This window comes from Haloarcula sp. JP-L23 (genome assembly GCF_011602445.1).
Classification (GTDB): domain Archaea; phylum Halobacteriota; class Halobacteria; order Halobacteriales; family Haloarculaceae; genus Haloarcula; species Haloarcula pellucida.
Genome location: NZ_CP050016.1, coordinates 230,687 through 343,927 on the forward strand (window position 1 = coordinate 230,687; position 113,241 = coordinate 343,927).

At 58.1% G+C, this 113,241-nt stretch carries 105 protein-coding genes and 18 pseudogenes (1 of these 123 running past the window's edge); 62 read left to right on the top strand and 61 right to left on the bottom strand.

From position 1 onward, the window contains the following. A pseudogene (locus tag G9465_RS22345) lies at positions 1 to 589 on the top strand (trans-sulfuration enzyme family protein) (it extends 591 nt beyond the left edge of the window). Positions 590 to 678: 89 nt separating this feature from the next. On the opposite strand, the gene G9465_RS22350 reads toward G9465_RS22345, so the two are convergent. The 6 genes from G9465_RS22350 to G9465_RS22375 form a co-directional block, all read right to left on the bottom strand. After that, positions 679 to 930 carry a hypothetical protein gene (locus G9465_RS22350; protein ID WP_166974783.1) on the bottom strand — a complete coding sequence of 84 codons (252 nt, stop codon included), beginning with the start codon at positions 928 to 930 and terminating at the stop codon, positions 679 to 681. Positions 931 to 996: 66 nt separating this feature from the next. Beyond that, positions 997 to 1,821 carry an N-6 DNA methylase gene (locus G9465_RS22355; protein WP_166974786.1) on the bottom strand — a complete coding sequence of 275 codons (825 nt, stop codon included), beginning with the start codon at positions 1,819 to 1,821 and terminating at the stop codon, positions 997 to 999. 40 nt (positions 1,822 to 1,861) lie between these two features. Continuing rightward, entirely contained in the window at positions 1,862 to 2,290 is a 429-nt protein-coding gene (locus tag G9465_RS22360) for a hypothetical protein (protein WP_166974789.1), read from the bottom strand. Positions 2,291 to 2,491: 201 nt separating this feature from the next. Then, the gene (locus G9465_RS22365) at positions 2,492 to 3,802 is read right to left on the bottom strand and encodes an MFS transporter (RefSeq protein ID WP_227015824.1); all 1,311 of its coding nucleotides are present in this window, start codon (positions 3,800 to 3,802) and stop codon (positions 2,492 to 2,494) included. A gap of 161 nt (positions 3,803 to 3,963) precedes the next feature. Beyond that, positions 3,964 to 4,860: a transcription initiation factor IIB family protein gene (locus G9465_RS22370; RefSeq protein WP_166974792.1), complete on the bottom strand. Its 897-nt coding sequence runs from the start codon at positions 4,858 to 4,860 to the stop codon at positions 3,964 to 3,966. A gap of 53 nt (positions 4,861 to 4,913) precedes the next feature. Next, the gene (locus G9465_RS22375; RefSeq protein ID WP_166974796.1) at positions 4,914 to 5,585 is read right to left on the bottom strand and encodes an SWIM zinc finger family protein; all 672 of its coding nucleotides are present in this window, start codon (positions 5,583 to 5,585) and stop codon (positions 4,914 to 4,916) included. A 244-nt stretch (positions 5,586 to 5,829) separates the two neighbouring features. Here G9465_RS22375 and G9465_RS22380 point away from each other — a divergent pair, with 244 nt between their 5' ends. Then, positions 5,830 to 6,087 (top strand): winged helix-turn-helix domain-containing protein, encoded by a 258-nt coding sequence (locus G9465_RS22380; protein WP_227015825.1) that lies wholly within the window; start codon positions 5,830 to 5,832, stop codon positions 6,085 to 6,087. 380 nt (positions 6,088 to 6,467) lie between these two features. Here G9465_RS22380 and G9465_RS22390 read toward each other — a convergent pair whose 3' ends face one another. The 5 genes from G9465_RS22390 to G9465_RS26195 all read right to left on the bottom strand — a co-directional run bounded on the left by G9465_RS22390 (position 6,468) and on the right by G9465_RS26195 (position 8,676). Then, entirely contained in the window at positions 6,468 to 6,773 is a 306-nt protein-coding gene (locus G9465_RS22390; protein WP_166974805.1) for a hypothetical protein, read from the bottom strand. Beyond that, entirely contained in the window at positions 6,770 to 7,078 is a 309-nt protein-coding gene (locus G9465_RS22395; RefSeq protein ID WP_166974808.1) for a hypothetical protein, read from the bottom strand. The genes G9465_RS22390 and G9465_RS22395 overlap by 4 nt, the downstream gene beginning before the upstream one ends. Before the next feature lie 40 nt (positions 7,079 to 7,118). Then, the gene (locus G9465_RS22400; RefSeq protein WP_166974811.1) at positions 7,119 to 7,793 is read right to left on the bottom strand and encodes a hypothetical protein; all 675 of its coding nucleotides are present in this window, start codon (positions 7,791 to 7,793) and stop codon (positions 7,119 to 7,121) included. Positions 7,794 to 7,873: 80 nt separating this feature from the next. After that, entirely contained in the window at positions 7,874 to 8,536 is a 663-nt protein-coding gene (locus tag G9465_RS22405; RefSeq protein ID WP_166974814.1) for a hypothetical protein, read from the bottom strand. 5 nt (positions 8,537 to 8,541) lie between these two features. Beyond that, positions 8,542 to 8,676: a hypothetical protein gene (locus G9465_RS26195; RefSeq protein ID WP_255491999.1), complete on the bottom strand. Its 135-nt coding sequence runs from the start codon at positions 8,674 to 8,676 to the stop codon at positions 8,542 to 8,544. A gap of 963 nt (positions 8,677 to 9,639) precedes the next feature. On the opposite strand from G9465_RS26195, the pseudogene G9465_RS22410 reads away from it, so the two are divergent. Beyond that, positions 9,640 to 9,771 (top strand): annotated as a pseudogene (locus G9465_RS22410) (IS5/IS1182 family transposase); the annotation flags it as partial. A gap of 6 nt (positions 9,772 to 9,777) precedes the next feature. Here G9465_RS22410 and G9465_RS22415 read toward each other — a convergent pair. Continuing rightward, positions 9,778 to 10,870: pseudogene (locus G9465_RS22415) on the bottom strand (IS630 family transposase). A 28-nt stretch (positions 10,871 to 10,898) separates the two neighbouring features. On the opposite strand from G9465_RS22415, the pseudogene G9465_RS22420 reads away from it, so the two are divergent. The 9 genes and pseudogenes from G9465_RS22420 to G9465_RS22465 form a co-directional block, all read left to right on the top strand. Then, positions 10,899 to 11,774 (top strand): annotated as a pseudogene (locus G9465_RS22420) (transposase); the annotation flags it as partial. A gap of 57 nt (positions 11,775 to 11,831) precedes the next feature. Further along, positions 11,832 to 12,485 (top strand): helix-turn-helix domain-containing protein, encoded by a 654-nt coding sequence (locus G9465_RS22425; protein WP_166974817.1) that lies wholly within the window; start codon positions 11,832 to 11,834, stop codon positions 12,483 to 12,485. An 868-nt stretch (positions 12,486 to 13,353) separates the two neighbouring features. After that, positions 13,354 to 13,902, top strand: coding sequence for a MaoC family dehydratase (locus G9465_RS22435; protein ID WP_193571762.1), 549 nt, complete (start codon positions 13,354 to 13,356; stop codon positions 13,900 to 13,902). 267 nt (positions 13,903 to 14,169) lie between these two features. Further along, on the top strand, positions 14,170 to 15,168 hold the full coding sequence (locus tag G9465_RS22440; protein ID WP_166974826.1) for an IS110 family transposase: 999 nt from the start codon (positions 14,170 to 14,172) through the stop codon (positions 15,166 to 15,168). 777 nt (positions 15,169 to 15,945) lie between these two features. Then, on the top strand, positions 15,946 to 16,236 hold the full coding sequence (locus tag G9465_RS22445; RefSeq protein WP_166974829.1) for a HalOD1 output domain-containing protein: 291 nt from the start codon (positions 15,946 to 15,948) through the stop codon (positions 16,234 to 16,236). Between the two features lie 175 nt (positions 16,237 to 16,411). After that, positions 16,412 to 16,786 carry a helix-turn-helix domain-containing protein gene (locus G9465_RS26500; RefSeq protein WP_166974832.1) on the top strand — a complete coding sequence of 125 codons (375 nt, stop codon included), beginning with the start codon at positions 16,412 to 16,414 and terminating at the stop codon, positions 16,784 to 16,786. A 54-nt stretch (positions 16,787 to 16,840) separates the two neighbouring features. Further along, a complete protein-coding gene (locus tag G9465_RS22455; RefSeq protein WP_166974835.1) occupies positions 16,841 to 17,911 on the top strand; it encodes an IS630 family transposase in 1,071 nt (356 codons plus the stop codon). Positions 17,912 to 18,267: 356 nt separating this feature from the next. Next, entirely contained in the window at positions 18,268 to 18,519 is a 252-nt protein-coding gene (locus G9465_RS22460) for a helix-turn-helix transcriptional regulator (RefSeq protein WP_166974838.1), read from the top strand. A gap of 60 nt (positions 18,520 to 18,579) precedes the next feature. Beyond that, entirely contained in the window at positions 18,580 to 20,127 is a 1,548-nt protein-coding gene (locus G9465_RS22465) for a DASS family sodium-coupled anion symporter (protein ID WP_166974842.1), read from the top strand. Between the two features lie 501 nt (positions 20,128 to 20,628). On the opposite strand, the gene G9465_RS22470 is transcribed toward G9465_RS22465, so the two are convergent. Continuing rightward, positions 20,629 to 22,134 (bottom strand): phosphoenolpyruvate carboxykinase (ATP), encoded by a 1,506-nt coding sequence (locus G9465_RS22470; protein ID WP_166974845.1) that lies wholly within the window; start codon positions 22,132 to 22,134, stop codon positions 20,629 to 20,631. Positions 22,135 to 22,817: 683 nt separating this feature from the next. Next, a pseudogene (locus tag G9465_RS22475) lies at positions 22,818 to 23,961 on the bottom strand (ISH3 family transposase). A gap of 620 nt (positions 23,962 to 24,581) precedes the next feature. On the opposite strand from G9465_RS22475, the gene G9465_RS22480 reads away from it, so the two are divergent. From G9465_RS22480 to G9465_RS22490, 3 genes are all read left to right on the top strand, one after another. Beyond that, the gene (locus G9465_RS22480) at positions 24,582 to 25,664 is read left to right on the top strand and encodes a TAXI family TRAP transporter solute-binding subunit (protein WP_166974849.1); all 1,083 of its coding nucleotides are present in this window, start codon (positions 24,582 to 24,584) and stop codon (positions 25,662 to 25,664) included. A gap of 200 nt (positions 25,665 to 25,864) precedes the next feature. Then, the gene (locus G9465_RS22485) at positions 25,865 to 27,889 is read left to right on the top strand and encodes a TRAP transporter permease (protein ID WP_227015864.1); all 2,025 of its coding nucleotides are present in this window, start codon (positions 25,865 to 25,867) and stop codon (positions 27,887 to 27,889) included. 42 nt (positions 27,890 to 27,931) lie between these two features. Beyond that, positions 27,932 to 28,534, top strand: coding sequence for a DJ-1/PfpI family protein (locus tag G9465_RS22490; protein ID WP_166974855.1), 603 nt, complete (start codon positions 27,932 to 27,934; stop codon positions 28,532 to 28,534). Positions 28,535 to 28,565: 31 nt separating this feature from the next. On the opposite strand, the gene G9465_RS22495 is transcribed toward G9465_RS22490, so the two are convergent. The 5 genes and pseudogenes from G9465_RS22495 to G9465_RS22515 form a co-directional block, all read right to left on the bottom strand. Further along, the gene (locus tag G9465_RS22495; protein WP_166974858.1) at positions 28,566 to 28,997 is read right to left on the bottom strand and encodes a universal stress protein; all 432 of its coding nucleotides are present in this window, start codon (positions 28,995 to 28,997) and stop codon (positions 28,566 to 28,568) included. Between the two features lie 448 nt (positions 28,998 to 29,445). Further along, positions 29,446 to 29,658: a hypothetical protein gene (locus tag G9465_RS22500; protein ID WP_166974861.1), complete on the bottom strand. Its 213-nt coding sequence runs from the start codon at positions 29,656 to 29,658 to the stop codon at positions 29,446 to 29,448. Between the two features lie 181 nt (positions 29,659 to 29,839). Continuing rightward, a pseudogene (locus tag G9465_RS22505) lies at positions 29,840 to 30,547 on the bottom strand (IclR family transcriptional regulator); the annotation flags it as partial. After that, positions 30,525 to 30,851: a hypothetical protein gene (locus G9465_RS22510; protein WP_166974864.1), complete on the bottom strand. Its 327-nt coding sequence runs from the start codon at positions 30,849 to 30,851 to the stop codon at positions 30,525 to 30,527. The pseudogene G9465_RS22505 and the gene G9465_RS22510, both read right to left, overlap by 23 nt. 155 nt (positions 30,852 to 31,006) lie before the next feature. After that, positions 31,007 to 32,626 (bottom strand): SLC13 family permease, encoded by a 1,620-nt coding sequence (locus G9465_RS22515; RefSeq protein ID WP_166974867.1) that lies wholly within the window; start codon positions 32,624 to 32,626, stop codon positions 31,007 to 31,009. 189 nt (positions 32,627 to 32,815) lie between these two features. On the opposite strand from G9465_RS22515, the gene G9465_RS22520 reads away from it, so the two are divergent. Then, positions 32,816 to 33,190 carry a tautomerase gene (locus tag G9465_RS22520; protein ID WP_166974870.1) on the top strand — a complete coding sequence of 125 codons (375 nt, stop codon included), beginning with the start codon at positions 32,816 to 32,818 and terminating at the stop codon, positions 33,188 to 33,190. An 80-nt stretch (positions 33,191 to 33,270) separates the two neighbouring features. Next, complete coding sequence (locus tag G9465_RS22525) at positions 33,271 to 33,714, top strand: universal stress protein (protein ID WP_166974873.1); 444 nt, start codon at positions 33,271 to 33,273, stop codon at positions 33,712 to 33,714. Between the two features lie 78 nt (positions 33,715 to 33,792). On the opposite strand, the gene G9465_RS22530 is transcribed toward G9465_RS22525, so the two are convergent. The 5 genes and pseudogenes from G9465_RS22530 to G9465_RS22550 all read right to left on the bottom strand — a co-directional run bounded on the left by G9465_RS22530 (position 33,793) and on the right by G9465_RS22550 (position 40,870). Beyond that, positions 33,793 to 36,054, bottom strand: a complete 2,262-nt coding sequence (locus tag G9465_RS22530; RefSeq protein ID WP_166974877.1) for an NADP-dependent malic enzyme — start codon at positions 36,052 to 36,054, stop codon at positions 33,793 to 33,795. Then, a complete protein-coding gene (locus G9465_RS22535) occupies positions 36,051 to 37,304 on the bottom strand; it encodes an MFS transporter (RefSeq protein ID WP_166974880.1) in 1,254 nt (417 codons plus the stop codon). Before G9465_RS22535 ends, G9465_RS22530 begins: the two co-directional genes overlap by 4 nt. A gap of 40 nt (positions 37,305 to 37,344) precedes the next feature. After that, a pseudogene (locus G9465_RS22540) lies at positions 37,345 to 38,963 on the bottom strand (SLC13 family permease). Between the two features lie 70 nt (positions 38,964 to 39,033). Beyond that, a complete protein-coding gene (locus G9465_RS22545) occupies positions 39,034 to 39,240 on the bottom strand; it encodes a hypothetical protein (protein ID WP_349674917.1) in 207 nt (68 codons plus the stop codon). Positions 39,241 to 39,725: 485 nt separating this feature from the next. Next, positions 39,726 to 40,870: pseudogene (locus tag G9465_RS22550) on the bottom strand (ISH3 family transposase). Positions 40,871 to 41,102: 232 nt separating this feature from the next. Here G9465_RS22550 and G9465_RS22555 point away from each other — a divergent pair. The 3 genes and pseudogenes from G9465_RS22555 to G9465_RS22560 form a co-directional block, all read left to right on the top strand. Then, positions 41,103 to 42,296 carry a hypothetical protein gene (locus tag G9465_RS22555; protein ID WP_166974889.1) on the top strand — a complete coding sequence of 398 codons (1,194 nt, stop codon included), beginning with the start codon at positions 41,103 to 41,105 and terminating at the stop codon, positions 42,294 to 42,296. A gap of 272 nt (positions 42,297 to 42,568) precedes the next feature. Further along, positions 42,569 to 42,812, top strand: a pseudogene (locus G9465_RS26505) (hypothetical protein); the annotation flags it as partial. A gap of 64 nt (positions 42,813 to 42,876) precedes the next feature. Further along, positions 42,877 to 43,694: pseudogene (locus G9465_RS22560) on the top strand (IS630 family transposase); the annotation flags it as partial. Between the two features lie 759 nt (positions 43,695 to 44,453). Here the strand turns inward: G9465_RS22560 and G9465_RS25870 are convergent. Further along, positions 44,454 to 44,690, bottom strand: a pseudogene (locus tag G9465_RS25870) (transposase); the annotation flags it as partial. A gap of 85 nt (positions 44,691 to 44,775) precedes the next feature. On the opposite strand from G9465_RS25870, the pseudogene G9465_RS22575 reads away from it, so the two are divergent. Beyond that, positions 44,776 to 45,768: pseudogene (locus G9465_RS22575) on the top strand (tyrosine-type recombinase/integrase). Positions 45,769 to 45,912: 144 nt separating this feature from the next. Here G9465_RS22575 and G9465_RS22580 read toward each other — a convergent pair. The 4 genes and pseudogenes from G9465_RS22580 to G9465_RS25875 form a co-directional block, all read right to left on the bottom strand. Further along, on the bottom strand, positions 45,913 to 46,869 hold the full coding sequence (locus G9465_RS22580; RefSeq protein WP_166974897.1) for an ArdC-like ssDNA-binding domain-containing protein: 957 nt from the start codon (positions 46,867 to 46,869) through the stop codon (positions 45,913 to 45,915). Between the two features lie 72 nt (positions 46,870 to 46,941). Continuing rightward, the gene (locus G9465_RS22585) at positions 46,942 to 47,208 is read right to left on the bottom strand and encodes a hypothetical protein (RefSeq protein WP_166974900.1); all 267 of its coding nucleotides are present in this window, start codon (positions 47,206 to 47,208) and stop codon (positions 46,942 to 46,944) included. A gap of 131 nt (positions 47,209 to 47,339) precedes the next feature. Further along, positions 47,340 to 47,561 carry a hypothetical protein gene (locus G9465_RS22590; protein WP_166974903.1) on the bottom strand — a complete coding sequence of 74 codons (222 nt, stop codon included), beginning with the start codon at positions 47,559 to 47,561 and terminating at the stop codon, positions 47,340 to 47,342. Between the two features lie 372 nt (positions 47,562 to 47,933). Beyond that, positions 47,934 to 48,042, bottom strand: a pseudogene (locus tag G9465_RS25875) (RNA-guided endonuclease TnpB family protein); the annotation flags it as partial. Between the two features lie 469 nt (positions 48,043 to 48,511). Between G9465_RS25875 and G9465_RS22600 the strand changes: the two are divergent. Together G9465_RS22600 and G9465_RS22605 are read left to right on the top strand one after the other, a co-directional pair. Beyond that, on the top strand, positions 48,512 to 49,768 hold the full coding sequence (locus G9465_RS22600; protein WP_166974906.1) for a Cdc6/Cdc18 family protein: 1,257 nt from the start codon (positions 48,512 to 48,514) through the stop codon (positions 49,766 to 49,768). Positions 49,769 to 49,959: 191 nt separating this feature from the next. Next, on the top strand, positions 49,960 to 50,316 hold the full coding sequence (locus G9465_RS22605; RefSeq protein ID WP_166974909.1) for a hypothetical protein: 357 nt from the start codon (positions 49,960 to 49,962) through the stop codon (positions 50,314 to 50,316). Between the two features lie 13 nt (positions 50,317 to 50,329). Here G9465_RS22605 and G9465_RS22610 read toward each other — a convergent pair whose 3' ends face one another. Beyond that, on the bottom strand, positions 50,330 to 50,800 hold the full coding sequence (locus G9465_RS22610; protein WP_166974912.1) for a hypothetical protein: 471 nt from the start codon (positions 50,798 to 50,800) through the stop codon (positions 50,330 to 50,332). A gap of 3 nt (positions 50,801 to 50,803) precedes the next feature. Continuing rightward, entirely contained in the window at positions 50,804 to 51,283 is a 480-nt protein-coding gene (locus tag G9465_RS22615; RefSeq protein ID WP_166974916.1) for a hypothetical protein, read from the bottom strand. Between the two features lie 410 nt (positions 51,284 to 51,693). Between G9465_RS22615 and G9465_RS22620 the strand changes: the two genes are divergently transcribed. Next, complete coding sequence (locus G9465_RS22620; RefSeq protein ID WP_166974919.1) at positions 51,694 to 52,881, top strand: orc1/cdc6 family replication initiation protein; 1,188 nt, start codon at positions 51,694 to 51,696, stop codon at positions 52,879 to 52,881. A gap of 301 nt (positions 52,882 to 53,182) precedes the next feature. Here the strand turns inward: G9465_RS22620 and G9465_RS26200 are convergent, their stop codons facing one another. Continuing rightward, entirely contained in the window at positions 53,183 to 53,620 is a 438-nt protein-coding gene (locus G9465_RS26200; RefSeq protein ID WP_255492007.1) for a helix-turn-helix domain-containing protein, read from the bottom strand. Beyond that, complete coding sequence (locus G9465_RS25885) at positions 53,551 to 57,231, bottom strand: PAS domain-containing protein (protein WP_255492000.1); 3,681 nt, start codon at positions 57,229 to 57,231, stop codon at positions 53,551 to 53,553. Before G9465_RS25885 ends, G9465_RS26200 begins: the two co-directional genes overlap by 70 nt. Positions 57,232 to 57,460: 229 nt before the next feature. Between G9465_RS25885 and G9465_RS22650 the strand changes: the two genes are divergently transcribed. From G9465_RS22650 to G9465_RS25890, 5 genes are all read left to right on the top strand, one after another. After that, on the top strand, positions 57,461 to 58,168 hold the full coding sequence (locus G9465_RS22650) for a DUF2270 domain-containing protein (RefSeq protein WP_166974925.1): 708 nt from the start codon (positions 57,461 to 57,463) through the stop codon (positions 58,166 to 58,168). 153 nt (positions 58,169 to 58,321) lie between these two features. After that, positions 58,322 to 59,428: a PQQ-binding-like beta-propeller repeat protein gene (locus G9465_RS22655; protein ID WP_166974928.1), complete on the top strand. Its 1,107-nt coding sequence runs from the start codon at positions 58,322 to 58,324 to the stop codon at positions 59,426 to 59,428. A 329-nt stretch (positions 59,429 to 59,757) separates the two neighbouring features. After that, on the top strand, positions 59,758 to 60,189 hold the full coding sequence (locus tag G9465_RS22660; RefSeq protein ID WP_166974931.1) for a nucleotidyltransferase domain-containing protein: 432 nt from the start codon (positions 59,758 to 59,760) through the stop codon (positions 60,187 to 60,189). Beyond that, the gene (locus G9465_RS22665; RefSeq protein WP_227015827.1) at positions 60,182 to 60,388 is read left to right on the top strand and encodes a HepT-like ribonuclease domain-containing protein; all 207 of its coding nucleotides are present in this window, start codon (positions 60,182 to 60,184) and stop codon (positions 60,386 to 60,388) included. The genes G9465_RS22660 and G9465_RS22665 overlap by 8 nt, the downstream gene beginning before the upstream one ends. Then, positions 60,385 to 60,591, top strand: a complete 207-nt coding sequence (locus G9465_RS25890) for a hypothetical protein (protein ID WP_227015828.1) — start codon at positions 60,385 to 60,387, stop codon at positions 60,589 to 60,591. Before G9465_RS22665 ends, G9465_RS25890 begins: the two co-directional genes overlap by 4 nt. A 686-nt stretch (positions 60,592 to 61,277) precedes the next feature. Here the strand turns inward: G9465_RS25890 and G9465_RS22675 are convergent. Next, on the bottom strand, positions 61,278 to 61,481 hold the full coding sequence (locus tag G9465_RS22675; RefSeq protein ID WP_166974933.1) for a hypothetical protein: 204 nt from the start codon (positions 61,479 to 61,481) through the stop codon (positions 61,278 to 61,280). A gap of 102 nt (positions 61,482 to 61,583) precedes the next feature. Between G9465_RS22675 and G9465_RS22680 the strand changes: the two genes are divergently transcribed. From G9465_RS22680 to G9465_RS22690, 3 genes are all read left to right on the top strand, one after another. Then, a complete protein-coding gene (locus G9465_RS22680) occupies positions 61,584 to 61,958 on the top strand; it encodes a hypothetical protein (protein ID WP_227015829.1) in 375 nt (124 codons plus the stop codon). Positions 61,959 to 62,368: 410 nt separating this feature from the next. After that, entirely contained in the window at positions 62,369 to 62,605 is a 237-nt protein-coding gene (locus G9465_RS22685) for a hypothetical protein (protein ID WP_166974936.1), read from the top strand. 393 nt (positions 62,606 to 62,998) lie between these two features. After that, entirely contained in the window at positions 62,999 to 64,261 is a 1,263-nt protein-coding gene (locus G9465_RS22690) for a Cdc6/Cdc18 family protein (protein WP_166974939.1), read from the top strand. 283 nt (positions 64,262 to 64,544) lie between these two features. Here the strand turns inward: G9465_RS22690 and G9465_RS22695 are convergent. Next, a pseudogene (locus G9465_RS22695) lies at positions 64,545 to 65,521 on the bottom strand (IS1595 family transposase). 193 nt (positions 65,522 to 65,714) lie between these two features. Between G9465_RS22695 and G9465_RS22700 the strand changes: the two are divergent. Genes G9465_RS22700 through G9465_RS22705 form a run of 3 tightly spaced genes read left to right on the top strand, consistent with a single transcriptional unit; the run spans position 65,715 to position 66,812 of the window. Then, positions 65,715 to 65,858 carry a hypothetical protein gene (locus G9465_RS22700; protein ID WP_166974322.1) on the top strand — a complete coding sequence of 48 codons (144 nt, stop codon included), beginning with the start codon at positions 65,715 to 65,717 and terminating at the stop codon, positions 65,856 to 65,858. 28 nt (positions 65,859 to 65,886) lie between these two features. Further along, positions 65,887 to 66,180: a hypothetical protein gene (locus G9465_RS26350; protein ID WP_349674918.1), complete on the top strand. Its 294-nt coding sequence runs from the start codon at positions 65,887 to 65,889 to the stop codon at positions 66,178 to 66,180. Between the two features lie 2 nt (positions 66,181 to 66,182). After that, positions 66,183 to 66,812: a Na+-dependent transporter gene (locus G9465_RS22705; RefSeq protein WP_349674919.1), complete on the top strand. Its 630-nt coding sequence runs from the start codon at positions 66,183 to 66,185 to the stop codon at positions 66,810 to 66,812. Positions 66,813 to 66,819: 7 nt separating this feature from the next. Here G9465_RS22705 and G9465_RS22710 read toward each other — a convergent pair whose 3' ends face one another. Beyond that, positions 66,820 to 67,152 (bottom strand): Zn-dependent oxidoreductase, encoded by a 333-nt coding sequence (locus G9465_RS22710; protein WP_166974942.1) that lies wholly within the window; start codon positions 67,150 to 67,152, stop codon positions 66,820 to 66,822. Between the two features lie 79 nt (positions 67,153 to 67,231). On the opposite strand from G9465_RS22710, the gene G9465_RS22715 reads away from it, so the two are divergent. After that, positions 67,232 to 67,615 carry a helix-turn-helix domain-containing protein gene (locus tag G9465_RS22715; RefSeq protein ID WP_227015830.1) on the top strand — a complete coding sequence of 128 codons (384 nt, stop codon included), beginning with the start codon at positions 67,232 to 67,234 and terminating at the stop codon, positions 67,613 to 67,615. 12 nt (positions 67,616 to 67,627) lie between these two features. On the opposite strand, the gene G9465_RS22720 is transcribed toward G9465_RS22715, so the two are convergent. Both G9465_RS22720 and merB read right to left on the bottom strand, forming a co-directional pair. After that, complete coding sequence (locus G9465_RS22720; RefSeq protein WP_166974945.1) at positions 67,628 to 67,999, bottom strand: DoxX family protein; 372 nt, start codon at positions 67,997 to 67,999, stop codon at positions 67,628 to 67,630. Next, on the bottom strand, positions 67,996 to 68,523 hold the full coding sequence (gene merB, locus G9465_RS22725; protein WP_166974947.1) for an organomercurial lyase: 528 nt from the start codon (positions 68,521 to 68,523) through the stop codon (positions 67,996 to 67,998). Before merB ends, G9465_RS22720 begins: the two co-directional genes overlap by 4 nt. A gap of 308 nt (positions 68,524 to 68,831) precedes the next feature. Here merB and G9465_RS22730 point away from each other — a divergent pair, with 308 nt between their 5' ends. From G9465_RS22730 to G9465_RS25440, 7 genes are all read left to right on the top strand, one after another. Beyond that, the gene (locus G9465_RS22730) at positions 68,832 to 69,746 is read left to right on the top strand and encodes an alpha/beta fold hydrolase (protein ID WP_166974949.1); all 915 of its coding nucleotides are present in this window, start codon (positions 68,832 to 68,834) and stop codon (positions 69,744 to 69,746) included. 71 nt (positions 69,747 to 69,817) lie between these two features. Next, a complete protein-coding gene (locus tag G9465_RS22735; RefSeq protein ID WP_166974952.1) occupies positions 69,818 to 70,741 on the top strand; it encodes a helix-turn-helix transcriptional regulator in 924 nt (307 codons plus the stop codon). Positions 70,742 to 70,940: 199 nt separating this feature from the next. Further along, positions 70,941 to 72,683, top strand: a complete 1,743-nt coding sequence (locus G9465_RS22740; RefSeq protein WP_166974954.1) for a prolyl oligopeptidase family serine peptidase — start codon at positions 70,941 to 70,943, stop codon at positions 72,681 to 72,683. A 90-nt stretch (positions 72,684 to 72,773) separates the two neighbouring features. Next, a complete protein-coding gene (locus G9465_RS22745; RefSeq protein WP_166974956.1) occupies positions 72,774 to 73,388 on the top strand; it encodes a class I SAM-dependent methyltransferase in 615 nt (204 codons plus the stop codon). A 302-nt stretch (positions 73,389 to 73,690) separates the two neighbouring features. Then, a complete protein-coding gene (locus G9465_RS22750) occupies positions 73,691 to 73,879 on the top strand; it encodes a hypothetical protein (RefSeq protein ID WP_166974959.1) in 189 nt (62 codons plus the stop codon). A gap of 90 nt (positions 73,880 to 73,969) precedes the next feature. Further along, the gene (locus G9465_RS22755) at positions 73,970 to 74,350 is read left to right on the top strand and encodes a hypothetical protein (RefSeq protein WP_166974961.1); all 381 of its coding nucleotides are present in this window, start codon (positions 73,970 to 73,972) and stop codon (positions 74,348 to 74,350) included. A 68-nt stretch (positions 74,351 to 74,418) separates the two neighbouring features. Then, entirely contained in the window at positions 74,419 to 75,753 is a 1,335-nt protein-coding gene (locus G9465_RS25440) for a DUF6735 family protein (RefSeq protein WP_166974965.1), read from the top strand. Between the two features lie 125 nt (positions 75,754 to 75,878). Here G9465_RS25440 and G9465_RS22765 read toward each other — a convergent pair whose 3' ends face one another. Beyond that, positions 75,879 to 76,574 (bottom strand): nucleotidyltransferase domain-containing protein, encoded by a 696-nt coding sequence (locus G9465_RS22765; RefSeq protein ID WP_166974967.1) that lies wholly within the window; start codon positions 76,572 to 76,574, stop codon positions 75,879 to 75,881. Further along, a complete protein-coding gene (locus tag G9465_RS22770) occupies positions 76,571 to 77,242 on the bottom strand; it encodes a helix-turn-helix domain-containing protein (protein ID WP_166974969.1) in 672 nt (223 codons plus the stop codon). The genes G9465_RS22765 and G9465_RS22770 overlap by 4 nt, the downstream gene beginning before the upstream one ends. Before the next feature lie 227 nt (positions 77,243 to 77,469). Between G9465_RS22770 and G9465_RS22775 the strand changes: the two genes are divergently transcribed. Further along, complete coding sequence (locus G9465_RS22775) at positions 77,470 to 78,288, top strand: hypothetical protein (protein ID WP_166974972.1); 819 nt, start codon at positions 77,470 to 77,472, stop codon at positions 78,286 to 78,288. A gap of 68 nt (positions 78,289 to 78,356) precedes the next feature. Continuing rightward, positions 78,357 to 78,770, top strand: a complete 414-nt coding sequence (locus G9465_RS22780) for a MarR family transcriptional regulator (RefSeq protein ID WP_166974974.1) — start codon at positions 78,357 to 78,359, stop codon at positions 78,768 to 78,770. A 45-nt stretch (positions 78,771 to 78,815) separates the two neighbouring features. Here the strand turns inward: G9465_RS22780 and G9465_RS22785 are convergent. Beyond that, positions 78,816 to 80,071 (bottom strand): annotated as a pseudogene (locus G9465_RS22785) (RNA-guided endonuclease InsQ/TnpB family protein). 218 nt (positions 80,072 to 80,289) lie between these two features. On the opposite strand from G9465_RS22785, the gene G9465_RS22790 reads away from it, so the two are divergent. Next, on the top strand, positions 80,290 to 80,541 hold the full coding sequence (locus tag G9465_RS22790) for an AbrB/MazE/SpoVT family DNA-binding domain-containing protein (RefSeq protein WP_008524573.1): 252 nt from the start codon (positions 80,290 to 80,292) through the stop codon (positions 80,539 to 80,541). Continuing rightward, positions 80,542 to 80,976: a PIN domain-containing protein gene (locus G9465_RS22795; protein ID WP_166974977.1), complete on the top strand. Its 435-nt coding sequence runs from the start codon at positions 80,542 to 80,544 to the stop codon at positions 80,974 to 80,976. Positions 80,977 to 81,013: 37 nt separating this feature from the next. Here G9465_RS22795 and G9465_RS22800 read toward each other — a convergent pair whose 3' ends face one another. Next, complete coding sequence (locus tag G9465_RS22800; RefSeq protein WP_166975210.1) at positions 81,014 to 81,937, bottom strand: MarR family transcriptional regulator; 924 nt, start codon at positions 81,935 to 81,937, stop codon at positions 81,014 to 81,016. 138 nt (positions 81,938 to 82,075) lie between these two features. Here G9465_RS22800 and G9465_RS22805 point away from each other — a divergent pair, with 138 nt between their 5' ends. Beyond that, entirely contained in the window at positions 82,076 to 82,399 is a 324-nt protein-coding gene (locus G9465_RS22805; protein ID WP_166974979.1) for a hypothetical protein, read from the top strand. A gap of 237 nt (positions 82,400 to 82,636) precedes the next feature. Here the strand turns inward: G9465_RS22805 and G9465_RS22810 are convergent, their stop codons facing one another. The 4 genes from G9465_RS22810 to G9465_RS22825 all read right to left on the bottom strand — a co-directional run bounded on the left by G9465_RS22810 (position 82,637) and on the right by G9465_RS22825 (position 88,427). Beyond that, positions 82,637 to 84,136, bottom strand: coding sequence for a Cdc6/Cdc18 family protein (locus G9465_RS22810; RefSeq protein WP_166974982.1), 1,500 nt, complete (start codon positions 84,134 to 84,136; stop codon positions 82,637 to 82,639). Between the two features lie 891 nt (positions 84,137 to 85,027). After that, positions 85,028 to 87,178, bottom strand: coding sequence for a type B DNA-directed DNA polymerase (locus G9465_RS22815; protein ID WP_193571763.1), 2,151 nt, complete (start codon positions 87,176 to 87,178; stop codon positions 85,028 to 85,030). A gap of 2 nt (positions 87,179 to 87,180) precedes the next feature. Then, positions 87,181 to 87,486 (bottom strand): hypothetical protein, encoded by a 306-nt coding sequence (locus G9465_RS22820; RefSeq protein WP_166974984.1) that lies wholly within the window; start codon positions 87,484 to 87,486, stop codon positions 87,181 to 87,183. 5 nt (positions 87,487 to 87,491) lie between these two features. Beyond that, positions 87,492 to 88,427, bottom strand: coding sequence for a hypothetical protein (locus G9465_RS22825; RefSeq protein WP_193571764.1), 936 nt, complete (start codon positions 88,425 to 88,427; stop codon positions 87,492 to 87,494). 268 nt (positions 88,428 to 88,695) lie between these two features. Between G9465_RS22825 and G9465_RS22830 the strand changes: the two genes are divergently transcribed. Then, entirely contained in the window at positions 88,696 to 89,385 is a 690-nt protein-coding gene (locus G9465_RS22830) for an SOS response-associated peptidase (protein WP_166974987.1), read from the top strand. Between the two features lie 15 nt (positions 89,386 to 89,400). On the opposite strand, the gene G9465_RS22835 is transcribed toward G9465_RS22830, so the two are convergent. From G9465_RS22835 to G9465_RS22850, 4 genes and pseudogenes are all read right to left on the bottom strand, one after another. Further along, positions 89,401 to 90,429, bottom strand: coding sequence for a Cdc6/Cdc18 family protein (locus tag G9465_RS22835; RefSeq protein WP_166974989.1), 1,029 nt, complete (start codon positions 90,427 to 90,429; stop codon positions 89,401 to 89,403). 276 nt (positions 90,430 to 90,705) lie between these two features. Further along, positions 90,706 to 90,941, bottom strand: a pseudogene (locus tag G9465_RS22840) (AAA family ATPase); the annotation flags it as partial. A gap of 48 nt (positions 90,942 to 90,989) precedes the next feature. Further along, positions 90,990 to 92,333 (bottom strand): annotated as a pseudogene (locus G9465_RS22845) (RNA-guided endonuclease InsQ/TnpB family protein). 111 nt (positions 92,334 to 92,444) lie between these two features. Further along, a pseudogene (locus tag G9465_RS22850) lies at positions 92,445 to 92,672 on the bottom strand (AAA family ATPase); the annotation flags it as partial. A 555-nt stretch (positions 92,673 to 93,227) separates the two neighbouring features. Between G9465_RS22850 and G9465_RS22855 the strand changes: the two are divergent. The 4 genes from G9465_RS22855 to G9465_RS22870 all read left to right on the top strand — a co-directional run bounded on the left by G9465_RS22855 (position 93,228) and on the right by G9465_RS22870 (position 97,831). Further along, a complete protein-coding gene (locus tag G9465_RS22855; RefSeq protein ID WP_166974992.1) occupies positions 93,228 to 95,015 on the top strand; it encodes a PAS domain-containing protein in 1,788 nt (595 codons plus the stop codon). A 1,044-nt stretch (positions 95,016 to 96,059) separates the two neighbouring features. Beyond that, complete coding sequence (locus G9465_RS22860; RefSeq protein WP_166974994.1) at positions 96,060 to 96,674, top strand: hypothetical protein; 615 nt, start codon at positions 96,060 to 96,062, stop codon at positions 96,672 to 96,674. Positions 96,675 to 97,391: 717 nt separating this feature from the next. After that, on the top strand, positions 97,392 to 97,559 hold the full coding sequence (locus G9465_RS22865; RefSeq protein WP_166974325.1) for a DUF5786 family protein: 168 nt from the start codon (positions 97,392 to 97,394) through the stop codon (positions 97,557 to 97,559). 41 nt (positions 97,560 to 97,600) lie between these two features. Then, entirely contained in the window at positions 97,601 to 97,831 is a 231-nt protein-coding gene (locus G9465_RS22870) for a hypothetical protein (RefSeq protein WP_166974997.1), read from the top strand. A gap of 106 nt (positions 97,832 to 97,937) precedes the next feature. Here the strand turns inward: G9465_RS22870 and G9465_RS22875 are convergent, their stop codons facing one another. The 3 genes from G9465_RS22875 to G9465_RS22885 are packed head-to-tail and all read right to left on the bottom strand — an operon-like array spanning position 97,938 to position 99,945. Then, positions 97,938 to 99,035 carry an FRG domain-containing protein gene (locus G9465_RS22875; protein ID WP_166975000.1) on the bottom strand — a complete coding sequence of 366 codons (1,098 nt, stop codon included), beginning with the start codon at positions 99,033 to 99,035 and terminating at the stop codon, positions 97,938 to 97,940. After that, positions 99,032 to 99,463 carry an ester cyclase gene (locus G9465_RS22880; RefSeq protein ID WP_166975003.1) on the bottom strand — a complete coding sequence of 144 codons (432 nt, stop codon included), beginning with the start codon at positions 99,461 to 99,463 and terminating at the stop codon, positions 99,032 to 99,034. Before G9465_RS22880 ends, G9465_RS22875 begins: the two co-directional genes overlap by 4 nt. Beyond that, positions 99,460 to 99,945, bottom strand: coding sequence for a cupin domain-containing protein (locus G9465_RS22885; RefSeq protein WP_166975005.1), 486 nt, complete (start codon positions 99,943 to 99,945; stop codon positions 99,460 to 99,462). The genes G9465_RS22880 and G9465_RS22885 overlap by 4 nt, the downstream gene beginning before the upstream one ends. Before the next feature lie 253 nt (positions 99,946 to 100,198). Between G9465_RS22885 and G9465_RS22890 the strand changes: the two genes are divergently transcribed. Next, on the top strand, positions 100,199 to 100,963 hold the full coding sequence (locus G9465_RS22890; RefSeq protein ID WP_166975008.1) for a TrkA C-terminal domain-containing protein: 765 nt from the start codon (positions 100,199 to 100,201) through the stop codon (positions 100,961 to 100,963). A 32-nt stretch (positions 100,964 to 100,995) separates the two neighbouring features. On the opposite strand, the gene G9465_RS25900 is transcribed toward G9465_RS22890, so the two are convergent. Further along, positions 100,996 to 101,175, bottom strand: coding sequence for a CorA family divalent cation transporter (locus G9465_RS25900; protein WP_394353991.1), 180 nt, complete (start codon positions 101,173 to 101,175; stop codon positions 100,996 to 100,998). On the opposite strand from G9465_RS25900, the gene G9465_RS25905 reads away from it, so the two are divergent. Both G9465_RS25905 and G9465_RS22900 read left to right on the top strand, forming a co-directional pair. Then, on the top strand, positions 101,162 to 101,377 hold the full coding sequence (locus tag G9465_RS25905; protein ID WP_227015832.1) for a hypothetical protein: 216 nt from the start codon (positions 101,162 to 101,164) through the stop codon (positions 101,375 to 101,377). The two genes, G9465_RS25900 and G9465_RS25905, sit on opposite strands and share 14 nt — an antisense overlap. A gap of 41 nt (positions 101,378 to 101,418) precedes the next feature. Then, positions 101,419 to 101,598, top strand: coding sequence for a type II toxin-antitoxin system HicB family antitoxin (locus G9465_RS22900; RefSeq protein WP_166975014.1), 180 nt, complete (start codon positions 101,419 to 101,421; stop codon positions 101,596 to 101,598). An 8-nt stretch (positions 101,599 to 101,606) separates the two neighbouring features. Here the strand turns inward: G9465_RS22900 and G9465_RS22905 are convergent, their stop codons facing one another. Both G9465_RS22905 and G9465_RS22910 read right to left on the bottom strand, forming a co-directional pair. Further along, entirely contained in the window at positions 101,607 to 101,954 is a 348-nt protein-coding gene (locus tag G9465_RS22905; protein ID WP_166975017.1) for a helix-turn-helix domain-containing protein, read from the bottom strand. Between the two features lie 322 nt (positions 101,955 to 102,276). Continuing rightward, positions 102,277 to 102,519 (bottom strand): hypothetical protein, encoded by a 243-nt coding sequence (locus G9465_RS22910; RefSeq protein WP_166975020.1) that lies wholly within the window; start codon positions 102,517 to 102,519, stop codon positions 102,277 to 102,279. A 463-nt stretch (positions 102,520 to 102,982) separates the two neighbouring features. Between G9465_RS22910 and G9465_RS22915 the strand changes: the two genes are divergently transcribed. From G9465_RS22915 to G9465_RS22930, 4 genes are all read left to right on the top strand, one after another. After that, entirely contained in the window at positions 102,983 to 103,240 is a 258-nt protein-coding gene (locus G9465_RS22915) for a winged helix-turn-helix transcriptional regulator (protein WP_166975023.1), read from the top strand. A gap of 143 nt (positions 103,241 to 103,383) precedes the next feature. Then, on the top strand, positions 103,384 to 103,644 hold the full coding sequence (locus G9465_RS26510; RefSeq protein WP_227015833.1) for a HalOD1 output domain-containing protein: 261 nt from the start codon (positions 103,384 to 103,386) through the stop codon (positions 103,642 to 103,644). Between the two features lie 156 nt (positions 103,645 to 103,800). Beyond that, positions 103,801 to 106,455 (top strand): bacterio-opsin activator domain-containing protein, encoded by a 2,655-nt coding sequence (locus G9465_RS22925; RefSeq protein ID WP_166975029.1) that lies wholly within the window; start codon positions 103,801 to 103,803, stop codon positions 106,453 to 106,455. Between the two features lie 60 nt (positions 106,456 to 106,515). Continuing rightward, positions 106,516 to 106,794: a UPF0058 family protein gene (locus tag G9465_RS22930; protein ID WP_166975031.1), complete on the top strand. Its 279-nt coding sequence runs from the start codon at positions 106,516 to 106,518 to the stop codon at positions 106,792 to 106,794. 289 nt (positions 106,795 to 107,083) lie between these two features. On the opposite strand, the gene G9465_RS22935 is transcribed toward G9465_RS22930, so the two are convergent. Genes G9465_RS22935 through G9465_RS22945 form a run of 3 tightly spaced genes read right to left on the bottom strand, consistent with a single transcriptional unit; the run spans position 107,084 to position 110,167 of the window. Next, positions 107,084 to 108,265: an MFS transporter gene (locus tag G9465_RS22935; protein WP_166975034.1), complete on the bottom strand. Its 1,182-nt coding sequence runs from the start codon at positions 108,263 to 108,265 to the stop codon at positions 107,084 to 107,086. Positions 108,266 to 108,287: 22 nt separating this feature from the next. Then, a complete protein-coding gene (locus tag G9465_RS22940; protein WP_227015834.1) occupies positions 108,288 to 108,746 on the bottom strand; it encodes an ester cyclase in 459 nt (152 codons plus the stop codon). Then, positions 108,746 to 110,167 (bottom strand): FAD-binding oxidoreductase, encoded by a 1,422-nt coding sequence (locus G9465_RS22945; protein ID WP_166975043.1) that lies wholly within the window; start codon positions 110,165 to 110,167, stop codon positions 108,746 to 108,748. Before G9465_RS22945 ends, G9465_RS22940 begins: the two co-directional genes overlap by 1 nt. A 297-nt stretch (positions 110,168 to 110,464) precedes the next feature. Here G9465_RS22945 and G9465_RS22950 point away from each other — a divergent pair, with 297 nt between their 5' ends. Both G9465_RS22950 and G9465_RS22955 read left to right on the top strand, forming a co-directional pair. After that, positions 110,465 to 110,857: a hypothetical protein gene (locus G9465_RS22950; RefSeq protein WP_166975046.1), complete on the top strand. Its 393-nt coding sequence runs from the start codon at positions 110,465 to 110,467 to the stop codon at positions 110,855 to 110,857. A gap of 211 nt (positions 110,858 to 111,068) precedes the next feature. After that, positions 111,069 to 111,242: a hypothetical protein gene (locus tag G9465_RS22955; protein ID WP_166975049.1), complete on the top strand. Its 174-nt coding sequence runs from the start codon at positions 111,069 to 111,071 to the stop codon at positions 111,240 to 111,242. A 1,399-nt stretch (positions 111,243 to 112,641) separates the two neighbouring features. On the opposite strand, the gene G9465_RS22960 is transcribed toward G9465_RS22955, so the two are convergent. Both G9465_RS22960 and G9465_RS22965 read right to left on the bottom strand, forming a co-directional pair. Beyond that, positions 112,642 to 112,995 carry a hypothetical protein gene (locus G9465_RS22960; protein ID WP_227015835.1) on the bottom strand — a complete coding sequence of 118 codons (354 nt, stop codon included), beginning with the start codon at positions 112,993 to 112,995 and terminating at the stop codon, positions 112,642 to 112,644. Between the two features lie 6 nt (positions 112,996 to 113,001). Then, positions 113,002 to 113,166, bottom strand: a complete 165-nt coding sequence (locus tag G9465_RS22965; protein ID WP_166975052.1) for a hypothetical protein — start codon at positions 113,164 to 113,166, stop codon at positions 113,002 to 113,004. Positions 113,167 to 113,241: the final 75 nt, after the last annotated feature.

Genomic DNA, 113,241 nt, shown 5'->3' on the forward strand with positions numbered 1-113,241 from the left:
CAAGCTGGGTGCCGACATCGTCGTCCACAGCACAACCAAGTATCTCAACGGGCACTCCGACTCGATCGGCGGAGCCATCATTACTGACGATGACGAGATCGCCAACCAGCTGGCGTTTGCCCAGCGGGTCGGGCTTGGAAATATGCTGTCGCCATTCGACTGTTACTTGGTCGGGCGGGTGTGAAGACATTGCCGGCGCGGATGGAACACCACGAGGCGAACGCGATGGCGGTCGCGCGATTCCTCGAGGACCACGACCGGGTGGCGCAGGTCTACTACCCGGGCTTGAGAGCCACCCGCAACACGAGCTTGCGAGTAAGCAGATGTCGGGGTACAGCGGGATGCTCTCCTTCGAGTTCGATGGCACGCCCATCGAGCTGGAGGGTTTGTCGAGGGCCTTAAGATATTCACGCCAGGAGCGAGTCTCGGTGGGACCGAGAGCCTTATCGAGGTGCCGTCGCTGATGATCCCCGCCGAGATCGGTCACGGGGAAGCTACAGCGGAGATTTCCGAGATGTTAGTTCGGGTATCGGTCGGGCTCGAAGACGCGGACGACCTCTGTGAGGATCTCCGGACAGCGCTACCGTAGGCACGCCCGGTTTTCGTGACCGGGAAGACGATATTGGTGACCGGTACGCACGCGCATTCTCGTGGTTGATTCAACAGACCACTCGGAAATTACGTCGCGTCGATGTCATTGTCCTGCGATGGCTGGAGTGCTCGCAGTCGATCGCTGTACTCCGATTCGTACCTTGCAAGCAGCGTCTCGAACGCTTCGAGTGTGTCGGCTGCCGTTTCGCCCTTCGCTTTGATCGTGATGCGGTCTTCGTCTCGAGTACTGGTGCCCCGTTTGAGACGGGCTTCGAGACTGGTCCCAAAATCTGTTCGTTCGACACGCTCAACGGTGTCTGGATCGTTGTTGTCAGTCATGTTTCTAGGTGGGACGTCCACTCGGATACGCCCCGCACCCTCTTGGGCGCACAAACCTACCCGTACTCAGTGGTCGCTGTCAAACGTAAGGAGCGATGCCTGCTCACTACCAGTCAGCGTCGATAGGTCAGACCGAGCGACCTCCTCACCAGCCGCAGACGCCTCACCCATATCGGTAGTAGCACTCTCCCCAGACCCGCTCTCGAAGGCGGCGGTCAACGAGTCGCGAAGTGCCGCCACCCCATCGTCGTCGAGTTCGCGAACAGCGCCGCCTATCGGCGACTGGGACGTCTGCCACACTCGCTGATACTCGACAGTCAGGGAATCGCCCTGGATGATGTACGCATCGTGATTGAGGAAACAGCAGTTCAACGCGGCCATCTTCGCACACAGCGGATCTTTGTCCTGTCCGACAAACAATGCCTGGGGCTGTCTGCGGCCAGCCGTGAGGAGCAACCGACCGCTGCCACACGCCGGATCCGTAATGGTCGGCCGCTGGTCGTTGGCCGCCTCGTCGCCGACACCGGCGAGGTCGACCAGCAGCTCACACACTGCGTGAGGAGTGAAGTGCTGCCCAAACGCATCGCTGGACAGTCCATATTCCTCGTAGACGGCACCGAGGACGTCGGCGCCGGTGGCGGCCATCTGCTCTTGGAGCTGGCCGAAGGCTTTCGCGAACAGATCCACCGAGCGTTCTCCCTCGGGGAGGTCCATATCCGCCGGCTCTCGGTAGTCGTCGACGATGTCTAAGTACGGGTCGTCGCGCCGCTGTAACGCGTACAACATCAGGTCAACCCAATCTCGAAATACGGTGTGGGCACTGTGGCCGCGCTGTCGAATCCGGGCAAGCGTCGTGACGATGTCGTCACAGTTGGTCTGTGGTGATGCCATAGCTCTCTCGGCCACCAGAGAGCCCAGAAAACCCGCCTCGCTACGGGACATCGTACCGCGCTTCGAGCATGGTCCGGTACGACTCCTGAGTGTCGGCGGCGACATCGTCACAGTCCGCGGGGGCTCTGGCGATGCTGCTAGCGAACTCGGGGTCAGGACGCCAGCCCGAGGCCGTTCGCTCGGCATCCCACTCCCGGACAATCGCTTGCTGTCCATCTCGGGTGACGTACAGTACGCGAAGTGCTGGGCGCTCTCGTCTCGGGCCGGCGACGAGTGATTCAGTTCGTTGGTTGACCTCCCACTCCAGCAGGAGACCAGCCCGGAACTGAATCGCATAGAGTGGCTGTTCGTCGTCGCCGACAGGCTCGCGGCTGCCGTTCGTTGCCCAGGACTGGGGCAGTGGGCGGTTCTCGGTTCGGTCGTTCCAGCGCCATTCCAGTGTCGTCTCTGACTGGCGAGTGCTACTCATTCGGAATCTCTCTCAGCCACCAGAGAGCACACAAAATCGCTCAGGAGAGTTCGCTACTGGGACTGTGTCCAGCGTAATCCCGCGACGGTCGTCAAGGAACTCGAAACGGACGAATAGCCTCTCACTGAACCATCCGTGTGCAGATTATGCAACAATCTCGCGAGTGGTTCTAAAACCGTGTTGACGACTACTGATAGGAACTCAGTCCGCGGAGTGAACAGCCGTCGAAGCCGACTGTTCTCGTCTGGTCGACCGAATTGCCATGGCCACAAACCCCGCCGCAGCAGCGCCGGCACAGCCCGCTGCTACCCAAAATGCGACCAGCGCCGACGTGGCCTCCCAAATTGCCCCGACCGCCACCGGCCCAATCAGTTGCCCAATCTTCCACGAGAGTGAGCGGAGCGAGAAACTTCCAGCAACGGCATCCAGTCGCTCGCCTTCTTCGACGAACAGCGTCATGCTGGCGGGCAGCCGGATACTGTCACCGATGCCGAGAATGCTGTATGCAGCGAAGAGCCCGAAAAACGCAGGTGGGAGCACCATTGTTCGTCCGACTGCCGACAGGGAGACAGGAGACAGGAACTGCGTTGCAGACCCGGCTAATGGGATGAAGACAATGCCGATCGCGTAGACAGCTGCTCCTGCGAACACGAACTTGTAGCGGTGCTCTGCGTCATCGATGAGGGTGCCCATGCGGCCTTGCAGCACGGATTTCGTGAGTTTCCCGCCGGCGAGAATGCCACCGATAGCGAGCGGGTTGATGCCGAACTGTGTTTTCGCATAAATTGGCAGGAAGATGATGACAGCCATCTTCGCGACGCTGAATCCGAAGCGAAAGGTGACAAGCGCACGAATGGCAGGGCGTTGCAGGAGTGCTTTGAGCGTGTCGAGGCCGGATGCGTCTGTGGTGTCTGCTTGCTGTCCGGGATTGTCTCTGAGATACCGATAGACGGACAGCGTAGCGAGGGTGGTAACGGCGACGAGAACAGCGTAGGTGGTTTGAAAACCATACGTATAGAGGAGGAGACCGCCAAAGATAGTGCCAGCGAGGCTACTCACGGCAGCCACCTGATTGTAACTACCGAGCCACAGGCCGCGTTTACCGTCGGGGCTGATCTCACCGACGACGGTACTGCCGGTGATCCAGAGCAGGCTGGCCCCGATACCTTGGAGAGCACGGAGAATGATGACGTGTTCGACAGCAGTGACAAAGGTGAAACCAATGAAAATGGCGATATTGAGGAGGAGACCAGCGAGCAGGTAGCGTTTGGAGTTGCCGGTATCGATGACTCGCCCGAGCGGAAGGACAATGAGGAACTGTGTGAGGGCAAAGGCAGTTCCGAAGAGGCCCTCGACGGTGCCGGTAGTTTGGAAGAGGTCGGCGTACATGGCGAGGGCGATAAGGATGGTAGAGTAGGCTTGGCTGCGGGCGAAGGCGGTGCTTGCGAGGGCGACAAACTCTTTATTCTTGAAGAGGTCGGCAAATGAGGTCAGGTCGTCTGCGTCGGTCACAGTGGCTCCTCTCTAACGGGTGCCCTCTTTTAACTCTGATTACAGAACGAATCGCATACGTGAGGGAGTTTCACACTTACACCGGCGAGAACAGACGCTCTGTACCAATCAGCTGCTGATTTCCCTTTGTCGTCATTCAGAAAAACTACCAGCGTTCCGGGTCACTCATCAGCGAGCTCTGCAAGCCGCTGATACCACGCTCGGACGGTGACCGGCGAGATATCTACGGCCTCGCTGATTGTCTCCTGTGTCAGCCGCAGGTCAGCGTCCGTCCCAGCCAGATATACAGCGCCGGCAGCGATGCCGATCGGATTGCCGTTCAGCACCGCCGAGTCAGTGGCGGTCGCTGCCAATTGGGTTGCGTCCTGTCGAAGAGCCGGCGACACCGTGAGTGGAAGCTCCGAGATCACCTTCGGGACCCAGTCGACCGGGAGTTGCACCGGAATCGGTATCTCAAGCTCACGCTGGAACGCCCGGTACGTCCCCCAAGCGTCGCATGCGGAACAACGGGCGACATCGACGACGTCAGCCATCCGGATGACGGTATTGCACCGACCGGCAGCGTACACTGCGGCTGCGGCGCCACTTTCGATCGACCGACCGATGAGCAGGTTCGCATCTTGGGCCTGTTTGAACAGCGTCGACGCTTGCTGCTGGACCGCGTCACTCTGGTCTAGCGCCCCGACCAGCCGTCGGATCTCTCCGAGGCCATGTGACAGATTGCGTTCTCGCTTGGACTCGAACTTCGCTTGTGCGTGGAGTCGCCGTTGCCGGGAGAGTCGACGCTGCTTCCGGGACGAGATATCGGCTCCGCCGGTCCCGATGTCAGTGGATAGGCCTCTGTCGTGGAGGGTGACCGTCCGTGGTGCACCGGTTCGCTTGCGCTCCTCACGGTCGAACGACCGCCACTCGGGCCCGTGGTCAACAGGGTTGTCCTCAACGACGAGGCCACACGCTCCACAATGGGTTTCGTGCGCGTCCTGAACGAGGTCACCGTCACATTCTGGACACTGCTGTGTCGATACGTCCGACTCCTGCTGGACAGTGCTCGAAGCCATGGGAAGATTCTCTCACTTGCCAGAGAGGCGCAAAATCACTCGGTCCCGACCGGCTATGCATCCGGCAGCCGGCCGTCAGGTCGAGGAATCATCCCCGCTCGAATCTCGATATCGACCCGCCGGAGGTGCTTGCATCGCGCCACGTCGTCCGGACAGCTACACGTCTTCTCGACGATGTCGACTTCGTAGACACGACCGGATGCCGAATACACCTCGTACCGGCCGGGCTTCGCGAGGAACGAGACGTCGATATCCTCTTGCTTCGCACGCTCTGTTCGTGGATCGTCGTCGGCCTCGACGGCAAGCGGGCCACTGGTCGGCCCAGTAACGTTGCTCTCGTCCACCGATATCCGGACGCCGCCGCCGTCAGCAACTGCTCGACGCGGATCAGCGTCGACGTGCAATCCAAACTGGTCGTCGAGAGCCACCGGATCAACCCACTTGGGGATGGGGCGCTCGCCGATAGCGAATGCGACACGTCGGCGATGCTTGCACTCGACCGGCCGATGCGTGTCGTCCGGACACTCACACCGGCCTTCGGCTGTGTCGACGAGGTATGCCGACCCGGAGCTCGACACCACGAGGTACAACTCCGGAGCGTCAGCAGCCCGGCCGATCGAATCCAGCACAGTCATCACGTCGGTCAGTGCTGCGACCGTCCGGTCGTCGATCTCAGCTTCGTCAGTCGTTGCTCGTTCCCCAGGTGTGTCGATATTAGATGACATGGTTGGCAGACGGCGCGCCCGCTGTGGAACGCCCGCACCCGCTGGGGCACACAAAACCGCTGTGAGAACCGACTCGTTTTGACTGGATGGTCTACGCTGCAAGGTACACTCAGAGGTTATCGAGCAGTGATCTCTGATGGGTGGCGCAAAATCACACAAGAACAGCTATATCGGGAAGTTCTCAGATATCTGTTACAAAAGAGGTCAACAGAAGTATTGTCGTGATCACGTTCAATATGTACTTGTGAGCAAGGATCGGCGCAAACACCTCGCTGACGTGCCCCCCAGCGCCAAGCTCGTATATAAAACGTTGGAATACGAAAACGAGCTAACACAGAGTCAGCTCGCCGAAGAGACCTTGCTCTCTCCTAGAACCGTCAGGTCCGCGTTGAAAGTACTGTTGGAGAAAAACGTCGTCGAAGAGGAGATATATTTCGCCGACGCCCGCAAACGTCTCTACTCGATCACGACACCAGACGGGGTCTCTGACTCGACCGAGTAGCCGCCATCCCAAGATCTACAGCTGAGCAGGTCGATTGCCTCGGAGTCATTCGAGAGAGAAAGGCTCGTTCGTGATGACGAGACGCCGTCAGCGTCTCGAATCACGTGGTCCCGAGGCGATTTACAGGGTTCGTCTCGCCTTCGAATCGTGGCCGCCACCAGTACTATCACAGTCTGCCCGACGGAGTTCGCGAGCTCGGAGGCGAAGCTGGTGTTGCACCTGTGTTCGGTCTTTATGTTTCGTCTCGTAGGCCAGATAGGTCTGCAGCATCTCGAGAGAGTCCATACACTGAATACCCGCTAGAATGGGCTGGATCTGATCGGTAGCCAGCAGTCGCTCGGGAGGGAGGTCCGCAAGGACCGCGTCGTCACGGTGCTCGCTCATCGCCCACTCTCCGGCCGCTGGCACATGTATTGTTCGGCGAACTCAAGACCGGCCTCCAGTGTCGACCGCGTTCCCACGGGACGGCCGGCGCGTTGCAGTCGCCACACCCCATCCTCCTGCTTGAGGAGCAGTGTCGCCGCAGTGCCCGGTATTTCCCACGCAATAGTGGCACTCGTATGAACGTGGTACGCCCACCCGCCGGTCGCAGCGGACGTCGCGGCTGCCTGCCGGTCGATGAGCGTGTCCGACCGTGGGCCGCCAGCGCCGAAGTCTCCCAGTGTCGCGGGTCCACCGCCTGTCATTCCGTTCCCTCCGTTCGCTCCCACCGCGCCATGATACTGGCACTGGCCGCAAGCACGGTCTGCACCTGCTGTCGGAGTGGGGCCTGCTCGTCGACGGCGACGTCCAACTGTGTCCGAAGCTCCAAGACGTCCGGCGTGTCGAGACTGCCTGACTGCTGTGCGATAGCACTGAGGACGAGCGCTTCGACGTCGGCATCGGACGAGTACTGGTCGCGAACAGCGGCCGTGAGTGACTCGACAATCTGGCACTGTTGGTCAGGACGCGCTCTACCGGGTCGATAATGTCGAGGGTGGTTCTGCAACATCCTCTCACCCACCAGAGGTGCACAAAATCGGGGCCTGCGATTACTCGGCTGTCGAGCATTCAGCGATCATGATACCCTCTGTGGGGCCTTCGACGTAGAGCGCGTCAGCGCCGCGATAGAATATCGTGAACCGCTCCGGATGGTAGTTGTAGCTCGGTGATAGGGTTTCGAGTACTCGGGTGAGCAGCGTCGAGGAGAACTGTGGGCGCCCATTCGGAAGCGTGAGCCGTCCGGATTCGAGCGGACCCCAGTCGTCGAATGTATAGTTCGCTGGCGGCGTGTATGTCGCCCGAGACGTCGTAACCAGATACTCTGCGCCGTCCAGAACACGCCCGACCGAACGCCCAGCCGAGAGAATGATTTCGACCTGTCCGTCGCAGATTGCTTCGGTCTGGTCCTGCCACTCGATCGGGCGTGGTCGAGACGCTGTCTTGACTGGTGGGCCGCGAGCAGCCATTGCGTGGAGATGGTCCTTGGCGTCGGTCTCAGAATCGAACTCTGCGCCACAGGTACAGCTGTACTCCTCATCTCCGCCGAAGTACCCGTCTGGGTCGTCAATTCGCTTCGTCTGTCCCTCTGCTAGCTCGATGCGGTCGACGTATCGCCACGAGTAGTCAATCTCGATTTCGTGGTCACCAGACGAAGGACGGAACTGGAAGCCACCAGACTGGTCTGCGCACTCTATATCGGTCCGGGACGAGGTGTTTTCTGACATCCTCTCGGCCCACCGGAGGAGCACAAAATCAGGGAATTCGAGGCTAACCAACAGACGGTGATTTATCAGTAGATTGTTGGTTAGTGACAGCGCTTAAGATCGCTCTGCGCGTCTCTCTGTCCTGTGAACGCGAGTCGGTCATGCATCGAGACACAGAGAGCCGCCCTATCACGAGCAACGTAGTTGTTCAGGTACCGATACGCCGATTCGGGATAGATCCCATCTTGATTTGACTCAGTGTCGGGATCGACGAAGATGACGCTGAACGCTGGCAAACCGAAACAGCGCGTCGACGAGACCGACAACACCATCCCGTCGTCCGGCCCGTGACACTCGATGAGGTCCCCACGGTGGAGGACCTCGTCAAGAGGTGGGCGGTCAGTCTCGGCGCGGAAGAGCTGTTGCCCGTCGCAGTTCGCCTGCCAGGGTGTGAGTGGGTCGAGTTCCTGGTTGGGACAGAGCTGGGCAGTCTTGTCGTCGAGCAGTTCGACGACGAACGGGGACTGGGCTCCGTAGTGGTACTCGTAGTCGGGCGATCGGCGAGCACGTTCGATGTGGGTTGTGACCGCCTGTGCCGCTAGCTCTCGAGTTGGGAACAGCCCCTGCCACGAACACCAGTCATCGCTGCAGACGGCGAGGAATCCACTCTCCGTGATCCGAATCTGCGCTCGTTCTATAGGTGTACCGACCAGGCAGTCAGCCCTCGTTTCGATATGCTGAGGCGACTCCGTACTGGCGACCATATGGATCAGTACTCCCCTCTCGGTTCCCCGTCGAACACCTCACCGGATTCCTGCGCACGTCGATGCTCAGCTTCGATGGAACCGACGTCGTCAGCTTGCTGGTCTTGTTCATCGATGACCTGCTGCGGGTCAGTACTCATGATGGGCCTCTCACCTGCCAGAGGCGCACAAAATTCGGACGCAGACCACCACTCAGCCGTCGTCGACGGGCGGCAGTCCATCCCGGTACTCGAGACATTTCCGTTCGTTTGCTAATCGGTACGCGAGTGTCTGGCCGTTCTCGTACTCGACGACAATCGCATCTTCGAGATCAGCCAGAGAGGCCCGATCGCCGTGGACGGTGAAGAAAGGATCCGTCGGTTCTGCCGAGAGCGGATTCTGCTCCTTCTCACCAGTAAACCACCCACCACATCAGGCACGAGGTAGAAGACCACGAAATAGATGATCCAGAAACAGTGTACCGGAGGCTGGATCAGGCTGAAGAAGCATTGCAAAACAATAATTCCCGACAGGCCGAAAGACTGCTTGAAGAACTAGACCGGATGGTCGAGAGTCGGAATAGATAGCCCTGTTGATTAGCGACCTTCAGGCGGAGGTGAGGCGATACGCTTCATCAGACAACTTCCGAGAGAGTGGATTTCCCGTGTCTATCCCCGTCAACTCGATTCCTGTACGCCCTCTAATTCATAGATCATGACTTCCCAGCTAGTGCTAGCGTCGTTACGATATACCCAGGTGCCCCTGAGGTCAACACCGTTCTGGCTGGCCACCGCGAGAAGCTGCTTGAGATTCGTCTCGAACTCGTCCGTAGTCGTTATTCCTCCGCTATAGGGATTCTTGTCTGTCATGGGCTACTGACTCAGATACTGGAGATGAGAGAGCCGTGGTTCAAAGAATCGTCCGCGATTTCGGGACGAAGAATGATCCCAGGCCATCGCCGCTATCTGGTCGGTTTTTCCTACATACGCTAGACTGATAGATTGATAACATTGTACACCATGCAAAGGGTGGACAAGCAGATTGGGTAAGCAGGCTTATTGCTTCTAGTAGAGGGTGTCATAGAACGAGTAGCACACCAAAGAGCAGGGTGAACGCTGAGGTGGATGAGTTCAGCGACCCTGCAAGATGATCCTTCGGTAGAGTCATTCTTCAATGTCGCGGAAACCGAGACGCTAGCGTTGTTTGAGCATCTCTCATTCGAGTTTCTCGAAGAGTTCGACGTGTTCGCCCCGGCGTAATGACTAAGATAACTTTTGAAAGTCAAGGAATTTCTGGCACCACTTCTTTGCGAAGCTAACGCGTTCGGTTATTTGTTCGAACGTCTCCTGAACGAGATCTTTGAACTCGTTTTCATTTTCCACGATGATTGGGCACATCGTCCACTTGAGGTAATCCCAAACCTTCTCAATTGGATTAAGATGCGGTGAGCTTGTGGGAGAAAGACCAGGTCGATCCCAAGTTGATGCGCACGCTTGCGCGTGTGTTTACAGATGTGGGATCCGTGCTTGTCCAAGACGAGCAGAATCCGGCGTCGCGGATTCTGCTCGCGGACCTTCTCTAAGACTTCGCAAATCCGTTCTTTCTCCTCAGTTTCTTTGAACATAACGAGACTCTCACCGTTAAGCGCATAGAACCCGACAGCTGAATCGTCCGTCTTGACTAGTGGTCGTTCGATATGAGGATCATCAACGTACCAGACCCGGCGTGAATTATCGTATGGCTGTGGCTTCGATGCATCGAAGAAGCCCAAGACGGTTCCACCGTCGGTGCAAACATCATCGTCAACAACCCATCCATCGTCATCGTCACCCTCGCGTTTGTTGTATGGCTGATCGTCCTCGTCGAGCGCGTCGTCGACGCGCTCTTCGAGGATTTCATCTGGGTTCTCTGGCTGATGAGGCCGCTTTGGCCGTGGTTTCGCGTACGAAAGACCAAGATTTCGAAGGAAGGTGCCGAGATAATTCCGGCTATACTCGACGTCGAATTCTTCCTTGAGAAGATGCTGAATCTCCTGTGATTTCCAAGGCTGACCGTCACGAAGCATCTCGATCAGCTCTTCTTGTTCGTCTTCATCGAGTTTCGGGGGCCGACCGCCCCGAAACTCGGCATGAGTTCTTCGAGCCCACCTTCATTCCAGGCTTCTGCCCAGCGATCACCGGTGGCCGCCGACCTGCCTTCCCGGTCGGCGGCCTCCGGAATCGAATCACCTTGATAGAGGTTTTTCAGGAACCCAAGACGCCGAAGTCGGTGATCGTCTTCAGCCTCACGCAGCAATTCGTCGATCTCCTCCTCAGACAGGTGACGCTTGATCTCCTTGCGACGTGAGCGCTCCATGAACGGCAGTCAGTCTTAACTCACAAAAGTTTTCGTACTCATTAAGACGGGGCGAACACGAGATCACGAACCACCAGAGCTGATGCGTGGCTTCCTCCATTGCTACTACCACGACATCTACGGCATTCGTCCCGTTGAGCGAGAGCTTCGGAACACGATCGTTTGGCTGAGCTGTGGGTTCGATCGACCGCCGTCGAGAGACGCGGTCGATCGCTTTCTCACCGACCTCGAACACGTCGTTGACGACGTCTTTGACCGACTCGTCGAGCAGGCCGCCCGGTGCGGCCTGCTCGACTTGACCTACTGTATCGATTCAACCGACGTGAGGGCGATGCCCGCCGATCAAGATGCGTCGAAGTGCTACGATCCAACCGACGACGAGTACTACTACGGCTACGGTTGCACGATCGTCTCGACCGGGCAAAAGATCCCGATTGCAGCCGAGTTCACAGAGAGTAAGCAAGCGCCAGAGGAGACGGCGATGCGCGTCACGCGTGACGCGCTCGCCGTCGCCAAGCCGATCTGGATGGTCGGTGACAGCGCCTACGACACGCTCGACTGGCACGACCACCTGCTGGCCGCAGGGGTCGTGCCAGTCGCTCCGTACAACGCGCGAAACACCGACGAGCCGAAAGATATCGAGTACAGAGTCGAAGACCGCATCGACGAACACAGCGAAGACGTTCAACTGAAGCAATCGACGCTAGACGAGACGTACAATCGCCGCACAGGAGTTGAACGAACCAACGAATCAGTCAAGGACTGCGGCCTCGGGCGAACGCACGCCCGAGGCCGCGTCCACGCACGAGCGCAGGTGTTCCTCGCGCTGTGCCTTCGCCTCGTCGTCGCAATCACCAACTACGAACGCGGAGACAATCCGGGAAGCACCGTGATCACGGTGTGAGAACTCTTCTATGACACCCTCGCTTCTAGTACTGTATCTGATGGAAGGGAAACAACAATGGGCGTCATCGTTGAACTGTCTCTTCCCGCAGATGAATTCGAGCTGGGTCGTATTTTATCGGTAGAAGACACTACCAGTCTCGTCCTCGAAACGATGGTGCCGCTCGGCGAGCGCCCCATTCCGTTCGTCCGATTTCGTGATAGTGATCGCAGTTCGTTTGAGGAGAGCGTCCGTGTACATCCTGCTGTCAACCGTCTTCAGGAGGTCGCAACCTATGACGATGAAACGTTGTACGCGCTAGACTGGGAAATGTCAGATGAAACTTTTCTAAGTGGCGTGCTAAGGATGAATGCTCACTTGTTGGACGCGAGAGGAGGTGCGAAGGTCTGGACGGTCGAACTTCGGTTCCCGTCACACGACTCCCTCTCGGCGTTTCAGGAGTATTGTGCTGACGCTGAGATCCACTTCGACGTCAACCGGATTTACAATCCGGCACCACCAGATGCCGACTCAGAGTTCGGGTTGTCTGCTCCACAACGAGAGGCGCTGTCCCGTGCTGTTGAGACTGGGTACTATGCTATTCCACGGCAGATTTCCACAAAAGAGCTCGCGGATGAATTCGATATCTCTGACCAAGCGCTGACTGAACGTCTGCGCCGAGGCATTGATACGTTGGTCACAAACACGCTCCACCGTGATAAGGAGACGTGAATCCTTGCCATTTCAGTATTCGGTTGCTTCAAGCAGAACGTGTATATATTTACTGCTAGCAATAAAATTAAAGTTCTCTTTGTTAAAAATATAAAGAATTATGCAGTAAATGTATGTCATCACATGATATGGGGGTTCTGAACAAAACCACAAAAACGGTGCATAAGCACAAAATAGGGAACGCAAAGTTACAGACGACCCATGGACTCACGTATCATGTTGCTCCCGACAAATTACGCATGACTTCTGTTGAGTCTGCGACCACCGAATTCAACGCCACCAAGTGTGGTCGCTGTTTCGAAGATGCAGGTGGCTACTGAAACGAGTGGCCGACTCCGTGACTAAAATGTCGATACCAGAGATACCAAATAGCGAATCGTGTCTTCGTACTTTTCCCACTCGCTCCGACTTTCCCAGGATCTGTCGGGACGATGGCGGTCAATATACTCCTGATCACTGTCACTGTTGACGGTTCGTTGAGTACAGAAAAATACCTTTGTCGACAAAGGGCAATCGATATGAGATATCTGTACGAAGCTGTGTATAGGCGGAACTGCGGTCGTGAGAGCTCCCTCGTATAGGTTGCCACCCGCCACAGATCCATGTTACCATACCTATCGATTACGTCACCCGGTTCCGCCTGTTTCAGATATTTCGTCACGGAACCGTGGTAGGCTGATACCAGACATAGTGTATTACTGGAATCACGACAGACGCTGTAGAGAAAGGTAGTCACCAGGATGCCTGATAAGAATACCATGGTAGAACATCCCATATACTCTTTATATGAAAAAAGCTAGTATATCCAATGAGTTCTCACTCAAAGGGCACTCCGCTGCTCGAAGCGTGGGCGAGGACGACGGCATACATGCTCAATAGCGCCGCCGCGGCTAATCGAGCAGTGGTTGCCACTGTTGACAGCCACTCAGATCGTGACGGGACCGCTTCGGAGCCGGTTGCTCGGATTGAAGCTGGGGAATCACTCCCAGAATGGCGCGTGGAAATGAGCGAAGACCACCAAAATAAACTCAGTGTCGGCGATCACGTTGAGTTTACAAAGACGATCACCGACGAAGATATCAAAGCGTTCGCTGCAGCGAGCGGCGACACGAATCCGTTGCATCTTGACGAGGCGTATGCTGAGACGACTCGATTCCGTGGGCGCCTTGCCCATGGAGTGCTCGTTGGCAGCCTCATCAGTGCAGCTTTGGCTCGGCTGCCTGGACTGGTCGTCTACCTCTCTCAAGACTTCGAATTTCACGCACCAGTCTATCCCAATACCCGTCTGACAGCGACTATCGATCTCGTGGAAGCACTTGGCGATGGACAGTATCGTCTGAGAACCAGGGTTATCCATGACGAGGAAACAGTTATTGACGGGGAGGCAGTCGTCCTCCTTGACGATCAGTCCGTGTAGGATCGGCGTCCCGTTTGATTCCTACCCTGAATACATCCTGTACTGATTCGATGGAAATTCTGCTATCCCATGAGAGCGTGAAACAAGTATGGGACGCAAGAGACCGGCAATCGGTCCGTGCCTCAGAGCACGTTGTATTGATTGGTCCGAGTGCGTAAGAAGCCGAATTATGGGCGTTACAGCCCGACTGCCGCTCCCGGCGGCAGTCGGGAAAGCCCGCATAGGTGACTCTCTGTTTCACGCACCGGCGTCCCGGAGTGACAATCCATGTTCCTTGGAATTGACATCCACAAGCGGTACGCACAAGTGGCAGTGATGGATGAGACCGGTGAGATCGTCGAAGAGGTTCGCGTCGAAAACGCGAACCTCGACGACCTCGCCCAGCGATATGCTGGAGCAGAAGCTGCCATCGAGGCAACCAGCAACTACTACCACATCCACGATACGCTGTCTGAGTACCTAGATGTGACTGTTGCTCACCCTGAAAAACTGAACTTGATCTCAGACACCGACAAGAAAATTGATCGCGTTGACGCAAAGGAATTGGCTCGACTATGTCGGTTGAATTCAGTGCCGGAAAGCTACGTTCCTACTGATGAGATCCGTGAAGCCCGCGCACTCGTGCGCGGGCGACAGAAGTTGGTCGAGAATCGGACAGAGTATGCAAACAAAATCCACGGATTGCTGTCTGATCACGGCATCACTCGGAAGATCAAACCGCTGAATGTGAAGGGAAGAGAGTTCCTGCGGGAACTCTCGCTCCCGGGCCCGTGGGATGAATTGTTAGCGTCGTATCTAGAGATAATTGAGACGCTCACCGACGAGATTGAGCGGCTTGATGAAGCAATAGAGGAACGCGCTGGGTCTCTGAAGGAGACCCAGCTCTTGATGACCATTCCTGGTGTGAGCTACTATTCGGCGCTGATGATCTACGCCGAATTGGGTGAGATAGAACGGTTCGACAGGGACAAAGAGGTCGTAAGTTACGTTGGATTGAACCCAGTGATCCGCGAGTCTGGCGACTCGCGGTTCGAAGGTGGAATCTCAAAACGAGGATCAGGACGGATGCGCTGGATCCTCGTTCAGTGTGCGCAAACAGCAGTTCACACATGTAACGACGAGTATCTACGTCGGTTCTACGATCGGTTAGCAGGAAAAAAGAGTTCACAAGAAGCAATCGTTGCAACCGCTCGGAAATTGCTGGTGTCAATTTACCACATGCTTGATCGAAGGGAGGTGTACAATCCACCAGGAGTGAGTGCCTGAGCGCCGTCGCTGCGACGGCGCTCAGTGGTCGGTTCGCAGACCGCAACAGCCACAGCTACCGCACAAGATTCTCCCAGCCTGCCAATAGTTGAGAGTGGCATCAGACCACAGTCTGGTGGTTTCCATATCTCAAGCGATCCGGAATCTGTCCAGTCCAAAATATTATGACGCCAACGGTGGTTTGTTCAGATAGCAGAATTTCCATAGGTGACCGACCCGTCCACGAACGTCTGGCTCAGTGGCCACTCGTCCTCGGCGTCACCGATGAGGCCGCCGTCCACTCCTGAGACGCTACGTTCGCACGCTCATCGTCGAGGATACGAAATTTCCGGAAACAAACGAACTGTCCAACACGCCCTTCGCGATACTCGGTGAGTACAATGAGAGTTTCCAGAGGAGCGTAGCTGATGCGTTGTCCCGCATGTCGCCGGATCGCTCGTCATCGATTTCTGCTGGGGAGACGGCATGACACGGACGGTCGCCGACGCGAACTGTTTTGTGGACGAGTTTATGCGTGGTCCATATGAAATCCCGAGAACACAGTGGTCTCTAGTGAAGAGACGCTCAAAGACACAAATATGCAGTCCCGGCCCAGTCTCGCCGTCGGGCTCTCTCAAAAGTACAAACGAGGGGCCCAACTACCGTAGCAGATCCGCTCCGGATACAGAAATCAAATCCTTGGACGTTATAAAATCCCTTGTGACCCATGGAAATTATTTTTCATATGTGAGGTCGAATATTGTACCAGTAACCAGACTTGGATAAGAGCCTGAAATAATGAACCGACAGCAGTCCCCGAGTGACCAGCGCAAAGCTCGGTACCACACGGAGTGGAATGACGAAAAACTACTCCCCATAACGATAGTTAGGGCTGTAGCCACGGTTTCAAACAGAAATCCAACGGAAATAGAGCCGCTCTGTGACGCCATCAATCCCGACGCACTGGTGACGCTCATGACCTCCTGCAATGACTCCAAAAGTGCCTCTGTTACCTTTAGCTATGCCGGGTATGACGTGTTGGTACAGAACACTGGACAAATAACGCTCTGGAAATCAACCGAGAGCTGAACTAACGAACGCAATGGTTTAGCGATCTCTGGGGTGTTCCCTCCAGAGATTCTGGTGAGACCGACCACCGATAATAAAATCCATGGTGGATCATAGCACACACCGACACTGTCTAGTGTTGCTTCAAGCGTGATCTGATAGCGTTATGCCGCTACACGACCTCTAGAACCTCCTCATGAGTAGGAAGCTGTATTTCGTCGAATTGGCTGAGACAGAGCGTGCAGAGCTCGAAGCGCTGGTTTCAGCTGGCAACCACAGTGCGCAAAAACTCACCCGAGCACGTATCCTGTTGAAGTCCGATGAGGGATGGAGCGATCCGAAAATCGCTGACGCGCTGGACTGTGGCCGCGCCACCGTCCAGCGCACGCGTGAGCGATTCAGCCGACAGCGACTCGGCGCCATCGAACGGAAGAACCCTGCCGTATCTCCTCGCGCAAACTCGACGGCAACGCCGAGGCCCATTGATTGCGTTGGCGTGCAGCGAGCCGCCCGAAGGGCGCGCTCGCTGGACGCTTCACCTCCTCGCAGACACGCTTGTCACCCTCAATGAGATCGACGTTAATGAGTGAGGAATCTTTTGTGGGGTCAGTGCGAAGTGCTGGCAATGGGACGCGAGCGACGCAAAGAGATCAAACGTCACATCTCAGAGGAGAACCTCGATGAGCTTCTCCGCGACGCCGAAGACAAACACAGAATTCGGCGTCTCGGGTTTGTGAAGAATCTCTACCAGGGCGATACGATTGCGGAAGCTGCCGACCGGGAAGCACGGTCGGCAGCGACTGGCGGTCGGTGGGCGGATGCGTGGAATGAAGGTGGACTCGAAGAATTGATGCCGAGTTTCGGGGGCGGTCGGCCCCCGAAACTCGATGAAAACGAACAAGAAGAGCTCCTCAAGCTCCTCGAAGAAGGCCAACCATGGAAATCACAGGAGATACAGCATCTCCTAGCCGAGGAATTCGATGTCGAGTACCATCCGGATTACCTCGGGAAGTTTCTCCGAGATCTCGGCTTATCGTACGCGAAGCCACGTCCAAAACGGCCAAATCGGCCGGAGAATCCAGAAGAAATCCTCGACGAGACCGACGACCAACCCCACAACAAAGAGGAAGGTGATGAAGAGGATGGATGGGTTGTCGACGACGATATCTGTACTGACGGCGGTACGGTCATCGGTTTTTTCGATGCGTCACAACCGCAGCCATACGATAATTCGCGGCGAGTGTGGTACGTCGATGATCCGCACATCGAACGGCCGTTAGTCAAGACAGAAGACTCAGCGGTTGGATTCTACGCATTGAACGGAGAAAGTCTGGTCAGCTGGACTGAAACAGAGAAAGAGAAGATTTGCAGCGTATTAGAGAAGGTCCGCGAGCAGAATCCGGGCCAGCGGATTCTGCTCGTCTTGGACAAGCACGGATCACATATCTGTGAATACACGCGCAAACGTGCCCATCAACTAGGAATCGACCTCATTTTTCTCCCGTCAGGTTCGCCGCACCTCAACCCAATCGAGCAAGTCTGGAAACAGCTGAAATGGACGATGTCGCCGATTATTGTCGGCGACGAGGACGAATTTCACGAACTCGTCAAAGATGTGTTTGAACAAGTGACGCAGAGAGTCAGCTACGCCAAGAAGTGGTGTGAGAAGTTCCTTAACTTTCAGAAGTTATCTTGACTATTATTGTAAGAATTGGTCTCACTGAGCGTTCTGAATTAAGCCTATCGCTCATGCATAGCACGTTGTTGATTTCATAGGATCGCTTGAATAGCGTGTTTGAGGGCATCTCAACCCGGTTTCCGGTACAGCTCCCGGCGTAACTGGAACGCTCAAAGATACTGTGTCAGCTTATCATTAGAGATACCTCGGTGAGGAAAGAGCCACCGTCACGCCAACGAACCTGCGCCAACAGGTCCGCTGCGACCGATTCCGGCCCAAACACATCGAGTGGAATCATTTTAATCTGCTAAACACTACTCCCCTGTGAGACGAACAGTTATGTACATTCGTCCGATGGTGCTACACATCGACAGATGGACGCTGGTAAGTCGGACGACGTAGCCATTGATGGGATATCTGCACTGGGGTGGCGACTCCTTCGAGTCGCAGCCGGGTTCAGCCAGCGGGATGTCGAGAAAGAGATCGACGACATCATGCAAGCGCACATCTCGATGCTGGAAAGCGACGCTCGGAGCCTCTCTGAACAGCGTCTCGAACAGTTGTTCGAGCTCTATCGGGCAGAACTGACCGACGAGCAAATCGACGCACTAGTTAGAAACTTCTGATATGACTGTGCCCCGTTCACCAGATAGACGACGTATCCGTGACACGCAGGGAGATGAGAAATGACGCGGTCCGGTCAGTTTTCGGGCCGACGAACGGGAGTGTCACTCCTCGTCGCTGTCGTGGTGACAGCGGCTATCGCCACCGCACCGACGCCAGCAGGCCTCGATGAAGCCGCTCAACTAACACTCGCTACGATGGCACTGGCAGCGATTCTGTGGGTAACGAAAGCACTCCCGCTCCCGGTGACGGCACTTCTCATCCCTGTGGCACTGACTATCTTCGGAATCTACAGCGATATGGAGGCCGCGTTATCGGGATTCGCGGATCCGCTCATCTTCCTGTTCATCGCCGGATTCATGCTCGCCAAGGCGCTCCAGACCCACGACATCGACCGTCGGCTCGCGCTCTATCTCATCAACTGGATGGGGCGGTCACCGAGGTTGCTCATCCTCGCCATCATGCTCGCGACGGCGTTTCTCTCGATGTGGGTCTCGAACACCGCCACGACGGCTATGATGCTGCCAGTCGCACTGGGCGTTCTCGCCGAGGTCGTCGGCCGCGAAACGCCGGACGACGAGGTATCGAATATGCGCGTTGCAACACTGCTCGGGACCGCCTACGCGGCGAGCGTCGGCGGCATCGGGACGCTCATCGGGACGCCGCCGAACGTCGTCGCCGTCGCCTTCCTCGACCGACTGGTCGACGTCGAGATATCGTTCGTACAGTGGCTCACTATCGGTCTCCCGGTCGTCGTCGTGACGCTCCCACTGACGTGGTACGTCCTCACCTTCTGGCTGTATCCACCCGAGATGGACGACGTGACTGACGCGCAGGCACAAGCTGGTGAGTCCCTCTCGGCGCAGGGAGAGTTCTCGCCTCGGGCTCGGCGGGCAGTGTATATCTTCGCGGCGACGGCTGGCCTGTGGGTGCTCGGTGGCCTGGGATTCCTCTTCGAAGGAGTCCTTCCATCCGCATGGCAGGTGACGCTGTTCGGCGGCGAGGCAACCAACCTGTTCGGGCTCGAGGGGCACCGTGGTATCCTCTACTTCGTTGTCGTCGGTCTGCTAGCCATTCCGGCTCTCGTCGTAGCCGATGCCGACGACTGGGAGAATCTCGTCGACATCGACTGGGGGACTATCGTCCTCTTCGGCGGCGGCCTCTCGCTCGCCGATGCACTCCGCAACACCGACGCCACCGCGTGGCTCGCAGATTCGCTGTTCGACGCCGTCGTCGGGGCACCGCTGATACTCGTAGTCCTCGTCATCGTCGTCTTCGCGATACTAATAACGGAACTCACCTCAAACACTGCAACGACCACGATACTGGCACCGATACTCATCGGCCTTGGGAGTGTCCTGGCCGGGACACTCGGTATCGACGCCGTTCCAGCGGCGGTCTTTCTGACCGTTACCGGTGCAGTCGCCACGAGTTTCGCGTTCGCTCTTCCCGTTGCGACACCGCCAAACGCGATCGTCTTCGGAAGCGGCTACCTCGATCAGAGCGATATGATACGGGCTGGCATCGTGTTGAACGTCCTGATGACGCTCGTGTTAACCGTGCTTGTCGTGATTTTGTTCTCGTTCGTGTGGCCGAGCGTTCTCTGGTGACAAGCGTCGGTCACCGACCCTCCCTACTCGCTCGGAGTTGCTCCCCGCTCATTTCGGCGAGGAGGACTTGTCGGTGGATTCGGCCTCAAACGCGCCAGGGTACGGGTGTGTCCCCGATTCGGCATCACTGTCCCGGAGTCGAGGGTGTAGTGAAGGACCTCGAGGACAAGCCCCGAGGCACTCACCTTGTCCCGCCTGTAGACTCTGGCTGTCAGCGTACACTTTGATTTTTTATTCGGGACCCACACACATTTATGAGATTTCTGTAGATGGAAATTCCAGTTATATATTCTCTCTTGCCAATTTCTGAATGGATTTGCGGTATATAGATTCTCTTCCATGTAATTTCTCATAGTATTGCGACATCTAAATATATCTATCCTGGAGACGATGTAGAAGTGTCGCCGAGAGGACAGCCTTTCGACGATGCACGTCTCCCGCTAAGAGCTGGTTTGAGTCGTCAACACGGCATAGTGATCCTTTCCTCGCCGTCGATCTCAATCAGTACAGCGCCTGCTCGATGGAGTCGTCGAGGTCGTCGAACTGGTCGAGATACTGGTCGCGCTCCGTCCGAAGGTCGCTGATCGCAGCCTCATAGTCCGACAGATTCTCCGCAACGTCGAACTCCTCTACGTCCATCTCCGGCACGTCGGCCGGGACGGTGAGATCGGTTGCCGTATCCGTCTCCCACTCGACGGTCCCGCGGGAGATCGCACGCAGCAGCGTAATCGTGTCCTGTACGCCGACATCCCTCGACCCGACGCGACCGGTGTTCAGCACGTAACACTCCACGTCGAGGTCTGCGATGAGGTCACGGAACCGGTTTCCTTCTTTGCCCTTCGAGCCGATGATGAACGGATTCGTCCCGACGACGCGAATCGACTCTCCCGCTGCGGTCGGGTCTCCGGCACTAGTCTGGACGGATTCGCCGAGCATGAACGCGACAGCGGCCTCTTCGGGATTCAGTTTGGCGACGGGAGGCATCGCGGGGTTCCGTGTGATGAAGAATATCTGGTCGACTTCCGGGAGGTCAACCTCGTCGCCAGCCGACCGCAGCTTCTCCCGCTGAATGATGGCACGCCCGTTCTTGGTGTATCGATCGCTGTCGAAATCGACAGTGCCGTCGTTCGCGACGTCGACGTTCTCTACGACTGCGGAGTCGTCGGTCGTCGCGGCATAGATTTCTGGTTCGGTCTCCTCGTCGAGGCCGTGCGTCTTGACGAACAGCCCTTTCCCTTCGCTGCCCGCGACAGTCCCGTCCGGACGGAGCGCACAGACGTCGTCTTGCAGCATCGTCGCCCCCTCGGGGTCGTCGAGCCAGAGTCCGTGGGCCGTCAGCGTTGACTTGCCCGTACCCGAGAGACCGAGGAACAGTTGCCCGACCGTCTCCGTCCCGTCGTCGGCCTGTAAGCGGACCTGCTTGCTGCCAGCGTGCAGCCCGAGGCCACCTTGCTGTTTCGAGTAGTACATGAACAGCCGGAGGAACGATTTCTTGGCCTCACCGAAGTAGTCGCTGCCAGCGACGACAGTAAGCCCTCGCTCCGGGAGGATTCGAATCTTCGTCTCGTCCCACTCCGGGAGCTGTAGCGTGTAGAAATCCGGTTCGCGGTCGGTCTCGGCCGGTTCCAGCAGTTTCGACAGACCGAGCGCGATACGCCCGTACCACTTCGGGACGTAGTACCGGCAGACGTAGCTGTTCTCGGGGTGACGACCGACCTGCCGGTCTACACATACCATCTCCGCTTCGCTGGCCGCCTCTAGCGCTTCGTCGATGAACGCCCAGTCCGCCTCGTCGAACTCGCTGTCTATCCTGTTTTTCGTCTTCTCTGCGTTGCGGGATTTCTCGGCGCTGACGTACGACGGCGATCCGAACTCCGTCTGCGTTTCGAGGTCCTCCGAGAACGCACGCAGCTGGTCGGCCGATGGGTTGTAGATAACGCTGTCGCGTGTTTCCGGATCCGGTAATCTCGATTCTACTCTCTGACTCCGTGCGCCGATCTCGGACATCGTGTACGTATAAATTGCCCTGTAGCAGTTGATAAGTGTATGTGGACTCTATCTATAGTAAATCGCTGGATAGATTGGTTACGGAGACACGGTTCAGTGGAATCGGTCGCGCACAGACACTGCTCAGTATAAACGACAGTGGCTGTCCGAGACTGTACGCTTCTCCGGACGGAACCAGCCGAGCTTCACAGGGTCTAACTGGCAGTTGATTCCACAGTAGTCTCCAATAATACGGTTGTGGCGAGAGAGCGTCCACGACGAACGATTGGCTTGAGCGGTGATTCGACGCTACAGAACACCGAAATAACGGATAGACTGGTGTTGTGGGGCTTGTCCAGTGATTTTCCCTGGATCTGTTATGAGTCGGCGGTGGACGAGAGATTCTCTGCTTCGGAACGGACTTTTCGAACTCGTCGTGAGAGGGGTAAGTAGACGAATAACAGCAGTACGAGAGTTATTTTCGATATGCGTTCTATCATATGCTCAGTGACCAATACTCAGTCGATCACATCGAAAGCCCACTAGCCCTTCCAGTAGAGCTTGAATCTGCGTCTTCGATGGGCGGTCAGTTCTCGAAGTGAGACGGATAGTGAGTTTCGGTGGTGAGGAGTCGCTGTCGGCGGCGGACTGCCGCCGACGCGACAGCGTCGCCACTCACGACCGCTGTCCGGATCGGTGGACAGCTACCGGAAGAACCGGTCGTCGAGGGGTTGATTTGCTGGAACAGCCTTGCGCACACCAAGCGCTGTCCAGGCGGCCCGCAGCACCATCTCACAGAACTCCGTGAACGGCCACCTCCAGAGGCGGCGCCCCCGCGGCGGGGCGCCGCCACGTACCTCCAGTGAAGATACCGCCAGCAGTTTTGGAGAAGCAGGCTCACAACAAACATCACCAGCCGTAGACCAGCGTCCTGAGAACTAGTGAATGCGAGGCTCTGGTTGGCTAATCGGTAGCTAGACTCGATGCCGAAGCGCTTGCTGTAGTGCTCTCGTGCATCTCGTGGTGTGTCGATGAACGGCGCGTCAGCGGCGTAGCCGTGACGCGCCACCCCGTGTTCGTCGTATCGTCCCTGCTGGTAAACGCAGTCGATGAATACGGGGAACGTCACCTCGCCGGCGAGATCGTGTTCGATCTCGCGGCTCCAGCCTGTGCTGAGTTCGTCTTGAATCGTCTCTCCCCACTTGACAATCGGCATGACGTAGGCGTAGTTGTGTGCGTACAGCAGTCCGAGACAGGTGCTGTTGTAGAATCCGCGATCGAGGTAGACAGCCTTGACGCCGAGGTCAAGGCCGTCAAGGAGGTCTAGAAACTCAGCGAGGACATCGCTGGTGGTCTCGCCAGCGACAAGCTGGCGGACCGCCAGCGTGTACCGCTTGTTGCGTACCCGCGCGTAGAGGGTCGCATACGCGTGAAAAGTCGTGGTTCCGCGTTTGGCCTGCGACGAATACAGCGCTTCTGTCTCGTCTTCGTCGCCGTAGTAGGGTCGAGGTGGAGGTCGGCGACGACCTCCACCGGTCGATCCGGGAGTGTCTCAAGGATATCTCTCTGGAGAAGCGTGTCTCCAACCGCCTCGACAGTATCAAGGTCGAACTGATCGGTGAGATATCCTCGGACGGTGTTGGCATGCGGTGAGTCGTCGGTTGTTTCGCAGACGTGGTTGATCGAGGTCCCGCCGGCGCTGGCGCCGGCGAGGACCTCGTACAAGGCATCTGTCGTGACCTCAACGTTCTCACCGAGATCTATCGGAAGCTCCTCGTCAAGGCTGTTGACGACAAAATTAAGCAGGTGCTCTTCCTCTATCTCGCTGTCTGCTTGGGTTGGTTGCACATCCTCTCCAAGCAGACGCTTACTCTAACCCGATGTGATCGACTGATACTGGTTATCCAGACGCTGCAGCGGCTTTGTTCCGAACCGGCTTCAATAAGCCGTTCGTCGATGCGGAACGGGTTTCGAGCATCGACATCAGGTCCGAGTGAGGATGGTAGTAACAGAAGTACACACATTATATACATACGGTGCGTGTTTTATTGCAGCCAGACAGTCTGGATAGGAGTTCGGTGAAGCGGAATCGTCGCTGGAATATTGGCTCACTGACGACCTCGTCTACCGGTCCTCAGCCTCCCATCGTCGGTGTTGGTTCTGAGATGTACTGACACGCTGCCGTCACGAACGACATTATCCGTGAGATCGGCGGACACACGTCGTGGCCCCATCCCATCTTCACGGAGTTCTGAACCGACCACCATGGGCGTACGTCCGTACGAGTCGGACCGAAATCGGTGCTCGTTAGCGGCCCATGGATAACAACTGGACGTCCAAAAACGGCTTGCTACCACGGCACAACACAAGAGAGACCTACTCGAAGCGGATGTAACGTCAACGATATACCTGATAATTGTTGCAGGAACCGGTATTATTATCTTTGGACACCAGCTTCACACAGATGCATGTCGCAAATCAGCAAGTCGAGACGTAGTGTTCTCTCCAGTGCAGCGACGCTCGGTGTCATCACTCTCGCAGGTTGTTCCAGTGACAGCGGCAACGGCAGCAGTGGTGACAGTGGTAGTGATAGCGGTAGCGAAAATTATCGAATTTCGATTGGCGGGACATCTTCAGGGAGTTCTACACAGCAGGCCGGGCAAGCGCTCGCGCGTGCCGCCCAGCAACACAGCGATATCCTCGACGTCTCAGTACAGGTAACAGACGGCTGGACGGCGAACCTCTACGAGTTCGACGAAGGCAATATCTCCTCAATCGGCGTCGATAACAACTCACTGACGAAGGCGATGAACGACGAGGGACCGTTTGCCGATCAGTCCGTCGACTCACTCCCACAGCAAGGGTTCGTGTTTACGAACCTCGAGATGTACTGGGTCGCCATGGGGGACTCGGGAATCACTTCGACGGCCGACCTCGCGGAGGGTGGGTACAACATCTACCCGATCCAGCCCGGTTTCGGGACGCGCCTGTTGACCGAGGAGGTAATCCGTGAAGCAGGTCTGTGGGAGCCAAACGAGATTCTCAACCTGGATACGAGCGATATTGCGGGTGCTGTCGAGGAGGGCCGCGTCGACGCGCTCTGTATCTACGGTGCGAACGGTGTCAGCCTCTCAAGCTGGGTCCAGGAAGTCGACGTCCGGAGCGGTGGCCAGTTACAGGTCATCGAGGTCGACGAAAACTTCGAACAGGCTATCGATAACGTCGGCGGTGCGATCAAGAAGGAACTCGAACCGTACGGATGGGAGCAGGAGGTCACTGGCATCACCGACACCACCATCTCGTGGGTTCTCGCCGGGCAGTGGGCGTTCGGTCCGGACGTACCCGCCGAGGCAACCCGTGAAGTCGCGCGACTCTCCAGCGAACATCACGAAGCGATTCGCGAATCCGACCCGACGGCACTCGACCACTCCGACCCCGAGTCGATGACGTCTGCGGTCATCCCAGAACTCGGCGTGCATCCCGGCGTCGCTGACTTCTTCGAAGAGAACGGAGTCTGGAACGACGAGTGGAAACGCGGCGAGACGAACTGAGTCGGGACTCTCACTGGAGAACAGTTACAGCAACCACCGATTTAGGAGAGAGACGATAGAACCCATGTATCACAACACACGAGATATCGATCACAGACAGAGGTACGGCAATGGCTGAACAAAATCAAAGCGCGCCGGACGAACCAGATTCAGGGGTCGCCTTCGACCGGGAAGGAATCTGGGACGCAGAGGCCCTGTCGATGCGGAACCTGCTCATCGGCCTGTCAGTGGCCTTCTGGCTGATCGTGATCGCGTACGCCTACGATCAGACGATCCCACGTGCACAGTACGGTGTCGTTTTCCTCGGTGGGATTCTCGAACTGTATATTCTCACCGAACTGATGGCGCTGACAGAGAGCAATGGCCGGGCCAACATCGTCGCAGACTTCAAGCAGGCGTACGGTCCAGACAATCGCCTCGATGCGGTCGCTCTCACCCTCTGTGCGCTCGATATCGCTGCTACGACGGTGTACATGGCGGTGAACTTCCAGGCGCTGTACGTCGAACGCTCCGGGCGTGCGCTGCCGTTCGAGTACTGGGCGGCCGCGGTATTCGTAGCGGTCATGATCTATCTCACCTGGCGTTCGTTCGGTCGGACGTTCCTTGCGGTCGTCATACTCGGGTTCGGATACGGTGCCTTCGGAATGTTCGCACCGGGACCGCTCCAACACGGCGGCCTCACCGTCGAGCGTATCCTTCGGACGACCGTCATCAGCGTCGACGGCTTCTTCGGGTTCCTGACTCAACTGGTCGCCGCGTGGATCGCGCTGTTCCTGCTGTATGCCGGCCTGCTGAAGGCCTACGGCGCGTTCGATCTCATCATGCGACTCGCGTTTCGGTCGGCGAAATACCTCGACTCGGGGATCGCACAGACTGCAGTGCTGTCCAGTGCGGTGATCGGATCTGTCAACGGGAGCCAGACGGCCAACGCCGGGATGACCGGCTCGTTCACGATCCCGCTGATGAAGCGCAACGGCGTGAAACCGGAGACTGCGGGCGCTATCGAAGCGGTCGCATCGACTGCCGGTCAGGTGCTTCCACCGGTTATGGGGGCCGGCGCGTTTATCATGGCGTCGCTCATCACCGGGATCACGTACGTCGACGTCATCATCGCCGGACTGATCCCCGCGACGATCCTCTCACTGACGATCTTCATCGCAGTTCACTACGTCTCGGCACCGCAGCTCGACGACGTGAACGCGGATCGACTCATCGAGGATCCGCTCCCGCGCGATGAGTTCCTCACTGAAGCGATAAAGTTCGGACTGCCGCTCTTCGTCCTCATCTACAAGCTCGGGATCGAACAGGTCACGGTGATGACGGCGGCGTTGTGGACCGCATCGGTGATGCTGGTCACCGGGCTGTCAATCCCGGTCATCCGGGCCGCCGCCGGTATAAGCGACGAGTCCCCAGTCGAATCGATCAAGCGGACCGGCTGGGAGACGCTGGACGGTGCCCGTGAGGGCGTCATCGTTCTGGCACCGGTGACGATCATCCTCGCGGCGATTAACGGCGTCGTGGACATCCTCACCGCGACAGGTGTGCCGACGGCCATCTCGCTCGCCCTGCTCGACCTCTCGGGCGGAGTCCTGATCGTCGCCGCTATCCTCTCGATGGTCATCTGTATTATCCTCGGACTCGGGATGCCGACGACCGCATCGTACACCATCGTCGCACTGCTGGTTGCCCCCACGCTCATCAGCCAGTTCTTCCTCCCCGAACTCGCAAGTCACTTCTTCGTGTTCTACGCCGCGATTCTCGCCGGCTTGACCCCGCCGATCGCTACCTGTGTCGCAGTCGCGTGCGGGATCGCAGGCGGGAACTTCTGGGGGAGTTGTCGGGAAGCGATCAAGATATCCGCGCCGCTGTTCATCCTCCCGTTCGTCTTCGTCTATCACCCCGAGATCGTCTCCGCGGAATTGAATCAGCTGACGCTCACGTCGGCTGGGTTCGCACTCTTCGGTGCCATCGCCGTCATCCACGGCATCAACTATCGGTTCACGTATGGCCGTGCGGCCACCGCGGGGTTCCGAGTCGCCTTCTTTACCGCAGGCATCCTGACGATGGTCCACCCGGGTCAGTTGGTCCAGGCTGGCGCGATGACGGCCGCTGTCGTGATGTATATCCTCCAGACCGTCACTGGTCGGCCCGACCCCGTTGCAACGCTCTCTGACTTGTTCGACTTCGGTAGCTCGGTACAGACAGACGAACTAAAGCAAAAGTAATCCGACCGACACACTCTTCTAACTTCCGGCCGGAAACGGGGCATGGAGGTCGCGATCATCACGTTCGACGGCGTCGACGAGTTAGACGTAGTCGGCCCGTACGAGGTCTTCGAGAACGCTGCCAGCGCGGGTGCCGACCTTACCGTTACTCTCTGTACGACCGATCGTACAGAGACGGTCACCGCGAGTCATGGTCTCGAAATCGGTCGGGCGGTTCCACTGACCGAGTCGGTTCCGGACGTACTCGTCGTTCCAGGTGGTCAGTGGAACGCTCGCGGAAAGACCGGTGCGTGGGCAGAGGCCCAACGAGGAACGTTGCCGGAGACCATCTCGCGACTCCATGACCAGGGAACGACAGTTGCTGGCGTCTGTACTGGGGCCATGCTCATCGCCCATGCCGGTCTGTTGCGTGGGCGGCCTTCGACGACACATCATGCGGCCATCGGTGAGCTTCGAGAGACGGGTGCGAATGTTATCAACGCGCGCGTGGTCGATGACGGTGATCTCGTCACCGCCGGTGGCGTGACATCGGGCCTGGACTTAGCGCTGCATCTCGTCGAGCGCGAGTTCGGTGCTGATGTCGCCACCCGCGTGTCCGAGCGGATGGAGTACGAGCCCCGGGGCCAGATTCACGACAGTCACTGACGTCGGCGACCGTCCGTGACGAGGCCAGCGTTTACACCACGAGGACGGGACGGTCGCTCTCGAGAACGACCTTCTGGGTGACGCTCCCGAACACCGCTTTCCCGACTGCAGTTCGTTTGTGGCTGGCGAGACAGAGACTATCCACGTCACGGTCCGCAGCGGTGTCGAGGATGACGGTCGAAACGTCGCCTTTGCCGGTCAACACTTCGACCGGGATGTCCAGGGCTTCGAGTGTCTCTTTCGCTTCCGTGATGGCGTCTGGAACGCCCTGTAACCTGTCGATACCCTCGTTGATAGACTCGATCACCGAACTGCCTGCCTCGTCCGGTGGCGCGTCGACCTCCTCGTGAACGAACAGTACCAACACCGAGAGATCGTCTCGTCCCGGGAGGTTTCGAATCGCCTTCAGCTGCGAAGCCAGTCGCTCCTCGTCACCGTCGACCGCGAGCAGTACTCGATGCACGTGTGTAACTTCCAAACCATCTGGCATTAATCTTCTGCCCAGAGGGAATACCACCGGTCGACACTGTCGGTGTTCCCCGACGTGTCCCACGGTGAACACAGGTAGAGACGACGTGAACGTCGACATCGCCACGAATCCCGGCGGTACATCACTGTGGAGAACTGAGGACGAGCGTCTGCCGTCCGGTCGCTACCCCGAAATACCGTCTGGTCTGTGTCCTACGCTCCAGCAGTAGGGGTGCGTGTCATAGAGTCCGTTGTAAGTCATTTCCGGTGTTCGCCCAGTCGGCGAATCACCGGGACACAGGGACAACCGATCCTATCATACGGACTGCTGTAGCTGTGTACCGGGACGACTGTACGCAGTCGTGCGCTCGATCCGGTACTGAACTACAGCAGTCCGTATCAGAGAGCGGCCTCTGTGCAGTACTGAAGCCGGGTTGCCGGTGTCACTCTTCGTCATGAGGAGCACCGACACATCGCTTGCACGGACCGTAGTGACCCTCGATGACCGCAAGCGGTTTTTCGACCCAGTAGTTCATTATTTTAACCGCACGGCAGTCCTCGCTTCGGTGGTACGTCCTGTTGTAATTCGACCCCGAGACGATGACCATCTCTTGTCTTTCTTGTGACTGTGAGTCAGTATCATGCTTGTCTGCCATATTGTGTTGTCTCTCTATCCGATAATCCAATTTACCAATTATCGCTCTCGCGTCATCGAGTGTTCCGACTGCCCGATCCGGAGTATGCGATGTTGAGCTCCAGTTCGTTTACGATTCCCAACACCAGGTCCGGCAGTTCCCTGGTGAATCGCTCGCCCTTCAGTCGATTCGTCGGACCGGCAACGCTAATCGCGCCTAGCAGTTCGCCGTTCGGTAACTCCACGGGGGCACCGATAGCCCGTAATCCCTTCGTGTTTTCCGAGCAGTTCGTCGCGTACCCGCGTTCGCGAACCTCCTCGAGGGCCGCAAGTAGCTCATCCACGTCGGTGATCGTGTTCTCTGTGATCGGTTCGAGGGTGGGTCCGACCATCTCACGGACGGTCTCGTCATCGTAATGCGAGAGGAGCGCCTTCCCGGCGGCCGTCGCATACAGTGGCAGGTGTCCGCCGATACGGGAGTCGGTGTGGACGGCGTCTGAACCGACCTCGCGGTGGACGTAGATACCGCGTCCGTTCTCCTCGACGACGAACTGCGAGCGCTCGTTGGTCCGTTGAGCCAATGTTACTACCTTCTCGCGAGCGAGGTCGTATGCGCTCATCCGAGACCGTGCCGTCTCTCCGATGTGAAGAAACCCCATCCCGAGTTGGTATCCGTCCTCACGTTTGTGGATGTATCCGCGGTCTCTGAGCGTGGTGAGGTGGTCGTGCACCGTACTCTTCGCGATACCCAGTTCATCCGACACCTCAGTCACACCGAGGGTCGTTTCCGCTGCGAGAAGCTCGACGATGTCGAGTGTGCGGTCGACCGACGATATTTTGCTGTTCGACCCGACAGCGCCTTTGGCTTCGTCTGTACTACTCGTCCCGTCATCCCGCATTTTCGTTCCCATTATCGTTTTGTGTAGGCCGCTGATCGCTGATCGTTACGACACCACTGTCGCAGTACCCCGTTCCCGGAACGGTGAGACGTTCGGTCGCCGTCAGATGTCGATACGGCATAGAGACGTCAATCGTTCCGGTCTGGGATTCGATACGCTCGTTGTACTCCTTGATCTCCGAGAAGTAGTGATTAATAGTCGAACAGTTGGTCTGGCCGAGAGACTGTCGGCCACTCGGTGCGAGCAGCTCAGACTCGAGGGTGTCGTCCGTGGAACCTGGAGCGGCGTCGCTGGCACCCCTTTCTATCTCGGTCACAGCGGAGACCCGTTTTTCTGGTCCCTCCCATCGGCGTGACGCAGTGTAAGAGCGGCTGCTCGCAGCAAGTTGGCACAGAGAGACTAGTGAAATAATCCGTTTCATGCCTATCACTTGAGGGGGAATCCTATACTGAGATCTGTACGCCGGTGTTGTCACCAGAGCAGGTGGGGCCAGACGAAGTTGAACAACACCCAGATGAGACCGGTCAGTATTGCGGTCATGACGACGTTGAGTATCATCCCCGTTCGCAACATGTGCTCCTGTTTGATGTAGCCGCTCCCGAAGACGATCGCGTTCGGGGGCGTCGCGACGGGCAGTGCGAACGCGAAGCTAGCGGCGATCGTCCCCGCGACCGACAGGAAGACCGCCGTTTTGAAGTCCGTGAGACCCAGCGTAGCCGCGAAGACGCTTCCCAGACCGATGAGGATCGGAACGAGGATGCTCGTCGTCGCGGTGTTACTCGTCATCTCGGTCAGGAAGACGACGAGCAACACGACGGCGGCGATGATGAGGATCACGGGCGTACCGGTGAGACCACCGAATACGGTCGTGGCAATCCACTCCGTGGTGCCCGTATCGGCGAGGGCTTTCGCGAGGGCGATGCCGCCGCCGAACAGCAGTAGGGTCCCCCAGTCGATGTCGACGAGTTCGTCCCACTCCATCGTGTCCGCGAGGACGAGCGCGGGAATCGCCACGACGCCGACCATCACGTAGTAGAGCAGTCCCTGATGGCCTTCGAGCCCGAAGACAGTCATCCCCTCGCCGCCGAACAGGGTCGTCATCCAGACATCCGGCAGATACGGTGCCAGGAAAGCCCCGAGTCCACCCAGTACCCACAGACCGGCCGTGGTCGCGAAAATAATCGCAACCCGTCGACCTCGCGTACTCAGATTGTCCTCCTCTTCGAGATATGCACGTGCCTGTTCCTGTGCCTGGCCAACGTCGCTTATCTGTGGGGGATACAGCACGTAGGTGAGGAGATACCAGACGATAGGCAGCGTGATGCAGACGACCGGGAGCCCGATCAGCAACCAGTCGACGAACCCGATCTCGTATCCCAGGGTGGCGTTGAGCTGGCCGACCAGGACGGCGTTGGGCGGCGTGCCGATTATCGTGCCGACGCCACCGATACTCGCGGCGTATGCAGTCCCGAGCAACATCCCGATCTGCATGTTCGTAAACGTATCCGCGTCCGCCGATATACCCCCGTCGGCGATCGTTCCAGCGGTGGTGCTATCGGACACCGAGTCCCCCACCGAGACGACGTCCTCGCTGCTGAGGACCTGCGTGAGGACGCCGACAGCGATCGGCGTCATCATCGCAGTCGTCGCGGTGTTCGAAACCCACATCGACAACCCCGCGGTGGAAATCATAACAGCGCCGATGAGACGGCGCGGTGAACTCCCCATCTTCGCCATTGTATACAACGCGATCCGACGGTCGATGTCGTACTTCTGGACCGCATTCGCTAGCATGAATCCAGCCATGAACAGGAAGATGAGGTGATCGGCGAACCCCACGAGCGCAGTGTCCATGTCGTCGTAGACACCGGTTCCGGTGAGGAGCACAGGAATCGTCAGCGCGGTGACCGCGAGTGGCAGGGTCCCCGTGACCCAGAGAGATCCGGCAAAGAACATCGTCGCGAGCGTGTACTGTCCTGCGAGTGAGAGCCCTGCCGGAGACGGCGCGAGTGCGATCAACAGTGCCCCGAGAACTGCAACGCAGAATTTGCCGAATTGTTGTTGTACGGCGGTCGTATGGCGCTGTATCATTGATACAAGAGAGAATACTCGCCATCTATAATAAAGGTTTTGGCCGGACGTAGGTGATAGACCATTAACAACATCGCGACGGCCTTCGCGGATGTCGAGGGCGCGTTTCTCGGAACGCTCCGCGTTCGATACCCCCAAGCAAGACAGGGGGCAGAAAGATAGAAGGACGCCTACGGAGTACCTCGAACTGTGCCGCTATTACAGTTCGACACGACGCTATCGCTGTCAGACGACGATAAAACGACGTTTGCAGAGCGGATAACCGAACTCTACACGGCCGAGATGGCGACCACGAGCGGGCACGTCGCTGTCGTGGTCCGCGAACACGAGTCGGCAGCGCTTCACCTCGGCCGAGCAGTCGATGGACCGCTACTGTTCCTCGACGCGGAAATCCGACGTGGGAGGTCGTTCGAGCGCAAACGTTCGTTCGCACTCGCTACGATGGAGTACGCTGCGGACGCGTTCGACGTTCCGACCGAGAACATGAAAGTCGTGTTCACCGAACATCCAGGAGAGGCGATGATGGGCATGGACCGCGTCGGTGATACGTGGACCGACGAGTGACCGGCCAGCGAGAGCCGGCACGATACTCCACTCCGAGGAGAGTGCAAGAACTTTAGTACCCACCAGTGTATCAATGATACATGTCGCTCGAAACAGTAGTTCTCGGCGTTCGACCCGGTGACGAAGGACAGGGAACGAAACTCGCACAGACGTTGCTCGACATCGCAGGGCCGGCGAACGCTCGGGCTGTGGTCGCTCAGGTGTTTACAGAAGCGGAGTACGAAACCACTGCGACGAGTATCGGTGCGAGTGACGTGGGCGAGATAACACCCGAAGAAATAGCAGAGCGACATGGGACCTTCAACGCCATCGACGCCCGCCTGAACGCTGCGGGGCTCGACTACGATTTTCACACCGTCGTTGGCCCACACGTCGATGCCCTTCTCGACGTAGCTGCGGACGCGGATCTCCTTATTATCGGTGGAAGCGAGCGTTCACCCGCTGGGAAAGCCGCTTTCGGCTCGACGGCGCAAACGGTTCTTCTGTCCGCACCGTGTCCAGTCGTGTTCGTCCGTCGAGAGTGAATCGCCCGGTGGTCAGGCGTGTGGCGTTCGAGTTTTCGCTGTTAATCTGTCCCCCGAGCGGAGTGCCGTTCAGCGAACTCAACTCTCGTTTTCCTGTGCGTCGGCGACCGCAACGCCAGCGAGGTTGACGATGTCTTTGACCTCGTCGCCACGCTGGAGCACGTGGACCGGTTTGTTCATGCCGACGAGCATCGGTCCGATCGCTTCGGCACCGCCGAGTCGCTGCAGGAGTTTGTACCCGATGTTGCCGGCTTCGAGGTTCGGGAAGACGAGGACGTTCGCAGGACCGTCGAGTTCCGAGAAGCCGTAGCTGCCGGTGAGCATCTCTTCGACGAGTGCGGTGTCAGCTTGCATCTCCCCGTCGACGGCGAAGTCGACCGAAGGGTCTTCGTGTAACGCTTGTACGGTCGCGCGGGGCTTTCGGACACCGTCGTTGTCGACGCTGCCGAAGTCCGAATACGAGAGGAGTGCAGCACGAGGTTCGACGTTGAACCGACGGGCGAGTTCTGCAGTGTGTTTCGTCACTTCGGCGAGCACTTCCTCGTCGGGATCCAGATTGACCGTCGCGTCCGCACAGAAGACGATTCGGTTCTTGAACGCCAGCATGTAGACGCCCGCGGCATACTCGGCGTCTTCCGCAGTGCCGATCACTTGCAACGGCGGGCGGAGTGCGGACGGATAGTGGTTCGTCAGGCCGGTAAGCATCGCGTCGGCGTCGTCCATCTCGACCATCATACTGGCGAAGTAGTTCGAATCACGGTGGATGAGCTCGTCTGCTTCCATGAGTGTGAGGCCCTTTCGCTGGCGGCGCTCGTAGAGGTGGTCGACGTAGTGGCCCCAGTCGCCGTCGTCCGGGTTGGCAACGACCGGATCGAAGTCGAGGCCGAGTTCGTCGGCCTTTCTGCGGATCCGGGTCTCTCGGCCGATGAGGACAGGTTCGGCGATTCCTTCCTCGACGATCTGGCTCGCGGCACGGATGATCTTCTCGTCTTCCCCTTCTGCGAGTGCGATACGTTTGGGGTCTGACTTCGCCTTGTTCAGGATGACCCGCATCATCTCACGGGATTTCCCGAGCCGTGCCTCTAGCTCGTCCCGGTACGTCTCGAGATCGAGGTTGTGGCGAGCAGCGCCACTGTCGATCGCCGCCTGCGCGACGGCGGGCGTCACTTCGTAGAGCACGCGCTGGTCCAGCGGCTTCGGAATGAGGTACTCTGGACCGAACTGTAACGGTTCGTCGCCGTACGCTTTGACCACTGCATCGGGGACGTCTTCTCGGGCGAGGTCGGCGAGCGCCGCTGCTGCGGCCCGTTTCATCTCCTCGTTGATCTCGGTCGCCCGAACGTCCAGGGCCCCGCGGAAAATGAACGGGAATCCGAGAACGTTGTTGACCTGATTGGGGTAGTCCGACCGGCCGGTCGCCATAATGACCGTGTCGTCCCGAGCCGTCTTGGCATCCGGATACGCGATTTCGGGGTCGGGATTGGCCATCGCGAAGATGATCGGGGTATCGGCCATCGACTGGACCATCTCCTGGCTAACGAGCCCGCCAACGGAGAGGCCGACGAACACGTCCGCGCCCTCCATCGCGTCTTCGAGGCTGCCGTCGTCGACCCCCTGGGCGAACGGCTCGGTAAACTCGTTGAGGTCACCGGCGTCGGCTCGGGTCTCCGAGAGGATCCCGTCGATGTCACACATCGTGATGTTCTCACGAGGGACGCCGAGTGAGACGTAAAAGCGAGCGGTTGCCGTTGCGGCCGCGCCGGCACCTGCGAAGGTGACGTCAAGAGTTGACAGCTCTTTCTCGGCGATCTCGGCGGCGTTGAGCAGCGCGGCTCCCGAGATGATGGCCGTTCCGTGCTGATCGTCGTGGAAGACGGGCACGGACATCTCTTCGCGGAGGGCGGATTCGATCTCGAAGCACTCCGGCGCTTTGATGTCCTCCAGATTGATGCCGCCGAACGTCGGCTCCATCGCTGCGACCGTTTCGACGAACGCCGCAGGGTCATCGATGTCCAGTTCTATATCGAACACGTCGATGTCCGCGAAGCGCTTGAACAGGACGCCTTTCCCCTCCATCACCGGTTTCGACGCCTGTGCGCCGATATCGCCGAGTCCGAGCACGGCAGAGCCATTGGAGACGACGCCGACGAGATCCCCTTTCGCAGTGTAGTCGTACGCTAGCGTCTCGTCCTCGGCGATGTCTCGGCAGGGTGCTGCGACACCGGGCGAGTACGCCAGTGAAAGGTCACGCTGCGTGTTTGTCGGTTTCGTCGTCGAGATCTCCACTTTACCTGGGGGGTCTTTACGGTGATACTCGCGTGCATCGTCTTCGAGCGTCATTGGTTACCTCTTTGTTGTTGAGATAGAGATGCTTTGCATTCAGTAGCCGGGTCCGTACAGGATGTGTCGTTACTCTGTCCGACTCTAGGTGTCGATGCTGTAACGACACGGAAGATGAATACCGTCGAGAGCAACGTCAGTCCCGCAAGCAACAGCCAGCTCTCTCGATAGCCGATCATCTCGGCGACGAAGCCAAAAGCCGGCGGGGCAAGCAGTGCACCGGACGTGAGTGCGAGCTGTCCGCCAGCGGTTGCACCACCCATCTGTTCATTCGAAACGAGTGTCGCGAGACAGGAGTAGTATACGCCGGTGAAGCCGAGAATGAAAAACCCGAGCATTACGAACGCCGCTATCGCTACCAGTCCGCGATCGACGAACGCGACCGCGACGAACAGCGCTGCACTCGCGAGGGCTTGCACGGCGAGGATCGTCCCGATACGTCGACGCGGCTCTCCGGGGAGCGTATCGCTTAGCCATCCCGAGACGATACGACCGACACTCCCCGACACCTGAAGCCCGGCGAGTACGAGTCCGCTAACTGCGATAGACATGCCAACGGCTTCGTCGAGATAGAGAATCGTGTATCCCACAGTGGTAAACAGTGCGGCTCCGAGAAACCACCCTGCGATACAGAGTGACCGATACGGTCGATTCCGGAGTAACACTCGGAACTCGGGGAACTCCGTCTGTTGGGTCGTCCGCGTCGGGTTATACGCGGCCGCGAAGACGATCGCGACAGTGATCGCGATCATGGCTGCGATGTAGAACCCGACCTCCCACGTGACGAGAGCGGCGACCTTCGTCAACAGAACGGCGCTGATACCGCTTCCAGCGGTCACGCCGACCTGTTTGATACCCGTGGCGAGGTTCTGACGGTCCGTCGAGACGTTCCCGAAGATCGCCTTGTTCGTGCCCGGCATCGCCGTCCCATACAGGCCACCGAGGACGAAGACAGCACCGAGCAGCGTCACGTACGACCCCGAACTTGCGACGAGGACGGCCCCGATGGCCAGTCCGATGAGACCGATGGTCAGCGTGCCGTGTTCGCCGTACCGATCGGTGATCGCGCCGAGCGGGAGCAAGAACGCCGCATATCCGAGCGTGAGCGACGTAACCACTACCCCCACTGCCGTTCCGGAGAGACCGAACTCGTCGCGGAGAAATGGTGTCGCGGCGAAGACAGCGTAGTAACAGATACTCGCAGCGAGTTGCCACAGAAAGACCAGTGACAGAATTCTACGTTGTTTCATTGAGGTAAATATTGATATAGGTAGTAGGGTGCCAGTCGGGTCACCAGAGCAGGTGGGGCCAGACGAAGTTGAACAGCACCCAGATGAGACCCGTCAGTATTGCGGTCATGACGACGTTGAGTATCATCCCCGTTCGCAACATGTGCTCCTGTTTGATGTAGCCGCTCCCGAAGACGATCGCGTTCGGGGCGTCGCGACGGGCAGTGCGAACGCGAAGCTAGCGGCGATCGTCCCCGCGACTGACAGGAAGACCGCCGTTTTGAAGTCCGTGAGACCGAGCGTAGCCGCGAAGACGCTTCCCAGGCCAATGAGGATCGGAACGAGGATGCTCGTCGTCGCGGTGTTACTCGTCATCTCGGTCAGGAAGACGACGAGCAACACGACGGCGGCGATGATGAGGATCACGGGCGTACCGGTAAGACCACCGAATACGGTCGTGGCAATCCACTCCGTGGTGCCCGTATCGGCGAGGGCTTTCGCGAGGGCGATGCCGCCGCCGAACAGCAGTAGGGTCCCCCAGTCGATGTCGACGAGTTCGTCCCACTCCATCGTGTCCGCGAGGACGAGCGCGGGAATCGCCACGACGCCGACCATCACGTAGTAGAGTAGTCCCTGATGGCCTTCGAGGCCGAAGACGGTCATCCCCTCGCCGCCGAAGAGGGTCGTCATCCAGACGTCCGGTAGATACGGAGCCAGGAAAGCCCCGAGTCCACCCAGTACCCACAGACCGGCCGTGGTCGCGAAAATAATCGCAACCCGTCGGCCTCGCGTACTCAGATTGTCCTCCTCTTCGAGATACGTGCGTGCTTGTTCCTGTGCCTGACCAACGTCGCTTATCTGTGGCGGATAGAGGACGTACGTCAGGAGATACCAGACGATGGGCAGCGTGATGCAGACGACCGGAAGCCCGATCAGCAACCAGTCGACGAACCCGATCTCGTATCCCAGAGTGGCGTTGAGTTGGCCGACGAGAACGGCGTTGGGCGGCGTGCCGATTATCGTGCCGACGCCACCGATACTCGCGGCGTATGCAGTCCCGAGCAACATCCCGATCTGCATGTTCGTAAATTTGTCCGGGTTCTCGATTACACCACCATCCGTGGCCGTTCCTGTGGTAGTACTGTCGGACGCGGACTCACCAACCGAGACGACGTCCTCGCTGCTGAGGACCTGCGTGAGGACGCCGACGGCGATCGGCGTCATCATCGCAGTCGTCGCGGTGTTCGAAACCCACATCGACAACCCCGCGGTGGAAATCATAACAGCGCCGATGAGACGGCGCGGTGAACTCCCCATCTTCGCCATTGTATACAACGCGATCCGACGGTCGATGTCGTACTTCTGGACCGCATTCGCTAGCATGAATCCAGCCATGAACAGGAAGATGAGGTGATCGGCGAACCCCACGAGCGCAGTGTCCATGTCGTCGTAGACACCGGTTCCGGTGAGGAGCACAGGAATCGTCAGCGCGGTGACCGCGAGTGGCAGGGTCCCCGTGACCCAGAGAGATCCGGCAAAGAACATCGTCGCGAGCGTGTACTGTCCTGCGAGTGAGAGCCCTGCCGGAGACGGTGCAAGTGCGATCAACAGTGCCCCGAGAACTGCAACGCAGAATTTGCCGAATTGTTGTTGTACGGCGGTCGTATGGCGCTGTATCATTGATACAGAGACAGTCTTGTGTGTCTATACTTAAATCTTGGGTAGACTTGTGCATGATGAGTGGTTATATTTATTCAAAATTATTAATGATGGCCCGGTGCTGTTCCGCTGTAAGTTCCTCGGTGTAGAGATCGAAGAGTTCCCGTCGTCGAGAGTTCGAGAGCGCACGGTTCCCGTTTTCGAGCATCGATATGTGTGCTTGCATGAGATCTTCGACTTCCCGCTCGACCACTCGTTGCTCGTACCCGGCAGCGACTCGGAGAAGTCGCCAAGCCATCGGAGAAATCTCATCTAGAGTGAGAGATTCGGTATGTTCCATTTTCCTTGGGGAGTTTTGCAGTAGGCGAACTACGACATGCTAGCCAAGACTGAGAAGTGAGAAAGACTTGTTCATCGACTTGTCTGTAGCGTTCCGATGTGATAACCAAACGGATAATCGTTGTGTTCGGTAGCCGCTACTACGATCGAGACACCGATTGAAGCTACACATCGCTAGACACAGATGGACACTCTCTTAAGCCCTCACTAGCAGTGTATCAATGATACAAGAGGGCTAAAAACGATGGTAAACCAACGTCAGTCGATCACATCGAAAGCCCACTAGCCCTTCCAGTAGAGCTTGAATCTGCGTCTTCGATGGGCGGTCAGTTCTCGAAGTGAGACGGATAGTGAGTTTCGGTGGTGAGGAGTCGCTGTCGGCGGCGGACTGCCGCCGACGCGACAGCGTCGCCACTCACGACCGCTGTCCGGATCGGTGGACAGCTACCGGAAGAACCGGTCGTCGAGGGGTTGATTTGCTGGAACAGCCTTGCGCACACCAAGCGCTGTCCAGGCGGCCCGCAGCACCATCTCACAGAACTCCGTGAACGGCCACCTCCAGAGGCGGCGCCCCCGCGGCGGGGCGCCGCCACGTACCTCCAGTGAAGATACCGCCAGCAGTTTTGGAGAAGCAGGCTCACAACAAACATCACCAGCCGTAGACCAGCGTCCTGAGAACTAGTGAATGCGAGGCTCTGGTTGGCTAATCGGTAGCTAGACTCGATGCCGAAGCGCTTGCTGTAGTGCTCTCGTGCATCTCGTGGTGTGTCGATGAACGGCGCGTCAGCGGCGTAGCCGTGACGCGCCACCCCGTGTTCGTCGTATCGTCCCTGCTGGTAAACGCAGTCGATGAATACGGGGAACGTCACCTCGCCGGCGAGATCGTGTTCGATCTCGCGGCTCCAGCCTGTGCTGAGTTCGTCTTGAATCGTCTCTCCCCACTTGACAATCGGCATGACGTAGGCGTAGTTGTGTGCGTACAGCAGTCCGAGACAGGTGCTGTTGTAGAATCCGCGATCGAGGTAGACAGCCTTGACGCCGAGGTCAAGGCCGTCAAGGAGGTCTAGAAACTCAGCGAGGACATCGCTGGTGGTCTCGCCAGCGACAAGCTGGCGGACCGCCAGCGTGTACCGCTTGTTGCGTACCCGCGCGTAGAGGGTCGCATACGCGTGAAAAGTCGTGGTTCCGCGTTTGGCCTGCGACGAATACAGCGCTTCTGTCTCGTCTTCGTCGCCGTAGTAGGGGTCGAGGTGGAGGTCGGCGACGACCTCCACCGGTCGATCCGGGAGTGTCTCAAGGATATCTCTCTGGAGAAGCGTGTCTCCAACCGCCTCGACAGTATCAAGGTCGAACTGATCGGTGAGATATCCTCGGACGGTGTTGGCATGCGGTGAGTCGTCGGTTGTTTCGCAGACGTGGTTGATCGAGGTCCCGCCGGCGCTGGCGCCGGCGAGGACCTCGTACAAGGCATCTGTCGTGACCTCAACGTTCTCACCGAGATCTATCGGAAGCTCCTCGTCAAGGCTGTTGACGACAAAATTAAGCAGGTGCTCTTCCTCTATCTCGCTGTCTGCTTGGGTTGGTTGCACATCCTCTCCAAGCAGACGCTTACTCTAACCCGATGTGATCGACTGAACGTGATACGTTCCGTGACATCGTCGACCGGTTAGATCCCGAGGGACTCGGTTACAAATCGAGTGCCGCTGTTGGACCACACGCTGACACTGCCGTCACCCTCACGGCTGACGCAGACCTCGTTCCCACCGGTGGACAAACGCAGTCACCAACTGGAAAAGCCGTTTTTGGATCGGTGAATCGGCGATGACGTTCGTGGAGACAGTGTTTGGAAACGACCTGTTTGTCCTGTTCTTGGCGGTCGTAATCGGAATGGGGCTCGGACGTCTCAGCGCCGGTGGAATCAAATTCGGCGTCGCTGGACCACTGTTTGCAGGACTCGTGCTCGGCCACGTCGGTTTTTCGGTCCCCAGCGCGTACAGCACGATCACGCTCGCGCTATTCGTTGCGGCGGTTGGCCTCATCGCCGCACAGGACATCAAGGACACGATCACGACGTACGGGCTACACTTCATAACTCTCGGCGCGATCATGACGACCGTTGCACTGGGTGGCACCTACGTCTGGACACAGTTCCTGTTCAGCGATGCGTCTACTCCGCTGATCATGGGCTCGTTTTCCGGAGCACTGACGAGCAGTCCCGGGCTGGGATCCGCGGTCGAAGCTCTCCCGGAGGCGGCCCGCGCGAAGTATCAGATCGGTCACTCCGTCGGTTACGTCGTCGGCGTCCTGCTTATCGTCATGTTCCAGCAGTTGTATCCAGCGGTGGCCGACCTCGATCTCACCACCGAGAAACAACGGTTCGACGACGTCGTTGGTAGCACGGATACGAATAGTGCCGCCGACACGACTGCGTCCGAGGCAACCGAAGCCGACGGGTCCGGCGTCTCCTTCAGCGTGATGGGCTACGCACTCGTCGTCGCTGCTGGTGCCGTCGTCGGATCGATTCCGATTCCGATGGGATCGTTCGGTACACCATCACTCGGGACGACCGGCGGTGTACTGATCGCTGCACTGGGACTGGGCTATCTCGGTCAGATCGGGCCAGTCTCGACGCGCATGGACACGTCGATTCTATCCGAGATCAGAGCGTTTACGCTCGCGATGTTTCTGGCGGTCGTCGGTATCGACGCCGGTGCTGGCTTCATCGAGACGATTTCCCAGTATGGCGTCCAGATCGTTGTCGCAGCTGCGCTCAATAGTATGCTCGCGATCGCCATCGGATTGGTCGTTACCCGATTTATCTGGAACATGGACTGGATCAGCGCGGCTGGCGGGATAACCGGTGGGCACACCGACACGAAGGGACTCGCCGCAGCAATCGACGCGACGGGTGCCGACGAAGTTGGCGCTGGCTACGGCGGCGCCTATCCGTTCGCTCTCTTGTTTATGGTCATCTACGCGAAAGTACTGGTCACGCTCGTTCCACTGGTCGTGTGAGCGAGGTCTTCGACCCGGCCGGTTCCGGGATACACTTTTTCCTCTCGAACCGGTTTACGCGTGATCGTGGCCCCATACCCTTCGGAGTGGCCAGCGTCCTAATCAATGCTGTGGTGCATGTTTTCTATCCCCATGGGTGAGACGTTGCGCACTGACCACGCTCGATTCGACCATGACTACCTATCGCGAGACACCACCCAGCGAACACACTCCCGTGTCAAGATACCATGGTAATCGTTAGAACTTGCCACATGTAGACTGTTGCTGTATTAGTGGTTCATCTGGACGAGATCTCCGTCAAGCACTCCAAGGGACTCTCGGCAATGTCGGAGAGAAGAAACCGACAGAATGGCTGTCGGCGGGGCTCGCGTACGATAACGGTGTGACGCAATCCGAGCTATAGTAACGATTGAACCGATTGAGACACTGCTCGCAGTCGTGCGGTCCGGTGTGCATTCCTTTTCAATGGCTACTATAGCCGCATGGTACGACGTTCAGCGACGAACGATCTACAGCTGACTCAAGCGAGTCAACATACTGAGTGAGAAAACCTTTGTGATCTAAGACCGACGTTCGGGTAATGGAACGATCCCGTCGAAAAGAGATCGAGTATCATCTTTCCGAGAAGAAAATCGACGAACTGCTGCGTGACGCCGAAAACGAGCGTCGACTCCGGCGGATCGGCTTCGTGAAGAACCTCTACCAGGGCGACTCTATCCCGGAGGCTGCCGAGCGAGAGGGGCGGTCGGCAGCAACTGGTGATCGCTGGACCGAGGCCTGGAACGAAGGCGGACTCGAAGAGTTGATGCCGGATTTCGGGGGCGGTCGCCCTTCGAAACTCGACGAACACGAACAGGCGGAACTGCTCGTACTCCTCCGCGAGGGACAACCCTGGAAATCACAGGAGATTCAACATCTCCTCGCCGAGGAGTTCGATGTCGAGTACCATCCGGATTATCTCGGGACGTTTCTCCGCAAGCTTGGGGTCGTACGCGAAGTCGCGGTCAAAGCGACCGACTCGGCCGGAGCACCCAGAGGAGATGCTCGACGAGGACTCGGATGATGAAAACCACGACAAACGCGAGGATGTCGCTGAGGATGGGTGGATCGTTGACGAGGACGTGTGTACTGACGGCGGGACCGACGTCGGGTTTTGCGATGTGTCACAGCCACAGCCGTACGATAACTCACGGCGTTTCTGGTAGTCGATGAACCACACGGAACGACTGTTGGTCAAGACGATGACGTTGCGATCGGATTCGACGCACTCAACGGCGGGAGTCTGGTCAGATTCACCGAAGACGAGAAGAGAGAACAGGTCTGGAAACACTGACGTGGACGATGTCGTCGATCATCGTCCAAGACGAACAGGAGTTTCACGAACTCGTCAGTCACATATCATAGTTATAAACAGATATATGAGGTTAGAAAAGAAGTGGGAAAAGAAATCTCTGGCTTTCAAAAGTTATCTCAATTATTAACAGTAGTTGCCGATTCAGATTGCAGAGAATTCGCTGAAGCTTGACGAGGGTTGCAGTGCAATCACCGGACGACCAGTTCTTCCGGGTACGGGTAGTCCCACAGTATCGGACTGGGGGACTGCTGGCAGTGCCAAGCTGCCGTTACCCATCTCCTCAACCGTATAGGGTGTCCCGATGTTGTTTTTGCCAGCGGGACACCGGCAGGTGTCAGCAGAGTCGGGGGTATCGTTTCGCTCGCTTTGAGCAGTCGGCATATTGGCACACTCTTCTGGAATGTGGCGTTCACCGACTGTTCTTTCAGATACTGCCTCGTTACGTGGGCGGACAGGCCGCCTCCACAGGACGGTTCGGAGTCCGCTCCGTTCCGAGCGATTCCTGCCTGTCACTTAAACGCCGGTATTCTGAAACTCAACAGAGGTCGTCGAACGTAGATTCTCTCACAAGTGACGGCGCGTATCCACAGCCTGAACAGTTGCTACCAAATCAAATTCCAAACCGCGAGAAGAAGAGCAGACAGAGTTGCTTGAGGGACTCGATGGATAGAGCTAAGAGTCATTTCACTGACGATCCTATATCTGCTGTCAGGAATGATAGCAGGAAGTTCCTGAGCTGTGGCTCCTCAGAGGGCTCACTGACCGGGGTTCCGCTGGACCCCGGTCAGTTCCCCGAACTGCTGTTAGCCGTAATCAAACAGGGTGATCTCGATGGCTTTCCGAAAAATCGCGGACGGAAGTGGTGGTCGGTCAGGGAACGGTGCTAGCGGATGAACGAACAGATTTGCAAGTACCCATAGATTGTAGAGAACCGTCGCGATCGAGAAATAGAACAAGCGAACCGAGAACGTCGGAGAAGACGTTCTTGGGAGAAACTCTGTGAGTTTCCGATATGAGGTTTCGATCCCCCATCGACGACGAAGTTGGTCCCTACGACCGCGACCGCGACGGAGGTGAGCGCGCGTGACTGACCTCGAACCGCTCGACCCGGCCCGCGGCATCGAGATGTACATCGACGCCCGGCAGGACGAACTGAGCGAGGCCACGCTTCAGTCACAGGAGTACCGGCTGGAGGCGTTTAGGGAGTTCTGTGACGAGGAGGACATCGACAACCTCAACGACCTGACCGGCCGGGACCTGTACGCCTATCGCGTCTGGCGGCGCGAGGGGAACGGCATCGACCGGGAGCCCATCGAGCCCATCACCCTCCGCGGCTAGTTGGCGACGGTCCGCTCGTTCCTCCGCTTCGCCGCCGAAGTCGACGCGGTGCCCGAGGACCTGCGGAACAAGGTTCCTCTGCCGACGGTCAACGGCGGAGCGGGCGTGAGCGCGACGACGCTCGAACCGGACCGCGCCGACGAGATACTCGACTACCTCCGGAAGTTCGAGTACGCCTCGAAGACCCACGTCATCGTCCTCCTGCTGTGGCACACTGGCGCGCGGATGGGCGGCATCCGCGCGCTGGACGTCGACGACTGCCGCCTCGACGACGACAACCCCGGCGTCGAGTTCGTGAACCGACCGGACACCGACACGCCGCTGAAGAACAAGGACAAGGGCCAGCGCTGGAACGCCATCAACCACCACGTCGCCGAAGTCCTTCGCGACTACATCGACGGCCCACGACACAGCGTCTTCGACGAGTACGGCCGCCGCCCGCTCATCACGACGACGAATGGCCGAGCATCGCGCTCGACGATTCGCTCGTCGGTGTACATGGTCACCCGTCCCTGCTGGCGCGGCGAGGAGTGTCCCCACGACCGCGACCCAGAGGACTGCGAGGCCACGTCGCGAACCCTCGCCTCGAAATGCCCCTCCGCCCGGTCGCCTCACGACGTGCGGAGCGGTCGGGTAACCTCCTACCGACGCGAGGACGTGCCCCGCCGAGTGGTGTCCGACCGACTGAACGCGAGCGACCAGATTCTCGACAAGCACTACGACCGACACGGCGAGCGAGAGAAGTCCGAACAGCGTCGCGACTACCTTCCAGACACATGATTTATTCCAGTTCGACAGGCTGCAGTGACTACAAGACGAAGAGACGAAACCGACAGATCCCAACTAGTGACTGCACGATTCTGAGTCGGGTCCTGTATTGTGGCTAATCGAATAGTTCTCCAAGCGGTGCCAATTGCCAGATGATCATTCTTCGACCGCGTCAATGAGGTCGGCCGCCGTCGCCGAAATTCGATCCAACCGGTCATGGAGCGTCTCCGGCGCGTCGTCGTCCCATGCGGCCAGGTAGAACGCCGAGTTGTCCGGGTCCAACCCGAAGTGCCGACTCACGATGTAAGCGACGGCTTCAGCCTCGACTTCGAGACGGGATGTTTCCTCGTCAGGGTCGCGCTCGAAGTGCAGCAGCGCGTGGGCGAACTCGTGGATGAGGGTTCTCGCGAGGTCCGCACGGTTGTCCCGGTCGACCACCTCGACGACGGGATTGGTCGTCGTCACACTCCGGCGCTCGCACACCCCTCGTGCCGATCCGTGCGTCCACTCCTCGGGGGCGACGACGGTCGCGTCGACGCCGAGGTCGTCAGTTGCTGCCAACAGGTGCTCGACGAGGCCATCTGCCTCGCCATGGGTCTCGGTCTCGAGGTCGGGTAACGGCTCTCCCTCAGTTTGCGAGACATCGAACACCGCCGTCGGTCGGAATCCCACGAGGCCTCGCGACCACTCGCCGGGTTCGGTCTTGTCGTACTCACACTCGGTATTTGCGTGGTACGAGGGCGAATTACCGCATTCGGGACACTTGTTCGTGATGATGGGTGCCCAGATCCAGATCGCGTCCTCACCTTGCTGGACCTGCCGGTCGAACTCCTCCTGCCAGGTGTTGTACCCCGCGACTTTGGTCGCTTCGGGACACTGCAACTGGATGAGGAGCGTGTTCCGGGCCGAGTAATCGTGGAACTTGCTCTGGACGTCGAGCCACTGCTGGAACTGCTCGCTGGCTTGTGCGTCGTCGGTCAACTCGGCGAGGTCTGCAACCCACGCATCAAGCTGGTCCTGCATGTCGTCGGCACGAGTGTCCGACTCGTCGAACGTGCAGGAAGTCTGCTGGCTGGACACCGTCTCGGGAAGATCAGTTTGGATCGTCGACATCGTTGTGTCCGGAACGCGCTTTCGGGCACGCCCCGCACCTCCCACGGGGCACACAAAATCCGTCTGTGGGTGCTACTCGCCGTCGTCGGCCGTCGCGGCCTGCCAGCCCATGTGGAAGTACGCAACTGCCTTGTCCGATCCAAAGGCTCGTCCCGACGGCGAATGGACGAGCAGCTGCTCGTCTGGGACGACATCGATGACGCCCTCGGCACGGAGGTCCTCGACGAGATCGTGAGCACCCGACTCGTCGAAACGCAGAGCGGCCGTTCGCTCTTTGTCGCGGTCGTTGGCTAGCTGTCGACGCTCGAATCGCTCGTAATCTGGGACAGTCTCGTCCATGATGTCTCGAGAGGTCGCCCTCTCGTTTCACTGAGGGCGCAAAAATCGGCTAACCAACAACCAACGATTTGTCCACCGACTGTTGGTTAGCGACACACCACTATGTCCGGAGCTTTCGACCGAGAGCGTAGTCAGGTCGACAATTTCGGTGCAATCATGAACTGACAGACGCCCTCGGGGTCGGGGAATGGCGCGCTGATACGCACGGGGTTCTGGTGACCGACCTGAAGTTTGTGAGGGGCCTCACCCGGCGGGGCACGGTCGATCGTTCGGAGTCGGCTCGTTTCGAACCGCGTCAGTGCATCGACAGCCTCGAATGCAACCAGTTCCTGCGGCTCACGGCGGTACACCATACTGTCGACATCGCCGTTGGCGCGGAATCGGAGTCGATACTACACACCACTGTTTCCGAAGCTATTGGGTTTGACGTTGGTGAGTAATAGATAGAGATCGGTCACTCCATGATGCTGTCAAATGGAACTATAATTCGACGATTTCCATACACCACCATTTCCGAAGCTAATAGTTTACACTCCCGCCGAAAAGCGGATATAAGGGATATTAGATTGCACCGGAAATTACAGACCAATAGGTAGAAGACACACACCACTGTTTCCGGAGCTATTGATAGGGAACTACCCGCCCTGTTCGCGCTGACGCGTTCGCTGAGGGCGAGGCTTCCCTGTTCCACGACGCGCTTTTTAGCGGAGTGGACTGCGACGTCTCATCCGCCACAGGGAGCGCAGTCTTCAAGGGCGGTGATTCGGAACGTCTCGCTCCTAACCGCTTGTTGATACCGCGAGAAAGGATGTTCAACGCTGCGTTCGCATCTCTGTGTACCTAAGAACATCTCAGGAGAGATGCACCCCTCCACCGTTTCCGGAGCTTTCTCATCTCGAAAATGGACCCACCCTCACACCACTATTTCCGGAGCTATTGGAACAACGTCTAGTGGACTTCCGAGAAAAGCAGTATCAACTGCAACTGTCTGTGGACTCTGCTTGATTGGTTTGTTGTTTCTAGTATAGTTTCTTTCCTTTCCTTTCTAACTCACTGCAATGCGGGTTTGTTTTAACACGCTAGAATATAAAGCTTTGCAAAATATAATCGAATAGGAATCTCCGTCTGACCCGTCTGACATATGAGCTCAATAGCAGCGGAAATAGTGGTGTGACTGTGTTTTATAAGCAATCTAGCTTAGGAAGCTATGGTGTGGGGTTGGTTTATATACTATGTTGCTTCGGACGCTTCGGAAGCTAAGGAACCGTTGGTTTTATCAGATCATACTGAGAGTGAGTTTCCCATGGGGATGTTTGAACGGGACCGGCAAGTGTTTGCAGATGCGGCTCCCCTCGACGATTCTTACGAACCAGAAGACATTCGCGAACGGGATGACGAACTGGAGAAGTATCAACGGGCTCTTCAACCGATTATCGACAATCGACCCACATCGAATATCTTTCTCTACGGGAAAACTGGCACCGGAAAGACAGTTGCGACGAAGTTCATGCTCTCTCATTTGGAGGCTGATGCAACTTCCTATGATGATGTCGACCTCTCGACCGTCTGGGTCAGCTGTGAGAATCTTTCCTCGTCGTATCAGGTAGCAGTTGCACTCGTAAATGAAATCCGTCGGGGTCAGGATAAAGATCGGATCAGCACGACGGGATATTCACAGCAACGGGTATTCGATCTGCTCTATGAAGAACTGGATTCTCTTGGTGGGACTGTCGTGATCGTTCTTGACGAGATCGATAACATTGGTCAATCTGACGACATCCTGTATGGTCTTCCTCGCGCTCGGTCAAACGACTACGTCGATGACGTTCGGCCGGTTATTGTCGGTATCAGTAACGACTTCCAGTTCCGAGAGAACCTCTCCCCGAAGGTCAAGGATACACTAGCAGAAAAAGAGATTCTGTTTCCACCGTATGATGCTAATCAACTACGTTCGATTCTCCGACCGCGGGCTGAGAAAGCGTTTCATGATAATGTGCTCGAGGAAGATGTCGTTCCGCTCTGTGCTGCCTTTGCCGCACAGGATACCGGTTCGGCTCGGCAGGCCATTCGCCTCTTGCGTGAAGCGGGTGAAATTGCTCAGGCAGAAGGATCAGAGACTGTGACTGGAGACTACGTTCGCGATGCCCAGGATGAATTGGAAAAGAACCAGCTCTACGAGGGCATGCAGGAACTAACCACGCAGGGCCACGCTGTACTGTGTGCGCTGGCGTATCATCAGGCACTCGACGAAATCCCAGTCCGCTCCCGTGACCTCTATGATCGGTACATCAAAATTTGCGACCGGTTAGATGCCGATAGCGTCAGTGAACGACGTGTTCGTGATCACTTGTCGGATATGAATATGCTCGGACTCATCAGTGTCTATGAACGCAATGAAGGCCTTTCGGCTGGTCGCTACCACGAGTACGAACTTGATGTCCCGCTCAATGCTGTCCTCGATGTCCTGTTGTCGACTTCTCGGTTCGAAGATGTTGCAAATATCATCCAATCAACAGCAGAAGATAATAATCTCCTCCAGGCGAACCTCTCGAATTACTGAATGCTAATTCCCACTTTTTGTTGAGTGATTTCCTAGTAAGCTCGAAAAGATAGCTTCGGAAATGGTGGTGTGTAGACGTCGGAAACCCGGAGTGTCAGAGCAGCGGACACAACGGTGTGGCTACACTTCGATGGAGGTGTGTGGAGCTAACCAACAGAACGCCTATTTGCCCGGCCTTTGTTGGTTAGCGCATGGACGACGTCGACCAGACAGACCGAGCGCTCACGGCGCTGGCGGCTATCGAGATCAAGGAGTACGACGACCACGTGCAGCAGGCTCACGACGATGCGGTCGCCGCTGTCGACGCGCTGGCGGCGCTGCTCGAGGCGAGCGATGAGGAACCCGACGACGAGGTCGAGACACCAGACGAGTGGGACGACGACGAGTGGGACGAGGCGGTCGGGGTCGCTCGCGAGAAGGCCGACGTGCCGGCGTCGAAGGGGACGCTGACGACAAAGGCGATTGATGGGCGCGAGTACTACTACCTGCAGTGGCGCGAGGGCGAACAGGTGAAGAGTCAGTACGTCGGGCCGGTCGAGCCGGCATAACGGGGCGAGAGCCTCAATACCCTTTCGTGGCTTCTTGGACCGACATCTGTTCATCTAACACTGCTTCGATTTCGGTTTCATCGATCCCTGGACACTTGCTACTGTCAGTCCAATGCTGTTCGAACGCTTTCGCTGAGGCATCAACCACCTGTCCACAGAGTGGGCAGTCTGCACGTGACCCGACAGTATTCCACGGAAAGCTATCATCCTCATCGACAGACACGTCGGTAAACCGCTTGATGCGACGTTTGCCATCAACCGTGACTTCGAGTTGCAACCCATCCAGAATGCTAGGGATGTCTTCTTTCGAGTCGGCATCAGCGGCAACCGTCTCGACGACTTCTCCGATCTGATTAGAGAAATCGATATCTGGGACGCCTGTTTCGGCCGGCGGGTTATCGGAGTCGTCGGCGAAATGGTCGAACACCTGCGCCCCGGCAGACGAAGAGAGTCCCTTCAGGATTGCATAGAACACATCCATCATAAGTCAACTCACCTGAGCAGTCTCTTGCAAAATCATCGATATTACTACATTCTCGGTGGCAGCCCTGAGATCGTCATCGAGTTTGACATCTTTCATTTCACAGATATTCAAGACGCTCTCGCTGACCGCTGATTCTATTCGTGACAGTTCGTCCTCGGAGAGTTCAAGTTGATCTTGTAGGGATTGAACGTCCCCCTCTAAGTCACTGTCCGACAGAAGGATGTGGATTGGATCGGCAGATCCCGAGGATTCTCCGGCTTCGATATCCGAGCTCTCGATCTTCGTGTCATCGTCTTCTGTATCGCTCCGATATTTGTCTCGGGCTTGATAACGTTCCAGAAGACGGACAGTTTCCATTAACTCCCGTCTGTGGGACGGCGCATCAGAGCCCACGGCCGCCATTTTGGCACGGAGGTGGAGAATTTTGTTCTCTCGCTCCTCTGGCGACATCTCGCGGATTTCTCTTTCATGTAAAAGAGGCATGTCTTGGTTGCAATCTTGTTGTGGTATTAAATCTTCATCCGAGTGTAAGTCTTAACAAAGGGTGACCCACCCACCCCACTGGTTCCGCTGTTAGCGTGATACGACACGCACCACCCCCATGGGAAGGGGTGGTTTGTCGTATTGGTGATAACGACCTACGGGTATGGTTCTCGATACTCACAGTTATAATTATCCTAGAGATATAGAAAGGTACCAGCCCACACAGCCGCCGTCACTACTACATCATCAGATGCTAACAGCGGAAGTAGTGGGGTGGGGGGTCCCGGCGGGTCCCCCCACCTCACAGTCGTAACAGCGGAACCAGTGGGGTCAGGCACTTATAAACAATACCGAACAGCGGAAGCAACGGAACCAAAGGTTAAGTCCCTGCCCCCGTCACTCCTGCATAGATGAACGACGTCTCGTTTACGCCGTCGACGTCAGTATTTCAGCAACGCGAGGCGTTGCTTGAAGAGTGGACGCCAGAGGAACTCGTCGGTCGAGACGACGAACTCCAGCAGTATCATGCTGCCCTGCAGCCGGTGATCAATAACGAGACGCCATCGAACATCTTCCTCTACGGCAAGAGCGGTGTGGGGAAGACCGCCGCTACGCGGTATCTGCTACAAGCGCTCAAACGCGATGCTGCTCAGGTGGGCGGACTGGACCTTCATACAGTTGAGATCAACTGCGACGGGCTCAACTCCAGCTATCAGGCCGCCGTCGCTCTCGTGAACGAGCTTCGCGACCCTGCGAACCAGATTTCGAATACGGGCTATCCCCAGGCCTCGGTTTACCAATTCCTGTTCAACGCTCTCGACAAGGTGGGCGGAACTATCCTCATTGTTCTCGACGAGGTTGACCATATCGAGGACGACTCGCTTCTGTACAAACTTCCGCGGGCTCGGTCGAATGGGGACGTGACAGAGGCAAAACTCGGGGTTATCGGAATCAGCAACGACCTCGACTTTCGGAACCAACTCTCCTCGAAGGTCCGTTCGTCGCTCTGTGAAAAGGAGGTCTCGTTCTCCGCGTACAACGCCGGCGAGTTGAAACAGGTCCTCGAACAACGAGAAGCGGTCGCGTTTCAAGACGGTGTCGTCGATCAAGGTGTCATCTCGATGTGTGCTGCCTACGGTGCGAAGGACTCCGGTGACGCTCGACAGGCACTGGACTTGCTCCTCGAGGCGGGCGACCTCGCTCGTGAGCAGGACGACGAAACCGTCACCGAGACACACGTCCAGCGGGCTCGCGAGCGCCTCCAGATTGATCAGGTCGTCGAGGGTATCAAAAATTACTCCCAGCACGGGCAGTACGTTCTCCACGCATTGACCCATCTTGCTGAGGACGGCGACACGCCGGCCCGAACTCGTGATGTCGTGCGAGCCTACGAAGACGTGGTCCGTGGTGAGGGCTTAGACCCGGTTTCAGAGCGGTCGGTCCGAGACTACTTGGGAGAACTCGACCAGCTTGGCATCATCTCGTCGACGGAGATTAACAAAGGAAAGGGCGGTGGGAAGTTCAAACAGTACGAGTTGGAGCAGTCGATATCCTCAGTCCGCCTCGGATTGAGAGAGTTACTCGAATCCAACGACTGACCCCACCGCTTCCGCTGTTAGCTGAGACCACCCCACTGGTTCCGCTGTTACTGGAGGGTACCCCACCGGTTCCGCTGTTAGCGTGATAATTCCCGGTTCTGTTGTTAATTGTGAGATTTTGATGTGAGAGTGCTTCAGGACGTGCTATTCGTCTAACAACATCTTCCAATCGGGACGATAGCCTTCGTCGAGATAGTTGTCGACATACTTCGAGAAATCCATTTCCTTGTCGTAACAGTTGTTGAAAACACGGTTCGCTCAGAGGACGACCGATCCGGACAGCTGCCGCGACTTGCTGTGGCTATTTGTTGCTCTCGCCGAAGACCGGTGTCAATAACCTGTGAACCGCATGGCGTAGGTGGTAATGGAGCGTCGGTGACGAGATATCCATCGTCTCGGCGAGATCTTCGGCCGTACTTTCACGCGGCCAAGCGTAGTACCCACGGGCGTAAGCTACTTCCAGAGCCGCTTGCTGTTTGGACGTCAGGTCCTCTGTGAGCTGGGTCTGGAGCGTAGGGCCCGTCTCGATTGGGCGATCGACGTACTGCTTGCTGACGAGCTCGATACCGGGCGCCACTTCGTGGAGGGCATCTACAACGCTCCGGACGTCAACCGCCGGTGGCAACTCGACACCGAGGGAGAGATCGCCGTCCGCAATACGGGCTGTCGTCACCGAACCCCCATAGGTACTGAGTACGTCAGTCGGTAGATGCGGTTGCTCATCGAACCGGAGTTCGATGAGGGAGGTTGGTCGTCACTGGTTTTCCGCACTACGGTACAGCCGCACTTCAGTGGCGTCTCCCGAAGGAACTCACAGAGTTGCTCCGGGTCAGCGTCGTGGATACTGAAATAGTAGATCTCCCCGTCGTCGCTCGTCGAGACCCGCTGTTCGAGAGCCAGTTCACAGTCGAACTTGGTGGACACCTCGCCGAGCAGGAGATCGGTGTTCGGAAGCTGGAGATCGAGCCTGACGACGGTTTCCGCGCTGAGTGCCTGCTGGCTGTGGACGCGCTGGATCGCCTGCGCGATCATCTGCCCCAGATCTGCCAGGATCGTCTGCTCGCCATCAGTGATGATCTGGTTACCGGCGTGAAGGACCACCAACACGCCGTGATTCACCTCGCCAGTCGTGAGCGGGACAGCCGCCAGGGCGTGATGGTCGTGCTCGGGCTTCCGCTCCCGACGATCGTCGGGGAACCCAGCGGCAGTCGCAACGTTGTCGACGACCTGTACGTCGCCGGTCTGGATGGCCGTTGTAGCCGGCTCCTCGAAGGCTGGATGCCCGTCGAGATCGGCCGTGTCGATGCCGGCGGCCGTCTGGGGAATCACCGTCTGGTCGCCGGTCACAGTTGCCCCCCGGACCCCGACCCAGACACTTTCATACAGCGCTGATTCGGTGAGCCGATTACAGACGGCTGTCTCGATGGCCTCGCGCGAAGCGGTGTCCTGGAGCGCCTGCATGAGTTCCCGGACGAGCGTGTTGAGCCGTTGGAGCTGGGCCAGTTCGTCGCGTTGCTGTTCGAGTTCCTGTTCGTGTTCCTTGCGCTCGGTGATGTCACTGGCCGTGCCGAACCACTCGACGATCTCGCCGTCGTCGTCCAGAATCGGCACTGCCCGCGAGTGTGTCCAGCCTCGCATTCCATCCTCTTGCATCACCTGGTGTTCCAGTTCGAACCTGCTCGTGGTCTCGATAGCCTCTTCGATGGCCGCCGTTACTCGCGGCCGTTCGTCCGGTGGAATGTACTCCTCCAGCCACGTCTGCCGGGGGTTATCCGTATCGGCAATGAACTCCTGCCCATCCAGGTACAGCATTTCGGACCAATCTGCACTCATTCGATAGACGGCATCCGAGGTCGTCGTTACGAACGCATCCAGTCGTTCTTGGCTCTCGCGTAACGCCTCTCGGGCTTCCTTGCGCTCGGTGATCTCCTGTGAGATGACGCTGATGCCCTCCTCGTCGGGATGGACCTGAACGCTGATCCAGTAACCGCCCTCTTCGTAGTGGAACTCGCAGGACTGGGGCTCCTGGGACTGCATCGCCTTCCGGAGCGTCTCCGCGTACTCGGTCCCTTCCAGCTCGGGGAACTGCTCCCAGAAGTACGTCCCGACGATTTCCTCGGCGGGAACGCTGCTGCGGTCGGTGACGGTGTTGTTCCAGTAAGTGACCGTCCAGTCGGCGTCGAACGCGTAGTAGGCGTCGGAGATGCGTTCGGTCAGCCGACGGTACTGGCGCTCGCGGTCGCGCTGTGTGAGTTCGTAGCTGACCCACTCGCTGAGGAGTTCAACGAACGTCTGTTGTGGCTCGGTAAAGCCGTCCTCCGCAGGCACCTGGTCGGCGAAACAGATGGTGCCGTACGACTCTCCGTCGACAGTGACCGTCGCGCCAACGTAACACTCCAGGCCGAACCGCTCGAACGCAGGGTCACCCGGCCAGAACGCCTCGATCGCGTGTTCGACGACCAGCGGATCAGTCGTGTCGTCGACAACTGTGTGGCGACAGTACGTTTCTGCCAGCGGAGCCGACGCGCCGTCCTGAAGTTGCTCGTTCGGGCCAACAGCGGTGCGTATCTCCATTGTCTCGTCGTCGATACGGGTGAAAAAGCCCTGCTCGACGCCCATGTAGTCCTGACCGAACGCCAACAGTTCCTCAACCTTCTCCCTGAGCGGCGCCGAGGAGGCCATCGTCTGCTGGACCGACCGCAGCATCTCGCCCGTTTTGCGCAGTTCCTGCTCGCGCGCTTTGTGCTCGGTGACGTCTTTTGCCACCGCCACGACTCCGGTGATGGTCCCGTCGGGACGGCGAACCGGGGCCGCCGAGATACTCAAGTGGACGGTATCGCCGTCTCGCGTCTGTCGCGTCACTTCGAGACCCGTGACTGGTTCGCCGGCCAGAATCCGCTCGAAGCGTTCTTGGAACGCGCCGCGGTCGTCCCCGGAATGCAGTCCGACGTCGAACAGCGGCTCGCCACGTACCTCCTCGGAGCCGTAGTCAAAGACCTCCTCAGCAGCGTCGTTCCACAACTGGACGGTCCTGTCGTGGTCGAGCAGGATAATCGGATCGGGTGAAGCGGTGATGATTGCCTGAAGGCGCTCTTTCGTCGCGTGGAGAGATTGCTCGCGCTCCTTGCGCTCCGTGATGTCGCGCGCGACGACGACAGCCGTATCCGGGCCGTACATGCCGTGGGCGACCGGGGCGACGTACGCCTCGAACCAGCGGATGCCCGCCGGGACGTCAAGCTTGTACTCGACGGTCTGGCACTCGCCCGTGTCGATGGCCGCACGAGTCGTGGCAAGCAACTCGTCGGCCGTTTCCGACGGCAGCACATCGTGTAGCGTCTGGTCAAGAAACTCGTCTGGGTCCGTGACGAGGTGATTCCTCATCTCGGAACTGGCGAGGTAATCGAGATACCTGCCCTCGACGTCGAGGAGGAACGCGAGGTCCGGGGAGGCCGCCTCCAGCGCCCCGAGCATATCGGTGTAGTGGCGCTGTTCGAGGGTATTGCTCACCCAGCTGGTGAGCAACTCGATGAACGTCACCTCCCACTCGGAGAACGCCTCGTTCCGAGCCTCCATACTATAAAAACAGAATGTGCCGTGGACCTCGCCGTCGACGACTACCGGCGACCCGAGATAGGCGGTGATACCCCACTCCGGGTCCGCCAGCGCGGGAGCTTCGGTGTCGACGTCCCGGAGGACGAGCGTCTCTTCGGTCTCGACGACCTGATCGCAGTTTGGCAGCGTCTCCAGGGCTGCCGTCTCCCCCGCAGAAAGGTCGGCATCGTCTGGCGTGGCGACCGCTTCGAACGTGTACTCCTCGTCCTCCACGTACGAGAGCGTGCCGAACGCTGTGCCGAGTACGTCCCGCCCGAGTTCCAGCAGTTCATCGACTTTCTGGGAGAACGGGCGATCAGACGCACTGATCTCGTAGGCCTCTCGCAGCGCGCGTTCGCGCTGTCTCCGTTCGGTGATGTCAATGTGGGTGACCGTGGCGTAGCGCTCACCGGCCTGAGTGAACGCGGCCGCCCGGAACAAAAACGTCCGGCACTCATCCAACGAGTGACAGGGATACGCGATCTCGAATTGCTCGCGCTCGCCCTCGAGGACGGCTCGAAGGCCGGCGGCCGCCCGTTCGGCGTTCGGGTCGTCGGCCGCGTCCGCGACATCGAGGTAGTTCACGTCGACGGTGGCGGGCGCTATCTTGATGTCGTTGTCCTCGGCGAACTCTCGCCAGGAGCTGTTGATCGCGAGAATCCACCCGTCGGCATCGATGATGGCGATGTTGCTCGAGAGTGTATCGAGCGCGGATCCCAGTAAATCGCTCTCGGAAACGTCGTTCGCGACGGCTGTCATAATATAGAGGGTTTATCACAGGCTGATTGATTAAAGTAGTGTCACAACAGCGGGCAGGTCCATGCTCGGTACGCGCGCATCGTTCGCGTGCCCCCACCGCAATTCGCTGGGAAGCACTCGCACGCGTCCCTCGCAGTAATCTCCATTGAGAATCACTCCGGTCTCACCGGCGATGTGATTGATCTCGTTTCGCGAAGGGGGTTTTACCTGTCGCGGCGAAGTCTGCGACATGGAGAACGACGATTCGTTCGATCCCGAAGATCAGGACGCTCGGGAAGTGGCTGCCGAAGCAGGTCGAGATCAAGAAGATTTTCTCTCGCTGTTACCCCACTACTACCGTGGCGAAGTTGGGCAGATGTCGACACATCTGAGCCGTCTAGATCTGACTACCGACTGGGCAATTGCCCTCCTCACCGCTGTACTCGCTCTCTCGTTCGGAAGCGTTGACAGCCCGCCGTACTTTATCCTGCTTGGGATGCTCGCGTTGATAATGTTCCTGCTGTTCGACATCCGGCGCTACCGGACGTACGACGCGACACGGTCACGAGTCCGGCTGATAGAGGAGAACGTATTCGCCAACGCGTTCGATCCTGCGGGGACGATCCACCGGGACTGGCGTGTAGCAATCGGTGATGATCTGCGGAAGCCGACGCTGAAGGTCTCGATGTGGGAAGCGCTGTCTCGCCGACTCAAACGCGTCTATCTTCCCCTGATTACCGTGTTACTGCTCGCGTGGCTGTTTCGGATCACGATCTTCGTATCGGGTGAAAATCTGTTCGAGACAGCGGCAATCCCTGGCGTTCCCGGGGTTGTTGTAGTCGTTATAGTTGGGGTGATGTATCTCGGGGCACTACTGCTGGCGTTGTGGCCGACCTCACGAGAGGCAAAGGGAGAATTTCATGGCGAAGAAGCTGGCGACTGGAAAACTGAGGAGTGAAAGAAATCGGTTCTGCGAGGGCAATCCCCGGTATGGATACCTCTTGAAGAACAGCGAGCTTTTTACGGACGTGTGAGGGAAAGCCCCGTGATTTAGTGCTGTCTCTTACCCACAAATCGAGTGGTTGGAGAGTGATGTACTGGTGACAACGCAATGGCGGTACGAACCGACGGCGACGGCTACGCCTACGCGCTGACCAGGTCGGATTCGGAGGTCGGTTGGCGCTTCGACGCGGCGGGACCAGTGCGGTCGGCTCTCGCCGTGGCCGACTCCACGGTGTTTGCAGCCGATACGACCGGCGCCTTCTACGCGGTCGATGTCCAGAGTGGCGAAGCGTGGTGGCAGACCCAGGATGGGAGTGCGACTGCTGGACTCGGCATCGTCGCCGCCGGCGATCAGGTGATCACGATCAGCGACGGCCTCTCGGGCTTCGACGTCCAGACCGGCGCTACCCAGTGGTCCCTGGACGTGGGTGGTCGCCTCGCTCGGACTGCGGTCGACGGAACTGTCTACATCGCGCCGCCAACCGACGGAGCAAATGTCCGGGCCATCGACGCGAGGACCGGAGACACCCGGTGGTCGTCTGCCGAGTTGGATGTGTGCCCCTCACTGGAAGTCGCGGCGCCGCCGGTCGTCGCCGGTGACTCCGTCTACGTCGCGAGGAACGCCGCGGGAACCGGCCGGATCTTCGCGCTGGACCGTAGCGACGGGTCCCAAATCTGGACGACGGAAACGGAGCAGGAGCTGACCTCGCTGGCGGCCGGCGGCGACGGCGTCTACTACAGCCAAGAGCGGTTCGCCGACTCGACTGTCTACGCGCTGAACGGCGCCGACGGGTCGGTCCGGTGGGCGTTCAACCTGAACGAACGGGCGCCGCCGTGGCCCGACGAGACGCACCGCGTCAGGTCGCTCACTGCCACGGAGGAATCGGTGTACGCGATGAGCATCGAACGGAGCGAAGAGGAGACCGAGGACCCCGAATACACTGGCTTCCTCCACGCCTTCGACGCTAACGGGACCCGCCGCTGGTCGCTCACGATCGACTCCTCCTCTGCTCCCGTCGTGGATACGGCACCCGTCGTCGACGACACAGTGTTCGCGACCGGGAACAGGCGGCTGTACGCGGTGAACGCCGCGGACGGCTCCGTCGTCGAGCGAGTCGAGCCGGTGGTCTCGAAGCGCTCGACGCCGGCGGTGTCGGGCGACAGCGCGTTCGTCGGCAGTGACGACGAGCTCCTCTACCGGTTCCGAAGGCCCTGAGTGCGCTGGAGCCGATCCTGTACTGGTGCGGCGAGGAGCGAACTGCCAGCGTACGGGGATTCGTCCCGGTCACCGGACCCAGCCTACGACCACCTTGAAGGGGGGTCAGGCTGACGCTGTGAACTTACCAGACTCGGCCGTCTGCCAGACAGTGAGTGCGCCCATCATCGGTTCCGTCGACATCTGGAACCGCGGGACCTGTCCGGAAGCGACGCAGAGGTACGGGACACCATCAAGAAACGGCTGCACCTCGTTACTTACTGTCGATAGCACAACACCTGTCCTGTTGCGGCGGAATTCTTTTGTGACGATACGCCGTCGTCTCACGTATGGCCACGAGTGACGGCAGTTCACAGGTCCTCGACGCTGTTGCGGCATCGGTCTGCCCCGATCCCGACGTTGAGTTCGTGGTCGCGTTCGGTTCCCAAGTCGCGGGTGAGTCGACAGGGTCATCTGATCTTGACCTTGCCGTCAAGTTCGCCGACGAGCTTTCCAACACCGAACGGTTCGAAAAGCGGTGTTTCCTCTCAGGAGACCTCCAGCGTGAAGACGCTCCCTTCGTAGACCTCTCTGATATCGAGACACTCCCCCTAGACGTCGCACATGATGCTGTCAACGGGACGTTTGTCTGTGGTGACGAGCACGCATTCGAGCAGTTCAAGGCAGATATCGACGCGACGTTCGCTGACCAACGTGACGACCTTCGCCGCCACCGACGAGACGTTATCGACCGCATCGCGGAGGACGGACTGCGTGGCTGACGAGCGAGTGATCTCGGTCAAACTCGAACAGATCGAGCAGTACCACGGCGAACTCAAAGAGAAGCAGGCAACGCTATCCCGCAGCGAATTTCTGCAGAGCACGACTGAACAGCGTGCCGTTGAGCGGATGTTCGAAAACGCCATTCAGGCGTGTTCCGACCTCGACGAACAGTTCGGCGTCGAGGAGGTGTCGGCATGAGCGACGACGACCGCGCCGAGCGATTGCGGCGACGTCGGAAACAGAGTCATAAAAAAGCGTCCGAACGGAGCGAGACAGACAAAGTAGCCGAACAGTCCGAATCGTCCAAGTCGTCCGAACCACCCAAACCAGACAAAACGGGCGAAATGGACAAACCAGACGAACCGAACGAAGCAGACAACGGACGAGAGCGAGTTCGGTGAGAAACTGGAGAAGAACCGGCACTTCTACCCTGTCGTTATCTCGTACGGTTTGGACAGTTTGGGCGATTGGGACAGTTCGGACCTGCGAGATGTATTGGACGACTTCGGGTTGTAGACGCGGTTTCTGTCAGTATTTCACCGGAAACGGTGGTGTGCCGAGAACATTCGAAACGGCGGGTGTCAGAACACCTGACACGATGGTGTGGTAACACTTCGATGAAGGGGTGTTGTAGCGTCGTGAACTACCCCGGAAGAGACTCACAGGCCACCCCATCGTCGTCGCCGTCGACGACGCGAAGGATAGTCACAGTCCAGTTGCTGCCGCTGTCAGGACCTCGTGGCTTGCTCGTTGCTGTTGGGGGTTTGAGTCGCTGTCGCTTGATTGTTTGATGAGGCTGGCGTCGACGTCGGCGTGGTCCGGGTCGACGGCGCAGATGTCCGTGTCGGGGATGCTGCTGCACCGACGCTTGACGAGCCGTTTTCAGGTTCGATCCCGGCGCCACTCAGTTCTGCCTGGGAATTGGAGTCACCTGCATTAGAGAGTGCTGCATTTCCGACGCCCACCAGGGCGAGGGTATAGACCGACGCCACGAGACCGCTTTGAATGCCGTCGTCAGCTTCGATGCCGGGAAGTCTAGCGGCCTTCGTCGCGAGCCCACGCCAGTCGATTCCGAATGCTATCGCGGCTAGGACTGGGAGCGAGTGACGAACAGGGGCACGACGACGAAGACATAGAACGCAACGACGACGAAATTCCACTTGGTCACGCCGGGGATGATGCCGGGAAGCCCATCAGAATGCTGGATGATTTTTGCGCCACACGACGAACAATACTCGTCGGTCTTCGAGATAGAACCCCCACATTTCCCACACTGGAAATCGGATGCCATCGCTGGTTGTAGTTACCTGTCTGTTTTCTCAAGATGTTTGATAAATATGTGGATGTACTCGGTAGACCGTATTTCAACCAAGCTAACCAACAGAACGCCTATTTGCCCCGCCAGTGTTGGTTAGCGTATGGACGACGTCGACCAGACAGACAAAGCACTCTCGGCGCTGGCGCACATCGACACCGACCCATACGGACCGAAGGTCCAGCAGACCACGACGACGCCGTCGCCGCCGTCGACGCACTGGCCGCGCTACTCGAGGCGACCCAGGACGAACCCGACGTCGAGACACCAAACAAGTGGGACGACGACAAGTGGGACGAGGCGGTCGAGGTCGCGTGCGAAAAAGCCGATATCGCGCCGTCGAAGGGAACGCTGACGACGAAGACCATCGACGAACGGGAGTACTGCTATATGCAGTGGCGCGAGGGCGAGTCGGTGAAGAGCCAGTATGTCAGCCCGGTCGAGCCGGCCTAAGCAACGAACAAGGGACCCACACACCCCCCGTTTCGAGTGTTAATCGGCGAGCAGCCGTCTCCCCAACCGAAGAGTGGAATAGCTGGATTACTATATAAAGACGTATTCCACCACACCCCGTTTCGAGTGTTTCTTCAGTAATAGAGGTCCCTACTACTACTACTAACTCTAGCTAGTAGAAAAGAGTATATATAACGTGCAGACCACTCAGATCTGACGAACTGGATTCAGGTAATGTCGAATCCCTAGACCCGCCGTAGACGCGCTATCTTGGTTGAATAGTGACCCTCTTCACCTCTCTTTCCGACCAGTCTGGTGCTCTCGTTAGAACACTCGAAACGGGGGGTGTGTGTGTGACTACTCGTTGCTGAAACAGCACTCTCATGTCACTCGTCGGAGAGACGCCACTGATGCCCTCCGACTCCACCGTAGTACTCCGCTCGATTCGCCGCTGGGTATTGGCTGCTGTCGTCCTCCTTGGCGTTGGCTTGATGGTTCTCGCCGATACGGGCTACATTCTGTCCGGATACGTCGATGGCGCGATCTTCGGTGCTGCCGGCGTCATCGGTGGCGTCGTCGCACTTGGGTCTGGGCTGAAACTGCTTGGGAGTCTCGCGAACCTCTTCGACGTCGACGATCTTGAGTGATGCGTCGACGACGTCATCCGATGCCGTAGAACACTCGAAACGGGGTGTGTCCCTCTCTGCTATCCACAAGAACACTCGAAACGGGGGTGTACCTCTTCGCTATCCACAAGAACACTCGAAACGGGGTGTGTCCCTCTCTGCTATCCACAAGAACACTCGAAACGGGGGTGTACCTCTTCGCTATCCACAAGAACACTCGAAACGGGGGGTCCAGAATACTAGCCGTTTCAACACGAACGTCAAAACCCCTATATAGTGGTATAAAGCCGACCTGCTGGCGTCTTACACTTGAAACAGGGCGTGCCAATCGCCGGGCAGAACCAAGAACAGGAGAAACACTCGAAACACTCGAACTAGGGATTTATACTCAATCGCTCTGTGGATACATCCAACATGGATTCGCCGTTCGACGACCCGGGGAAGATTTTTGCCGACAAGCGACCCCTCGACGAGGATTACACTCCAGAAACGATTCTCTGTCGGGACGAGGAGATCTCGCGGTACTCCGAAGCGCTGCAAGACATCATCGAGGGTTTTGGTCCGAACAACGTCTTCATCTACGGCCAGACGGGGAACGGCAAGACTGTCGTCACGAAGAAGATGATGGAGTTTCTTCGCGAGGAGACCGCACAACACGATATCCCCGTCACGATTCTCGAGGTCAACTGCAACAAAGACGACAGTATCTTCAACGTCCTCATCTCGCTTGTCAACCAGCTCCGGCCGGCGGATGATCAAGTCCCGGAACAGGGGCCGACGAAGGGCTTTCTCTGGTCGACGTTGTACGAGGAATTGGACAAACTCGACGGCGACGCCGTCGTCGTTCTGGACGAGATCGACATGCTCGGGGCCGACAATGACAAGCTTCTCTACGAGTTCCCGCGGGCCCGCAAGATGGGGTCACTAGAGGACACGCGGGTCGGCGTCATCGGAATCTCCAACAACCACATGTTCAAAGACTCGCTGGATCCACGGGTCAAGAGCACGCTCTGTGAGTACGAAATCTTCTTCTCGCCGTACGACGCCACCGAACTGACCGAAATCCTCAGCCACTACGCCGACCTCGTGTTCCGCGAGAACACTGTCGACGATGGTGTCATCGAACTGTGTGCGGCTCGGGCAGCCCAGGAACAAGGTGACGCTCGCGAAGCACTCGATCTCCTAGAGACGGCTGGTAACATCGCTCGGAAACGCGACGCTGGCGCCGTCACCGAAGACCACGTTGAGGAAGCCGGTAGTCGTGTCGAGGAACAACGGGTGCTCACGATCGTTCGCGAACAGCTCACCTCCCAGATGAAACTCGCACTGCTCGCGACGGCGTTTCTCAACATCGACGACGACTCCTCGCCACGGGCGAAGAACATCTATCAGGTCTACGAGAACATCTGCCAGGTCTGTGGCTACGAACCCCGATCGAAGCGTCGGGTCAACGACTTTCTGGACTCGATCCGCCTCTATGGCCTCCTCGAACGCGACGAGCGCAACCTTGGCCGGGCCGGCGGCCGGTCGTACATTCACACGCTCGAAGTTTCGCCGGACCTTGTCTTCGAGGGCCTGAAGTACGATCAGGATGGCTCGGAATCGATGCTCGAGCGCTACGATCTCGTCCCTGATCCTGACGATTCCCAGCAGGCGCGGCTGATGTCGTACGTATAGTTCCTTGCGATAGCCGATATGATGACGACCACTGTCAGGTCCGCGGCTGACGCTCTTGAGACTCGTGGCTAACCAACAGAGGCGGTACCAACTGCCGGACTGTTGGGTAGGTACGTCGACTGTTCTGTAATGAGTGTGCCAAAGAACAGCGGACACAGTGGTGTCTCCCCGAACAGTTTCGCATTTCCCTGTACGGCTATCCGGGCTCTCGTCCGTGCCAGAGAATGTATTAACCAACATTTCCGACCGATACCGGCATAGTGTTGGTTAACGCTGGGCGCTCTTATGTAGAACTGCGGAAAGCCCCGATAACGAGACAATCAACGATTGACTCGGTGGGTTCACCAGCTAGGTTGAGTGAGCGAACGATGCCGAAGGTGTGAGCGGCCTGTTCCAAGCCCTGCTTGGACAGGCCGCGGAACTTCCGCAGCCACGGCTGGACGAGCGAAAACAGGCACTCAGCTTGGTTAATGTGGACCCCTCGGGCGATACGTACGTCTCTTTGTGCACGACCGTTCGGTGGTCACGCTCCATCTCTCGGTAGGCTTGGAGACCGTCGGTCCAGACCTCTCCCAGTGGCTGGGAGAGATCTTCAGCCTCCTGGATTACTGGTTCAAGATCGCCGCTGTAGTCGATGCCGAGTTGGGCGCGGATCACACGAAGCGAGTCGCGGCACGCCGCGACGAGCGTCAGCTGATCACCGTGACGCCCTCGCCAGCGTGATCGGCCTGTCTGGGACGAGCCGCCGCGAGAACGGCTGTTCCGCGGCGGCTCTTGGCCTTTGTAGCCCGAACAGACCTGGCCTGATTCGTCGACTTGTGTCGGTCCATCGATGGTTTGGTCGAGGAGGCTCCAGACGACGGGGAAGCCGCGCTGAACCGCGGCTTCCACCTCTCGAATCGTCGTGTGAACGGTTCTGTAGGCCCGACCGAGAAACGGCGCGATCTGGTTGATACTGAGCAATGTGTCCGCGTAGAGCGTGAACGCGAGAAGCACCTCTCCTGCGGTGAGGTGCTTCTCGTGGAATGGCGTTCCATAGGTGAAAACCGGCTTAAAATTGCAGTCACGGCACCAGATACGGTCGAGTTCTTCCCACGTGACGATGCTCTGGTGGCCGCACCGTGGACAGGACGTATTCTCCCAAAATTCCTTGAGTCGCCGCTCGATGCTCGCATCGAGCGACTCCGTATTGACTTCGACGACGCCCAGCGCAATCAGCTGCCGAAACATCCCGCCGAACGCTGGCTGAGCAGAAGACATATCGCCAAATTAGCGCCGTCTCAGTGTAACTATACGGTCTTTCCGCAGCTTTGCATAAGAGCGACGCTGGGCTGGATCCACTCCCTCGCCCCCGCCCACCGCCCGACTCCTCGAGTGAGTGAATCCTGGCGCCGGTCGGCTCGAATGGCCGTCGCGACGGGTTTTATCGGGCCACTGTTCGTCGAGAGCCAGTATGGTCGTCGTCGAGGAGGTCACGAAACTGAGCGAGCGCCGTACCCAAACCTCGTCCGAGGCGTTCCCGGACGATGCGCTGGCATCGATTCGGTCGGCCGTCGAGGCCGTCCCGGCAAGCGTCTTCGACGGCTCTCACCCCTAGAGTGTTGCGCCACCACGGGATGACGTCGATGGCACCATTCTACGGACGACTTCAATCGCTTTCGGCCCTCGTCGAGGATCACCTCCTCGTGTGGATTCTGCTCTCGGTCGGCCTCGGGCCCACCGTCACGGACCTTGCCGTCGTGACCGACTTCTCGACGGTCATTCTCGCGGTGATGATCGGGAGCATCTCGTTGACGCTCTCGGTTGAGCAGTTCAGCCAGATCGGCGGCCGGGCGGTCGCGCTCGTCCTGCTTGGTCACGCCGCGATGCCCGTTTTGGCGTTCGGCATCGCACGTGGCCTCGGCTGTCACCCGAGCTGACTGTGGGGTTCGTCGTTATCGGGGCTGTGACGCCGGAACTCGTAACGCCGGTGATGACCGAACTCGCAGGCGGCGATACAGCGCTCTCGACGACGGCCCTGGTGATCATCGGTGTCGGGAGTCTCGGATTCGTTCCCGCGGTCGTCACTGTGCTCGCTGGGGGCGTTACCGCTCCGACGCTGCCGATCGTCGAACAGCTCGTCGTGGCGGTCGTTGCGCCCATGTTGCTTGCCGTCGGTCTGCGAGCACGGTGGCCCGAGCGCGTCAGCGCGTATGGTGCCCATTACCCGGCCGTCTCTGCCACAATTGTGGTCCTGATCATCGGCGGTGTAACCGCCGCGAACGCCGCCGTCATCCGCTCGAATCTAGGGCTCTTGGGAAGTGTCATTGCAGGCGTTGTGGCCCTGAATGGGCTCGGATACGGCGTGGGATTTCTCGTGAGTCACCGTGCGGAGCGAGCCACTCGTATCGCGTCAGTTCTCTCCGTCGGGATGCGCGATTTCGCAGTTACGGCCGCACTTGTGATCGTGGCCGGCCTACCGACGATCACGTCGCTTCCCGCGGTCGTCATCGGCGTGGTCGAGATAACGACGAGCGCCGGGCTCGCGAAGTGGTACGACCGGACGGAGTGAGTCAGGCTTATTCGACGTCCAGCCGGTCGACGAACCCGTCCTGGAACATCTCCTTAGTCCCATCGGGTCCAGTGACGGTTAGGACCGTTTCCTCGTATGGGGGCGACACGGCGATCTCGTATTCGGCGAACGAACAGCACTGCAACTCGTTCGATGTGAACTCAGCGAGTGCTTCGAGTGACGCATCCGTTCCGTCGAAGCGAACGACGACGCCGTTCTCGTGTTCCTCGTACCCGAGGTAGTGATCGATGAGTGTTGCTTGGACGTCCGCTGGTCGGTTCGCTTCTTGTTCCTCAGTGAGCGTGCACGCGACCTCGCGCTTGGAGTCGTTCTGACTCATGATGCGTTCTTACTTTGAATGCGGAACTATTTATGCTGTCAACTCCGAAGTGTTGGACAAGGTCTGGTGAACGAAAGGTATGGCAGAAATCCCCGACTCAGCGACTGATACGACCGACTCGTCGCCTCCCGAACACGACTGCCTCTGTCCACTGGGCGGCGTGATGGACCTCCTCAGCCGCCGGTACGCGATGCAACTCGTCTGTGTGGTCGACGCGATCGGCCCAGCACGGTACGGCGACATCGAAGAGACGTTCGAGGAGGTGAGCAGTTCGACACTCTCGACGCGACTCGAGGAACTCGTCGACGCCGGCATCCTCTCCCGCGAGCAATATGACGAAATCCCGCCGCGGGTCGAGTACGAACTGACGGAGACCGGTGAAGAACTGGGCCAACGCCTCGAACCACTACTCACGTGGGCCGAAGAAATCGACGAGACGGAACTCGCTACTGGCCAGGAGTAAGGAGAGGTACCGTTACAGCGGGATCGTCACGTCGCGGATTATGAGCAGCCCCGCTGTGAAGGCGAAGAGGACCGCTGGAACGACAGTTTTCGATAGTGGGTCGCCAGTACGGACGTGCGTGGCCACTGCGCCCACCATCACGCTACTCAAGAGGATTCCACCCGCCACGGTAAACTCGGAGAGCCACACCAGGCCCGCGAGCAACGCGAGACCGGCGCCAATCTCGATGAGACCAGTGAGGATTCGGAACCACTGTGGGTATCCGAATCGCTGGAAGTCTTCGACCTGGTCCTCCTGATGAGTGACCTTCGCACCGCCAACGGCCACGCCCACAAGTCCGAGCAGACCTTGGGAACCGGCGAGCGCGATACTCTCCAGACTCATTGGGCACCCTCCGACGGAGCGGATGCTGTCAGTGCGGCGGCGATGGGAACACCGGCGTCGAGCGGAATACCGACCGTGGTGGCCGCCACGTCCTCCGCCCAGCGCTCGTAGTCCTCGCGAGTGTAGAACGCCTTTACGTACGGACAGACAGCGCCGTAGACATCCGGCGCGGAGGGCGTCTCGTCAGCGGGTACGTCGCTCTCAGTGGTCACCCCGAAGGACATGACCGCGTCTGATGGCGTGACATCGACACCGTCTCCGGGTGACGCCTGGATCTCGATCGGCTCCTCCGTGGGAGTTTCAGTTCGGATTTCGACGGGTTCATCCACGAGATGCGCGAGCGCGATCCCGTCGTAGAAACACCGGAAGTAGTAGGTCTCGCTCGCGGTCTTCGCGTAGTGTGAGGTCTCGCCGTCCACGTGACAGAGTTCGTCGATAGCGATCCCGTCCCCCTCGACCACTGCGCGGATCGCCGCTACCATGTCGTCGAACGTGTCAATCGAGGCGCCGAAGAACCGGCTCATGTTGTCTGCGACGGGGTTCGGGAATTCCGCGGTCTTCACCGGTCGTGCTTCGATCCAGCTGTCTGTTTCGGGAGTCTGTGCGTCCGTCTCGTCAACCTCGGGGTCGGCGCAATTGCAGTCTTGGTTTGACATGCGCCTATAGATCTATACTCGAAGTAATTATACTGTCAAGTCCGAAATATTGAATTCGCTTCGACCTTTCGAAGTTAGTTGCCGGGCTAGAACCGACTGGATTCTTGGACCCTTCCACCGAAAGACGCGTATGAACCGACCTGTCGAGGCCCTCTCAGGATCCAGAACGCAGAACCATGCCAGTGGCGTCTGACGCGTTTCTACCGGGCTACGTCCGATTCAGCGCCGCCAAGCGTTCGGTACCGGACCCAACTCAGATACAGGCCTCCGACGACGTCGCTCTCGAAACACTCCACGTACCCGGTCCCGACCCGCCGTTCGTGTTCATCCACGGCGGCCTTGGCTCACTGTGGAATCCCTATCCACAGCTCCACGGGTTCGCCGGGGAACGAGAGCTGGTGACGTACTCGCTGGCGGGCAACGGAAACTCGTCGAACCGCCCAACGCAATCCGTCGACGGACACGTCACCGACCTCCGGAACCTCCTCGACGAACTCAACATTGACCGTCCACTTCTCCACGGTCACAGCTACGGCACCGCGATCGCCATCGAGTACGCGAAACAGCACCCGACGAGCGGACTCGTGCTTCATGGTGGTGGTGACTACGACCTCACGCCGGCGTGGGAAAAGCCCCTGCTACGACTTTTCCTCGCCCTGCGTCTGTACAATTTTCCGTCGAACAAGGCCCTAATGCGTCGCCTCGCCTACAGCGTCGGCACACACGAAGACACCCCACAGGCAGTCATCGAGGACTTCCTAGAGTCGAATCCGATGCCACACAAGCGCTCGGCGTGGACGACCGTCACAGACGCGTTCTGGGGATACGACGGCCGCGACGACATGGACCACATCGAGTGCCCCACACTCGTCATCCACGGTCCTGCCGACGGGATTGTCCCGCTTGACGTGGCACGGAACACTGCCGGTCGGGTCCCCGATAGCGTGTTCTGCCGATTAGAGCGAACCGGGCATATCGGCATGATTGAGCGGCCCGCGACGTACAACGCACTGCTTCGAGCCGTCACGACGACTGTCGAGACAGGTCAACCGCTCGTGGATGCTGTGGAGGACACCACCAAGGAGGAGTGACGGACGGGACATCTGCCACCACAGCTGTCACCGAGCCGTAGTTTCAATATCGCCGCGTCGGTCTATCGTGTATGGAGACGGAACGGGCACCGGACGACGTATTCGCCCTCCTATCCGACGAAATTCGACTCGACATCCTCGAAACGATTGCACGTGCCCAAAGCGACGAGCGGAAAACGGGCGTGGCGGAGCTATCGTTCTCGGAGCTCTACGAGCGCGTCGACGTCGACAACACGTCCAAGCTGTCCTATCACCTTGGAGAGCTCACTGACGTTTTTCTCCGGAAGCGTGGGGATGGGTATGCGTTCACCCACGCCGGCGAGCAGATGGTGCGATTTATTCTCTCTGGGAATTACCGCTCCCCCGGGGACTTCGGCACTATCGAGACGGAGGGACTGTGTCTCTACTGCGGTGAAACCGCCCTCGAGGCGACATCACACGAGCAGTACTTCTTCATCCGCTGTGCAGACTGTGACCGGCCCGCCTTCTCGTACAGAGTCCGGCCCGCACAGGTCCAGGCTCGGACCGGGACTGACCTGATTGACTCCGTCATCTGGGAGCAGGCTGGCGACTTTGTCAAGATGCGACAGGGTGTCTGTCCGGACTGTGCGGGTCACCTCGAAACCGCGGTGATCGACGCTGAGAACGAATCCGTCCCAGATGCGGTTCCCGTGTCGTTCGCGACGCTCAGCGAGTGTCAGCAGTGCCTGCGGTTCCTGAGCGTCCCGTTGACTCACGCCGCGGTCTATCATCCGGAATCAGTTGCGTTCCACTGGGAGCACGGCGTGGATATCATGGGGACTGGGGTGTGGGAGTTCCATCAGTACCTCCACGATGGCCAGTGGACCGCAGAGCAGGTAGACACTGATCCCGTGGAGTATCGAGTCGAATTCCGGCGCGGGGAGACGTCACTTCGCCTGTATCTCGACGAGAGCGCGACCGTCACGCGGACCGAGCGCGTGCGCCGCAGGGAGCAAAGTGAACGGCGGAAGTGACAATGGGTTTTCAAAATTGCTGTTGAGGATAAGCGGCGTGGCTAGCTGTGATTCAGTAATATTGTCCCCTTACGACGGCTATTGACCTTCTATCGCTCAAACTGTATTTTGAAGCCAGTCTGGTAATATATCAAAACTTCGACAAATCTTATCCCCTATCAGCCACACCTCTCGAACGCGGACGACCGACCCCGAACCTATGACCACGACCGAAACGCCCGACGAAAGACGGCCGGACGAACAACTCGAAAACTACGTGGAAACACTCGCCGACGCCCACGGCGTCTCGGGATACACCAGAACCCCCGATGGAACCCTCATCTACGCGGCCTACGAGGACGGAACGTACGACCTATGGACGCCTAACGACCAACTCACCGACGCCACCGGCGACATCACGTCCCCAGAGTGGCTCCAGGGCCGCGAGTCGGTTCTCATCTACCGTGACGAAAACGGCGCTGAACAGTTCGACCTGCTGGAAGTCGATCCGGAGACTGGGTCGATCATGCCACTCCTAGACGACGAGTTCCTCAATTTCAAAGCCAGACAGCATCCCACGAACCCGAATCAGTTGGCGTTCGTCTCGAACCGTGATCGGTCGCTAGACCTGTACACACTCCACCTCGACGAGGGCACAGTCACGAAGCGCTCCGAGGCTGACGAGCCCGTGATGGGATACGCGTGGTCACCAGACGGACAGCGACTCGTCTACCAGGCCGGCACCTTCGAGGATTCGTCGCTCCGACTTGTCGATCTCGACCTCGGCCGCGACGACGCGTTCATCGATGAACCCGACTCTGAGCAGTCGTTCGCGTTCACCGACGATGGATACGGCGCGTGGTCCGAGAACGGGATCGTCTTCACGACCAACCACGAGACGGGCTACCGCGAACTCGCCGTGGCGGACGGCGACGGCGACTACGACCTCCGCTACGCGAACCATCGCGACAAGTACGACCCGCAGTGGACGACCGACGGCGATATCGTCTTCCTCGAGGCCCGCGGCGGCGACCGTCGCCTCTGCGTCCTCAGCGACGGTGATGTCACGACCGTCGAGCAGACCGGGATGAACATGGATGTCAAAGCCATTGACGGCGATATCTACTACAAGCACTGGAGTCCGGCAACTGCCGGCGATCTGCGCCGAGACGGGACAACCGTCGTCAAGGAAGGCCGCGTCGATGTCCAGACAGTCGTGCCCGATGAGGTTACCTACGAATCCTTCGACGGCCGGGACATCGCCGCACGACTCTACACCCCAGAAGACGAGCCACACGCCGCGATCATCAAGGCGCACGGCGGACCAGAGGCACAGCACTACAATCGTCTCGACATGGTCACGCAGACGCTCGTCCACGCCGGCTTCGAAGTCCTCGCCCCTGACTTCCGCGGGAGTCTCGGCTACGGCCGAGCGTTCCGGAAGGCCAGTGACGCTGATCTCGGTGGCGACGATCTCACGGACGTCGTCGCAGGTGCGGAGTACCTTCGCGATCGGGGGCGGACACAGGTCGGCATTCTGGGCGGGTCGTACGGCGGCTACATGGCGCTGATGGGCGTCGGCGCGACCGACGCCTTCGACATGGGCGCGAGCGTCTGTGGCGTCGTCAACTGGGAGACGACCGTCGAAGATGCCCGCCAGTACCTCGGCGACGTGCTCATACGGAAACTCGGCGGCACACCCGAGGAGAAGCCAGACCTGTACGAAGAGCGCTCGCCAATTTCACACGTCGACGACATCGACGTCCCCCTGCTCGTCGTCCAGGGAGCGAACGACCCGCGCGTCCCCGAGAGCGAGGCCGAACAGCTAGTCCCCTCGCTCACCGACCGGGACATCGATCACGAGTACCTCCTCTTCGAGGACGAAGGACACGGCGTCGAGCGAACGGAGAACCGGATCGAGTACATCACCCGCACGGTCGAATTCTTCCAATCACACACCTGAGGAACACCCATGACAGAACACCAACAGACGCAACACCATCACAACGACTCCCAATCGGGTATCGACACGACACCTCCATCGAATCGTTCGATGTCAGTCGCAGACATTCGGTCGGCGTATGCCAACTACGCTGACTGGATACACCGCTTCGAGTGGGCGGACCGTCTCTTCACAGGAAGATACCGACGCGACCGGTTCGGCAACGTGGACGGCCGCGTACTGGATGTCGCATGCGGGACGGGCACGAACTTCCGCCACCTTTCGGAGACAGCGGACCTCGTGGGCGTCGACATCAGTTCTGAGATGCTGGCGAAGGCCAGTGACACCCTCGCTGGACTCGAGGTGGACGGGACGCTCCGGCAGATGGACGCTCAGAATCTCGAGTTTACCGATGACAGTTTCGACGTGGTGATATCGTCGCTCTCGACGTGCACGTTCCCCGACCCCGTCGCCGCGCTCCAAGAGATGGTACGCGTCTGCAAGCCAGATGGCACCATCCGCCTCGTCGAACACGGACAGAGCGACAGCCGGCCGATAGCGTGGTATCAGGAACGGCGGGCAGACGCCCACTACGCGAGAATGGGCTGTCGATGGACACAAGAGCCACGTGAGGTCGTCACGGAATCCGGGCTGTCAGTACGAGATGTCAACACTGGTCTATTCGGCATCCTCACCACGTTTGAGATAGCGCCCCAGGGGGTGTGACACGATGGTCGAACTCAACGAAACCACGATCGGGATAGCATTCGCGGTACTCGGCGTTTTGGCGACACTCATCTGGTACGCGCTAGCCTGGTACGGTATCAGGACGTTTCAGGAATCCGAGATTCACTCAGAGAGAAGTCCAAAAGTTCCGACTAACGAACGCCGGGGGCAGTCTCAATTGAATCCCCACCGAATCAACCGTTCTAGCTTTTGATATCAATCGAGTTGAGAAAGCATACTCGCCTGTTGTAATGACCACAACGTAGAGTCTTTCCGCGCCGGCGAGCGGTGAGGCGCTTCCGATGGACCAACAGTTCAAACAGGGTTACCGGATGCATCGTGTGCTCAGCAATCTCAACCGGCTCGACGTCGACCGGTTGGACGACGCGGATCGAGAGCGAGTCGAGACCGCGAGAGACCTCCTGGAAGAGGTGAGCCTTCTCACGCGGCCGGGCGACGGAGCCGGGGCGGACGCCCAAGCAGACTCCTGACCGGCGTCACCAGCCACGTCGGAGAGCGCCTCTCGCGTCGGTTTATCGTCCCATAGAGGGGTTCGGGGGGTCGCCTCGCGAGGTCCAGATATGGCCACACTGCAAGCTGCGACGACGTCGACCGGCGCGATCGTATCGGATCCGCAGGCAGTCCGCGAGCTCTGTGAGAGCTACTGCTTCGGGACGCTCGACTGGGAGGTTACCGAAGACGGAGAGTTCACCATCTGGGGATTCGACGACTTCGAGGTGTACGAGGCGCGGGAGAACGGCCTCCCGGATTACGAGGGCGGCATCGTGACCCACGAATTCCTGCGAGAACTCGCCAACCACCTCGAAGCCGACGAAGAGTTCGATATCCAGACGGCAGGATTCACCAAGTGCCGCTTCCCCGTGCTGGCGAAGCGGTACGTCGTTCGCGACGGCGAAGTCCTCCACGCGGACCTCAGTTCCCCCGACCCGATCGACGAGTAGGGTTGTTCGTCCCCCCGGGAGGGGTGCGGGGCGATCCAGTCGCGGTCGCCCCGTGAGGTGATTGCTCGATGGGACACCGCGCACTCGTTGCGTATGAACGCACAGACGGACAGTACACGCTCCACTACAGCCACTGGGGTGCAGCGAACCTGAAGCTCAAGCATCGAATCTCGGCTGAGTCGCCGTTCGGTGGCGAAGACACCGACGCCACGTGGGCGAAACAGCTCCTCGCAGAGCTGGCCGATGGCCTCGAGGCAGATGCGGTCGACGGCTACCTCGCCGGCGAGGATCGACCGTCGACGGTCGTCGAGCCGAAGCCCCGCGCCACCGGGCTCACCCTCGACGAGATCGTTGCTGACCACCTCGACTATCTCCACCACGAGGCGTTCTTCGTGGTGTCGACGACGTTTGAGGTGACCGCCTATCTGACGCTGTGGTTCGGGCTACAGTACGACTCAGAGACGGTCGAACAGGGAGAGACGGTCGGGAACGGTGCGCTCGCGACGGTGCGCTGGTACGACGGCGAGCCGGTCGGCGACGGCCACCTACAGGGACAGTTCGCGGCCCTCAAAGACGTCGTCGACGACGCGCAGGCCAGCGCGGAGTTCCAGGAGTGGCTTGACGTCCAGAGTCGCTTCCACGACTACTCCTACCGGAACACGCTCCTCATCAAGCGGCAGTGTCCCGAGGCGAGCCGGGTGGCGGGCTACCGGACGTGGCAGGAGGAGTTCGACCGCCACGTCACGGAAGGCGAGTCGGCCATCTGGATCTGGGCGCCGATCATCACCACGCAGTGCCCGGAGTGCGAGAACTCGCCGAGCTACCACGAGCAAAGCGACTGTGACTACGACAAGACACCGGCCGAGGAGTGGTCCGAAGGACTGGTTGGATTCAAACCAACGGCAGTATTCGATGTGTCTCAAACCGAGGGCGAACCGCTCCCCGAGCTGGAAACCGAGGCCACAGGTAACGCCGACGACCTGGTGCCAGCTCTCCTTGATGCGGCAACTACTCTCGATATCGACGTCCGTGTCGTCGACGCTGCTGAGTGGGAGCATGGCGACGCAAAAGGCGTCTGCAAACACCGGAATCTCCATGAGTGCCAACCTGTCGTCGAAGCGAAAGCCCGCTCGAATCAGGCCGATCTCGCCGTGACGCTGATTCACGAGTACGCCCACGCACTGCTCCATTTCGATGTCGACGACGAACCCGAGCGTGCAAAACGCGAGATCGAAGCCGAAGCCGTTGCGTACATCGTCGGGCGGTATTTCGACCTAGATACGAGCGGATCAGCGTTCTATCTTGCCGCGTGGCAGGACGACGATGCGGAGAGCATTCAGGAGCGACTCGGCCGGATCAGTTCGACCGCGCAGGAGATCATCGGGACGGTCGTCGAGGGCTGAACACGCCTTCCCCGTCTGTCAACCAACGCCTGGGGGTACTTTGTCCACACTGTTGGTTAATTCGTTCGGCGTCCGACCCTGCGTGTTTCGATCAGTCCCAAGACATACCCCACCGACAGTCGATGTTATGATTCAGAATCGATTCGGCGCTGCTGGTCACGAAGGAACTCAACGGCGGCATCGATATCCTGTTCGGGAACCGTTTGCTGTTCGAAGACACCTTTGAATGCGTCCGCGAAATCCTCCGACGTGAGTCGGTCGAGGACAGTATCGATGCGACCAGCGAGCTTCGCGGACTCCCCGCGATGCAGATGGGTCGCGATCCGGTCGAAATCCGCGCCAGCAGCCAGCACCACCAGATCCCGGGAGTCTGCCTTGCGGCCACTGTGAAGTTTCACGGCAAATAGCAACTCCCGTTCCGGAATCCTGGCTGTTACCGGGCGGCCGGTTCGCAGTTCCTCGGTGACAGAGTGCTGGGCCAGATAGCGATACGACCATTCAGCTTCCGTCTGGCGGCAGCCCAGTGCGTCGACCATCGCGTCGAACTGAACCGGATTCCCGATGTCTTTCGTAAACCGGATAGTACGGCCCTCGTAGAGCTCGTTTCGCTCGACATCGGCCGTTTTCTCGTAGCCGCGGTCGGTGAGAAGATCGGTGTAGTCGTCGACCGCTTGTGCCGGAATGACGACATCGACGTCCGTGGTGAAGCGTTGATTGAACGCCGCGATCGCCCACCCACCGACGAGCACGTACGGCAGGTCAGCGTCAATGACTGCCTCCAGGGTATCCAGCAATTCGTTTTCGCGTTCACCGAGGCTCATGCGTTCAAACGCGGATCCTCGTGGGACGCGTCGATATCGCGGTCATACTCATCAGCGATCATCTCCAATGCCGGCTCGTAGTTTACCCGGTACTCCAACATGTGCTCGATTGCCTCGTCCAACGGGATCACCGGATTGCCGTCAACCCACTCGCGAGTGATCTCCCCACTCGTCGGGAACAACACGTACGAGACGGTCGCGTCGTAGTCGGTCGCATCCGGCCGCTCTTCGATCCGGCTCGGAATCCCGAACTCATCAAAGAACGCCGTCCACTGGTCGACATCCCGGTCGGCAACCTGGATGAAGATCGGATAGTCGTCGTGGCCGCGGGCGATCTGATAGCCGCCGTGGGTCCAGACGTAGACGCCGTCGATTTTCGTGTACGCAAAGGGCATCCCGGCGAAGTGCGGAATGACGTAGCCGTCGTCGATCGAGGGGGGAACAGCGCGAGAGATGGCCGCGACGAGATCGTAGTAGCGATCCCTGACAGCGTAATTCTCGATGTAGACGCCGTCCTCACGTCGGATGAAGCCTGCGTCCTCCAACCGCTCAATCCAGTCGTAGACCCACGAGTAGGAGCCGTCGATCTTCTGGGCGATTCGACGGATCGAGTCGCCCGGCCGGGCCGCGACCATGATCTTCGCCGCGGTCTCGTCGACGTACTCCATCATCGCTAGTTATCGGTATCGCATCTAACTGTATTAGTCTTGTCCCCCGTATTCCCTATAGAGTTATATCTATACAGATATACTATTCTTGGCTCCGGTAATCCGATCCGGCTCAGCATTTGAGCAGAGATGAATTAACCAACAGAGGATACGACTGATCGCTATTCGTTGGTTAAGTCTATCAGCGCCCGCCGAGGGGCGGAGGCGCAGTCCCGTCTCCACGAACCATGACCGACCGATATCTAACGACCGTTCTCGACGAGGCAGAGCGAGTCGCAGAGCACCACGAGCAGGTCGCCCAATCATCAGACAATCCGAATCACGAGTATCTCCGGTACGCCGTCCTTCGGCTGCTCGAAGACGAGGCTAACGAAACATCGGTGGAGATACCGCAAATTGACGGCGTGACTGTCGGATACGGGGAGGACAAGGCGATGTACGAGAGCTGGGACGACGACGTCGAGTGGTGGGAGACGGTTCCGCCGCAGGCGGAGTGTACTCGCTTCCGGATGTTCTACCCCGACGAGTACGAGGCTGTTCCGCGAGTCATCGTCGACGTGATGGCAACACTCGGGGCGTGGCGTGTCTGGACTGGGAGCGCTGCCGCCTGTGGCTCCTACGATCATCGCGAGCGGCGGGAAGTCCACTACCTGTGGCCGGAGGGCCATCCGGTCGAAACCCTACTTGTGGATCGTCTCCAGGGTCCCAAGGCTGCGGTTGCTCCAGACGGCGGCCGCACCGGTGACGTGCGTGATCGGATGGTCGTCACGGAGCACCCGACCCAGCATGACGATCTCGAGCCGCGAACCAGCCGTGCCATCGACGAAGCAATGGCCGTCTCGCTGCTCGAAAAGGGTGGCCGGTACGAGGTCCGATCGGCGTCGGGAAACTGGTACGAAGTCGACGTGATCACCGAATCGTGTACGTGTCCAGACTGGCAGAAGCGTACGCCCGAGGGCGGCTGTAAACACCTCCGGCGAGTCGATCATGAGATCAAGCAGGGACGAGTCCCACGACCTGATGGGCGCCTTCCCTCGAAATCGTAGCGTCACTGGTCCTCGGGTAGTTTAGTCCAGAGTAAACTACTTTGCCGCTCTCGGTTGAACGCAGAAATATGGATAACAAGTTGGGTAACGGAACCGAATCGGCAACGCGGGATCGCGTCCATTTCGTGACCCAGCAGACGCGGTTTTCGCTCATCAGCGATATTCTCGGTCATCCGCAGCAGCTCCCCTCGATGTGCGAACTAGAGGAACTCAACCCAAGCATCAGCGAAGCCACGGTTTACAACCACATTCAGAAACTCATTGACGCCGGGATCGTCACGGAGGTTGCACTCGACAATGGGGAGCACCGGCAGGGCTACCCTTGGAAGTTCTACGGCCTTACCGACGAGGGACGGGAATTCCTCGAGGAGCATAATCTGCTCGCGGCCGAGGCGACGCTCCAGCAGATCTACGACACCATCTCCGACAAGCCAGAGAAGATGGTCAAGTACGAGAACGCTCCTCGTCCCGATACGAATTGACATCCTCCCGCACCTGAAGACGCGGGAATCCCAAGCGTTGGGATATTAGGGTTTGCAGTCTCCCTGTTCTCTCGTTTTGAACGACCCACTCTCGCGGTCGAACAGGAAGACTCCGGGCTGTGCCAAACAGCCGTTACTCATATCCCCCGTTGGGGGACTCTGAGTTATCCTTCTGCGAGTGTTCACCGCACCGTTCACGTCCGCGTTCATCGTCGTCTCGCACGACGAACAGACGTACAGACCGCGTTCCACGCGATTCGAGTTGCGAATCTGCCCGCAGCACGAACAAGTCTTACTCGTGTTCTCTTCGTCTACGCGGTCAACGAGGATGCCGTGTTCCTCGGCCTTGTATTCGAGGAGCCGGGCGAATCGGTCGAACTCCCATCCGTGGAGTTTCTTGTTCCCTGACGTACCCCAGTTCCGAGGCTCGCCGGTCCCATCCTCGCGGATGTGGCTGAGGTCGCCAACCGCTATCTTCTCCACGTCTTCTTCCACACACCGCTCAACGATGTGTTTCGAGAGCGTGTGGAGGAAGTGGTCTTTGCGCCGAGAGAGTTTCTGCCGAGCTTTACGCGCACGCTTTGACGGGCCGTTCTCGCCTTCGGTCTGGTACTCCTCGCGGGTGAAGTAGTGCTTATCCTCTTTCAGCACGTTCCCCGGATACAGTTCGCTCGTGCCATCTTCGTAGTCGATGGCGAGGTAGTTGCTGATCCCGAGGTCGATACCAGCCGTGTTATCTCCGGGTGCATCTTCGACTGGAATCTCTTTTTTACAGACGAGGTGTAGCTCCCACTCGCCTCCGTTCCAGACCGCACGCACCTGCTGGATGTTCTCAACTTCTACGTCGGGGCGGGTTTCGTACTCCGCGAGGATGAAGTCAGACCGACTCTCTTTCAGGTTGAACCCTTTCGAGAGGCGAATTTGGCCGTGTTTGTCGTCGTGTTTGATGGCTCGTTTCTTCCACGTGACGGTGGAGCGCGGGTGGTCGTCGCCACGTTTCCGGTAGCCCGGTGGGTTGTTACCTCGTCGGAGTTGTACCAGCCCGTGAACGCTTCAGCAAGTTCTTCGAGAACTCGCTGACTTGACTGAGAATGCAGGTCACTGTAGCGTTCATGGTCCTTCAACTCCGATTTCAGTTCGGCTTCGTCTGGTATCTCGCCGTCTTCGTCCCACCGTTGTTGGATGTAGTATCGTCCGACGTTCCACAGTTTAGATGCCGAGAACCCGCACTGGTCGAGGTCGTCACGAACCTGTTCATGGTTCGTAATGCATGCGACGTAGGTGCGGGTCGTTTCCAGCATCTTTCTGCAGTACATAACTAGTTATGAGTAGATATATTAAAATCAACGACCGGCGTTGAATATCCGGCTGGAGTGTCTTCGGTGGATTGTCGGTCAGAGTGTCGGATTCATCCCGCGCCTTTAGGCGCAGGTATTCTCCTTGCTCGTCATAAGCACGTGTTCGATGTGTAGTGTGGCGGCACACTAGGTTTTTCACAGCCCGTCACATACCGGGAGGTATGAGCAGCGACAGAATCGACGCCGAAAGCAAGGTGTCTGGAAACCAGGCAAACATCCCCGCCCGGATTCGGCGTGAGCTCAATATCGACGATGGAGATCAGCTCCGTTGGCATCTTGAAGATGACGGGAGCATTCGAGTCCACGTCATCCAACAGCAAACGGGCACGTTCGCCGACTTCGACGGCTACGCTGGTGAGGAGCCAACCGATGTCACGAGCGATCACGACGCCTGGGGCGTCGACGTCGAGTAAATGCCTCGTGCACTGATCGATACGACAGTCCTCTTTGCCGCCGCATACCGGCGGGATGGATCCCACGATGCCGCGCTTCCCGTGCTCCAGGGCATCGACAATGGAACGCTCCCGGAGGCAGTCATCCTCGACTACGTACTCGCTGAAACGCTCAACGGCCTCACGACCCACGCCGGCCACGACGCAGCCGTCGATCTCCTCGATCGAATCGAAGAAAACGCCCGCTTCCACATCGACTCACTCACTACCGACGCCCTCGCGACAGGGAAGGCCATCTTTCGTCAACACGAACCGCTCTCCTTCGTTGATGCCTGCATTGTCGCGTATATGCAAACCGAGGGACTCGGCTACCTGTATGCGTTTGACGACGATTTTGACGCCATCGAGGATGTCTATCGGCTCGAGACAGCAACGAATCCCTACAACCCGAACTGACGCTGGCAGACGCCACGGCCGGCGACGAAGTTCGGTCTCAGGATAGTCGCACCTCGTAGTCAGCCGCCAGCTCCTGGAACTCGTCCCATTTCGGGAGTCGGTCGTCGTCGACCTCGCCGTGCGTCTCGAGGTAGCAGAGCAAGGCGTCGATTTCGTCTTCGAGGCCATACTTCGCCGCCTGCTCTCGGAGATTCTCCTCGTCGACGTCGACGTGGCTGAGCAGGAGGAGACAATACGAGCGGTGGCGGCTGCCGTCGTCGATCAAGAGGGTGTGACAGCAGAGCTCCGCCGGCGAGACTGCGTTGAGCTCCTCGGAGTAGACGTAGTAGCGGTGGCCGGTGAGCAGGAACTGGAGGTCGAAGGCCGCGAACCGAGCGAGGCCGGTTTCGTGGAACTCCTCTGCGTCGATCTCCGTCTCGGCCTGGGCGAGGAATTCATCGTAGTCCTCCCAGAGAATCGTGCCCTTCGGGGCGACGGCTTCGAGGCGCTGGCGATGCAGATGGTGTGCAAGTTCACGTGCGAACGCGTGGAGGCGGTCGAAGTCGGCGTTGAACTCGTAGTGGCCGTCGTCCGTCCCGACGAGCCCGCGGTCGCGAAGCCGCTTGAGGATGCGGTTGACCGTGTTGCGGTAGTTCTCGCTCCGGTCGGCGATCTCGGAGACAGTTCGCGGTTCGTCGATGTAGTACAGCACCTCGAGTGCCTTGCCGGTCAGCAGCTCGGGGAAGTCGATGTGGGAGTGCTGGCGGACGAGGTCCTGGTAGAGTTCGACGGCGCGAGCATCCGATGGGACGACTCGTTTTCGGCGGCCGTCGCGTTCCGTGTAGACGAGCCCCTTCTCGACGAGGTCGGCGACGGCACGGGAGAGGTAGCTCTCGCTGTGGTCGAGCTTCGTCGCCAGCTCGGAGATCGTGTCGCCGCGGTCGACCGTGGCGAGGACCTCGAGTTCGATGCCCCGGAGCACGGTGTAACATAGTACGAAACTCATATATAAAAAAGTTTCGAGTAGTGTTACAGCCAGCAATCACGAGAACTGTCTCCATCGTCTTAACCAACAAAACTATGGATTCGTGGGCCGTGTTGGTTAACACGAGAGTAGCCGATGTCCTACGAACCCCCGACCCCACCGGCGAACCTCCCGACGGAGATTGTCAACACGCTCAACGAGTCGGACCCGGAGCAGCTCCGAGACGTTGCTACGTACGCTGAAGCGCTAGCCGAGCACAAGGAACGTGAGGTCCGTCTCGAGGAGTCGGCAGACCAGGAAGAAATCGAGGAGCGACCAGACGACCTCCCGGACGACGTCCCTGCCAAAGCAACGATCACGATCAAGGAGATCAACGACAATCGCTACTACTACTGGCAGTGGAGGGAAGGCGACAAGGTGACCTCCAAATACAAAGGCCCAGTCAATCCAGACGAATGAACTCGAATAGGAGGACACCCCCCTTTTTCGAGTTGTAAATGGGAGAGGGTACGGAGACGGCACATCACATACAATAGAACATCGGATCTCTAAGGTCAGCCACCCCCCGTTTTCGAGTAGTAACGAGAAATTCCGATGGGTGACACCCCTCCCCCCATTTTCGAGCTGTAACGTACCACCCGAGCCGCGAACACCCCCCGTTTTCGAGTAGTAAGCGCGGGGCGGATCTGAGCGAGATTAGTTCTTGCTCCGGAACTGCTTCATCCGTTCGCGGACAACCGCGCTGATAGTCGCCTCTTCGTGAGCTAGATCTTCGAACCGGGAATCCTCACGAATCGTCTCCATGATCGTTTCCGGATCCTCGGAGAGGGAGAAATACATATGCACTCCTCGGCCTCGCCCCTTGCCCCGACGCTCGAAGTCCAATACACCGTACGTACTCTGCTCTGTGACGTGGTTGACGAACGTCTCGCGACTGTACTGGTCCGTATCCATCGTATCAGCAATAAATTGGTACGTCTTGAACGCAGGTCCAGCAGGTATCCACTCAGGATATTCTCTTGCGTAGTGGGCAGTGGCCGCCACAGCGTAGATGGAGAGTTTCTTTTGAGTGGAGATCCCGTTAATATGGCGAAGTTTGCGATTTTCGGTGTATTTCTCCTGGGCTTCACGGACATCAGTCTCGGTAACTGTGTCAGCTCCGCTCCGCTCGGTTAACTCGCCAGCCCATCTGAGGAGATCTATTGCTTTCCGTGCATCTCCATGCGTTTGGGAGCCGAATGCAGCAACAAGCGGAACGACGTCATCTGCGAGTGATTCCGGCTTGAAGGCGTCTCGTCGATTGTGGAGAATACTACGGAGTTGGTTCGCATCGTAATCGTCGAAGAAGATGTCATCAGGATTGTAGGAACTCTGTGCGCGGCTGTTGAGGTCCTTCATGAAATCAGCGTAGTTCGTGATAGTCGTGAGCGAAATCGGGCCGTCAAAATCGGCGAGTTTTCGAGCCCGTGAAAGCTGGTAGATGAGAGAATTGTACTCTGCCTCCTGATACGGCCCCTCGAGCATATCGATCTCATCGAGGATGAAGATGACACCGTCGTAGTACTCTCGCATCAGTTCGTACAGTCGCTCGAGCTTCTGATCCGTTGAGACACCGGTTTGAGGAACACCAGGTTCGACACCGAGGTCGTCGGCAGCAGCTTTAACTAGCCGATAGACAGCCCGATCTGCAGTCTTCGGTCCCTCGCAGTTGATAGAGAGGACTCCGAAGGTCTTGCCTTGTGACTCACACAGTTCGACAATCTGTTTGCAGACTGCATGAATGATGAGCGATTTCCCCGTTCCAGATGGCCCGCTCAGGAGCATATCGGGGATTCCCTCATTCTGGAGGACCGGTTTTAGGTTGTCGACGACACGGCCCAACTGGTCATCACGGCCAACGATACGATCCTCGTCGATGATAGTATCTGACCGAACGAGGTCCTTGTTCGCAAAAACGCCCCCGGACGACTCGGTTTGTAACCGATCTCGAATTGAGATGCCCCCACCGTCGCCGTTGGTCGCTTGTTGAGACGAATCAACTGGATCCGAGCCGTTCTCGAAAGTCGTTTGTGACGTACCGGGCGAATCTCCATCCTCACCCGTCGATCCAGGGGTTTCAGGATCAACAGAAGAGGATTCACGATCCTCCTCATCTTCCGGATGATTCGATCCTGCTCTACATCCCTCTCGTCCCATTATGAACCCTATCGAACTCCGGGTATAAAAATATGGGCCCTTTTAGAGATGTAACCACTCGAAAACAGGCTATCTAACGACTATATCCCTGTATTCTCGAAATGGTCCAGGTACCGTCTTCGGAATCTATCAGCCTCCGTTGTCGAGTTGTAATCGGTCGCCAGGAATCTCTATCATCGAAATTCCTTGATGATCCACACCCCCCTTTTTCGAGTTGTAAGCCTTCGAGGAGCGGTAACATACCTGGTCCGGTTTTCCCACCCGCCCCATTTTCGAGTTGTAAGTAACGGTGAGTCGTACTGAGTATAGAAGCAAATCTGTACCATCTGGATTTTGCGAATGATGCTCAGGGTGAAACAGTCTATTCCACACCCCCCGTTTTCGAGTTGTAAGCCCCAGAATTACCGCGAAAGGGCGACTCTCGTATGACCAGTTCACGAATGAGAGAAATGACAGTCTACAGATACGATGGGTGGTGAAGCTCGTTTGATGGACTCGACCATTCTACCCCCTCCCCCCCTTTTTCGAGTTGTAAACTCGTGATGATAGGTGGGGGTGAACAGCAAGAGCAACTGCAAAACAGCTGATTGTGACGAATGCATGCGATAGGAGGCCTGAAGATCGTTTTCTCTAACTTGTAACTAGAAATACGAAATTTTATATCTTATATTACCTTACCATATCTGTAGTGCAGATAAAGAAAATATATCTTCTAGCTTAGCTAGAAGACTGAAGTCTCTGGAGATGGGAACATCACTTGGTTTCGATCCCGAGAATAATCACGTCTTATCGCCTTTACGTCCTCTTTTGTGAAATCCATTCTCACTACATGGCGCCTGAAGTGGTCTGTACCCATCGACTTACAACTCGAAAAAGGGGGGAGGGGGTTCGTCAGGCCCAATCCGTGATACCGACTACACGTATTCCATTGAGATCCCGTCGAATATCATTCCGATTCCAGCCAAGGGGAGAAAGTACGCTCTCGACAGCTCGGACCAACTCCGTCTCGTAGTACGAGGCGTCGTAGGTCTCGATCTCTTCGTGGGAGAGGGCGACACGGTCACGCGAGGTCTTCTCGTCGTCGACGACCACGTACTCGATGTCCTGTCCCGGGTGGACAGCGAGGTCCTGCTCTCGAGCCCGCTTCAGCGCCGCCACGTTCTGGGTGTTCTGCGTATATCCCTCTAGCGGCTTGGAGACACGATTCCGTTCGACGAGCTGCTCGACCGGCACCGTTCCAGCGTGGAGCCGATTGATGGCGTCTTGTAGACAGTCGAGCACTGCCTCCGCCGACCGGGTCGCGTCGAACCGTTCGAGACAGTCCCGCTGGACCGCCTCGATGAACGGCGGAGTTGAGCGCTGCCGGGCTTCGATCCCCCGGATCTTGAAGTCGTCTTCGTCGGCGACTTTGCCGAAGTACTTCGTCAACGCGCCGGCGTCGCTCTCGCGTTGGGGCACGAACGCCACCCAGTCGTAGTGGGCTTCGTGTTCGAGCCGAATCTCGACGCGTTCCGTGATCTCTGTTGCGAGCGTCTCGAGATCCTCGCGGTCCTCGTCGTCGACGTCGGGGTCTGGGGTCACCCAGATGGAGTCGACGATGCCGTGGACGACGCGCCAGCCGCCGGCTTCCAGCCGCTGTTTCGCCGTCAGCAGAATCTCGCGAGCGAATGCGTTAATCGCCTCGTGGCACTCGATGCGGCCGAACTTCGCGTTGCTAAACCCTTGATAGCCAAAGCAAGCGACGAGGATCCACTTCAGCGCTCCCGACCGTCCCTCGAGTTCCGCCAGTCGGTCCTCGTCAGGGTCGTCCCGCTCCTTCTCGCGACGGATGGCCGCCTTGATCTCGTCGCGAGCGTCGATGATCGGCTGTAGCACGCCGACGAGGTAGCCCCGGTCGTCGCAGATCGAGTACCCAAGTCCAGGAACGTCCTCGCGGTCGCTGTGGCAGTCACACCGGATGACGTCCGGTGAGACGTTCCGCGTACAGATGATGTTCGGGTACAGGCTCGAAAAGTCGAGTTCGTGGACGTTCTCGTGGAGGCCGACCTCGGGCGCGAAAATGAAGCCACTACGGTCGGCGTCGTGGAGCGTTCCCATCGGCTTGTAGAACTCGTGGCGCCAGGAGTTCCACGGGACGAGGACGCCGCGGTCGTGGGCCTCACAGATCTGAATCGCGGTGAGGACGTTCCCGATCGATGCCCACGCAAGCTCCTGGACGGGCTTTTTCGAGCGCGACACGAGGTCGAGGACGCCGTCGAGGTTCGTCTCCCCGTAGAAGAACGTGTTCGACTCGTCGATGATCGCCCGGCCGGGCACGTTGTACCGCGCCGGGGAGTGACCGACGCGGCCGTAGCTTGAGTACGTCGATCGGCTCGCGAGCTGCTGATAGTCGACATCCGGCCACCGACTCAGCGAGAAGTCGTCGACGCCGGCGACCGTCGCCATCTCGTGGAGGGTCGGGACGGTTTCGCTCGTCGAGCAGATCAACACGTCCGGATCGTGTGCTTCGAGCGCCCCTTGGACGGCGGTCAGGATCTCCGTTGGTGTGCCAGTGACGGCGTCGCCGTCGACGGACAGCTCCCCATAGACGTCGTTGCTCGTTTCGGTCACCGGGACGCTGAGTCGGAGCGTCGACAGCTCCCCCGCCGGTGTCGGATCGACGTCGGTCTCCAAACAGTACCGGAACTCTCGCGAGAAGTCGACGTTGAAACAGGCGAGGTCCCCGACTGGATAGTCCGACAGCTGGCGCGCCTGCCGGGCGAGTGGGGTGACGCGGTCGATGTGGGCGACGTCGACGGCGAGGACTGTCTCCTCGTCCCGTCGAAAGCCCGGCCGTCGCGCAACCATCTCGGTCGCGGCGACGTCCGGGTGCTGGTCGTACACCGACTGGAGCGTCGTGAGGTCGAGGTCGGACGCTGGGTCGCGAGGGGCCACGTAGAAGCGTGGAGTGTAGTCATCGCGCTCGGTCGCAACGGCGCCGTCGGTGGTGGCGTCCCACTCGAGGACGCGCCCGTCGTCCAGGAAGTCGATAGTGTACGGCATCGTCAGGGGTTCGAGTCCGGTGGGGCGGCCTCCTGGTCATCGCTTGCTGCGACCGCGGCTTCGAGCTCCTCGAGGCGCTCCTCGTGGTCGTCGAGGCGGGCTTCCTGCTCGAGATCGATGCTGAGCAACGCCGGCAGCAGCGGATTCTGGTGGTTCAACAGCCCGCTCGCGTCGGCGTGTTCGCGGGCGTACTCGAACAACCGGTCGAATCGTGGCTGGTCGCGACGACGGAGTGCCCGGCGGAACTCCGCCCAGCGCTCTTCGATGGCACGGAGTGCATCTCGGTACGTCGAGTTCGTGCGTCCCATCGCTATCACCCTCCCGAACCGGTCGCCGTCCACGCATCGAGCAGGGGGTCCGCAGTGGCCGACACCGTCTCACCCTCAGTAGTGCCGCCCGTCCCGACGCCCTCTGGAGTCGGCGTCGGCGGAGTCGGTTCCACGCCGACCTGCGTGGCGCGTGCCGCGAGTAGCTGCCGCCAGTACGCGAACGTCGTCTGGTAGTACGCGCCATCGTCGACGGGATAGACGAGTGTCTCGAAGTCCTCGCCGACGACCCGTGGCCCCATTCGGGTCTGCTCGCACTTGAGGTGATGGTCGGCGACTGTCGCGACCGGCGCCGTGAAGTCATTACGTTCGTTTCGAGTAACGAGTACCGGGATGTCGTACGCATCGGCGTAGGTCGCCAACCGGGCGAGCGTTCGGGCCTGGAGGGTTTTCGCGTGAGTCTCGCCGAGGGTATCGTCGGCGCGGTACTGGGCGTCGACGGCCGGCGCGACGATGAGAACGGGCGTGTGAGGAGACGTTTCCTCGTCGCGATCTGGTGCCCGTCGACCGGCTGCCCCGGCGTCGGCAGTGGACGACTGAATTACCTTGTTCACCGCTGTCGGGAGATCACAGACGGCGCCGTAGTGCTGGTAGGCGGTGAACCCGCGTGTGACGTGGATTCGGTCGAGCAAGCGCTGGCTAGGCGCGATCCGCGCGAGTGTCGTCGTCGTCGTCGCGTGTCCATTTGCGTCGACCCAGAAGGCGGGTCCGTCGTGTAGGAGGAGATGATCGAGCACGAGCGACTGCGGGATTGGGACGCCGCGGCCCCCCTCCACGTCGAGCAGCGTGATGCCGTCGTCGAGTGACGGCAACAGCATCTCGTCCGTAGCCGGATCGGCCTGGTCAGCAAGCGACCGGTTGCGGTCAGCACCCCGTGTCGGCTGGTCCACCGCCAATCGGTTCGACGTTGAGTGTTCTCCCATACTCGACTAGTTGTCCACATTCCCGATAAGCCGCGGCGTGGCGCTTCTGCGTTTCAGGGAAGGCATGAGATAATTGGTGGCCCACCCTCAGTCGCCGTGTTTCTGTGGACGATTGACTGTTTCCTAGAACGTTTCCAGAATCAGGCGCGTCTGCTGCTCAGTTAACCAACACACCGGATTTACTGGGACCGTTTGTTGGTTAAGAACATCGGCGCTGACGAGGCTCCGCGCGACCACGTTGAAGATGCTTCCCCCCGAACTCCTCCGTATGTGTGGACGCAATTCTCTCTTCGTCGATCAAGGTGACTTGGAGTCTCGCTTCGACGCCGAGGTCGTCGCGGACGGCGGGTATACACCCCGATACAACATCGCGCCTGGCGACGACCTACACATCATCACGAACGAGGCACCAGACGAGATCGACCGCTACCACTGGGGTCTGATTCCGTTCTGGGCGGACGAGCCGGAGGAAGGAATCATCAACGCTCGCTCCGAGACTGCCGACGAGAAACGCGTCTTCGAGCAGGCGTGGGAATCCCGCCCCTGTCTTGTCCTCTCGTCAGGGTTCTACGAGTGGAAAGCACCGAACGGCGGACCGAAACAGCCCTACCGAATATACCGGAAGAACGATCCGGCGTTCTCGATGGCCGGCCTCTGGGATATCTGGGAGGGCGACGACGAGACGATCTCGTGCGTCACGATTCTCACGACGGACCCGAACGACCTGATGAATCCCATCCACGACCGGATGCCAGTCGTCCTTCCGCAGGACGCTGAGTCCGACTGGCTCGCCGCAGATCCGGACACCCGCAAGGACCTGTGCCAGCCGTATCCGAAGGACGATTTGGACGCCTACGAGATCTCGACGCGGGTCAACAACCCAGGAAACGACGATCCCCAAGTCATCGAGCCGCTGGACCACGATCAATCGGGCCTCGGCGAGTTCAGCTCGGAGTAGCTGACGGCGTCACGGTCACTGCATCGGCGACGCACCAGCCGAATCGACGAGCGAGTACTCTCGGTCCCGACTCGTCCCCTCCGCCTCGAGGAGGTTGTATTGCTCCATCTTCGAGAGGTACGTGCGGACGGTCCGTTTCGTCCGGGGGTCATCGATGTCCTCGGAATAGCGCTCGTGGATCTCGCTCGGCCCGACCGGGCCGTGCTCACGAACGATGTCGTAAACGACGCGCTGGTGCGGTGTGAGCGAGTCTAGGCTCTTCTGCTTAATCTGGGCCCGAGCATCTTCGGCGGCGTCTAGAAGAATGTCGTCGGTGATGCGCTCGTGGTTCTCGCGATCAGCCTTGCCGGCCGCCGTTCGGAGGATGCCGATTGCGAGACGGGCGTCGCCGGCGGCCGCGTCGGCGATCCGGTAGAGCTGGTCGTCGGTGATGACATCCTCGTCGAGGCCCCATCTCGCGCGAGCACTCAGGATGTCGTACAGCTGCTCGTCGTGGTACTTGTCCATACGGACGTGCTCGCTGGAGCGCAGGCGACTCACGAGACGGTCGTCGACGCGGCTGAACAACTCCTCTTCCTTGTTCGCGATGCAGATGATCGCGAACTGCGGGAGGCTGTGGAGGTCGTAGATGACGCTGGGGTCTTCGAGCTGGTCGACCTCGTCGAGGATGACGACGGTCCGCGGGCCGTCGTGCTGCTGAAGCCGGTCGATGAGTTCGTCGTGGGGTGTCGACTGGCGGTGGATGTCGATGGTCGCGCCGAGGTCGTCGAGGATCTGGTAGAGCGTCCGGAATCGGGTGTAGTTGCACCAGCAATTCACATAGGTACTCTCAACATCCAGCGCTTCCTCACGAAGGCGTTCAGTGACGAATTTCGCGATGCAGGTTTTGCCGGCCCCGCTGGGTCCAGTTACGACGGCCGAATCGGCAGGTTTGCCGTTTGTAATGGGCTCAAGAACGCTGGAAAGATGATTGACCTCGGCGTCGCGATGCTCAATTTCTCGCGGTACGAACCCGGCACGAAGGACGCGAGCATCGCGGATCATAGACGAGAGATGCTTTCGGTGCAATCTACAAAAACGTATCCGGGCTGTTTCCGGAAAGCCCCCTTCACGGATTCGTTTCTTCACGAAACCCGCTCGCTGGCGACCTAATCCACTGAATTTGCCGATATAGTGAGAGGTAGATTTCCGGAAGCCCCGGCAATACTGTGGCGTTCTTAACCAACATATGAAGTAATATTATCCGTTGTTGGTTAACGCAGAGACACAGCTCTATCGATGTGTTCGGAGCAGATAGGAACTGATATTGCTGCGTTTCGACCGTCCAAACAGTTCCTCTTCCCAGTTCACGATGCAGATGGCCGCGAACTTTGGGAGGCTTGAGGCTCATAAAGGACGCCGGGATATCCCAGTTGGTTGACCTCGTCGAGGATGACGACTGTATACGGCTCGTCGTACGGCGTCGGTTGCCAGTGAATATCGATTGTTGCACCGAGGTCCTCAAGCATCTGGTAGAGCGCCCAGAACCGGGTATAGTTACGCCAGCAGTTGACATGACATCCTCCCCGTCATGGACGACAGGGTTTCATCCGTGGAAATCTCAGCTATACGGATTCCCCGGACCCAATATTCCCGTCCCGATGGACGGTACTCGGGTCTGTGCGCTGTTCTTTGGGACTTTCCTGAGGGTGTGGTATCCCCGACCAGTTATGGTCGTCCCACTCGAACCGCACGGGCCGTGCCATCGGCCTGACTTCCTGTTCTGTGTGCCGGTCTAAGAACGTCTCTGACGCTGTGAGATCGGCATGGCTTTCAAACCCACACGGACAGGTGAGCGTGTCGCGATGCCGGGTTGTTCGGTCCGTCGAACCGCACTGAGGGCACTCCTGGCTCGTCCACGCCTCCGACCGAACTTCTACAGAAATGCCGAACTCTTCGGCGGTACAAGCCAGTCGTTCGGTGAACTTTCTGAATGACCAGAAGTTGTGGGTCTTGGCGTTGGTTTCGACCGACCAGTGTGTCTCCAGTACGTCGGTCAGCCCGCCGATATACACCGTGTCCACGCCGTCCTCGTAGAGTCGTTTCAGCAGGTCACGACACAACGCTTCTTGAGCATGGTCGCGGCGACGGGTTCGCTTTCGGTACAGCCGCCGAATCCGTTTGCTACTGTATTGTCCGTCTTCGAGCTTCGACTGTAGTCGGGCGATTTCTCGTGTCGTCTCGCGGAACCGCTAGAATAGTCCGCGACCTTCGTACAGATATTGCTCGCCGGTCGTGGTGGTACAGGCGACGAGGTTGTTTGCACCAATATCCAAAGCGGCCTCCTCTGAGGCCAGTGGAGTCGCCCGTGCATCGTCAGAGACAGTCACGGGCTGCGAAGCTCGGAAGATGCAATCAGTCTCGTCGTACCACAGATCCAGCCGTCCCTGACTCTCGTAGTCGGGCCAGTTCGGGTCGCCAGCGATTTCGAGTCGGAGACGTCCAGTGTAATCGTATCGGTCGTTTAAGTCGCTCCCGACCAATATTTCAAGTCGTGAGCGCTCGCCCCAGTCGACGGTGTATGAGGTGTTGCGAATGACGGTCTGGAGTTGCCGCCCATCGTCGTCGTTACCGCGAAACCCCGGCGGTTCCGGGTGTTCCGTAATCGACGTGTTCGACCCGTCGTGATACTGCTCTCTCAGGCGGAAGAACCCGCGCCACGCTTCACTGTTCTTCCGTATGACCTGTTGGGCGGTAGACGCGCCGAGCACGCCTTTATATTTGCCTTCGAGTTGGCCTGTATCGGCGTCCCACACGTCTCCCTTGAACCCGTCTTCGTCGTTGTACCGCATCAGGCGCTGGTAGTTAACTTCGTTCCAGAGAGCGGCGGAAGCGTCCAACAGATCGCGTAGCAGTTGCTCACCGGTATCGGAAAGCGGTCGCACGGCGAACGTGTTGGTCCGCTTCATCAGCTACTATAGCATACCTTCGCTTCGGATATGAACATCAGCCATCCATAGTGAAAGTAAAGCTCGTTCAATCTCGCTGGAGACGCAAATCCCAGAACTCTCTCACTAACACAGGTGAGTGGTCTCGACGTCAAGAACCTCCTCGCGAAGGCGTTCGGTGACGAACTTCGAGATGCAGGTTTTGCCCGCACCACTCGGACCCGTGACGATGGCAGTGTCGGTGGGTTCCCCGTTTGTGATGGGTTCGAGGACGCTGGAGAGGTGGTTGACCTCGGCGTCGCGATGCTCGACTTCGCGAGGGACGAACCCGGCGCGGAGGACGCGAGCATCGCGGATCATCTATATCTGATAGATTGATTTTCAGGCTAGTCATAAAAGCGTGACCGGGTTGCTTCCAGAAACGATCCTTTTCGTCCCACCGTACCTATCGAAATCCACGCGCAGTAACGCGATTCCTGTTCGCGGAAACCCAAGGTTTCCGGGATTTTCCGGAATCAGCTCACGGGCGAGAACTCGTTACACCGGGATTTTGCCAGTCGCCGGCTTCGTGATTACTCCAGGGGATGAGGTATACACCGTTGTCAGCGCGGCTTTGGCAGTCCAGATCATCCATCAAGTTGTTCCAGCGCTCTTCGATCGTATTGCCCGACTGCTCAAGAATTCAAACGTATACTACGCTGAAGAACGTTTCACTGACCCACGAGTCCGTCTGTATCCCGGTAGTGGTCTCGAGTGTGAATCTGGTAGTCCCCTTCGGAACGGGTTGACACAGACAGCCTCCGACACCACCAAGACACAGGAGTACAATGGTGCCGGGGATACTTAGATGCCGGTTACTTACTGTCTGACTAACTAGTGATTAGTGTTTAATCCTTAAATCACATCAACTGGTGTATGCCCTCGGCCCCATTGAATAACATCGCGCCTTTCGATATGCACGATCAGCAGATTTCAGTGCTGTTGATCGATGATGACGAAGATCTGATAGAGCTCTCTGCCGACTTTCTGGAACATGAATTAGAGCAAGCAGACATGACGACGGTGATGGACCCAACCACTGGCCTAACCGAAGCTATCGAGGGAGCGTACGATTGTATCGTCTGTGATTACGACATGCCGACACTCAATGGATTGGAAGTCCTGAACGAGATACGGAGCGAGGGGATCGACATTCCGTTCATCCTGTTTACTGGAAAGGGGAGTGAAGAGATCGCAAGCAAAGCGATCTCCGCAGGTGTCGATGAGTATCTTCAGAAAGGCGGGCCAGAAGAATACCCGGTCCTCGCGAACAAGATCGAGAATCTCATCGAAAAACACCGGGCAGAGGAGCAGGTACAACGGGGCTTCCGGGCCATCGAATCTGCACAGGAGGGCATTGGAATCATCGACGAAGACGGAATCTACCAGTATCTGAACGAAGCCTATGCTAATATTTATGATCGAGAACGGACTGAAATTATCGGCCAGCACTGGGAGATGCTCTATCCCGACGCAGAAGCCGACCGATTCACGAACGAGATTCTCCCTGAATTGGATGCGGATGGCTCGTGGAGCGGCTACGCGACAGGATTGACCAAAAACGGAGAGACCGTGAGCGAGCGGCTGGTCTTGACGCCAACTGACGACGGCGGCCACGTTTGTCTGGTCCAACGTCTCGCTGCAGAGGACGAACTGAAACAGGAACTGGCACTCAAGAATCGGGCACTGGACGCAGCGTCGGTCGGTGTGACGATCACCGACCCTACCCAGGAAGACAATCCGCTCGTCTACGTAAATGATGGGTTCGTAACGTTGACTGGGTACGACCGTGCGGAGATTCTCGGGAAGAACTGTCGCTTCTTGCAAGGTGAAGACACAGACCCAGAGACGGTCACCGCGATACGCAAGGCCATCGATAACGAGGAACCGATTTCGACAGCGATTCTGAACTACGATGCAGATGGTGACCCGTTCTGGAACTATCTGGAGATTTCACCCGTCGAAGACGAGGATGGAACAGTCACTCACTTTGTCGGCTTCCAGCGCGACGTGACCGAGCTGAAAGCCGAGCAATCTGCGATGGAAGACCAAGTCGAATGGTTGAGCGAGTTCGCCGAAGTCGTCTCACACGATCTGAAGAACCCATTGTCTGTCATCCGGGGTAATATCGAACTGGCGAAGCAATCGGGTGAGATGGACCGTCTGACGGAGGCACAGCAAGCTGCGGACCGGTTGGACGAACTGATCGACGATCTCTCCAATGTGATGCGCCAACGCCAACTGGTAAACGATTTGGAACCCGTCGATTTTGCGGAGGTATTCCAGTCCGTGGGGTGGTCTGAAGGTGGATCGCATTCGGTTGATATCGCCGATTCGAACGCGATCGTCGCCGACAAGCAGGCGTTGGCTCGACTGGTCGAGAATCTCGTTCGGAATACGATCGAGCACGGGGGTGAAGGTACTACAATGCGCGTCGGAACCCTTCCCGATGGCTTCTACTACGAGGATACTGGGCCGGGATTGCCGGGCGAATCACCGGATACCATTTTCAAACCTGGCTTCACGACGAAAGATGACGGGCCAGGCCTCGGCATGGTCAGCATCAGACAGATTGCTGCAGGGCACGGCTGGGAGATTTCGCTGGCCGAGAGTCCTGAAGGTGGTGCCCGATTCGAATTCACTAACGTGGACCGTTCTGCATGACTCGGCAGGGCGCCTCAATTTTGATTTTCTCGAGTAGCAATCAAACCGCTACGAGGGCAGCACCGCTTGCCACCAGAGATCTTGCCATGCTTGCCACACGGTTCGCCGTTGCTGGAGCGTACTTTCCGCTGTGCGTAGTATCCGGGTCGTGATATCCGTGTTACAGTCCGGACAGCGATAGCTGGTCGCGCCTCGGATTGTGGCGAGATCCCAGGTCTCCGTCGTAGGGGCTTTGATGGCCACACTCTGGACAAAAGAGTATACTTTTGAGTGGAACATCAGAGGTGGGCCGGTCACTATTTGCTACCAGCATTTACCGAGAGATTCGACACGAGCATAGAAAGCAACTGTCTCTGAGGTCCCTAACTACCATTCTTATCATTTGATATGCAGGAATACATATATAGGGCGCTAATACTGCATGATGAGGTACTGGCGGTAGGAATCTCGGTTACTGACTCAGTGTGAATCGCACTTCGAAAGAATCCAACGGCATTCTCATCAAAACTGGGTTATATGTGAACTGTGAGAATATTTAATTATACATGCAAAACACATCAGAATCCGAAGAATGATTAATATCTTTTGACGGCGTATCTCTTTCCTGAAATAGTGGTGAGTGTAATGGTACCAGTATTCACACAAACGACACTGGATGCCACGTGTAGGTACGCTGCTTCGCTGCGTTCCACTACTGACTCCAGGTTGGCAGTGGCAGCGTTGTCAGCGTGAAACGATTTGGCATCGGAGAATGATCTTCGACTATAGAAACCATGACATCAAATCAAAATGCTAAGCCCATACCACTACCGCGTGCTCGAAAGCGCCCGGTACTCCTGAAAACAGAGACCATAGAGCAGTTAGACAGGATGAGAGCCGATGACGAAAGCTACGATGACCTCATCACTGCACTCCTGAGCGATTCACAAGGAACGTGAGACGATTGGGTTACGTCTCGCACTGCGCTCCAAGCGCCTCGAATGACTGTGCAGCTAAATAGACCAGATTCCAATGAAGACGTACAACGAAGACAAAAACAATGGTGTGACGACGTCGACCACGAAGCGGTTCAAAGGCTTCGACGCGATATTCGGGACTGACCCGGACGAAATCTATATCGAGTTACGCCTCGGCCGTCCGGCGTACATCCGCCTGCACGAAGGAAAGTACCTCCAGGAAGGCGACGTGTATCACCGCGAACAGCTTGGGATGGCATCTCCGACGCTAGATACGTGGGAGATACGCGAGATTGACGAGGAAACCGTCGTCGGCGAGGACATCGAAACCAGGGACCGGATGACGTGGGACCGGGAGGAAGTCGAACGTGGCCTGGCCGTCGGGAAGTTCAGTACGAACCTCACCGACTTCGAGACGGTGAGCGTCATCCAGACCGGGCGGTGGGAAGATTACGACCGGGACGGCGACGAAGCGGGCTATCGGTATACTGGTCGGCCGTACGTGATGGTCGTCGCGTACGGTGACAATGGGCTGAAGTACAGCCGCCGGTACCAGTTTGTCGACGACGAGGAGCGCACACTCGAACTCTGGACGCAGGACGCGAGCATCGAACAATTCGCCGACGAGATCGCCGCACGCTTCGACGAGCGGATTCATGAGGCATTAGAAGCTGACGGGTACGACCTCGCGGAGAAACGATAACGCAACCCGGTATCCAGCGGTCCGTGAAGCGGGAGGTCTTCGTCTGCACAACGAACCCATCCCGCTTCGCTTCCTAGTAAATGTGGTATTTCCTCCGAGCTACTAGCATCCCGACACGAGTTTCACAGGCCTCCGACTGCCAACGTTCGAACGCCTAAACAAGGCCCACTCTTTCTATTCAGCACGCCATTTGTATCAACCGTTGAGGGTTTCAACAGAGCCAAGTTTCCGTAATTGGAGATCCGTTAGGTCTTCTCCGAAGCAATTGAGCTCCCGGTGAAGAAGCCGAGCGACGGGAGAAACGACATGGAACACTCGTGGCAGATGACTGGACTCTCCGCCTGATAGATGCGCCGATTTACTCTAGTCGCGTTCCATCCCTGGGACAGTACTCGTATACGTCGTTCGTCGTTTGAAAACCGCAGGTCGAACACTGCCGAAGCGGTCGTTCCTCGTCCCGTTCGGCGGACCGTCGAAACAGAAACGGGACGAACGGTATGAATAGGAAAAGCACGAGACTATCGAAATACCACCAGAGGAGCGCACTCACGAGAAGACTGCCGACAATTCCTGCAATTGCAGTCGCTGTCCGGGAGCGAACCATATCTCCTGTAGCCGATCCACCAGGAAATGATGACCGACGAAACGAATTGTTATAACCGACATTCATATATTGTTCGATCGCTAATATCTATCATAGAGGTGATTCTCGTGTCGATGGGAACCTTCGACGAGGAGGAGTACGAGCGTCGCGAGGCGAAGATTAGCTCCGTCGAGGCCGACTCGGACGACCAGCGGACGACGTTCGAGGGTCGCGTCGAGTTCACCGGCGTCGACTCGGTCGACGACCTCCTCGCCCGATTGAAAGACCTGAAAGAGGAATAGTCAGCAACGTATTCGACGCCAGAACCGCACTAGTATCATCGATGACATCCGATTACACACGTGACCACGAACATGAATTGGAAGCCGAGTATCTATCGGCCGCTGACGCAGTCGTCCTCGACATTTACGAGGCAGACGGAGCGCTGTTTGTAGACGTGGTAGTCCCCTGTCCGACCTGTAGCGAACCGCTCCGGGCGTCTGCCCGCGTTCGGGAGGTCGTTGACGCTGACATCGAGTTCCCGATTGACGATGCCGAGGACGTCTACGACTGAGCCCTTGGAGATACGCCAGATCACCCGGTGGTCAGGATGAGAATGGGCCGTTTCTCCTCGGAAGTCGAAAAAGATGTGGGTGACGGGGGGGGGGGGGAGGCCATCACTACGAACCCGACCTCAAATCACCACGGCCCGGGCTTCGAGCCGCCTCAGGTATCGGGATGGACGCAGCTGTTCCGTCAGCCTTGGCGGGTGGCCGAAAGTACTCACACAGCCACGCTGCGACGCCGTCGAGACCGGGAAACAGCGTTTTTGCGGTAATGTTCGCCTGTACGAGCCGGTCCCTGAACTCCGCCTTTCGTTCGGCTGGAACGATTATTCGCCGTACCGCTTCGGCCGCCATCTCGGCCAGCCACTCGTCGATGCGAGTGCTCGGGTTTCCGGTGGTGGAAAACAACGCTGACTGGTTGATGATGCGGTCATCAATCGCAGGTGCTTCGTAGAAGACGACGAAGTCGTCAGGATAGGCAGCCGCCATCTGTTCCCAGAGTTGCGTGTACTTGAGGATGTGGGTGGTACCGCCGTTCCGTATCACGCCGAAATCGACGCCCATCTCCCGTAACAATGAGACTGCAACGTCGTCGATACCGCTCGCATCGAACACGCTCAGATCCGCGTCGTCGAACAACTCTCTGAATTCGTCCGGTGCGTGCTCGTGGATCGTCCGGTAGTCGACTGCCCAGATGAGGCCGTCGACGTCTTGGCGACCGCGGGTAGCGAAGTAGGCAGCGACGTACGGCGAGTAGGTCCAGTCGAGCAGTCGCGTCGGCAACCCGTGATGCTGTGCAATCGCCTTGAATTCCGCCCCGAACGGCACCTGCTGGAGTTCATCGCGGGCGTAGTGGTTGAAGCTCTTGAGGAGGTGCCACTCCAGGTCCCACCGCTCGGACCCACCGAGGAATCGCTGTAGGGAGGTTTCGAGCCCGTAGGCCGCGTTCGACTGGCCGCGGAAGACGTACGGCGACCTGACCCGGCCGATGTCGGGTCGCCAGGCGTCTTCGAATAGTAACGTCTGGAGGTCTTCCCAGGTCTCCGCGCGATACTCCGTAATCGGGCCCTCTGCGGTCTCACGGTGAGTGGTCGTCGTCCGCTCTGAACGGTCCGGTTTTTCGTCCGGCCGGCTCGGATTCTTCTCGGAGTGTCCTGCCGTCTCGGGGCCTTCCGGACGGTTTCGTTCTGATGATTTCCGCTGTCGACTCACGCGCCCACACCTTCGGGAAGGACCCCGAGCTGGTCGAGAATCGTCAGGTAGTCGGGATAGAGCCACGCTTCGACGATTCTGTCGCCTTCGTACCGGTCGATTGCGGTCCCGGTCCAGGATAATTCCGCGCCGGTCGGTTCGATTCCGAGGATCTCACCCCGGTGGACGGCGCTGATGCTGAAGTGGACGACGAGGAGGTCTTCCTCGGCGACGAGGCGTTCGATGACGAACTCTTGGTCGCCGAACGCCGTGCCGAAGTTCTCGAAAAACGCCTTGTAGCCCTCGCGGTCTGTAGCGTCCATCCCGAAGAACCCGTGAGTGACGACGTCCGGAGCGATTATCTCGTCGATGACGTCCAGGTGTCCCTCGTGGGTCTCCGCCATGAGTCGCTCGAAGTTCGCCTTGTGTTTGGCTGTCGTAGCGTTCATTTCGTCTCCTCGTCCGCCCCGTCTCCGCCGACGTGTACGACGTTCGTGCCGAACGGCTGGAGCGGTTTCGCGAACGTCGCGGTCAATTCGTCGTCCGGGAAGAACCCGATGACGCGAGCGGGTTCGTCGCCGACGCTCTGCAGTCCGTGCGGGACCATTTCCGGGACAACCGTACAGTCACCGGCGGAGAGGTGAACCGACGCATCGCCGACACTGGCCTCGACTTCCCCGGCGACGACTAGGAGAAGTTCTTCCTCGCTGTCTCTGTGCGTCGGCAGGTAGTTCCCCGATTCTATCTCCATGCAGACTATCATCGACTCCTGGGCACCGGCGTCACTCCCGTTTGGCGTGCCCGCTGAGAGCGGGAAGTACCCGCGCAGGCGAGCTCGGTCGTCATCTTCCTGCCACACGTCTGTTCCCTCGAACTGGTACAGTTCAATTGCCTGTGGTCTCTGTGCCTTTGTTCCTGCTTCAGTGGTCATTGCTTTTTCCTCGAACAGGGGAAAGCGAGGGAGGACGAAGTCTCTCTGCGTTTCGTCCCTGCATCGAGGATAGATACGCCGGAACACGCTATAAACTGAGTTACTACATTGTGCCCCTATCGTGTTTAAATACGGTCTGTTATGTGTCTCAATTCTCCCGACCGGGCTCACCTGTAGCGTGGAGTGAGATTTCCGTACCGCGACTGGTTCGGAGGTCGAACGCTATACGGGGTTTCACACGGTTACGTCCCGTATGGTCACGACATACGCCGTCGTTTCGCTTCTTCTCGTGTTCGCCGTTTCGCTCCTGATTATCCGAATCGGGACCATTGCGCTGACGATGACGGGTCTGTCCCACGAGATCGCCTCGTTTCAATCGGTGTCCGCGTTTTCGGGCGCGGGATTCACGACCCGGGAGGCGGAGGGTGCGATTTCGACTCCTGAACGCCGAAAGATAGTCAAAACCCTCATTCGACTTGGCAGTCTCGGGATTGTCACCGCCGTCGCAACGCTCGTCTTGTCGTTCGCGGGGGAAGGGCCCGGAAGCAATTTCCGGCGATTCCTGTATATCTTGTTCGGCACAGCGGGTATCATCTTGCTCGCTCGAAGTCGGTGGCTCAACCGGCTCGTCACGCCGGCCATCGAGTGGGGGCTCGGTCGGACGACTGACCTGGATCTGCGCGATTATACACAGCTCCTCCGACTTCAGAGCGGGTATCGAGTCGCCGAGATCGACGTCAAGGAGAACGACTGGCTCGCAAATAAGACGCTCAGAGAGCTACGCCTGAGTGACGAGGGCATCCTAGCTTTGGGAATCATTCGAGCGGACGGTTCGTATCTTGGCGCACCGGGTGGGAACGAATCCCTTCGAGTCGGTGATACTCTCCTAGCGTACGGACGAGAGCACCGGTTACAGGAGCTCTCCGAGCGCAGAGAGGATGACAGGCGGGCGCACGAGGCTGCAGTCAAGGCTCACGTCCGGGAAACCGACGACACAGACCTGCCGTCCTACACGTGAGGTCACGAGACAGAATTCGAGAGGGGTAGCGCTCAGAGCCAGCCCTTGCGGTCGAAATTGGCACCGAGCGCAACCGCGACGCCGGCCATCAGGAGGACGACGGCGGGGTATCCGTATCGCCAGGTGAGTTCCGGCATGTTGTATGGACTTCCCGTGAAGTTCATGCCGTAGATACCGGTGATGAACGTGAGCGGAAGGATGATCGTCGCCACGACGGTTAGCTTCTTCATCACTTCGTTCGTCGTTCCATACACCATATGCCACCAAACGCACGACGATTGGACGCTCGACGCCGTCCTCGCCGATGCCGAGGGCGTGCCGCCGACCGTGCTGCGCGAACTCGCGCTCGCTGACCTGACGCTGCGGCCGACGCCCTCGCAGGCCGGCCACCAGCACGTCGTCGCGACTGCGTAACCACCCGGATTCTTTTGCCAGCAGCTAGCCATCGAATTGGCATGAGCAGCGGTCGCGAGGTTCGCCTCTTAGAGAACGACGACGGCTGGTGGACGGCCCGTGACGTCGAGGCTGAAGTCTCCAGCCAGGGGCCGACGAACACGGAGGCGCTGGAGAACCTCGAAGAAGCCGTCGCGCTCGCCGCCGGCGACATCGGACGTCTGCCGACCGACGACGAGTAACTCAACCGCTATTCTTCGCTGACGTCGTCGAATAGGTCTTCGTGCGATTGCGTCTTGTCGTTCTCCATGTCTTCGAGCGGTACCAACTCGATATCGTCGTCGACCTCCTGCCGTACGTCGTCGGCGAGACGCGGTGCGACCAGCGATCGCCACCACCCGCCATGGTGCTCGACAGTGTCGGCGTGTTGCATCTCGTGCAAGCGCGCCCGGACCTCCCGCTCGGTCACGCGCGGGTTGAAGTGTTCGCGGATGGCTTCGGCCACAGCGGGCACCGTCAGCCACGGTTCGTCCAGGGTCGTTTCGTAGTCGAACGCCTCCAGCACTGTCTGGGCTGTCGGCGGTGCGTCGCTGTCCATACTGTTCTAGTCGTGCGGATACGCTGTGAAGTCTTCGCCACTCACTACCACACCGTCGCGATGGCGTAACGCTTCGCTGCCGATACCCCGACCGTTTTTGCCGTCTTAGCTCCTGTCTATCCATGGGTTGCGGTCCCTGCCTTACGAGTCCATAGCCGCGACCCCGCGCTGCGGGCCTGCTGTAACAGGCCCGCGTCACAGCGCGCAGTCAACCGATGCGTCCAAATGTTGCCTGACGAGTCACTTGAACACCCCTTGCACTTCCGAAGTGGCGAGCGCTAACCAACAGACTGGCCCGAAAACGCGCCGTTGTTGGTTAGCACTAAACGGTCAGACTCGCCAACTCGAACAGCCAGTCGGGCTCGTCGCCGTCGACGATGATGTTCCCGTCCCATGCGCGCACGACTTCACAGTTGCCGTCGCAGGAGATATCGACGTGCCAGCGGCGATCGTCGTCAACGGTCGCGACCTCGAAGCGACCGGTGTCTTCATCGACGACGTCGATGTGTTCGACTTCGACTGCCGGCCCGCCCGTTAGGTCGACTATCTCACGTGTGATGGACATACAGGGTCGGCTACGGGCGATTGCTGAATAAACACCCCTTACACTTCCGACCTTCCAAAATGCGCGTCTGGGTGAGACAGAGTCTTTGAGAGCTAACCAACAAACCCACAGAATCCCCGACTTTGTTGGTTAGCTGCTTTCGACATCGTCAATCATCACCGAGCCACCAGAACATAGCGGTGGTCGTGAGCGCTTCCGAGAGTGTGTCTGTATCAATATAATTGGTAGGCGGCCCGCCCACTGTGGAACGCCCCGCACCCGTTAGGAGCGCACAAAACCGCTATGGAACCAATTCGGTTTGATCGGATGGTCTGCACCGCAAAGTACGCTCAGAGGGAGAACCAAGCAGTGCCTTCTGAGGCGGTACACAAAACAGCTAAAGTCCCACTTCGGAAATTCCTGTGTCCTTCGCTGTAGGGGAAGTCAACAAATGTATTGTTGTGATGGATCCTAAGGTGGATCTGTGAGTAAGGATAGGCGCAAACATCTTCTCGATGCGCCCCCTAGCGCTAAGCTCGTCTATAAAACGTTAGAATACGAAGGCGAGCTAACACAAGGCCAGCTATCTGAGGAAACCTTACTCCCCACCAGAACCGTCAGATATGCGCTGAAAGAGCTGATGGACAGAAATGTAGTCGAAGAACAGATGTACTTCGCCGACGCGCGTAAACGCCTCTACTCAATCGCGATACCAGACGAGGCCTCTGACGCTACGGAGTAGTCATCTAAACCAACGCCTATACGAGAGAGAACATGTGAATCGTGTCTCGAACTCAGCAATCCGACCTGCTATCCGCGAGCATCTGTTATACGGACAGTTATGGTATCATTCCTATCAACCTTTGTGAACAAACACAAGTGACAATGTCACAAAGTGTGAGGCTCGTTCGAGAAAGCTTCGATGCACCGTCGGTTGCGGTAATCCAGGCTGTCTCCAGCCGTGAGGACGTCGACGAATCCGAACTCCCCGCACTGCAAGGTACCATCGACACCGATGCCCTTGATGCTCTGTTCACGAACTGGCCAGACCAATCCTCACAATTGGACAGACACGTACGGTTTCAGTACTGTGGATACACCATTTTCGTCCATTCAGACGGGTATGTGACCACCGAGACAGTGTGAACTCCGATAGTGACTCACTAGGTATAACACGGATACGTCTGCTGTTGTGTGTCTCATACTTCATGTACTATGACAGGTAGGCATATCTTTTTAAATATGGGTACAGGTAATCAAACACTTAGGGACAGTACAGCCACAACGCGAGGGTTTGAGCTCATGTCTGCCACACATCCCGGAACCGATCGAGCCGCGACGTGGGTACAGCCAGACCAAATCCAGCGGTTGCGGACAGGCTGTTACGACGAGCAATTTCAGCCACGATTCCGACAACGGAACGAGGCGGTCATCACGCTGCTGTACGACGTTGGTCTCCGCGTCAGCGAACTCGTCGACCTCGACGTCGACCACCTCGACCTCGACAGCGACGAACTGTCTCTGCCGGATGTCGAACAACCACAGACGACACACACGAAATCGGTATCGAATACGGCCATAGAACTGGATCCCGCTCACTCACTCGGGACGATCCGTCTGCTCAAATCGTATCTCTACAACCGGGACGTCGAGACGGCTGTCCTATTCCCATCCCGAGAACAGGACCGTTTGACACCCAAAGCGATTCGCGATATCGTCTCCAAGACCGCTGAAGCTGTTTCGATTCGCCCTTATGCGCTCACTGGTCGAGGCGATACGTCTGACGTGTCGCCACAGACACTCCGGCATGGAACTGCCTGGCGACTACTCAACGCCGAAGAGCGACCGATGGCGGCGGTTCAAGAACGACTCCGCCACACTGCTCGTTCCACGACGAGAGAACTCTACGCCCATTTCCAGTCTGGATCGTCTGAACCACTCACTGCTGATAGTGTGGTGGAACATGATCGTCTCGACGACTCCACGCTGATCAACGGGATTCTCGACGCCATCCCCGAGATCGTGTATGTATTCGATACGAACGGCCAGATGCTGTGGTGGAACGAGCGCCTCCCGGTGATGACCGGCTATTCGGATACCGAAATCGCCACGATGCACGCACTGGAGTTCGTCCCCGACAGTGATACGCCACAACTCGCCGAGACGATATCGAACGTCGCCGAACTGGAGACGGTCGAAACGGAGGAGTCACACCTTGTGACGAAGGACGGGACCCACCTTCCGTTCGAGTTCAACGGCGCGCCAATCACCGACGAGGAAGGGACGGTCTGGGGGATCGTTGGGGCGGGGCGCGACATCAGTGCCCGCAAAGCGGCGACACAGGCGGCTGAACGTCAGCGGGAACGATTTGACTTGTTCGTCGACGCGGTTACGGACTATGCGATATGTCTCCTCGACAGTGACGGTCGGATCAGAACCTGGAACAGAGGCGCTGAGCGGATTAAAGGATACTCTGAAACGGAGATACTCGGCAAACACTTTTCGGTCCTCTATCCGGACGAGGCTGTCGAGAACGGCGTTCCGGACGCCCTCCTCGAGGAGGCAACCACCGATGGACGCGTCGAAGACGAAGGCTATCGAGTCCGCAAAGATGGCTCTACCTTCTGGGCGCACATGACCATCACGGCACTCCACGAAAACGGCGAACTGCAAGGATTCGCAAAAGTCACACGCGACATGACAGACCGACGGGAGCGTGAACGAGAGATCGAACACCAACGTGACGAACTGGAGCGGCTGAACCGAATCAACACCGTCATTCGCGACATCGGAAAAGCGCTCGTACAGGCGAGCGACCGAGCCGCAATCGAAGAGGCTGTCTGTGACCGACTGGCGACCGTCGATTCGTACAGCGCTGCCTGGATTGGTGAACCACAGTCTCCGGGTCGGTATCTCACGCCGTGTGCCTGGGCCGGACTCGACGAGGCCGATCTCAGGGAACGACTCGACATGGTGGAAGACGACGACGCGTCGGTATGGCCGTCAGAGCGGGCACTCCAGACACACGATATCTGTGTGGGTCGTGACCGTTCAGTGTGTTCGACGACCGAACCTGCCAGCGACGTTCGCTCGGGAGATGGCGGTAGCGTTCCCATCGGGATTCCGATACTGTATCGGGAGATGCTCTACGGTGTTTTAGTCGTCTATGCCGACGATTCGATATCTATCGGCGAACGCCAGCAGACGGTGCTCGCGGAACTCGGCGAAACGATCGGACATGCGATGGCCGCAGCGAAGCGGAAGGAGGCGCTCGTCGCCGACAGTGTCGTCGAACTCGTATTCGACTGTTGGGATGACGAGCAGTTCTTCGTCCAAGCTGCCACAAAACTGGAGGCAACAGTATCGCTCGAGGGTACCGCGAGACGAGACGACACCTCGTACCTCGAGTACTTTACTGTGACGGGAGCATCACCGACGGCTGTTCTAGAGATCGCGGCACAACTCGAGAGCCACGACCATGCACGAGTAATCGATGAACGGGATGGCGAGTGTCTCTGTGAGATCGGTGTAGACGAGTCGTCGATACGCACGGTGGTTGCGGAGTTGGGCGGGACTGTCACTGAGATGACCGCAACAGATGGAAACGGAACCGTTCGTGTCGAGATCCCACAAACTGCCGAGGTGGGTCGTATAATCGGCGTCCTCGAGACGACGTTGGCAAAGATTGAGCTCCGAGCGAAGCGGACTGTCGACCGACCGATCCAGACTGAACATCAATTCCGATCGACGATGTATGAGCTGTTGACGGACAAACAGCGCAATGCGCTTGAGGCCGCCTATTTCGCCGGCTTCTTCGAACGACCGCGTCTCAGTACCGGGAACGATATCGCGAATTCACTCGGTATCTCTCCCTCGACGTTTCATCAACATATCCGTTCGGGGTTGCAAAAACTCCTCACAGCCTCGGTCGAGGCGACCACAGACGAAGGTCTGTAACTGCCAGTACCGGATTATTGTGGCAACATTGCTACTGGCTTCTAGTGAGTGGTGCAGTGTATGCGAAAGCAAGAGCTCATCCACATCCACTGCTTGCTCGCCGTGACACGTCGACATCTCGCCGAAGGAAACGAGGTCGAAATACCGGCAGCTGCGTTCGAGACATACGATTCACAGGATGTCCGCCCCACGGCGATTGCCAAACGGAAAGACGTTCATGCCGAGGCAATCGGTCATTTGTTGGATGGGTTCGCCGTGACATTCACCGCCCACCGAGGCAGCGCAGACGGGCCGACAGTATCTTCAGAGTCGCCCGGGTCGTCCACATCGAAATCGTAGTCCACCCTCTACCGGACTGGTAAGGTGGTAGCTCTATGCAATGTCACGCCAAAATTGGAAGTGGCCGGTCTGGCAATGTACCTCCCCACACCGGCCGAGTTCCATCCCCACATGCCATCCACCCCTCCCTGCCTTCTTTCTGCTTGGCTCTGTTGAAACCCTCAATCGCTGATAGAAATCGGGTGCTGAATACAGAGGGTGGGTTCAGCATTTTGGCGGTGCTTACAAGATGGGTAGTGACGCTGATGCCAGGCTTAGTCTGTCGAAACCATAGTCCGGAATCCAGGGGTTACGACTGGCTTGCGGCCAGCCCCGTGAGAATTGCTGCTCCGACCGAAACTGCGCCGGATACGATCAGGAGAGATGTGTACCCGAACCCGGCAGTTCCGGCGAGTCCAGCAAACGTAATGGGTCCAGCGAAGCGACCGGAGAATGTGGTACTGTTCCGCAGGCTAAATGCACCCGCTCGGTATTCTTGATCGGTTCGGTCACTTAGAGCCGCATCGACACTGGGTAAGAGCAATCCGATTCCAGCACCCGAGAAGAGGGCCGCGATCACGACGGCCCAGATTAATGTCGTGAACCCGAACATCAGGAATCCGACCCCGTAGCACGCGAAGCCAATGGCAATCATCTGTAGCGATGATACCTTTCGAGCCAGACGCCCGGTTGAGCTCGCAGCGACCATAGAGGTGGCTTCTGCCGCCAGGAGTACGCCTCCGACGAGTACCGGGGTCAATACAGGCTCGAGGAGGAATGGAAGCGCTGTGAAGATGACGCCGAACGCGAGAAACTCCGTGAGAAAGGTGACCCCGAACAGCGCAAGCGTCGGAAGGGTCGTGATGGCGACGAACGCGTCTCTGAGATACGTGACTCCATGGCCGGGGGACGTATGTACTGGCTCCTCGAGTGAAACGAAGACGAACAGTGCAGCGGGAATCGCAACGAAGTACGTGAGGAACGGTGCAAACCATGCCAAAGCCACGAGAAAGCCACCGAGAACAGGAAACAGTGCAGCAGTAGCCGAGAGAACCGCGATATTGACACCGAGAACGGCGGTTCGCTGCGGTCCCTCGAAGGTGTCTCCGAGGATGGTCACGGTGGTGATGAAGATGGCGGCCGCGCCGGTCCCCTGTATCACCCGGAGTGCTAATACGACCTCGAAGGACGGAGCGAAGGCGATCGCACCACCGAGGAGACCGAACGTCCCGAGCCCGGCGACGAGCACGCGCTTGCGCCCGATGCGATCCGCGAGAACGCCCACGAACGGCGAAAGAACGATTCCCACAACAAAGTACCCGCTCACGATCAGACTCGCCTGTGCCTCCGTCAGGGCGAAGGTATCACGGATCACGGGCAGGGCAGGACTGATGAGCGGAACACCGAGGGGGGCCAAGGCTGTACTCAGTAACACGGCCTGCACAGTCCGAGATCTCCATGGAACGTCGCTTCGAGTCGGGATCTCGCTCATCGTGAGCTAAACTACCGATGTGTTACGAGTTCTCTCCGAGCTGCTGTCGTAGTCCTAGCACGTCATCCATCGCATAGGTTTCAGCTATCTGACCATCCTTGAGCCGCAAGATGACGATTCCCGCAGTTTCGATCGTCTTGCCAGTCTGGGGAATACCCATGATTTCGGCTTCGTGCGTTCCCGAAAACCGATACCGAACGACGACCCTGTCGTCAGTGGTAATCAGGTCCCGGATCTCGTTAGAGAGGTCTGGGAATGTCCGATGCCAGTCAGACCACACATTCCGGAGTTCTTCGACGGTGTACTGGTCGTTCGATTGAGCGTGGAGCACGTACTCGCCGCTCACGAGGTCGGTATCGAACACGTACAAGTCACCTTCGTTCCAGACCGCCTTAAAGTACTCTCGGACGAGTCGTTCATTCCGTCCCGTGACCGCCAAATTTCCTGAGTTCTCCTCTTGGTCCTGTGATCGAACAGTCATTAGTCACCACTACGGCGCGGAGCGATGTTCTGGTTGAGCCGGAAGAGATTCTCGGGATCGTATTTCGTCTTGATGTCGACCAACCGGTCGTAGTTGTCTCCGAACAGCAATTCGGCCGGATCCTCTGCAAGTCCCGGAAAATTACCGTACCGTCCGGATGCGACTGGGAGTTCCTCTAGTTCAGCGATTCCCTCACGCGCCCAGCTAATATTAGCGTCGTCGTCATCTGGGTCTTCCCAGTTGGCTTCGAAGTTGAGCATAAACGGCTTGTCCCGGTGCCAGAAGGCGGTGGCATCCTGTGGAACGTCGCCCATAGCCCCGCCAAGGGACCAGAGGTCGATTGTCGAGATAGCCGAAGGTGTCTTCTCGTTGTACCGGAGCATCAGGTCGATGACCTCGTCGGTTACTTCGGTGAGATAGATCGATTTCCAGTAGTACCGCAATCCATCAGGGTAGTCCTCGTCGAATATCGACTGGAGCTCACTGTACGTTACCGGTCCGCTAAAGTCAGCAATCGGTGTGGTATCTCCCCTGAGCGGGTCGAAGAGGTCGTTGTCAGCGTTGATGTCACCGCGGTATGACCCCACGAAGACGACAGCGGGTTCCCCCCACGACTCCTTGGGAAACTCGTCGAGTTCGGGAATGTGTGCAGTGAATGTCAGAACACCGGCATTTCGCGGTGCCGAGTCTGTCCACTCCCGTAACTCATCCAATAAGCTCTCGCCATCGTCGGCGTGGAACCACTCGTAGAACATATACAGTTCAGGACCCACCTCGTGGAGCTCGTATTCGAAGGAGGTGACGACACCGAAGTTCCCACCTCCTCCTCGGACGGCCCAGAACAGGTCTTCGTTCCGATCCTCGCTCGCTGTCAGGACCTGCCCGTCGGCAGTCACTACGTCAACTTCAGTTAGAGCGTCGCACGCGAGACCGTACTCGCGTGTAAGATGCCCGTATCCACCGTTAAGCGTCAGCCCGGCGATGCCGGTCTGAGTGACTGCTCCTAAGGGAGTGGCTAGTCCGAATAGTTGCGTCTCGTGATCGACATCCCCAAGCGTCGCCCCGGCCTGCGCACGAACCGTCCGGTTCTCGCGGTCGACACGAACGCCATTCATCGGCGAGAGGTCAAGCATCAGGCCGCCGTCAGTGACAGCTTTGCCCGCGACGTTATGGCCACCGCCGTGAATCGACACTTCCATGTCGTTCTCGCGGGCGAAATTGACCGCGGCGACGACATCAGCGGTTCCAGTACAGCGTAGGATGAGCGACGGTCTGCGGTCTATCATCCCATTCCACACAGAACGGACGACATCATAGTCATCGTCTTCGGGGAGGAGGATGTCACCCCGGAATTCCGCTCGTAACGCCGCTAACCGTTCTTCGATTTCAAAGACGTCGTTGATCGAGGGGGAGTCGACCATGTACAGGAGAGGACCGGTTTCTCTTGAATAGTAATAAGGTAGCTATTCAGCCACCGGTCAGGAATCTGTCTGGCATATGATTATACCTAATCCTTAACCAATACGGGGCGTCAGCTCAGTCTGCCAGCAGTTCTTCTGAGATATTCCTGCAAGATACGCGCGCTCTATTCAGCACGGGCGGTGAAACCTATCACCGATTGGGGGTTTCAACAAGGCCAGATTTCTTGAGCTAGATCTGTGAGCACCGCTCTACATCCGATCTCTAACGCTTATTTCGATGGTCAACGAATAATCACTATGCTTCAAACGCTGCTGTCGGTAATCGGTCTCGTAATGGTAGGGATTCCACGCAGAATCGTCGAAACTGCGGAGACGGTAGCGTTCGAGAATCCTGAGGACGCCATACTCCGCGGTTGGACGATCCCGATGGCCCGCATCGAAGGGATTGGCTATCTCCTCCTTGTACGCCGGACTGGATTACTCTCTGGTGTCGTAGGCGTGGTGTTTGGCCTGATTGGATCCGTTGCGGCGGTTGCACCGCGTCGGTACCTGAATTTCGGGTTGTCGCTCGCGTACGAGAACCCAGACGACATCTCCGTGAAATCGTGGGTGATCCCGATGACGCGGGTACTTGGAATCACTGCCTTAGTGATGACGGTCGTGTCGCTCCGCGATTCGGACGACCATTGATACTGCGGGATGGATTCAGGGTCCCGAATCATGAGATATGCCTGGTGTATTCGGCAGGTTCTGGAAACCCTACTCAGGGGCTGTCAGTAACCGGCTGCTGAATATAGAGCGTGTATGTAGCAAAGCGGTAACGATTGCGAAGAGCGTTAGCGATTGGTCACAGCAGCGGCGTTTTCGCCTCCATTATGGTCATGGCGTGCCTTGATCGAGTATGGAGTTCGAAAGCGCGATGATCCACTGGCGCGGTGGCGAGGACGAACAGATAGCGTTCGACGTGGAAATTATGGACAACGGCTGGGTCGCGGCGAAGGAGCATCGTGACGACGAGGACCGTGTATTTTTCTCGCCCGGTGAGATAGCGATGATCGAGAAGAACGGTCGGTAATATCAGTCAGTATACTCTAAAATCGTTGTTTTGTGCGTATGTAGGTAACGCCCATTTCGTTGCCGAAGGTAGTGCAAGATTCGCGCCCTGTATGCAGCACGACTTCTACAAACTATCAGGGGCTGAGGATTTCAACAGAGCCGACCGGCGAGCAGGAAGGCCAACCGTAGGTGAGCTGTCTCGGCCTGCTCGATTAGCCGCGACAGTTCGTTGTTAGAGAGTCATACTCGCTTGCTATCGTCATTCTGTAGTCCTTCAGCTTGGTGCACTCGTTCTCCAATTCTATTGCAAGACATCTATATTTCTCGGTAAACTTGGGGATCAGAAGGGGGCAAACCGAGCGAGATTGCACTAGAACACACGCTTCTCGGGCACCAAATTGTGAGGTCTCACATGTTGGTCAGTACAGGGGATAGAGGTAACGCTAGTTACCGACCCGCGTTTCCTCTCACCATATGTCGTTCCATACTTCGGTGAATCGCTTACACTTTCTCACAACGTTCTCGTCTTCATCCCGCTCAAGAACGTCTTTCTCCACTAATTCCGACAGAGAATAGTTAGACCATCGGAGACGGAGTCGCGCAACCTCCTCACAAGCAGACGGTAGATCGTCTCTGACCTCTGTGGATGGAAACATTAGCTAGTCTTGTGCGTAAACTCGAATAAACCCCCTCTTTATTTATTATCGTTACAAAACTCGTAGTTCTGCTCGATACGCAGGTATACCAATCAGACGTTGCAGACGAAATTATCGAGTATTAAACTACGAACTGAACGAGAATGCCCGCTCTCGGATATCGTCCCTTTCTCAACGGAGAAGGGTCGCCGGAGATGGGTATACAAGTGACAATAGCTCTTGGGTTCCTCCAGCGACCCGGATACAAATATAGATGGATAATTAAAAGACATTAGCTACTTACCTAATATACTGGCAACTAAATTGTAGCTAAACCGGCTGAGCGGACGACTGCAACAGAGTGAAGGATTCTCGTGCATCAAAATGTCCTCCTGTGCATAAGGGCACATCAGCGAAAAAACACCGCTACCGTACCCGTACAGCACAGGAAACACTCGACAGGGTGATTGGGTGGTCTCAGAACGGAACGCGGGAGGAATCCGATTTGTGAGTAGTGCCCGTCACCACTCCTCACGTGGCGGGAATTCCTCCCGCAGCGTGGACAGTATCGCATGGGTGCACGCGACTCTTGACTCTTCCTCCCGTATGTGATTTCTCGCCCGCAACTCTCGCATGCTATCTTTGACATCATGTTCCTCATCGGGCCGTTGCCGCACCGATGGCCTACTGTAGAGTCGAGTTTCAAGTGTGTTAAATGTTCACAAACCCACCCATTTAGAATCGGGGGTAAAGGAGAGTACTCACTATGGCTCGCAATATCGGCTACAACTCGTCCCGCAGCCACTGGGACCGCTTCTCCCCAATCCCGTCCACGCGCTGGAGATCGGCCACGCTGTCGAACTCGTCGGCGAGCTCGCGAGAGAGTTCGTCGCCGATACCGTCGACGTCGTCGCACATGTCCCGAATCGTCGTCGCCCGGTCGTCAACGAGGATGCCGAGTCGGCGTTCTAACTCCGCCTCGTCAATCTCGCCGTCGAGATACGCTTGATGCACCTCCTCGACCGGCGACGGGTCCACGTCGTCGCGCTCCAGCCAATCGCTCACTACCTCGTAGGAGCGCCCGACGACGAACACGAGAGCGGAGAGTCCGACCAGCACCGCCCCGAGGTCCGTCATGGCCCGCTATGTCGCCGCCCACAGGCCGGGCACCAGCCCGTCGGTGGTTCGGCCGCGCATCACCTCAGTCGAGCACGTCTCCATCTCCTCGACGTCAACGGCCGCGACACGCCCGGCGAGCAATTTGCCGGACCCTAGTTGGATGTCCCGTGGGCTGTCTGATGGACTCATAGCTCGTCGGCCGTCTGGTTCTCGCCCAGGATGACGTCGACGTCGGCCGTCTCGAAGCCGTCGGCGTCCATGTCC

Excerpts from the sequence above, each read along its gene's own strand:
- G9465_RS22350 (WP_166974783.1), bottom strand. The coding sequence starts at position 930 with ATGACTGACAACAACGATCCAGACACCGTTGAGCGTGTCGAACGAACA.
- G9465_RS22355 (WP_166974786.1), bottom strand. The coding sequence starts at position 1,821 with ATGGCATCACCACAGACCAACTGTGACGACATCGTCACGACGCTTGCC.
- G9465_RS22360 (WP_166974789.1), bottom strand. The coding sequence starts at position 2,290 with ATGAGTAGCACTCGCCAGTCAGAGACGACACTGGAATGGCGCTGGAAC.
- G9465_RS22370 (WP_166974792.1), bottom strand. The coding sequence starts at position 4,860 with ATGGCTTCGAGCACTGTCCAGCAGGAGTCGGACGTATCGACACAGCAG.
- G9465_RS22375 (WP_166974796.1), bottom strand. The coding sequence starts at position 5,585 with ATGTCATCTAATATCGACACACCTGGGGAACGAGCAACGACTGACGAA.
- G9465_RS22390 (WP_166974805.1), bottom strand. The coding sequence starts at position 6,773 with ATGACAGGCGGTGGACCCGCGACACTGGGAGACTTCGGCGCTGGCGGC.
- G9465_RS22395 (WP_166974808.1), bottom strand. The coding sequence starts at position 7,078 with ATGTTGCAGAACCACCCTCGACATTATCGACCCGGTAGAGCGCGTCCT.
- G9465_RS22400 (WP_166974811.1), bottom strand. The coding sequence starts at position 7,793 with ATGTCAGAAAACACCTCGTCCCGGACCGATATAGAGTGCGCAGACCAG.
- G9465_RS22405 (WP_166974814.1), bottom strand. The coding sequence starts at position 8,536 with ATGGTCGCCAGTACGGAGTCGCCTCAGCATATCGAAACGAGGGCTGAC.
- G9465_RS26195 (WP_255491999.1), bottom strand. The coding sequence starts at position 8,676 with ATGAGTACTGACCCGCAGCAGGTCATCGATGAACAAGACCAGCAAGCT.
- G9465_RS22425 (WP_166974817.1), top strand. The coding sequence starts at position 11,832 with ATGGGCGTCATCGTTGAACTGTCTCTTCCCGCAGATGAATTCGAGCTG.
- G9465_RS22435 (WP_193571762.1), top strand. The coding sequence starts at position 13,354 with ATGCTCAATAGCGCCGCCGCGGCTAATCGAGCAGTGGTTGCCACTGTT.
- G9465_RS22440 (WP_166974826.1), top strand. The coding sequence starts at position 14,170 with ATGTTCCTTGGAATTGACATCCACAAGCGGTACGCACAAGTGGCAGTG.
- G9465_RS22445 (WP_166974829.1), top strand. The coding sequence starts at position 15,946 with ATGAACCGACAGCAGTCCCCGAGTGACCAGCGCAAAGCTCGGTACCAC.
- G9465_RS26500 (WP_166974832.1), top strand. The coding sequence starts at position 16,412 with ATGAGTAGGAAGCTGTATTTCGTCGAATTGGCTGAGACAGAGCGTGCA.
- G9465_RS22455 (WP_166974835.1), top strand. The coding sequence starts at position 16,841 with ATGGGACGCGAGCGACGCAAAGAGATCAAACGTCACATCTCAGAGGAG.
- G9465_RS22460 (WP_166974838.1), top strand. The coding sequence starts at position 18,268 with ATGGACGCTGGTAAGTCGGACGACGTAGCCATTGATGGGATATCTGCA.
- G9465_RS22465 (WP_166974842.1), top strand. The coding sequence starts at position 18,580 with ATGACGCGGTCCGGTCAGTTTTCGGGCCGACGAACGGGAGTGTCACTC.
- G9465_RS22470 (WP_166974845.1), bottom strand. The coding sequence starts at position 22,134 with ATGTCCGAGATCGGCGCACGGAGTCAGAGAGTAGAATCGAGATTACCG.
- G9465_RS22480 (WP_166974849.1), top strand. The coding sequence starts at position 24,582 with ATGTCGCAAATCAGCAAGTCGAGACGTAGTGTTCTCTCCAGTGCAGCG.
- G9465_RS22485 (WP_227015864.1), top strand. The coding sequence starts at position 25,865 with ATGCGGAACCTGCTCATCGGCCTGTCAGTGGCCTTCTGGCTGATCGTG.
- G9465_RS22490 (WP_166974855.1), top strand. The coding sequence starts at position 27,932 with ATGGAGGTCGCGATCATCACGTTCGACGGCGTCGACGAGTTAGACGTA.
- G9465_RS22500 (WP_166974861.1), bottom strand. The coding sequence starts at position 29,658 with ATGGCAGACAAGCATGATACTGACTCACAGTCACAAGAAAGACAAGAG.
- G9465_RS22515 (WP_166974867.1), bottom strand. The coding sequence starts at position 32,626 with ATGATACAGCGCCATACGACCGCCGTACAACAACAATTCGGCAAATTC.
- G9465_RS22525 (WP_166974873.1), top strand. The coding sequence starts at position 33,271 with ATGTCGCTCGAAACAGTAGTTCTCGGCGTTCGACCCGGTGACGAAGGA.
- G9465_RS22530 (WP_166974877.1), bottom strand. The coding sequence starts at position 36,054 with ATGACGCTCGAAGACGATGCACGCGAGTATCACCGTAAAGACCCCCCA.
- G9465_RS22535 (WP_166974880.1), bottom strand. The coding sequence starts at position 37,304 with ATGAAACAACGTAGAATTCTGTCACTGGTCTTTCTGTGGCAACTCGCT.
- G9465_RS22545 (WP_349674917.1), bottom strand. The coding sequence starts at position 39,240 with ATGGCTTGGCGACTTCTCCGAGTCGCTGCCGGGTACGAGCAACGAGTG.
- G9465_RS22555 (WP_166974889.1), top strand. The coding sequence starts at position 41,103 with ATGACGTTCGTGGAGACAGTGTTTGGAAACGACCTGTTTGTCCTGTTC.
- G9465_RS22580 (WP_166974897.1), bottom strand. The coding sequence starts at position 46,869 with ATGTCGACGATCCAAACTGATCTTCCCGAGACGGTGTCCAGCCAGCAG.
- G9465_RS22585 (WP_166974900.1), bottom strand. The coding sequence starts at position 47,208 with ATGGACGAGACTGTCCCAGATTACGAGCGATTCGAGCGTCGACAGCTA.
- G9465_RS22590 (WP_166974903.1), bottom strand. The coding sequence starts at position 47,561 with ATGGTGTACCGCCGTGAGCCGCAGGAACTGGTTGCATTCGAGGCTGTC.
- G9465_RS22600 (WP_166974906.1), top strand. The coding sequence starts at position 48,512 with ATGGGGATGTTTGAACGGGACCGGCAAGTGTTTGCAGATGCGGCTCCC.
- G9465_RS22605 (WP_166974909.1), top strand. The coding sequence starts at position 49,960 with ATGGACGACGTCGACCAGACAGACCGAGCGCTCACGGCGCTGGCGGCT.
- G9465_RS22610 (WP_166974912.1), bottom strand. The coding sequence starts at position 50,800 with ATGATGGATGTGTTCTATGCAATCCTGAAGGGACTCTCTTCGTCTGCC.
- G9465_RS22615 (WP_166974916.1), bottom strand. The coding sequence starts at position 51,283 with ATGCCTCTTTTACATGAAAGAGAAATCCGCGAGATGTCGCCAGAGGAG.
- G9465_RS22620 (WP_166974919.1), top strand. The coding sequence starts at position 51,694 with ATGAACGACGTCTCGTTTACGCCGTCGACGTCAGTATTTCAGCAACGC.
- G9465_RS25885 (WP_255492000.1), bottom strand. The coding sequence starts at position 57,231 with ATGACAGCCGTCGCGAACGACGTTTCCGAGAGCGATTTACTGGGATCC.
- G9465_RS22650 (WP_166974925.1), top strand. The coding sequence starts at position 57,461 with ATGGAGAACGACGATTCGTTCGATCCCGAAGATCAGGACGCTCGGGAA.
- G9465_RS22655 (WP_166974928.1), top strand. The coding sequence starts at position 58,322 with ATGGCGGTACGAACCGACGGCGACGGCTACGCCTACGCGCTGACCAGG.
- G9465_RS22660 (WP_166974931.1), top strand. The coding sequence starts at position 59,758 with ATGGCCACGAGTGACGGCAGTTCACAGGTCCTCGACGCTGTTGCGGCA.
- G9465_RS25890 (WP_227015828.1), top strand. The coding sequence starts at position 60,385 with ATGAGCGACGACGACCGCGCCGAGCGATTGCGGCGACGTCGGAAACAG.
- G9465_RS22675 (WP_166974933.1), bottom strand. The coding sequence starts at position 61,481 with ATGGCATCCGATTTCCAGTGTGGGAAATGTGGGGGTTCTATCTCGAAG.
- G9465_RS22685 (WP_166974936.1), top strand. The coding sequence starts at position 62,369 with ATGCCCTCCGACTCCACCGTAGTACTCCGCTCGATTCGCCGCTGGGTA.
- G9465_RS22690 (WP_166974939.1), top strand. The coding sequence starts at position 62,999 with ATGGATTCGCCGTTCGACGACCCGGGGAAGATTTTTGCCGACAAGCGA.
- G9465_RS22700 (WP_166974322.1), top strand. The coding sequence starts at position 65,715 with ATGGTCGTCGTCGAGGAGGTCACGAAACTGAGCGAGCGCCGTACCCAA.
- G9465_RS26350 (WP_349674918.1), top strand. The coding sequence starts at position 65,887 with ATGGCACCATTCTACGGACGACTTCAATCGCTTTCGGCCCTCGTCGAG.
- G9465_RS22710 (WP_166974942.1), bottom strand. The coding sequence starts at position 67,152 with ATGAGTCAGAACGACTCCAAGCGCGAGGTCGCGTGCACGCTCACTGAG.
- G9465_RS22715 (WP_227015830.1), top strand. The coding sequence starts at position 67,232 with ATGGCAGAAATCCCCGACTCAGCGACTGATACGACCGACTCGTCGCCT.
- G9465_RS22720 (WP_166974945.1), bottom strand. The coding sequence starts at position 67,999 with ATGAGTCTGGAGAGTATCGCGCTCGCCGGTTCCCAAGGTCTGCTCGGA.
- merB (WP_166974947.1), bottom strand. The coding sequence starts at position 68,523 with ATGAGCCGGTTCTTCGGCGCCTCGATTGACACGTTCGACGACATGGTA.
- G9465_RS22730 (WP_166974949.1), top strand. The coding sequence starts at position 68,832 with ATGCCAGTGGCGTCTGACGCGTTTCTACCGGGCTACGTCCGATTCAGC.
- G9465_RS22735 (WP_166974952.1), top strand. The coding sequence starts at position 69,818 with ATGGAGACGGAACGGGCACCGGACGACGTATTCGCCCTCCTATCCGAC.
- G9465_RS22740 (WP_166974954.1), top strand. The coding sequence starts at position 70,941 with ATGACCACGACCGAAACGCCCGACGAAAGACGGCCGGACGAACAACTC.
- G9465_RS22745 (WP_166974956.1), top strand. The coding sequence starts at position 72,774 with ATGTCAGTCGCAGACATTCGGTCGGCGTATGCCAACTACGCTGACTGG.
- G9465_RS22750 (WP_166974959.1), top strand. The coding sequence starts at position 73,691 with ATGGACCAACAGTTCAAACAGGGTTACCGGATGCATCGTGTGCTCAGC.
- G9465_RS22755 (WP_166974961.1), top strand. The coding sequence starts at position 73,970 with ATGGCCACACTGCAAGCTGCGACGACGTCGACCGGCGCGATCGTATCG.
- G9465_RS25440 (WP_166974965.1), top strand. The coding sequence starts at position 74,419 with ATGGGACACCGCGCACTCGTTGCGTATGAACGCACAGACGGACAGTAC.
- G9465_RS22765 (WP_166974967.1), bottom strand. The coding sequence starts at position 76,574 with ATGAGCCTCGGTGAACGCGAAAACGAATTGCTGGATACCCTGGAGGCA.
- G9465_RS22770 (WP_166974969.1), bottom strand. The coding sequence starts at position 77,242 with ATGGAGTACGTCGACGAGACCGCGGCGAAGATCATGGTCGCGGCCCGG.
- G9465_RS22775 (WP_166974972.1), top strand. The coding sequence starts at position 77,470 with ATGACCGACCGATATCTAACGACCGTTCTCGACGAGGCAGAGCGAGTC.
- G9465_RS22780 (WP_166974974.1), top strand. The coding sequence starts at position 78,357 with ATGGATAACAAGTTGGGTAACGGAACCGAATCGGCAACGCGGGATCGC.
- G9465_RS22790 (WP_008524573.1), top strand. The coding sequence starts at position 80,290 with ATGAGCAGCGACAGAATCGACGCCGAAAGCAAGGTGTCTGGAAACCAG.
- G9465_RS22795 (WP_166974977.1), top strand. The coding sequence starts at position 80,542 with ATGCCTCGTGCACTGATCGATACGACAGTCCTCTTTGCCGCCGCATAC.
- G9465_RS22805 (WP_166974979.1), top strand. The coding sequence starts at position 82,076 with ATGTCCTACGAACCCCCGACCCCACCGGCGAACCTCCCGACGGAGATT.
- G9465_RS22810 (WP_166974982.1), bottom strand. The coding sequence starts at position 84,136 with ATGGGACGAGAGGGATGTAGAGCAGGATCGAATCATCCGGAAGATGAG.
- G9465_RS22815 (WP_193571763.1), bottom strand. The coding sequence starts at position 87,178 with ATGCCGTACACTATCGACTTCCTGGACGACGGGCGCGTCCTCGAGTGG.
- G9465_RS22820 (WP_166974984.1), bottom strand. The coding sequence starts at position 87,486 with ATGGGACGCACGAACTCGACGTACCGAGATGCACTCCGTGCCATCGAA.
- G9465_RS22825 (WP_193571764.1), bottom strand. The coding sequence starts at position 88,427 with ATGGGAGAACACTCAACGTCGAACCGATTGGCGGTGGACCAGCCGACA.
- G9465_RS22830 (WP_166974987.1), top strand. The coding sequence starts at position 88,696 with ATGTGTGGACGCAATTCTCTCTTCGTCGATCAAGGTGACTTGGAGTCT.
- G9465_RS22835 (WP_166974989.1), bottom strand. The coding sequence starts at position 90,429 with ATGATCCGCGATGCTCGCGTCCTTCGTGCCGGGTTCGTACCGCGAGAA.
- G9465_RS22855 (WP_166974992.1), top strand. The coding sequence starts at position 93,228 with ATGCCCTCGGCCCCATTGAATAACATCGCGCCTTTCGATATGCACGAT.
- G9465_RS22865 (WP_166974325.1), top strand. The coding sequence starts at position 97,392 with ATGGGAACCTTCGACGAGGAGGAGTACGAGCGTCGCGAGGCGAAGATT.
- G9465_RS22870 (WP_166974997.1), top strand. The coding sequence starts at position 97,601 with ATGACATCCGATTACACACGTGACCACGAACATGAATTGGAAGCCGAG.
- G9465_RS22880 (WP_166975003.1), bottom strand. The coding sequence starts at position 99,463 with ATGAACGCTACGACAGCCAAACACAAGGCGAACTTCGAGCGACTCATG.
- G9465_RS22885 (WP_166975005.1), bottom strand. The coding sequence starts at position 99,945 with ATGACCACTGAAGCAGGAACAAAGGCACAGAGACCACAGGCAATTGAA.
- G9465_RS22890 (WP_166975008.1), top strand. The coding sequence starts at position 100,199 with ATGGTCACGACATACGCCGTCGTTTCGCTTCTTCTCGTGTTCGCCGTT.
- G9465_RS25905 (WP_227015832.1), top strand. The coding sequence starts at position 101,162 with ATGATCGTCGCCACGACGGTTAGCTTCTTCATCACTTCGTTCGTCGTT.
- G9465_RS22900 (WP_166975014.1), top strand. The coding sequence starts at position 101,419 with ATGAGCAGCGGTCGCGAGGTTCGCCTCTTAGAGAACGACGACGGCTGG.
- G9465_RS22905 (WP_166975017.1), bottom strand. The coding sequence starts at position 101,954 with ATGGACAGCGACGCACCGCCGACAGCCCAGACAGTGCTGGAGGCGTTC.
- G9465_RS22910 (WP_166975020.1), bottom strand. The coding sequence starts at position 102,519 with ATGTCCATCACACGTGAGATAGTCGACCTAACGGGCGGGCCGGCAGTC.
- G9465_RS26510 (WP_227015833.1), top strand. The coding sequence starts at position 103,384 with ATGTCACAAAGTGTGAGGCTCGTTCGAGAAAGCTTCGATGCACCGTCG.
- G9465_RS22925 (WP_166975029.1), top strand. The coding sequence starts at position 103,801 with ATGTCTGCCACACATCCCGGAACCGATCGAGCCGCGACGTGGGTACAG.
- G9465_RS22930 (WP_166975031.1), top strand. The coding sequence starts at position 106,516 with ATGCGAAAGCAAGAGCTCATCCACATCCACTGCTTGCTCGCCGTGACA.
- G9465_RS22935 (WP_166975034.1), bottom strand. The coding sequence starts at position 108,265 with ATGAGCGAGATCCCGACTCGAAGCGACGTTCCATGGAGATCTCGGACT.
- G9465_RS22940 (WP_227015834.1), bottom strand. The coding sequence starts at position 108,746 with ATGACTGTTCGATCACAGGACCAAGAGGAGAACTCAGGAAATTTGGCG.
- G9465_RS22945 (WP_166975043.1), bottom strand. The coding sequence starts at position 110,167 with ATGGTCGACTCCCCCTCGATCAACGACGTCTTTGAAATCGAAGAACGG.
- G9465_RS22950 (WP_166975046.1), top strand. The coding sequence starts at position 110,465 with ATGCTTCAAACGCTGCTGTCGGTAATCGGTCTCGTAATGGTAGGGATT.
- G9465_RS22955 (WP_166975049.1), top strand. The coding sequence starts at position 111,069 with ATGGAGTTCGAAAGCGCGATGATCCACTGGCGCGGTGGCGAGGACGAA.
- G9465_RS22960 (WP_227015835.1), bottom strand. The coding sequence starts at position 112,995 with ATGACGGACCTCGGGGCGGTGCTGGTCGGACTCTCCGCTCTCGTGTTC.
- G9465_RS22965 (WP_166975052.1), bottom strand. The coding sequence starts at position 113,166 with ATGAGTCCATCAGACAGCCCACGGGACATCCAACTAGGGTCCGGCAAA.